The sequence below is a fragment of the Sodalis sp. dw_96 genome, from assembly GCF_018449575.1.
Classification (GTDB): Bacteria; Pseudomonadota; Gammaproteobacteria; order Enterobacterales; family Enterobacteriaceae; genus Acerihabitans.
In genome coordinates this window covers 1-102,580 of record NZ_JAAVUT010000020.1, presented here as the reverse complement: position 1 = coordinate 102,580, position 102,580 = coordinate 1, and the positions used below count along the sequence as shown (strand labels likewise).

The window sequence follows — 102,580 nt, the reverse complement described above, 5'->3', positions numbered from 1 at the left end:
GCCCGCTTCTGACTTACAATCGCGCTTAGCCATGGTAACTACCTCTGTTAGTTTCTTGTGGTGAGCGGGGTTGGGGTGTTGTCGCACCCCAGTCTCGCGTTAATAATCAGTCTGTTAGTTGATAATCTGTTGTGGAGCGGGTGTTGAGCCTGCCGGACCTGGAGACGGCGCAAGGTCAACGCGACCGGGCGCTGATGGAGCTGCTGTGGTCGACGGGGCTTAGGCGCGCTGAAGTGGCCAGGCTTGACCTCTACAGCGTGGACGAGAGCCGTAAAACGGTGACGGTACGCCAGGGCAAGGGCAAAAAAGACCGGGTTATCCCGATAGGAGAACGGGCGCTGCGTTGGGTGGAACACTACAAGCAACAGGTGCGCCCGGCGCTTGTCGTCAATCCGGCCATCACCGCGCTGTTCGTGGCGCTGGACGGCGTGGAAGGCTTAACGGTCAACGGTATCAGCTATGTGGTGGGCCGCTACATCAAAACGTCCGGTGTCGCCCGGTGGGGCAGTTGCCACCTGTTCCGCCACGCGATGTCCACGCAAATGCTGGAAAACGGCGCGGACCTACGCTGGATACAGGCGATGCTGGGCCACGCCAGCCTGGAGAGTACTCAAATCTACACGCAGGTGAGCATCAAGGCGCTGTCGGCGGTGCATGCGTCGACGCATCCGGCAGAGCAGACGCAGAGCGAAGGGCCGGACGGTGACGACGATGAAGACACCGGACTGCTGGCCGACTTGATGGCAGAAGATGAAACCCCCATGAAGGGGGTTGACGCTAAACAAAACACCAAAGATACTAACAGATAGTAATAGATAATATCTTGAGTCTGGAGACAATCATGACAACCAGTATCGCGCTGAGTCCTCACTTCGAAGAGTTTATCCGCGCACAAATCGACAGTGGCCGTTATAACAATGTCAGCGAAGTCATCCGCGCCGGCTTGCGTTCGCTGGAAGAACATGAACAACAACATAAACTCGACGCGTTACGTGCAGCGGTAGAGCTGGGCGCGAACAGCGGTGAGGGCAAAACGGTAGAAGAGGTGTTCGGCCCCTTGCTGCAAAAATATCGGCGCATGATGGAAGATAATAAAGCGCAATGAGACTAAGAATATCACCGTTGGCGGGGCAAGATATCGCCGCGATAGGCGATTACATCGCGCAGGATAACCCAACACGGGCGTTCAGCTTTACCCATGAGCTGCTCGAGCAATGTAAGCTGATAGGTGAAAATCCCTGGATCTACCGCGAACGCCCAGAGTTAGGAAAAAGCCGGAGAAGCTGCACTTACGGACGCTATGTCCTGATATACGACACACGAAATGATGAGGTGCTTATCGAGCGCGTCCTGCAAGGCTCTCGTGATATCGACGGTCTGGGCTCATGGTCATCGGACGATCTTAAAAGTTAGCTCGCTCCCTAGCAGTCCGCCGGGATAGGAAAATCGCTTAACTCTAATGTCAGGCTGAATGCGGGGGTGGCCTATTTTAGCAGCCGGATAACCGGTGAAGACTCAAAAAGGACAGCAACGACTAGAATGCCAAACAGCAGAACATCAGCGTCGGCGACAGCTTCACCTTCACCTTCACCTTCACCTTTGGCTCCTTGACCGGCTCGCCGAGCATCAATATGAGCCGGAACACAATAACCTACAGCGTGGTGCAGGGTAAGAGAGTGGTGATCTCGCGTAGCTTAAATAAAATAGCCGCATATTGGCCGGGCAGCGGTTAATCAGGGCGCTGTCCGGCAACGTTGTTGCTCGATATTGATGCGGCAACACTTTTAGCATTCCGGCAAAATAGGTTTGACAACGTAGGGAACCGTTAAGGAACCATTTAGACCACCCATGCCACTATACAATCTCACTCTTATTGCTTTGCTGTGAGCCTGGGGGCAGAGAGTGAACCACGAAGTGCCGGTCGGACTTTCGGGTCCGACCACCCATGAGGGGGATGGTTATCAGCTAAAGCTATTTTCGACGTAGGGCAACAGTTCGCTTATCCGGCTGTTGAGCCAGGAAGGCAACCTCGTCAGCACATCGCTTAGCCAGATAGAGGGATCATGGCCGTTCAGTTTGGCGGTTTTCAATAGGCTAAGGATAGCCGCCATTCGTTATTCCTCGCGTAGTGACCCGGCAAACCGCCCGTTTTTTATTCCCACCATCACCATCACCATCACCATCACCATCATTGGCTTTATGTAACGTCAAGCAGAGGCGAATTCACCTTGCCGTTCGGGTTGGGCCTGGCATTACTTTTGTCCTTTTCAGCAAAAAGCTTTGACAACATAAAGAACCGTTAAGGAACTATTTAGACCGGCCATGCCACTATACAACCTCATTCACATTCCTTTGCTGTGAGCTTTGTAAGGTGGATGAACACGCGTTACCGGTCGGACTTCCGGGTCCGACCACCTCTAATCCACAGATTCCGTTTGTGGAGTCATCTTAATAAGCGATTGTTTAGCGGCAGCAACATTTTGACCTTAGTCAGGGCTGTTTCGGCATCAGCGTCTTTGCCTATATCAATAAATTAGCCATTCCCAGGGCCCTCTCAGGCCTATCTAGGCGGCTAATTGACGCTTTGAACCTCGTTGACGTGTGGGTATTTGACCATGTCATCATTGCTGATAATAAAACTGTATTGATGGCCTAGCGTGTTAGGTAATTCAGTCCAGGCCTGATAACCTGGTGGGATGACTGAACGCAAGCCATACATCGGCGGATGTATCGGACGAAAAGTGAAGCTTTGCAGCTCTTTACCTGACGTTGATGAATGAAAACTCGCCGCAGCGTTGATACGAGTTGCCCGAGATGTTCAATTGTTGGACGGCTCGCGCTTTGTGCCATGAAAGGTAAAAAATCCGGAACGAATGCACGGGGATCGCTCTAACGCATGGACCGACTTTCGCCAGAAGCGGCGACTATGAAGTCATAGACGTATAATTAGGATAGGTATCATTAGAAAAACGCATATGAACATTCCTTTATCAGGCGGGTGCGCATGCGGGTCGATCCGCTATACAGTTGTGCGGGAGCCGATAGCCATGATCAACTGCCATTGCAGAGACTGTCAGCTCTCAAGTGGGGCTCCCTTTGCGTCAGGCATCATCGTCAAGACTGCCGACCTTGAGATCATGGGTAGACCGAAAACATATGCAGTTCGTGCAAGCAGCGGTGGCTTAACAACTCGCAGTTTTTGCCCTAATTGTGGTACTCCTTTGTTCACGCAAAGCGAAGCTTTTGCACAAGTCACTTCTATCAGATTTCCCTCGCTTGACGATATATCGGACTTCAAGCCAATGCTCGACATATATACCGCTAGTGGACAAAAGTGGGTTTGCCTTGATCAGACAATCCCTCACTTTCCTCAGTCGCCCCGGCAGCAAAATGAGCTTGATGCCTAAGTGGGGTTGCACCGAACGGCCTTAGGCCTTTTTCCGATAGTGATTCTCAACGCTAGCGGTAGGCATTTGGAGTGTTGCCCACAACGCTTCGATGCAGGGCCTGTCATACGAAGGTTTCTGACTTATGCTTCGCATCGGCCTAATTGAACGTACTCGAGTGACGGTCTCATGGACTGGCCTTTGAATGGGCCTCATCGTGAGGACAGGAAATGTCCACGGTTTCGGTGACAGACCACGTTTGACCTTGGCCTGGCAACGCGTTCAACCCTGCCAGCAAACGGCTTTGACAACATTAAGAACCGTTAAGGAACCATTTAGACCGGCCATGCCACTATACAACCTCACTCTTATTCCTTTGCTGTGAGCTTAGAGTGGTGAGTGAAATAAGTAGCATCGGTCGGACCTTCGGGTCCGACCACCTCTAAACCCCTGTATCCCTGTTATATTCAACCGAGTTTAAACCGGTAACCTCCTGCCTTTGGCCATTGTGGCCAGCCTTTTCTCCATACATCATATCATCAGCATAAACTGCGGCTATTGCGATTCCTGACCGGATAGAGGGAGATCCCCTTTATGGAAAAAACGCTGACGGTGTGTATGCATCTACCTATATCAACTCATCCTGCTGGCAGATAACGCGCAGGGAAAAAGTCATTAGGATCAAGTCATACCATCATGAGGGGAGACTCTATGCGCTCCACACATTTTCGTGGGGATCTGGCATGACGTCCAGGCAACAGGTCACGCACTGACAGCAAATTGATTTGACAACATTAGGAACCGTTAAGGAGCCGTTAAATTGAACCATGTCACTATATAACCTCATTCACATTCCTTTGCTGTGAACTTAGAACGGTGAATGAGCAGCAGTACCGGTCGGACTTTCGGGTCCGACCCCCTCCAAACATACGGGATCCGATTGCGGTGTCATGTTCTAAACACGGTTGAAAGTATTGGCTCATCAACCTCAGAATACGCTACTGACACGGTAACCAAAATATCGAAGGGAATGAATGAAACATCCAATTATATTTTTTATCTACCTTTCTTTTATCTGTTTCATAGTCTGCATGACGGGATTGATTTTTATTAAATATATCATTTTAGGTTATGCCATAACACTCAACATGATTACAGTTTCTGCTGCTGAGGGTTTCATTCCAGGCCTTATAATGGGTGGCGGACTTTGGATGATATATAGGTTTCATTTATTTCGTTGAACAGCCCTCCGGCAACGGCCGGAGAACCTCATTCAGGCATGAACCGGCCCCAATCGAGAATAAAAAACCTCGCCTTTTTCACGATCGCTGTCACTGCCGGCATCGGCAAACATGGTTATTACCCGTTCGTCCGGCCCTAAGGATCGTGCCAACTGATAAGCGCTTTTCCAGTTCGCTGCCGATGAACCCCCTATGCGGATGCCGGTGAGTTGATAAAATTCATACATCGCGCTCAGCGCCTCTTCCAAACCGACATGGCAAAACGGTACTTCTTCCCGGGTCATCCGGGTAATAAACGGTTGGCGAAACCCAAAACCCATCCCGCCGGCGCCGGCGTATTTTCCCCTGCCATCAGGGGGAGAAAAGGTGGCAAACGGCATCTCTTTTGGTGTTGTACCCTGTACCTTCAAGGACGGATTTTCGGATACCAGCGCCGCATATACGCCGGATAAAGTGCCGCCGGTCCCCACCGACGCCACCCAGCCGCCGGCCTTGGCGCCTGCCAATTGACGAAGTATCTCTTGACCGGTTTGGTGCTGATGAACCGCCACATTGGCCAGATTCAGATGTTGAGCCAGAAGCATCCAGCTGGGATCCTGCCGCTTGATTTCCTGGGCGCGGGCAATCATGCCCAGCAAAAAATGCTGCTTATCCACCAGAGTGAGTTCGGCATTGGCCTCACGCAGGGTATTCACCAGCGTATCAGGCGAAGAATCCGGGATAACCAGATGCACGGGGATATCACAAAGATTGCCCAGCATCGCCAGCGCCCGGCCCATGTTGCCGCCGGAGGCATCGAGGAGCTTCAGCGGCCCCTGATTAAAATCGTGGCGGTTGACGGCGTCGCAAAACATGCCGAAAGCCGTACGATCCTTGACGGAACCGAAAGGGTTGGTGGATTCCATTTTTGCCAGGATCCTGGCGCCGCCCGCGGGGCCAGGCACCTCTTTTAGCGGCGTGTTCCCAAGAGCATGATAAAATGATACTAATTGAGGAAACATCTCCAGCGCTTTGGATGGGTCCGGCGCGCCCTGTTGAGGATTGAATATTTCAAAATTCATGGTAGTTCCTTAGTTAATTATTCGATACGGTGCATATCCTTTGATATTTCCTTAACTGATTGTCAGGCAGATTGATAGCTTATTTATAATAACGACAAGTTACTTTACCGGTGATAATATAATATATTCGTACTTGATGGTCTGATAGTAATAAAAGGTCATTGACCTCAACATAATCTGATTATGGATATTGAAGTTAATGGCTAGATATTATTAACATCGTAATCAGCATTAAGTCAATTATGATTAAATCAATGTATTATTGAATTAACAACATGGCGGTTTTAATTGTTTAAATCTATATTAAATAAATTTATGTCTGGGGTGTCGATACTGCCCGTTTCTCACGATGATGGTGGCAATGCATTACGTATAAAGCCGGCAGCATGGGCGGCTGCCGGATATGTAATATGAATCTTCGGATCGGAAGCTGGCGGTTATTCCGACAGAGTACAATTCTTGCCCGTCGATGCCTCTTTTGGCGAAAGCAGGACCAGCACCGCGCCCGCGGCCACCAGAGTCACGACAGCCAGTACATACAGCAGCATGGAAAATGCGGAATCATAAGCACCTGTGAGCACTGGGCGCCCCATGGGAGCAAGCATGCTGGTTGCCTTGTCAAGGTTGCCCGCTGCAAGCTGGCGGGCCGCTTCTCCTACATTCCGCGAGACTCCTTCTTGGCCGACATTTTGCCGGACGGCGAAGAGGGTCAAAGACGCAAGCAGCGCGTTCACCATGGCAAGGGTTATGCCCTCGCTGGCCACTTTGGTGGTATTAAAGATGCCGCTGGCCATGCCGGACTTGTCGCGGGGCACAACGGTGATGGAAAGTCCGTCCATCAGTCCCCAGGGAAAACCGGCACCGGTACCGATAAGCAAGAGCGGTCCGATCAATCCCGACATCGGCCCGCCGGATCCGATCCGGCTGAGCCAAAACAGGCCTGCGGCGGCGATGATAAGGCCTCCGCTCGCCAGTCGGCCCGCCGGGATGGTCCTTGCCAGGATGGCCGCGACGGCTGGCACCGCCAGCATCGGAGCGGAAAGGGCGAGCATCAGCAGGCCGGCGTCCATTTCACTGTAGCCTTCTACCCCGACGAAACGCAACGGCAGCAGGATCAGCAGCACGACATAGGCGTAGCAGGTTGAAATGGGCAAAATTTGCACGCCGACAAACCTTCCATACCGGAACAGGGAGAGTTCGAGCAGCGGATGGTTGATATGGGTCTCGATAAAGGCAAAGACCGCCAGCGCGCCTGCGCTAACGGCGAATGCTCCGAGCACGGCGGGATCGGCCCAGCCGCGAACCGGCGCTTCGTTCAGGCCAACGGTCAGGAAACCGAGCGCGGCGATAAAGGCCAACGCGCCGGGCCAGTCAAAGCGCGTGCTGTTCGGATTGCGGGTTTCCTTCATGACGGCGAGTGCGATTGTCAATGCAATGACGTCAAGTATAGTCCCCGTCAGGAAGATGGAACGCCAGCCGAAGTGCTCAATGAGGTTGCCGGACAGGAGCGGTCCCAGGGCAAGCCCGATGCCGAATGTGGTGCCGATCATGCTGAACGCGCGGGTTTGCGCGTGTCCGGTGAATTCCTGGGCAAGCGTCGCCGATCCGCCGGCCAGCGCGGCCGCCGCGCCTGCGCCTTGTAGTGCGCGCAGAACATTTAGCATGATAATGCCGGGGGCAAAGTTGAGTGCCAGGGACGCAATGGCGAACAGGATGACGCCGGCGAGAAAGACGCGCTTTCTGCCGTATACGTCCGCCAATGCCCCAGAGGGCAACAGGAAGCTGCCGAAGGTGAGCATAAAACCGTTGGTGATCCAGTTGAGTTGGGCGGCGCTTGCCGAAAATTCGACGCCAATGCTGTGTGCGGCAAGCGCCCCGCCGGTAAAGCTTATGGGTAGCGCCAGCGCCGCCAGACAGACGGCAAAAAGCACCGCAGGACCGTTTTGGCGCCTTGAAGACGCGAAGCTCGATGACATGATATAGACCTCAATGTTCGGCGGATGACAGGCTGTTCCAGCGTGGGCGCCGGCTCTTTCTGTCTCTTGGTCGGTCGGGACCGCCGTGATAAAACCGCGGCCCGTAAACCTGGTTAGACTCTTTGCTCAGCAATCAGGGCGCGGTGGGCGGTGACGACTTCCGCTTCGTCCCGCAGCGCCTTCATTACGGAAGGATGAGCATCCATTCGCGCCTTCCAGGCCGTCACGTTCGCCAGGTGACTGACGTCAATACCGGAACGATCGCCCCAAAATGTTGCCCAGAGATAGGCATCGGCCACCGTAAGCGTGTCGCCGGTGAGAAACCGACGTCCGTCGGAGAGACGATCGTCAAGGATGCGGTAAGCGGCGACTATCCTGTTGCTGGTCCAGGCGATACCGGCCTCCGTCATCAATTTGCGCATCAGGGGGATATGCTTTTGCGCGATCTCGGTGGCGATAAAAACCAGCAGCTGATCGTACTTGACGCGTGCCAGCGTGCCGTGCGGCGGGATCAGACCGGCCTCGGGATACTGGTCGGCCAGGTAGGAGGTGACGACAATGGTCTCCGACAGCAGCTCTTTGTGATCCTCGTTCAGAACCAGTAGTGGAACGTACTGCATTGGGTTTAACTCGGCAAAGTCGTCGCCATTGGACGTGGACTTGCCGAAAACATCAAAATGAACGAGTTCAGGTTCAATACCGAGTTCATTGGCGATGATCTGGACGGCTTCGGAGCAGGTTTTGTCAGCGATATAGAGTTTCATTTCATGGTCCTCTCGGGGAATGTTTTTGACAAAATGAAGTTTATCTGTGCTTGGATGGTGGATAAACAACGCGCTAGGCTAAGCTCTGTATCCTGCCGGGAGACAATCCGGCGAAGGCATGCCCCAGCCCTAAGCAGCGCATATTGCCAACGGATGTACAACGAGCAAAAGGCCGGTGAGAGTTGTCTCGAGAAATAACCGCGATTTAATGGCTTGATGAGTCGGAAAGAAATAATCGGCAGGGCTGATGGACAGCAGGCGGGGAGTGTCCATCGGGCCCTCCCCGATCTTATGCTAATTGCGGATGCCGCGAAATGCCTTACGGACTTCATCCGCGAAAATAGCCGGCTGTTCAAAGGCCGCGAAATGGCCGCCGCGGGAGGTCCTGTTCCAGTAAACCAGATTGGGATACGTCTGCCGTGCCCAGGACTCCGGGGGCGTCCAGATTTCTCCCGGAAAGACTGAAACGCCCACCGGGATGTGGACCGGAATGGAATAAAAATCGAGGTCCGGGTGTTCGGCGTACATGCGCGCCGAAGAGGCGCCGGTATTGGTCACCCAATACAAAGTGATATCGTCGAGGATCTTGTCATAGCCCAATACGCTAACCGGATCGCCGTTGCTGTCCGTCCAGGACTCGAACTTGTCGTAGATCCAGCTCAACAGTCCCGCAGGCGAATCGGCCAGGGCGTAACCGATGGTCTGCGGACGCGTGACCATTTCCCAATAATAGCCCGAGCCGTCCGTGCCGAACCTGGCTAGCTGATCGAATACCCGCTGTTCATCCGGAGTTGGGAGGGCGGGTTTTTCCTTCGGCGTTACCAGCGGAAGGTTGGTGTGGATGGCCTTAAGTCCAGGGAGCTGAAGGCGGGCCATTTCGATGGTGACGTGGCTGCCCCAGTCTCCGCCCTGGGCGACATACTCGTCGTAACCGAGCCGGCGCATCAGGGTGTGCCAGGCTTTCGCAATACGGTTTCGATTCCAGCCTTTCTCTTTCGGTTTGTCTGAGAAACCGTAGCCGGGAAGTGAGGGAATTACCAGGTGGAACGCGTCTTCCGCCTTGCCGCCGTGGGCGGTGGGATCCGTCAGGAAGTCAATGATATCAAGGAATTCGATAATCGAACCCGGCCAGCCATGGGTCAGAATGAGCGGCATTGCGTTCGGATGATGAGAACGGACGTGCAGGAAGTGAATGCCAAGCCCCTCAATGTCGGTTATATATTGCGGGTATTGATTCAACCGTTTCTCCACGCGACGCCAGTCGTATTTGGTTCGCCAGTATCCGATGAGTTCTTTGACCCGGGCCAGCCGTGGCCCCTGAGAGGCGTCCGGTACCGTTTCCTGTTCAGGGAAACGGGTCGCGTCCAGACGCCGTTTGAGATCCTCTAAAACGGTTTCGGGAATATTGATGGTGAAAGGTCTGAGGGACTCTGTGTGATCGAATCCGTTTTTCTTGGGATCGACGAAACCTAACATAGCAGTGCTCCATTATATAATGTCATTGGAAGGGATTATTTGTGTGTTAAGAGAAGGTAACTGTTTTCAGCCGTTGGATAAATTCGCCTGCAAGTGACGCTCTGTCTCGTTTCGGGCGACAATCCAGGTCAGGGAATACTTTGTCGTATCTGATTCCTTATACCGATCCAAACAACGGAATCAATGGAGTCAACGCAATCAACGCCTTCAGCGATAAGAGCAATGGTGTGGTCGGTTACGACCAGAATTAACGAAATATTGGAATAGGTGAAGTTGAAGTCCCGCATAATGGCAATAAAGCATGATTTGTCCAAAGCAGCCGGCAGATCATTCCGCAGTCGTCCGCAGATGTTCTCGTCCTTAGCCGAGAACAACGAGGTGGCCTCGGCGATGTTGTTTAATATCTCCGCCACGCGACCGTAAAAGGCCTCGCCCTCCACAGTAAGGATGACTTTGCGGGTGGTGCGATGCTTGCGGTATTCACTCAAGGCAGAATAAGGATAACTATAAGCGTCCGTAACGCGTGCTGGGTCGAGGTATTGCCCGCTGCCGGGGGGGCGAAATCATAACCTAAGCTCAACGGATGCGTGTATTCCGCAACACATTCAGCGGAGTGCCTGTAATCTGATAGTAATGGCCTCAGGTCCCGGCATCGGCGGGCATCGCCTACAAAACCTGCCGGCAGGGATTGCTATCATGCAGGGATTGTTAGCCGACGACCTGAGCCAGACGCCTGTAAGTCGGCTTTATACTGCATCCGGTATTCGGCCCCACTATCACCTGCCCGGGGACTATTTCTATCAGTGGCATAGTCAACGCCAGCCGGTTCAGCCTCTCCCCCAACCATACCCTGCCCAGCATGAAAAAATAATTCCCGACTCCCGGTGACATGGGGATGTGCGGGCGAACATGTTATGATGGTAATCAGTTAATTATCGCGGCGGGTGGCTGAATCGTTCACGTTGACGCCGTGCACCGTCAAATATAACAATCAGGGGTAGCCCCAGCGCTATGATCCGTGTAACGACCTTATCTAATCCCCGTCTGGCCCAGGCGTTTATCGATTATATGAAAAGCCAGGGCGTGACGATGGAAATGCAGCTGCAGGGACGCGCGGCGGAGCTGTGGCTTACCGATGAAGATGAATTGACCCGGGTCGAGGCGGCACTGGATATTTTTTTGCAGGATCCTTTGCACCCCCGTTATCAGGCTGCCAGCTGGCATTCAGGATCGGTGGGCCGGGGGCATTATCGCCCTCAGCCAACCTCATGGCTGCCGGCTTTGCGCAGTCAGGCCGGGCCGCTGACCCTCGGCCTGACGATATGTTGCGTGGTGGTATTTATCCTGATGAACGTCCTGGGGAATGATGTGGTGATGCGCTGGCTGGCATTTCCCGTTAACCCGGCTCAGCGCGCGCAGCCATGGCGCTGGGTGAGCCATATTCTGTTGCATTTCTCGCTGCTGCATCTATTGTTCAATCTGGTGTGGTGGTGGTATCTCGGCAGCGCGATGGAAAAATACCGCGGCTGGTTGCCTCTGGCGGTATTGACCTTACTGTCGGCGGCAATAAGCGGACTGGTGCAATTTCATTTCAGCGGCGCTTTGTTCGGCGGGCTCTCCGGCGTGGTTTACGCCCTGATGGGTTATGTCTGGTGGTACGGTGAGAAAAAACCCGGCGGTCCGCTGCAAATGCCGCGCGGCGTTATCGTTTTTGCGCTGTTGTGGCTTATTGCCGGTTATTTCGATATTTTAGGCATCGCGATAGCCAATGCCGCCCATGTTGCGGGATTAGTCATCGGGTTGTTAATGGCTTTCTGGGATACTCGTCGCAAAACGGGGGCAGGTCGTCCTCGGTAACAGTCGGGCAGCAGAGGAATTCACGTGAAGCAAACGCAGCGGCATGATGCCATTATTGAGTTGGTACGCCGGCAGGGCTATGTTAGTACTGAAGAATTAGTGGACCATTTTGCGGTCAGTCCGCAAACCATCCGGCGCGATTTGAACGAATTGGCCGAGATCAATAAAATTCATCGCCATCACGGCGGAGCGGCCCTGCCCTCTAGCTCCGTCAATACCGCCTATCACGATCGCAAGGCCATGTGGTCGGCGGAAAAAGCGCGCATAGCCCAGCGTGTTGCGGCCCAGATCCCGAACGGCGCGACGTTGTTTATCGATATCGGCACCACGCCCGAAGCGGTGGCGCACGCCTTGATGGGCCATAAGGATCTGCGGGTGGTGACCAATAATCTGAACGTTGCCACATTATTGACCGCAAAAGAGGATTTTCGCCTGATCCTGGCGGGCGGCGAGGTGCGCACGCGCGACGGCGGCATCATGGGGGAAGCCACGCTGGACTTCATCTCCCAGTTCCGGTTGGATTACGGCATTCTCGGTATCAGCGGCATCGATATGGACGGTTCTTTGCTGGAGTTTGATTATCACGAGGTGCGGACCAAACGGGCCATTATTGATAATTCACGCTGCGTGATGCTGGTGACCGACCATTCAAAATTCGGCCGTAACGCCATGGTTAATCTCGGTAAAATGTCACTGATCGACTATTTGTTCACCGATAAGATGCCGCCCCCCAGCGTGATGACCATCATCGAACAATCCGAGGTCAAGCTGGAGCTTTGCTAGTGTCGACCTAGTGCTGGTATAGCGCTGGAATAGTGCTGGAATAGTGCTTAGCGCTGACATAGCGCCGGCACAGCGTTGGCACAGCGCAAAAGTTGCGGCGATTCTCACCTTTTCAAGACCGTTGACTATTCTTTGATCATCACCGACAAAACTTTGTTTTTTTACGATAACTTATATACCCCATAGCGTTCAAATTGCAGCCAACACAGTTGCAACGTGAAAAATGTAGGTTATAGCACGTCGCCGCTATCTAAGCGGCGGGATGCTTATGGGGTTGTCCGTGATAATGACATGCCAGTGGGATGTCTTGCCGTACCCGGCGTTGATCAACTTATTACCAACAGGATAGAGACGCTCTTATGCCGAAAATCAAATTTGACAAAGTTGCCTTTCAATCTGCCCTGGATCGTCAGTGGCAACATTTTGGCCTGCAAAATGCCCAGGAAATGACGTCGTTTCAGTGGTGGCACGCGGTCAGCGCGGCGGTCAATGAATTGATTGCCTGGCAACCGGCCACCGGCAGGCGGGACAGAAAAAATCCCCGTCACGTGAATTATCTCTCCATGGAATTTCTGATCGGCCGCCTCACCGGCAATAATCTGATCAATTTGGGCTGGTACGACCCGGTGCACAGAATCCTCGACGGCTATGGCATCAACTTGAGCGATCTCCTGGAACAGGAGGTGGATCCGGCGCTGGGCAACGGTGGCCTGGGCCGGCTGGCGGCCTGTTATATGGACTCTATGGCGACGGTGGGACAGGATGCCATCGGCTACGGGCTGAATTATCAATATGGCCTGTTCCGCCAGCAGTTTTCCGCTGGCGAACAATTCGAAACGCCGGATGATTGGCATCGCGAGTCCTACCCCTGGTTTCGGCATAATCCGGCGTTAACCGTCAAAGTGGGGCTGGGGGGCCGGCTGGTAAAGAATAAGCAGGAGAAAGAGGTCTGGGAGCCGGCGTTTACCCTGAACGGCGAAGCCTGGGACCTGCCGGTGGTGGGTTATGAAAACGGAGTTACTCTGCCGCTGCGTTTGTGGCAGGCGACCCATCCCCATCCCTTCGATCTGTCGCTGTTTAATGACGGCAAATTTTTAAAAGCGGAGCAAGCGGGTATCGATGCCGCCAAACTGACCAAAGTGCTTTATCCTAACGATAACCATCTGGAAGGGAAGCAATTGCGTCTGATGCAGCAGTATTTCCAGTGCGCCTGTTCGGTGGCTGATATTCTGCGTCGCCATCATCTGGCCGGCCGCACAATACAAAGCCTGCCCGACTATGAAGTGATTCAGCTCAACGATACCCATCCCACCATCGCTATTCCCGAAATGTTGCGGATACTGCTGGACGAGCATCAGCTCTCCTGGCAGGACGCCTGGCATATCACTTCGCGCACCTTTGCCTATACCAATCACACCCTGATGCCGGAAGCGCTGGAGCGCTGGGATGAAAAACTGGTGCGCACCCTCCTGCCGCGCCATTTCGCCATTATCCAGCACATCGACCGGGAATTCAAAAAGCTGGTGCGGCAGCACTGGCCGGATGACGAGGAGGTCTGGGGCAAAGTGGCGGTGCGTTACGATAAGCAGATCCGCATGGCTAACCTATGCGTGGTGTGCGGTTTTGCGGTCAACGGCGTTGCCGCGTTGCATTCCGATCTGGTGAAAACCGATTTGTTCCCGGAGTATTTTGAGCTGTGGCCGCAAAAATTCCATAACGTGACCAACGGTATTACCCCTCGCCGCTGGCTTAAGCAGTGCAATCCGGCGCTGGCGAAACTCATTGACGATACTATCGGCAAAGGGTGGGTAACCCGGCTGGAAAAACTGAAAGAGCTGGAGCCTTATGCGGAACAGGCGGATTTTTGCGCACAATATCAGCATATCAAGCAAGATAATAAACAAAAACTGGCGGCGAAAATCAAGCAGCTGACTGGTATCACCGTGAATCCGGAGGCGCTTTTCGACGTGCAGATTAAACGGTTGCATGAATATAAACGCCAGCACCTGAATTTATTGCATATTTTGTCCCTGTACCGCCAGTTGCGCAACGACCCGAGCCTGGATGTCGTACCGCGTGTGGTGCTGTTTGGCGCCAAGGCGGCGCCGGGATATGCGTTGGCAAAGAATATTATTTATGCTATCAATCAGTTGGCGGAAAAGATTAATCACGATCCTAAGATAAACGACAGGCTCAAGGTGATCTTCCTGCCGGATTATCGGGTATCAGTGGCGGAATGGATGATCCCGGCCGCGGATTTATCGGAACAGATCTCCACTGCCGGTAAAGAAGCCTCCGGTACAGGCAATATGAAGCTGGCGCTGAACGGCGCGTTGACTATCGGCACGCTGGATGGCGCCAATGTGGAAATCGCCGAACAGGTGGGGGAAGATCACATCTTTATCTTCGGCAATACCGTGCCGCAGGTAAAAACTCTGCTGGCCTCCGGTTATAAGCCGGCGCAGTTGCTGAAAAAGGATAAAGAACTGAAGGCATTGCTCACTGAGTTGGGCAGCGGCAAATACAGCAATAAGCACAAACACGCTTTTGATCCTTTGCTGCAAAGCCTGCAACAGGGCGGCGATCCTTACCTGGTGTTGGCGGATTTCGCCGCTTACTGTGAAGCGCAACAGCGGGTGGATGCGTTGTACCGTCGTCCGGATGATTGGACGCGCAGCGCGGTGCTTAATACCGCGCGGGTAGGTTTTTTCAGTTCCGATCGTTCGATTCGCGATTATCAGCAACGCATTTGGCAGGCAAAACGCTAAGGAGTCGCGATGGATGCCAAGTTATTGGAGCAGGCCGCCGAACGGGCAGGGATTATTCCGGAATATATCGACGCCTGGGGACAGCGCAGGGTAATCAGTACCGAGACCAAACAGCGGTTGCTCAGCGCCATGGCGGGAGCGTCCGAAGATTTCCACCGGCCGGCGCCCCTGCCGTCGGTATGGGTGGTGCGTGAAGGAGAAAGCGCCGCTTTATCGGTGGCGTTGAGCGAGCAGGCCGATTGGGTGTTAACCGAGGAGAGCGGCCGCCAGCATGAAGGTAAAATCCAGCGGGGCCGCCTGCGGTTACCCGACGGGCTGTCGTTGGGTTATCATCGTCTCGCCCTGCGCAAGGAACTGAGCCATTGGCGCTGCCAGGTCATTGTCGCGCCGGTTCGTTGTTATGAGCCGGCGGCGTTGCTGGCCGGTCATAAGCTCTGGGGCGCCACCATTCAGCTTTACACTCTGCGTTCGCAGCGGAACTGGGGGGTAGGGGATTTCGGCGATTTGGCGCTGATGATTGAAGGTACCGCAAAAAACGGCGGCGCCTTTGTCGGCCTCAATCCCATCCATGCCCTGTATCCCGCCTTGCCGGAATGGGCCAGTCCCTACAGTCCCTCCTCCCGGCGCTGGCTGAATATCATTTATATTGATGTGGCCGCATTGGATGATTTCCAGCTTAGCGCCGCCGCGCAGCAGTGGTGGTGCCTGCCGGAAACACAGGGGATACTGTCCGCGCTGCGCGACGGTGAACTGGTGGACTATGCCGGGGTCATGGCGCTGAAACTCGCCGGGCTCACCCATGCATTTCGGCATTTTATGACCCGTGGCCCCGATGACCCGCTGCGTCGCTCTTTCGAGGCGTTTATTCGTGAGGGCGGCGAAAGTCTGCGATTCCAGTCGACGTTTGACGCGCTGCATCGCCATCTGACACTGGAGGGCCACCCAACGGAGGGCTGGCAGCAATGGCCGGAGCCCTATCGTCAGGCGGACAGTGAAGAAGTGCGGGAGTTCCGCCGGAAACATCACCAGGACATCCGTTTTTTCAGCTATCTGCAATGGCTTGCGGCGCGGCAGTTTGATGAGTGTTTCCAGCTAAGCCGCCGATTAAAGATGCCCATCGGGCTGTATCGCGATCTGGCGGTGGGTGTCAGCGCGGGGGGCATGGAAACCTGGAGCGATCGCACGCTGTATTGCCTTGCGGCATCTGTGGGCGCGCCCCCAGACCGGCTTGGACCCCAAGGGCAAAATTGGAGCTTACCGCCACAGGATCCCAATGTGCTCATCGCCCGCGCCTATGAACCGTTTATCACTATGCTGCGCGCCAATATGCGCCACTGCGGCGCATTGCGCATCGATCATGTCATGTCGCTGCTGCGATTGTGGTGGGTTCCGTTGGCGGGGGGCCCCCAGCAGGGCGCTTATGTCCGCTATCCGGTGGATGATTTGCTGGCGGTCTTGGCCTTGGAAAGCCATCGTCAGCAGTGCATGGTAATCGGTGAGGATTTAGGCACCGTTCCCCGGGAGATCACCGCCAAATTGCAGGCTGCCGGCATTTATTCATATAAAGTGCTGTTTTTCGAGCGAAAAGATGCCGTGCAATTCCGGGCTCCTGATGAGTATGTCCCTCAGGCTATGGCTACCTTGACCACCCATGATTTAGCCACCCTGCGGGGATTCTGGCAGTTGGAGGATTTGCGGCTGGGCGACAGGCTGCATTTATATGCCGCCGACGTAATCTATCAGCAGCTGTTGGAAGATCGGCAAAAAGCCCGTCAGGCATTGCTTGATGCTTTGCACGCGTGGAAATGCGTGCCGGCCAAACTAGGCAAGAACGCCGATCGGGTGGTCATGTCGCCGATTTTAAACCGGGGAGTGCATCGGTATGTGGCGCTCAGCCATTCGGCTTTGCTGGGATTGCAGCCGGAAGACTGGCTGGACATGGCGCTGCCGGTAAACGTGCCCGGCACCACCAATCAGTATCCCAACTGGCGGCGGAAACTGGTGCGCGAGGTAGCGGAAATCTTCGATGACCAGGCTATTACCCGATTATTGCGGGAAGTAGGGCGCCTGCGCAATAAAAGCGCCGACAGCGAGAACCCATTGCCCCGGCCCGAATGACGGGCCGGTATCCGTATACCCAATAGATTTCGAGGTGCTGCAAAGAGGCGGGCGCTTTACTTTAATAGTAGGAGTGCTCGCCGCGCTGGTGTTCGGTTAAATCGCGAACGCCTTTCAATTCGGGGAATTTTTCCAGCAGTTCCTTTTCAATGCCTTCCTTGAGGGTGTAATCCACCATTGAACAGCCGTTACAACCACCGCCGAACTGCAGGATGGCCAGATTATCGTCGGTAATCTCCATCAGCGTCACCTGGCCGCCATGGCCGGCCAACTGTGGGTTGATCTGCGATTGCAAGACATATTCCACCCGTTCAATTAACGGCGCGTCCTCGGAGACTTTGCGCATTTTGGCGTTGGGGGCTTTCAGCGTTAACTGCGATCCTAATTTATCGGTAACAAAATCGATTTCCGCATCCAGCAAATAGGGGGCGCTAAGTTGATCAACGTAGGCGGTGATTTTATCGAAAGGCAGCACCGTATCGGTGGCTTCCACCGCGTCGGGAGGGCAATAGGAGACGCCGCATTCCGCATTCGGGGTACCGGGATTGATAACGAATACACGAATTTGGGTGCCAGCTTCCTGATTGGCCAGTAATTTAGCAAAGTGTTCCTGGGCAGCATCGGTAATCCGGATCATAACATTCACTCAATAGTTGACTAATCTAGTCAGATATAATAACCCCATTAACCCGCTGACTACAAGGTACGGCAGATACACCACACCTGAACAGCTTTAGCCCGCCGGGACAGCAGCAGGCGGGTCAATTCCTCCACCGTACTCCCGGTGGTGACCACATCGTCCACCAATGCCACGGTTTTGCCCGCCACATCGATGCAACAGTCGAATGCGCCGCGTAAATTCCGGCGCCTGGCGCCGGCATGCAGCGTTTGCTGCGGCGGGGCGGCGCGAATTCGCACCAGGGCGTCGGCACGGTAATCGACACTTAACCAGCGGGCCAGGGTGCGAGCCAGCAGATCGGTTTGATTATAACCTCTGCGCCAATGCCGGTAAGCATGCAATGGCACATTAAGTATAAGCTCCGGCCTGGATAAGAGTTGTTCTCTGCGTGCTTCCTGCCAGCGCAGCAGCAACAGGCGGGCGAGAACCCGCGCCAGACCGATACCGCCGTGATACTTTAGCCTTTTTATCAATTGGCTGAGGGGGGGTTGATAATCGGTAACATACAATAAGGTTTCCCAGGGCGGCGCTTTCAGGAGGCAGCGCCCGCAGGGGCGGCTGGAGCTGCCGGCCGGCAGGCCGCAACAGGGACAGCACCGGTCCCGATTGTCCAGCAGCAGGACGGCGCAGCACCGGCAAATACCCTGATGGCTGAACCAAAGCGGCTGCCGGCATAGCCAACACAGGGCGCCTATGGTTAACATAAGCCTTCTCCTTAACCCATACAATCAACCAGAGAGACTCTAACCGATGACGCCACTCTATTGGCATACCACCGGCAGCGGAACGACAGAACTTGTGCTGCTCCATGGCTGGGGTTTGAATTCCCAGGTCTGGTCTTACATTGTGCCGCGGCTCACGCCGCATTTTCTGGTCCATCTGGTGGACCTGCCGGGATACGGCCGCAGCCAGGGTTTCGGGGCGATGACGCTGGAGCAGATGGCGGAAACGGTGGCGGAACGGGCGCCGGAGCACGCCTGGTGGCTGGGTTGGTCATTGGGGGGATTGGTGGCGAGCCAGGTGGCGCTAACCCTGCCGCAGCGGGTGGACGGGCTGGTTACCGTGGCCTCCTCGCCCCGTTTCAGCGCTACCGACGGCTGGCCCGGCATCAAACCGGAGGTTCTAATGGGTTTCGAACAGCAGCTAACCGAGGATTTTCATAAAACGGTGGAACGCTTTTTGGCGTTGCAAACCTTGGGTACGGAAACGGCCCGACAGGATACCCGCCGTTTGAAACAGGTAGTTCTGGCGCAGCCCCTGCCGTCGGTGGAAGTGTTGACCGGCGGGTTGGATATCTTGCGCACCGCCGATCTGCGTGTGGCCATGACCGATCTGGTTATGCCTTTTTTACGTCTGTACGGTTATCTGGATGGTCTGGTGCCGCGCAAGGTCGCGTCAATACTGGACCCGTTTTGGCCCAAAAGCAGCAGTTTTCTGTTTGAGAAAGCCGCCCACGCCCCGTTTGTTTCCCATCCCGATCTGTTCTGCCAGCAACTGATCAAATATATCAGACCCTAATGGGAGGCCCACGCCGTAGCCTCCTTGCGGTAATTTTATCGCTGTACGTCCCTGGTGGAAGGTCCCTGGCTGTAGATTCCTGGCCGTAAAGAGCGCCAGGAATCCTATCGCCCCTCGCGGCGGTAAAAGAGATCCTGTCTGATTGTTAAATGATAAATATACAATTTACCCCATAATTATTGAGTGCGGGGCGAATAGGCCAATCTTCTATTTCCCTAATTAATGACTCATTTAATTTCAGAGGCGCTCTATGAAAAATTTAACGTTATTTGCCATGACGCTTAGCGCTATCGTGACTTCCGTGAATGCGCTGGCTGCGCAAGAAATTACCGCCCAGGAAGCCGTTGATAAAGGTTATAAAAAAATAGCCACCGTCCATACCACCGCCAAAGCAACCTCGCCCATGGATGCCAAGGCCATATTGTCTCAGCGGGCGGATGAAAAAGGCGGGAATTATTACGTTATTATCGCCGGTCGTGAACACGGCAGATTCAGCGCCACCGCCGAGGTCTATGAATAAATTTTTTGCCGAGGACGGCGATGATCGACGCCTGATGGGATGAATTCCTTATCGAACATGTTCGCTGAGTTCACTGATTATCAATTCAAACTCGCTTCTTAATGTTCATCGGCTGCCATAAATTGCGGCCGACATGCTTACCATCCGGTGCGGGTCAGACGCTAGCATCGGATTTCCCTTTAAAGCAATACGCTATTTGCATTGTGCCGTGAACAAAGGCAATTAAACGACCGTCGCGGCCGCCCTTCATTACCTTAAGGCTAACGATTGGACGCCGGGGTTAATTGATGACCGCCGCTGCCGCGCCCTAAACTTCCTTATCGTTTATATCCGTCATCTTTCAAGTTGCAGCTGTGTTGGCTACAACTCGAAATCTATTGGATATACCACCGCTGTTCATAAAAAAACAGTCAATGTTCCGAGGAGCTTTATCATGCCGCTTCATCAAGCATCCGCCAAAGTCTGGGATTCGCGGCGTACGGAAAAAAAACGCCGGATTGAAAACCTTCGCGCCGTCGCCGACGGAAAGGTGCTGCCCACCGATAAAATGACCGCCATTCTCGAAGCCGTTCTGGCCCCTGGGGATCGCGTGGTTTTGGAAGGCAATAACCAGAAACAGGCTGATTTTCTTTCCCGCATGCTGGCTACGGTCAATCCGGAGAAAATCCATGATTTGCATATGATCATGCCCAGCGTCAGCCGGTCCGAACACCTTGACCTTTTTGAAAAAGGCATTGCCCGTAAATTGGATTTCGCTTTTTCCGGCCCGCAAAGCCTGCGTATTTCCCAATTGCTGGAAGACGGGTCGATGGAAATAGGCGCCATCCATACCTATATCGAGCTTTACGCACGACTGTTTGTGGATTTGGTGCCCAATATCGCCCTGATTGCCGGCTTTAAAGCCGATCGCAAGGGTAACCTTTACACCGGCCCCAGTACCGAGGATACCCCGGCGCTTGTGGAAGCGACGGCGTTTAAAGACGGTATCGTTATCGCCCAGGTCAATGAACTGGTGGATGACGAAAACGACCTGCCGCGGGTTGATATCCCCGGTTCATGGGTGGATTTTGTGGTAGTGGCGGATAAGCCCTTCTTTATCGAACCGCTGTTTACCCGTGATCCCCGATTGATTAAACCGGTGCATGTCCTGATGGCTATGATGGCTATCAAAGGTATCTACGCCAAACATCAGGTGCAGTCGCTTAATCACGGTATCGGATTCAACACCGCCGCCATTGAGCTGCTGTTGCCCACCTACGGCGAACAGCTGGGCCTGAAAGGCAAAATCTGTCGTCATTGGACCCTCAATCCCCATCCGACCTTAATTCCCGCCATTGAAAGCGGCTGGGTAGAAACCGTGCACTGCTTCGGCGGTGAACTGGGAATGGAAGAGTATATCGCCGCCCGCCCGGATGTGTTTTTTACCGGCGCCGATGGTTCGATGCGCTCCAACCGCGCCTTCTGTCAGCTGGCCGGTCAATACGCGGTGGATATGTTTATCGGTTCCACCCTGCAAATCGACGGCCTGGCCAACTCCTCCACCGTGACCCGCGGACGGCTGTCCGGTTTCGGCGGCGCGCCGAACATGGGGCACGATCCTCACGGACGCCGGCATCCCACTCCCGCCTGGCTGGACATGATTGAAGAGCCGGATCCGATGCAGCGCGGTAAAAAGCTGGTGGTTCAGATGGTGGAAACCTATCAGGCCGGGGCCAAACCGTCATTCGTGGAAAAACTGGAAGCGGTTGAAGTAGGACAGAACGCGGGTATGCCTTTGGCGCCGGTAATGATTTACGGCGATGACGTGACCCATGTGCTGACGGAAGAAGGCATCGCTTATCTTTACCGGGCGCGTTCCATGGAAGAGCGTCGGGCGATGGTGGCCGCCGTGGCGGGCATTACCGATATCGGCCTGGGAGTGGATGCCGCACGGGTGGCGGATCTGCGCCGCCGGGAACTGGTGGTCTACCCCGAAGACATGGGCATTAAGCGTTCCGATGCCAGCCGTTCCATGCTGGCCGCCGGCAGTATCGCGGATTTGGTGGAATGGTCGGGCGGGCTGTACCAGCCGCCGGCTAAATTCCGGAGCTGGTAATGAAAGCCCTTACCGCAGTGACGGCGTACGACGTCGAAGCGCAGGCCGACAGGCTCTCCGCCCTGGCGGTACGGGCGCTGATTGAAGAGGCGCGCCTGAGCCCCAAACCGGGTCTGGTGGATAGCCGTGGCGCCGGGGCGCATCGGGATCTCAGTCTGGACCTGATGGAACGCTCCGCCCGCAGTCTGCAATCAACCTTTTACCGATTGGCGTTGCACAGCTGGCTGCGTCCGGCCGATGCGGCGTTGCGCCAGGAGATCGGCCGTTTGGGCCGAGAAGGCGAACAGCAGATGATGGCGGCCACCGGCGGCGTCAATACGCATCGCGGCGCGATTTGGGCGCTGGGTTTATTGGTCAGCGCCGGCGCCATGCTGGGGGGACGGGGCACAGTGGAGTCTATTACCGCCGCCGCCGCTCAACTGGCGACGCTGCCGGATCCCTTCAGCCCGAAGAGCTTCAGCAAGGGGCAACGGGCGGTTCAGCGCTACCGGGTACCGGGGGCGCGGGATGAAGCCGTGGAGGGTTTTCCCCATGTCGTACGCCGCGCATTGCCGCAATTACACCTCAGCCGCCGGCAGGGCGCCGGCGAGTCCCAGGCCCGGCTGGACGCGTTAATGGCCATTATGTGCACGCTGACGGATACCTGCGTGCTTAACCGGGGCGGCATGGCGTCACTGACGGCCATGCACCGGGGCGCCGCGGCGGTCCTGGCTGCCGGAGGAACCGCCTGCCGGGCGGGGCAAGACGCCCTGGCCGAACTGGAGCGCCGCATGCTGCGGGACAACGCCTCGCCGGGCGGCGCGGCGGATCTGTTGGCGGCTACGTTTTTCCTCGATTGGGTTAGCGCCTGATCATTTACATCATCATGAGGATGCTATGGAAAGAATCGAATTGCATTTTCCCGCCGGTGAGGCATTGCCCGCACAGGCACTGGCCGGCGTAGTGGGTTCCGGCGATCTGGAGGTGCTTTATCAACCCTCCGCGGAAAAATCACTGCAGGTCACGGTGACCTCGTCGGTGGACGGCGGACGGCAGCGCTGGCAACACCTGTTCGAACGGGTCGGCGCCGCGCGCGCCCTGCCGGCGGGCCGGTTGGATATTAATGATTTCGGCGCCACACCCGGAGTTGCCCGTCTGCGAATCGAACAGGTTTTCGAGGAGGCCGAACATGTCTGAAAGAACGAGTTTTATTGAGCTGAGCGCCCGGCAACGGGCCCGGGCCATGCTGGACGAGGGCAGTTTTCATGAACTGCTGGGGCCGTTTGAACATATTGTTTCCCCTTGGCTTGAACCCCAGGGCATTGTCCCCCAGTCCGACGACGGCATGGTGGTGGCAAAAGGCACCTTGGACGGTAAACCCACGGTAGTCGTGGCCATAGAAGGCGCCTTCCAGGGCGGCAGCATGGGGGAAGTCTCCGGCGCCAAGATGGCGGCGGCACTGGAACTGGCGGCGGAAGATCATCGCCGGGGCATCAAGACCCAGGCGGTGCTGATGCTGGAAACCGGCGGCGTGCGCTTACAAGAGGCCAATCTCGGCCTGGCCGCCATCGCCGATATTCACGCCGCCATTGTGGATTTGCGCCGTTACACCCCGGTTATCGGGATTGTGGCGGGCACGGTGGGCTGTTTCGGCGGGATGTCCATCGCCGCGGCCCTGTGCAGTCGCCTGATTGTCACCCGCGAGGCGCGTTTGGGCCTGAACGGACCGCAGGTAATTGAACAGGAAGCGGGCCTGGAGGAATACGACTCGCGGGATCGCCCGTTTATCTGGCGGATGACCGGTGGCGAAGTGCGTTATCAGGCCGGTTTTGTCGACGCCCTGGTAAAGGACTCTCTGGCGGAGGTCAAACAGACCACGGTGGATTTCCTACGTCAAGGTATCCCGTCCCGATTGCGTACCGATGACTATCGCCGCTATTTGGGCAAACTCAATGAATTCGACACCCGCCAGCAAGTGGAAAAAGAACAGATACTGGCGCTGTTTAGCCGGGAGGATCGCTCATGAATACCACCTATCTAAGCCGGGGAGATTATTGGTTTTCCCTGCTGACCGCCGGCGCGACCTTACGCCAGGGGCAATGCGCCTCGGTGAAAGTGGCCGACGGCGAACTGAATGGCCAGCCGGCGCGTTATATCGCCGTAGTGCCCGATGCCGGTAATCACTACCCGCGCGCCGCGCTGGGGGAAGTCGGCCTGCTGGAAGGCTGGACGCTGGACGAAGCGGTCAGCGAAGTCATTAATCTGGACAAAGAAAATGCTGTCAAACGCGCCATTGTGGCAGTTGTGGATGTGCCGAGCCAAGCCTATGGCCGCCGGGAAGAAGCCTTCGGCATTCACCAGTCATTGGCGGGGGCGGCCTCGGCCTATGCCGAAGCCCGGTTGGCGGGACATCCGGTCATTGCCCTTATTGTAGGTAAAGCCATGTCCGGCGCCTTCCTGGCCCACGGTTATCAGGCCAATCAACTGATCGCCTTTAACGACCCGGCGGTCATGGTCCATGCCATGGGTAAAGAATCCGCCGCCCGCATCACCCTGCGCTCGGTCGCGGCGCTGGAAAAATTGGCGAAAACCATTCCGCCGATGGCCTACGACATCGAAAATTACGCCACTCTCGGTCTGCTGGCGCAGCTACTGGACATCGCCAACCCCGACCAGGCCGGCGATGGGGACGTGGAACGGGTGCGCACCGCACTGACGGAAGCCCTGGCCAAGGCCCGCAAGCAAGGCAGCAGTCTGGCCAATCGGTTAACCGCCGAGAACCGCCACAGCTCGCTGCTGGTGAGGGAACGCATGCGTCAGGAGTGGTAACAAAAATCCAGCCCAGGCCTTCAACACCTGCCGTCACCGGAAAACGAGTGGCTTTAGATTACTGAGAAACTGGCCCCTGGACCAATGAGGAGGGACAGGATGCTAGAAGAGTAAACCGTCCGCGCCAGGGATGGCGCGGATCGAGCCTCCATGGATGGATTCACGGCGTGTTTACGATCTAGCATCCTGTCCCGCCCAGGCGCTTTGTTTAGAAACTCGTTTTCCGGCTCACGAATAATAACAATGCCATCGCGGCCGGGCTAAAAACATTATTTTTCTTTCTTGAACGGATGGTTATATGACTTATATTATTTTGCACGCTCTGGCGCCGATATTCGTGATCATGTTGCTGGGCTATTACGCCGGCAAAGCAAAAATGGTAGTGAATTCCAATGTTTCGCTACTGAATGTCTATGTAATGGACTTTGCGTTGCCCGCCGCGCTGTTCAGCGCCACGGTGCAAACTCCCTGGAAAGGGATAATCAGCCAGTCGCCGCTGATTCTGCTGCTGGTTCTTTCCATGTGGATTGCTTACGCCGCGCTGTATTTCATCTGTACGCTGGGATTTAAAAAATCGCCCCAGGATGCGGCGGTATTAACCCTGACGGTGGCGCTGCCGAATTATGCCGCGCTGGGCTTGCCGATTCTTGGCAGCGTACTGGGGGAAAGCTCCGCTACCTCACTCTCGGTGGCGGTGTCCATTGCCTGCGGTTCGGTGTTGATGACGCCGTTCTGCCTGCTGATTCTCGAACGTGAAAAGGCCCGCGCCAGCGGGGAAAGTCATGGGTCAACCCTGATGCTGCTGCCGGTATTGATGTGGCGCTCGGTGAAAAAACCTATTGTCTGGGGCCCGTTGCTCGGGGTATTGCTGTCGGCGTTTGGATTAAAGATGCCGGAAATCGTGCTGGCTTCCATCAAGCCCCTGGGACTTTCCGCCACCGCCTCGGCGCTGTTCCTCACCGGCGTTATCCTGTCGGCCCGTAAACTGAAAATCAATGCGCCGGTGCTGCTTTCCTGCCTGACCAAAAACATCATCCAGCCCTTTATTACCATAGGCCTGTTATATGCTTTTGGTATCACCGGGCCGGTGGCGGTCACCGCGGTATTGATGATTGCCTTATCGGCGGGTTTCTTCGGTATCGTGTTCGGTAACCGTTTCGGCGTGCAATCGCCGGACGCGGAAGCCACGCTGTTGATAAGCTCCATACTCTGTATCATCACGTTGCCGTTGTTTATTACGCTCAGCGCCGGACTGTAGCCGGAGGAGTCGTTATGCGTCCGCCAGCACCGCACGATTTGTTATGGATTGATGATTGCCGCCGGCTGAATTGGCGGCAATCGCCGCCGCCCTGGGTTGCCGCCCAATGGTCGCCGTCATTGCCGCTGGTGGTGCGCCGGGACGGGCGCTTGCCGACCCCTATCCCGGTGGGGATTCGCGGAACGCTGCGTTCTCTGCGGGCCGCGGCCTGGGTTAATGCCGATGCGGTCATCCGGGTCGTCTCGCCCGAAGCGCTGGTGGGGAAAGTGGCTCAAAGCGACCTTGGGAGCAACGAGGCGTTGCCCGTGATACAGGCGTTACGCCAAATGGCGGCGTTGGAGTGGCCTTGGCCCTGGGGCGTCACCGGCAGTTGCGGTTATATGCTGGCCACCGGGCAACCAGTTTGCCGCGCCGAAAGCGACCTGGATATGCTGATCCGTTGCCCGCAGCCGCCGCAGCCAAGGGATTTCGCCCGCTTGATGGCGTTCGTACCCCAGTTGCCCTGCCGGGTGGATATCCAGTTGGAGACCCCGTTGGGAGGATGCGCGCTGACGGAATGGCTGCGAGGAGGCAAGGTCATGGTAAAGACCGCCGACGGCCCTATACGGGTAACCGACCCCTGGGTGAATGAGGAACAGGACGATTGCAGCGCCGAGGACCATTATTGATGGCGCGGTCAGTCAAACGCGAGAACAGATTTTCCACCGTTTAACCATACCGGAGGGTTCGGTGAAAATTTTACTGACATTTCCCGGCCAGGGGCCGCAGGTCCCCGGCATGCTGCATCAACTGCCCGAGGGTGAAGAAACCCGTAATCTGCTGGACCGGGCCACGGCGATTCTCGGCGAGCCGGTTCTGGGGTGGGATAGCGCCGAGGCGCTGAAATCCACCCGTGCCGTGCAGGTTTGCTTGTATATCGCCGGGGTGGTTTATGCCCGCCGGGTACGGCGGGCCGGTATTCACGCCGATTTTGTCAGCGGCCTCTCCATCGGCGCGTTTCCTGCGGCGGTGAGTGCCGGCGCGCTGGGCTTCGACGACGGCTTACGGCTGGTGGCGCTGCGGGGTGAGCTGATGGAGCGGGCTTATCCCGACGGTTACGGACTGTCGGCCATCACCGGCCTGTTGCAACGGCCGCTGGAGCAGCTTATCGCCCGGGTTCACTGGCCGGATAACCCGGTTTACCTGGCCAATCTGAATGCCGAGGATCAGTTCGTGATCGCCGGCAGCGAGCGGGCCATGGAACAGGTCTGCGCCCTGGCGCGAGAGCAGGGGGCCGGACGCACCCAGCGACTGGCGGTGGCGGTGCCGTCCCATTGTGAGCTGTTGAAGCAGCCGGCGATGGAACTGGCCGCCGCCATGGCGAAGGCCAGCCTGCGGCGTCCTGATATCGCTTACCTCAGCGGCAGCACCGGACGAGTATTGTGGCAACCGGACCGCATCGCCGACGATCTGGCGATGAACATGTCGCGGCCGGTGCATTGGCAGGACGCCATGGTGAGCGCCTATGAGCGGGACGTCCGCCTGGCGATAGAAATGCCGCCGGGTGCCGTGCTCACCGGCCTGACCAAACGCGTGATGGAACAGGGGGAGGCCATTGCACTCAGCCAGCATTCCCTTGCATTGGTTACCGCCCTGGCCGGCCGGCTGTTGCGGCAGTGAGGGAAAGGGCCGCCTGTGCTTCGGTATTACGGCGGTCGAGGGCATACATCCTTCCTTCCGCCAACAACGCCAGAATATCCGGGTCGTGCTCGCGGTTGCGGGCAAAAACCAGCGCGATGGTTTGCCGCATTTGATAAGGCGTCGCCAGCGGCAGCATACGAAAGGCGGGATCGTGGATTTTTTTCATCCTCCCCGGCAGCAGGGTACAGCCGACACCGGCTTGCACCAGGTTCACCATGGAAAAAATATCGTTGACCCGGGTGACAATCTGCGGTTCGAAGCCGGCGATATGAAAGGCTTCCTGAAAGCCGTGATAGGTGGCGAACCCCTCAGTGAGGGAGACGAACTTCTCTTCTTTGAAATCTCGCAAATCCGCCGGGCCGATAACGGTATGCACAGTGGCGGCGGGTACGGCCAAAAAGATATCATCGTTAAATAACGGCAGCGTTTCAAAACGCGACGGGTCTATTTGGGTATCGCTGACCGAAATCAGGATGGCATCCAACTGCTGATCCTCGAGGCGGATAAGCAAATCCTGGTTGGATCCCATCTGTAATTCCAGATCCAGCGCCGGCCGGCGCAGCTTTAAACCCATGATCAATCGCGGTACGGTATCGAGGGTAAGGGAATAGAGCGTGCCGAGTTTAAGCCGTCCCTGCCCGATCCCCCCGCATTTACGGGTTTCCTCGATGCCCCGTTTCATCAGATCCACCACCTCGCGGGCATATTCCGCCAGGGTTTCGGCGGCGGGAATGGGGGAGAGGTTACGGCCCTGATGAATAAAAAGCGGGCAGCGGACGCTTTCTTCCAGCGTATGCAACGCGCGGTGAACGCTCACCGTGCTCAGACCCAATACCTCGGCTGTACGGCTGATCTTGCGCTTGTCCATAAAAGCCAGGAAAATTTCCAGCTTCCGAAAGGTGATGTCATTATCAATCATAAAATCGCTATTCTTGGAGATCCGGAGTGAAGATCTGAAGCCGCAAAGTCCATTTATGGATTCGCCAGCCAGAAAAACTGATAAGGTTCCAGGCTAAACGTTTTTCCACCGATTATCTCACGACAACTTATCACATCCCGAAAATGGCCGTCAGGCAAAGTGCAATTTATGGCTTTGGCGCTCAGGTTGAACAGGCAAAGTATATCTTGGCGCGGGTGACGCCGGTGAAAAGCGAGCAGGGCATTATCCAATTCAAGGACGTCCATGGCGGCATCCGGATGAAACGCCGGCTGTTGGCGTCGGGTTTGTATGAGTCCGCTTAATTGATGGAACACCCGCGAGCGTAAAGAGGTTTCATCCTGCAGCGCCGCCTCGATGGCTTTCAGAGGATATTTTTCCCGGTTAACCGCACGGTTGTAACCGGCGGCTTTAACCCCTTCATAATCGTTGCGCGAGCCCAATATGCTTTGGATGTAAACCGCGGGCACGCCGGGGAACGCCAGCAAAATGGCATGGGCCAGCAGAAAACGGCGCAGCCGGATATCGTCGGTATCCTTGCGCCGGTTAAGGGCATCCATGAAAGTGACATTGATTTCGTAGGGGCTGGTGGTGCCATCGGTATTTTGTTTATAGGAGACCAGCGCCCCTTCCGATTCCAGGTCGCGCACAAGGTTGTTGATTTCCAGTTCCGGCAGGATGCCCCGGAGCGGGTTCATGCCGATGCCGTCGTGGGAGGCGAGGAAGTTCAAATAGGTGGTATCGGTGCGGCCGGTATCAAGGGACGCCGCCCATTGCCGCAGGGCGCGGCTGCTGCCGTTATGAATGGCATACAGCACCAGCGGCGGCAGGGGGAATTGATACACCATCTGGGCCTCGTCGCGGCCGTTGCCGAAGTAGCTGATATTGTCTTTATGGGGCACGTTGGTTTCGGTGATAATCACGGTACCCGGCGCCACTTCATCGACGATGGCGCGAAACAGTTTCACCAGCAGATGCGTCTTCGGCAAGTGTATGCAACGGGTGCCGAGCTCTTTCCACAAATATCCCACCGCATCCAGCCGGATGTATTCCGCCCCCTGCGTCAAATAGTGCAGCAGCACGCCGATGATACTGATGAGCACATGAGGATTGGCAAAATTAAGATCCACCTGATCCGCGCTGAAGGTGGTCCATAGATATTTGGTTTGCTGGTCTTTGGTAGTGAAGGGCGTCAATAACGGCGAGGTGCGGGGGCGGGTGACGGTGCTCAAATCGGTGGCGGGGGGCAGGGCAATAAAAAAATCTTCGAAATCCGTTTGCTGCTCCCGATATCCCGCCAGCCATTTGCTGTGAGATGAAATATGATTACAAACAAAATCGAACATCAGGCGCGTGTATTCATTGAGCGTGCTGATATGTTGCCAGCTACCGACGATGGGGTTCACCTGATGATAATCAATGACCGCGAAACCATCATCGGAGGAGTAGGGGTAAAAAGGTAACAGATGGACCAGGTTGAACGTCTCTTTCAGCCGCTGTTGAAAAAAGGTGGTCAGGCTCACCAGTGTGGGTTGTTCCGCCTCCATAAACTGGTCTGCGTAGGTAATCAGCACCACGTCCTTTTGGTCCCAATGAGTTTTGCGCTGCTGTTGCAGGGTCGACTTGGCAAAATTGATTTTACTTTTGATGGTATCCAGCTGTGCCTGAGTCAATGACGAGGCATAAATCTCTTCAAGTAAATGGGTAATGGCTTCCATCATTGCACCTTGTTGATGTGACGACGTCCTGAAACAGCGCGACCTTGGCAATCAAGCCATGTTGTCAATGTAGCCATTAGAAATAAAAGCGCAAACCTTCTTATTTATTCTGTAATGGCGGCGGCCGGCCCATATCATTCGCCGGCAACCATTAATAAGCTTAATTACAAGAAGTTATTAGGACAGGATTTTGTTCTGGTGCGTTAACGAGATGACTGATTTGCGGAGCAGTCCGATCCCGTGGCTTAACGTTCAGGGGTCAGCAGACGATAGGTCTCGGTGCGACATTTCCGGCTCTGCGGGCAATGTTTGCAACCTGTGCCGCCGGCAGCGGCGATACGCTCCGCCTGGCCCATGCTTACCAGCCGCTCCAGCATGGCTTGTGTCAAGGCGACGGAAAGATTCAACTGGGCGCTTAGCTGGGCGGTGTCGGCCTGTCCCCGCAGCGCCAGGGCGTCACGTAATTGCAGCAGGCTGCCCATGATTATTCGCCCTGATGGCAGCACTGGCCGGAAGCCGTATGGCGCCGGTCAGGTTCGGTACGGGCCAGTGACAGGGCAAAACGGTGGCGCAGCAGGTATAGTGCGAAGATAAACAGCGCGTTCGCTGTTAATACCAGCAGGATGGCCATCATACTCTGTGCCGGGTGGGCGGCAAAAGTCGCTCCTTGGTAAAACAGGGTCGCCAATGAATAGGCGACGTTAATGCCCCAGAACACCGACAGGCTCATCCAGCCGCGATTGCTCTCCCGCGAGATGGCGCCCATGACGGAAACGCAGGGTACATAGAGCAGGACAAAGATCAGATAGCTGTAGGCGGCCACGGCGCCGCCGAATTTTTCGCTCATGATCCCCATGGCGCCGCCGCTCATTTCCCCATCGCCTTTACTGGCTTCAATGGGGTTGGAAAGGGTGCTCAGGCTCAGGGTTTCAAGCAGTTGTTGCCGGGTCTGCGTCACCGCGCCGGTCAACAGGGCCAATAGATCGTATTCATCCGCATCGAATGACGCCTCGGCCATGTTTTCCGCGGTGTAAAGCTGATTCAAGGTGCCCACGACCACCTCCTTGGCCAACACGCCGCTCATCAATCCCACCGTGGCCTGCCAATTATCCGGCGCTACCCCCATGGGTGCCAGAATGGGAGTCATTGACTTGCCCAGCGACGCCAGCGCCGAGCTATTAATCGTATCCGCCGCCGTGCCGCGCAGGGTGAAACTGCTCAACATGCCGATAAAAATACCGGCGGCGATAATCACTTTGCCCGCCCCCAGCAGAAACATTTTCAACCGTTGCCAGGTTTGCGTTAGCAGGCTTTTGATATGAGGAACATGGTAGACCGGCAGCTCCATGATGAAGGGCGTTGCCTCGCCGCGCATAATGGTGAGTTTCAGCATCAGGCCGGTGAGGATAGCCACGGCGATACCCAGCAAATAGAGTGAAAAGACCGCCAGCGTTCCATGCTGTCCGAAAAACGCCGCGGCAAATACCGCAAAGATGGCCAGGCGGGCGCCACAGGACATGAATGGCGCCATCATGATAGTCATCAGCCGCTCGCGGTGGCCATCCAGGGTGCGGGCGGCCATGACCGCCGGCACATTACAGCCGAAACCCACGATCAGCGGCACGAAGGATTTGCCAGGCAGGCCGAGGGCCAACATCATCCGATCCATGACGAAGGCGGCGCGGGCCATATAACCGGTCTCTTCAAGAAACGACAGAAACAGATACATCATGCCGATTTGCGGGATTAACGGCAGTAGCGTATTGATGCCGCAGCCGATGCCCTGCGCCAGCAGCCGGGTAAGCCAATAGGGGAAATCCAGGGTGTGCCCCAGCCACTGCGCGCCGTCGATAAACAGCGCCGCCGAGCCCAGTTCGAAGAACGGTTTGAAGGCTCCGCCGACATTGATGGCCATGAAAAACATCAGATACATCACCAGGAAGAAAAACGGTATCCCGAGCCAGCGATTCAGCGCCAGCCCATCCAGTCGATGGCTGCCCCGGTCGGCTTCGGCCTGATGTCCGCGGCTCACCGACTGGCATATCCGGCCAATTTCGCCATAGCGGGCATCGGCGATTATCAGTGCCGGTTCATCCCCAAGCGACAGGTCGAGCTCGTCGCGAATGATTTCCAGGTGGTGACGGTTAACCCCGGCCCGGGCACAACAGTGTATATCCCCTTCAAGTATTTGCAGCGCCAGCCAATATCGCGGATCCCTGTCGGCACTGGCCGGCAAACGGGGTATTAAAAGGTCTAACGCCTCGGTAATGGCCGCCGGATAGACCACCGGAAGCGGGGGGGTGAGGTTGACCGCGCCCGTAATGGCCTTTTTCAACGCGTCAATGCCGGTGCCCCGGGTGGAGACTAACTGCACCACCGGGCACCCAAGCCGCCGCGACAACGCGTGAATATCGATATGGACCCGCTGACTGCGGGCGATATCCAGCATGTTCAGCGCCAGTATACAGGGCATCCCCGATTCGAGGATTTGCAGGGTCAGATAGAGATTGCGTTCCAGATTTGAGGCGTCCAGCACGTTAATCAACAGATCGGCTTCCCGGCCGAGAATAAAATGGCAGGCTATTTGCTCATCCAGGGAAGTTTGCGCTGACAGGGTGGTTAAAGAATAGGTGCCGGGCAGATCAATCAGCTGGACCTGTTGTCCGTCGACTATAAATTCGCCTTCCATGCGTTCCACCGTCACCCCGGCCCAATTGCCCACGCGCTGGCGGCTGCCGGTCAATTGATTGAATAACGTGGTTTTTCCGGCATTGGGGTTGCCAATCAGGCCGATGGTAAGCTTGTTCATATCCAGCGGGCTTCCGTAATAAGACTGGGCTAAGATAAAAATGCGGGGTGGAGTGATACATTTTATTCATAAAAGATTGTCTTCATAAAAAATGCCTTCATAAAGAAATATATTCATAAAACAAGGAATCAGCATTCATCATCAAATATAATCTGGGTAAAATCTTTTTTACGTAACGCTATTTGTGTGCGGCGTATTTCAATTTGAATAGGATCGCCTAACGGGGCAATGCGGATTACGCGAAAGGAGCTGCCGGGCAGCATGCCAAGGGAAAAAAGTTTTTGCCGGAAGGCCAGGCTGATGTTGCTGGTGTAGCCGGTGATGGTATAGTTTTGACGTGGGATAAGGTGCATGTAACCTTCTTTCTCATGAAAAGGATGTCCAACAGCAAGCTGTTATGAATTGGATAATATACTTAATATTAATTATGTAATTTATTTCTAAGACTATAATATCAGCCTATTCATTCATGCCATGGATTATAGAAAAGAAGGCCATAGAATGGCAGTGTTTTTAACACCAATGAGATTCATTTGCAAATAAAAAATATTCTTGAATGGATAGGATACAGGATGTTCATTTGAGGTTAATAAGTCATATATCGTGGGGATTAATTAAATAATGAAGTGGTAATTTTAGCTTTCTAATGATTGATGAACTTATTAATTATAACTACCGGCATATTTTAATTCATTCCTGTTTGGATGAGATGCGAGCCGTCTCGACAATAATGCAACCAGTGCAAAAGGGTTATGGCTGTGCCGGTATTGGTAGAGGCAGCCAAGATTCAATAAGTCATTTTTACCTGAACGATGAAGATGTGGAAAATTAAAAAAAATCGGCAAAGGTAAAACTATGCTTGGATATGATCCTTCATTGATGTTTCTAACAACGAAGAAATGATCTCTGTAAGGGGAAGCGTGACGTATAAAATTATCGGGTATAAATCTTACCAAAGGACGATAACGAAAATATCAGTTTTGTAACCTTGGGTTCAGGGGTGATTGGAGGCACGCTCATTACCGTGAGAACGTATAAGTTCGGAACAAACGATCCAACACTAACGGACATCCAGGAAATCAGCGAAGATTCCCCTTTGTGAAAGGGGGAAAGGGAATAAAAAAACCCGGCTTGGTAAGCCAGGTTATTTTATTTTGCTTCGCCGGGATTGGTGGTCACTTTGAAGCAACGCCGCATGTAACTATTAGCACTTGGAGATTTTAGCATTTCTGACGATATCGTCAACCTAATGTGACGGTCCGTTTCAGATAAGAAATTTATAATCGGCGGGCTAATAGTTATACGAATGTGGTCCTCTATGGCGTGGTTGAATTATTGTCCTGCAAGTTTACCCAATCAGAAACAGGTGGTGCTGTCTGATCTGCCTCCGCCCACAGAGTGCCGCATGTCTCTATTAGCACGGATACTCGTCGCGAGGGACACCCAAAGGCATAAGCGACGCGTGGCGCTCTGCCATAAATAGGAGCAGCCTCAGTGATTAGTCTGAATACTGTTGTGGTGACGCTGAATATTATTCACGTTATCTTGCAGATAATCGTTGCCGTCAAGCAACTGACCGGACGTCCGTAGGGATTGAAGGAACTGAATAAAGGCAGAAGGTTAACCACCCTCTGCCTTTTTTAGTTTCTGGAGATTACAATCAGCCAGTTTAAGCTCTCAAAAATAAAATCGATTTTAATTCAGTACGCCGGCCGGTGTATCCCATATTCAGGGCATGCTATTTCAGCGCTTTTTACCCAACGCGGCGGCCAACGCGTCGCCCATGGCGCTGTTGCCGGCGGCGGAGGCGCTGCCCTGGCGGTTTTTCGCCGCCGGTCGGGCCGGGGCATCGCGCCGCTTATCGCCGCTGTCGCGGCGGCTGGCTGTTTCCCCCGGCTGCTCGTCCAAACGCATGGTCAGGGCGATGCGTTTGCGCTGGAGGTCCACATCCATGACCTTGACCTTGACGATATCACCGGCTTTGACCACTTTATGGGGATCGTCGACGTAATGCGTCGCCAGTGAGGAGATATGCACCAGGCCGTCCTGATGGACGCCGATATCCACAAAAGCGCCGAAATTGGTAACATTGGTGACGGTGCCTTCAAGTATCATGCCCAGGGTTAGGTCATTCATGGTTTCCACCCCTTCGGCGAAGGTGGCGGTCTTGAATTCAGGCCGCGGGTCGCGCCCGGGTTTTTCAAGCTCCTTAAGAATATCGGTCACCGTGGGCAGCCCCACCCGTTGGTCGGTAAAACGTACCGGGTCCAGGGTGCGCAGGGCATTGCCGTTACCCATGACGTCCTTTAGGGGGAGCTGTATCGCCTGAAGAATGCGTTCCACCACCGGATAGCTTTCCGGGTGCACCGTGGAGGCATCCAGCGGATTATCGCCGTGATTGATGCGTAAAAAACCTGCGCACTGTTCGAAGGCTTTCGGCCCCAGGCGACCGATCTTCAGCAATTGATTGCGATCGCGGAACCGGCCGTTTTCATCCCGCCAGTTGACGATATTTTGCGCCATCATCCGGGTCAGCCCGGCAACCCGGGTCAGCAAAGGCACCGAGGCGGTATTCAAATCGACCCCGACGGCATTCACGCAGTCTTCCACTACCGTATCCAGTTTTTTCGCCAGCAGGCTTTGGCTGACATCATGCTGATATTGGCCCACACCGATGGATTTCGGGTCGATTTTCACCAGCTCCGCCAGGGGATCCTGCAGGCGACGGGCAATGGACACCGCGCCGCGCAGCGACACATCCAGATCCGGGAATTCCAGCGCCGCCAGTTCCGATGCGGAATAGACCGACGCTCCCGCCTCGCTGACAATGACTTTTTGCGCCGTGACGGCAGGAAACTGCTCTTTAACCTGGGCAAAGAAACGCTCGGTTTCACGGGAGGCGGTGCCGTTGCCGATGGCCACCAGCTCCACCCGGTGCTTAACGCATAGTGCCGCCACGGCGGCAGCGGCCTTCGCCGTCTGCCCGGTATGGGGATAGATGGTATCGGTGGCCACCAGCTTGCCGGTATCGTCCACCACAGCCACTTTTACTCCGGTGCGTAAGCCCGGATCCAGTCCCATGGTGGGGCGCAAACCGGCCGGCGCGGCCATCATCAGGTCGTGCATATTGCGGGCGAACACCTGGATGGCCTCTTCTTCTGCCTTCTCCCGGATAGTGCCCAGCAGTTCGGTTTCCAGGTGCAGCAGGATTTTAATGCGCCAGGTCCAGTTAACCACGCTTTTGCGCCAGGCATCTCCCGGCGCCTGATTCAGGCGCAGCTGCAAATGATCGATAATCATCTGTTCGCAATGACTTTCCCGGGGCGGCTCGTCGCTGTGGGGATCGGCATTGAGTGAAATCTGCAATATGCCTTCATTGCGACCGCGGAACATGGCCAGCGCGCGATGTGAAGGGACCTGAGACAAAGGTTCCTGATGAGAGAAATAGTCGCGGAATTTCGCCCCTTCTTCTTCCTTGCCGTCCATAACCCGCGCTTCCAGGTGGGCATTTTTCCACAGATAATGGCGGATTTTGGCCAGCAGGGCGGCATCCTCGGCAAAACGTTCCATCAGGATATACCGCGCCCCGTCCAGGGCGGCTTTGACGTCGGCCACGCCTTTTTCGGCGTTCACATAGGCCGCCGCCACGATTTCCGGCTGTTGGGTGGGATCCCGCCATAACAGTTCGGCCAAGGGTTCCAACCCCGCCTCGATGGCGATTTGCCCGCGGGTGCGCCGTTTGAGTTTGTATGGCAGGTAGAGATCTTCCAACTCGGTTTTGCTCAGCGTCGCGTTAATTGACGCCGCCAGGGGTTCGGTCAATTTACCCTGTTCGTCGATGGATTTCAGAATAGTCTGACGTCGATCCTCCAGTTCCCGCAGGTAACCGAGGCGGGTTTCCAATTGGCGTAACTGAGTATCGTCCAGGCCGCCGGTTACCTCTTTACGGTAACGGGCGATGAAAGGGACGGTATTTCCTTCATCAAGCAGGCGGATCGCGGCGTCTACTTGTTCCGGACGCGCCTTTAACTCAGCGGCGATAAGGCGATTCAGGGGTTCATTCATCATACTGTTTCGGTCGTCATCACGTTATAGGTAACTTATGCAGTGGACAGTTATACGGATTGCGTGAGCAAAATGCCAGCCGGGCGAGTATCCGGCGACGTCGGTTTGATAGTGGCGCCTCACCGAAGGCCGCGGTCTGTGATATATTTCATACCCGTCATACGTCAAGTTGCATCTAGGGTATATCGTCCGGCAATAATCCTTACGTTAAAAGGTCATGATGAAAACGAACCTTATTACCCGTCAGGGCTACCAGGAATTACAGGCGGAATTGGACCACCTGTGGAAGCGCTACCGGCCCGAAATCACCGAAAAAGTCTCCTGGGCCGCCAGCCTGGGGGATCGCAGTGAAAATGCCGATTATCATTACAATAAAAAGATTCTGCGGGAAATCGACAGGCGGGTACGTTACCTGCGTAAGGTATTGAAAGAGGCGCGAGTGGTGGATTACTCGCCGCAGCAAGAGGGCAAGGTTTTCTTCGGCGCCTGGGTGGAGGTGGAAAATGAGCAGGGGGAGCGGATCGGTTTTCGCATCGTCGGGCCTGATGAAATTTTCAAACATAAATCCTATATTTCCATCGATTCCCCCATGGCGCGGGCATTAATCAAAAAAGCGGTGGATGACGAAGCGGTGGTGCAAACCCCCAATGGGCCGAAGACCTGGTATGTGACCGCCATTTCTTATCAGCCGCGCCCGGAATGATTCAGGATTATTTAACCGGGAAACAGGTTCTTAAATTTGCGAATCGGCGCACAATAACTTTATAGCCGCAGCGGGTGTCGCCAGGTAAAGCGAATGTCGGTGAATTCGTTATTGACCGAGGTGTGAGCCTGGGTAGGGAATTGATGGATAATAGTGGATAATATTTATCATTCCGGCGTTCTATGCTGTCCCGGCCAGTTGATATCCAAAGAGAGAGAAAAATGTGGATAAGGCCCAAAGGTTTTCGGGTGATTAATGCCTGAAAGGCGTTTTTGAGGCTCAAAGTGTGGATAACTACGTATTTCCATATGCTTTGTAACAATTTTGCTTAGAATATACACCTGAAACCGCTGTCCGTGCCTTACGGGTTTCTGAACAATACGCTTACGGGCGTATCGCCTTTGGGAGAGAGACAATGCAAGAGAATTACAAAATTCTGGTCGTGGACGATGATATGCGTTTGCGGGCATTACTGGAGCGGTATTTGACCGAGCAGGGTTTTCAGGTGCGCAGCGTCGCCAATGCGGAGCAAATGGACCGTTTGCTGACCCGCGAGTCGTTTCACCTGATGGTGCTCGATCTGATGTTGCCCGGAGAAGACGGTTTATCCATTTGCCGGCGTCTGCGCAGCCAAAGCAACCCGATGCCGATCATCATGGTCACGGCAAAAGGCGAAGAAGTGGACAGAATTGTCGGTTTGGAGATCGGCGCCGACGACTATATTCCCAAGCCGTTTAATCCACGTGAATTGCTGGCCCGTATCCGCGCGGTCCTGCGGCGTCAGGCCAATGAATTACCCGGCGCGCCTTCTCAGGAAGAGGCAATTATCGCCTTCGGCAAATTCAAACTGAATCTCGGCACCCGCGAAATGTTTCGCGAGGACGAACCCATGCCGCTCACCAGCGGTGAGTTCGCGGTGCTTAAAGCATTGGTGAGTCATCCCCGCGAGCCGCTATCTCGCGATAAACTGATGAATCTGGCCCGTGGCCGCGAATACAGCGCCATGGAGCGTTCCATCGATGTACAGATTTCCCGCCTGCGCCGCATGGTTGAGGAAGATCCCGCCCACCCGCGTTATATCCAGACCGTATGGGGTTTGGGCTACGTATTTGTGCCGGACGGCAGTAAAGCATGAGGCGATGGCGCTTCTCTCCGCGCAGCTCGTTTGCCCGCAGTTTGTTGTTAATCGTTACCTTGCTGTTCGTCAGCCTGGTGACGACCTACCTTGTGGTCTTGAATTTCGCCATTCTGCCCAGTTTGCAGCAATTTAATAAGGTCCTGGCCTATGAAGTCAGGATGTTGATGACCGACCGTCTGCAACTTGAGGACGGTACGCTGCTGGAGGTCCCCCCGGCGTTTCGGCGCGAAATTTACCGTGAACTGGGTATTTCCCTTTATACCAAGGCGGCGGCGGAAGAGAGCGGACTGCGCTGGGCGCAGCATTACGAGTTCCTGAGCCAGCAGATGGCGCAGCAGCTTGGCGGGCCCACCGATGTGCGGGTGGAAGTGACGAAAAATTCGCCGGTGGTCTGGTTGAAAACCTGGCTGTCGCCGGATATTTGGGTACGCATCCCGTTAACGGAAATTCATCAGGGCGATTTTTCACCCCTGTTCCGCTACACCCTGGCTATTATGCTGTTGGCCATAGGGGGCGCCTGGCTGTTTATTCGTATGCAAAACCGGCCGCTGGTGGATTTGGAACATGCCGCGCTGCAGGTGGGAAAGGGACTTATCCCGCCGCCGCTGCGCGAATACGGCGCCTCCGAGGTGCGCTCGGTCACCCGGGCTTTTAATCAAATGACCTCCGGCGTGAAGATGCTGGCGGATGATCGAACGCTGCTGATGGCCGGCGTCAGCCATGATTTGCGGACGCCGCTGACGCGTATCCGACTGGCCACCGAAATGATGAGCGCCGAAGACGGTTATCTGGCGGAGTCCATCAATAAAGATATCGAGGAATGCAATGCCATTATCGAGCAGTTTATCGATTACCTGCGTACCGGGCAGGAGATGCAGACCGAAATGGCCGATCTCAACGCTATCCTGACGGAAGTGGTGGCCGCCGAAAGCGGTTATGAACGTATTATCGAAACCAGTCTGTTTGACGGCGAGCTGATGGTGAACGTGAATCCGTTATCCATCAAACGGGCGGCGGTGAATATGGTGGTCAACGCCGCGCGCTACGGTAACGGCTGGATCAAGGTCAACAGCGGCAAAGAGGCCCTGCGGGTCTGGTTTGAAGTGGAAGACGACGGTCCGGGCATTGAGCCTTCCCAGCTGAAATACCTGTTCCAACCCTTTGTCCGCGGCGATAGCGCCCGTAGTACCAGCGGTACCGGATTGGGCCTGGCGATAGTACAGCGCATTGTGGATGCTCACACCGGCACGCTGGAGATTGGCAGCAGCGAGCGGGGCGGATTACGGATACGCGCCTATTTGCCATTGCCGGTAAACGCCACGGATCATGCCGCGGGTACCGCCATGCTGAAGGTGAGCTGAGAGTCGCATAACCGCAGTCATGCTCAATGCTGTTATCAGCGGGATCCCATAAAAAAGCCCTTTATTATCGAGGACAGCGTCTCTGATGATAAAGGGCGGATTGCTACAGGGTATTATCTGGATGCGCCGTTAACCGGCCGGGTGGCTCTCATCCCTGAAAGCCACCGCCCTGTGCCGATATCAACTGGAATAACGACTTGCAGGCATCATTCCACGGTTACCGGCATAAGGACGTTTTAAAATGCCGGCCCGGCTTTTACCAGTGCCTCTCCTGCCGGGGTATCGGTGTATTTATCAAAGTTGGTGGTAAAGCGGCGAGCCAGATCCTCGGCTTTTCCCTGCCATTCAGCTGGATCCTCATAGGTCTTGCGAGGATCGAGGATATTGCTGTCCACTCCGGCAAGCTTCATCGGCACGGCCAGATTGAATATCGGCAATGTAATGGTTTCTTCATCGTCAATATCACCGCTTAATATGGCGTTGATAATGGCTCGGGTCGCTTTTATGGAAATACGTTTGCCGGTGCCGTTCCAGCCGGTATTCACTAAATAAGCCTTGGCACCTACGGCGCTCATGCGTTTTGCCAGGACTTCGGCATATTTTGTAGGATGCAGGGATAAGAACGCCGCGCCGAAGCAGGCTGAGAATGTCGGCGTTGGGGCAGTGATTCCCCGTTCCGTACCGGCCAATTTGGCGGTGAACCCTGACAGGAAATGGTACTGCGCCTGTTCAACGGTCAGCCGCGATACCGGGGGCAAAACCCCGAAAGCATCGGCGGTGAGGAAGATCACCTTGGACGCATGGCCGGCTTTGGAAACAGGTTTAACGATATTTTCAATATGGTAGATAGGATAGGAAACCCGGGTGTTTTCGGTTTTGCTGCCGTCATCGTAATCCACACTGCCGTCGGCACGGACCACCACGTTTTCCAACAGGGCGTCGCGGCGAATGGCCTGATAGATTTCCGGTTCGGCTTCGTCGGAAAGATGGATGGTCTTGGCATAACAACCGCCTTCAAAATTGAAGACCCCGTCGTCATCCCAGCCATGCTCATCGTCGCCGATGAGCCGCCGTTGCGGATCGGTGGAAAGGGTGGTTTTGCCGGTGCCGGACAGACCGAAGAATATCGCTACATCATCATCGGCGCCGACATTGGCGGAGCAATGCATGGAGGCGATGCCTTGCAGCGGCAGCAGGTAGTTCATGATGGAGAACATACCTTTTTTCATTTCGCCGCCGTACCAGGTGCCGCCAATCAGCTGCATCCGTTCGGTTAAATTGAACGCAACAAAGTTTTCCGAATGCATGCCCTGTTTTTGCCAATCCGGATTGGTGCATTTGGCGCCGTTCATCACGACGAAATCCGGTTTAAAATCCACCAGTTCTTCTTTTGTGGGACGGATAAACATGTTCTTAACGAAATGCGCCTGCCAGGCCACTTCGGTAATAAACCGTACCTTCAACCGGGTATTTTCATTGGCGCCGCAAAACGTGTCCACAACAAACAGACGTTTGCCGGAAAGCTGTTTAGCCACGAGCTGTTTAAGCTCGCTCCAGGTTTCCTGACGTAACGGGTGATTGTCGTTATTACCTTTACCCTGATCCGACCACCAGACCGTATCGCGGGTAACGTCATCACGTACCAAATATTTATCTTTCGGCGAACGTCCGGTAAATATGCCGGTATCCACAGCTACTGCTCCGGACTGGGTCACGGTGCCACGCTCGAACCCTTCCAGGGAAGGATCTGTCTCTTCCTGGAATAATTGCGCAAAGCCCGGGTTATAAATCAACTCACTACAGTCGGTGATGCCATATCCGACAAGGTCATGCGCACTGATACCATAACTTGCCATCTGACGACTCCTTAGCTTTCGATTAATGCCTACTGAGATTGTAAGGTTTAATTAGCCCATCACTGAGAGGTGGGTCAAGGAATAACCTAAGTCAGCAGTCTTTACACTGATTTGTGTGCTGACGCATAAATTCTGCTTCAGCTTGGGGTAATATCAGCAGGTTAATCTGTATGGATTTCTGCAGGCCAGAATTATCCCCCGTCAGTGCAATTGCACGTCAGAGCCGTCAGCGCCTTGCTTAAGTGTTTTGATATCGTCCGCGTCGAAGCGATAAAGGCTGCCGCAAAAATCGCAATGCATATCTATTTTGCCATCTTGAACCAGCATCTCTTGTAGGTCGTGTTCCGGCAGCGTCAGCAAGGCGTCAGCACATCGTTGGCGTGAGCAGGTACAGCGGAAGCTCACTTCCTGCGCCGGATAAAGCGTCACTTCGTCCTGATGATAGAGCCGAAATAATACTTCGTTCGCCGGCAAATTGAACAGTTCTTCTGCTTTTACGGTGGCGGTCAGCTGTGTCAGATGTTCAAAATCTTCCTCGCTGGCGTTTTGCGCCGGCAGCACTTGCAGCAGCATGCCGGCGGCGGCCACGTCGCCGTTATGGATGCCGGTGCGGATAAACAGCCGGGTCAACAGCTGTTCGGATTGCAAAAAGTAATTTTCCAGGCAATCGGCCAGGTGTTCCCCCTCCAGCCCCACTACGCCTTGATAACGTTCCCCTTCGTCCGGCGTCAGCGTGATGACCAGATAACCGTTGCCCACCATCTGATGCAGGGTGCTGTTATCGTCGATGGCGCCGTCGATACGCGCCACGCCGCGCATATGCTGCTCATGGTCGCCATTGATCACCGCCAGGCGCAGCGGACCGTCTCCCTGTAATTGCACGGTGATTTCTCCCTTGAACTTTAACGTTGCGGTGAGCAGGCTGGTGGCCACCAGCATTTCCCCGAGCAAATTTTTCACGCGTGGCGGGTATTCATGCTGCCCGAGGACCTGCCGGAAGGTATCATGCAATGAAACCAGTTCACCCCGGACGGCATAATTCTCAAACAAATAACGGTGTAGCTGGTCTTGAATGGCCATAATCGTCTCTTTTACCGGAGGTGGCCGGTTTATTCCCCCGGCCCACCATATTTGAATTTGATCAGGTTGCGGCGCTCTTTTTTGTCCGGGCGCCGGTCCGGATGGGTCACATTCTGTGCGTTTATCTTTCTTGCCGCGGCCAGTTTTTCCCGCTTCGCCACGCTTGCCTGCGTTTCCATATAAAGCTGCTGCGCTTCACTGGCCGAACGGCGCTGCAGCGTCAGCGTCAGCGCTACCACCGTCCGCTCATCGTCACCCTGGCGGAGCGTGATTTCCGCACCGCTTTCCATAATCTTACTGGGTTTGGTCCGCTGCCCGTTGTAATGAACCTTGCCGCCCTCCACCATCTCACGGGCTATGGCGCGGGTTTTATAAAACCGGGCCGCCCACAGCCATTTATCGAGCCGAATACTTTCATCCGGGTCCTGTTCCTGATGGTCCTTATTTTTCATCATGCCTCCGCATCACTACTCCGTCCCGGCATAAGCTTGCGCCAAGGCGGGCAATTGGGTTCGGTAGTCGTCCAGCGCGGGATGGCGCTGGAAAATTTGCGGCGCCACGCCGGAATCGGGATTGCTGACGCCGAGGCAATAACGAATGCCAAAGGTCAGCGCCGCATCAAGTATGGTCTCGCTGTCATCGATAAAAAGGGATCGCGCCGGGTCAAAACCGGTATGCCGCTGCACCTGTTGCCACAAACGCTGATCTTCCTTGGGATAACCAAATGTATGGGTAGAAAGTAATAAATCAAGGTGCCGGTCCAGTCCGGTATGGGCGACTTTCACCGCCAGCCCCTTGGGATGGGCATTGGTGAGCAAAATAGTTTTCAAACCATGGCGACGCAGCGCGGTGAGCAGGGGCAGCGTATCCTCCCGCAGACGTACCTGATGGCCCAGTTCAACGGTCATGGCGTGAATGTCCAGATCCAGACGTTGGCTCCAGTAATCGAAGCAGTACCAATTGAGGGTGTGCCGCACCGCTTGGTATTCTTGCTGAATCAGCGCCTGGGCCTGCTTTGAAGAGATGCCCCGCTGTTTGCTCAGGCATTCCGGCACCAGCCGCAGCCAGAAAAGATTGTCGAAAGCCAGGTCCAGCAAGGTGCCGTCCATATCAAGAATAACAGTATCTATCTGATGCCAATTGATAGCAGATGACATGCGTACTCCAGGGATGGTGGGTGGCGATAAGCAAAATTTGAATGCCCGCGCTAAGGCGGGCCTGTCCATTAGGGTAGCATATATTTTCAGCCCATCCTGCCGCCGCGGACTACGGCAGTGTCTTCAGCGTGACATTGGGTAAATCAGGATTAAAGCAGCTTTCATAATAACGCTGTATATCCTGGCCGCGATGGCGGCTTTTCAGCAGGCGCAGCGCCGTCAGGCAGACATTCACCAGCGCGCTGATAATGACCAGCAATAGCAATAGGGTAGTGCCCAGGTAACGCCATACGGTAATGACATCCGGTTCACTGTGCAGGGCGATGTGCCGGGTGCCGTTGACATCCACGCTGATATTGGTAATGACCCCCTGCGCGCGAAAAGGCGTATGCAGCAGCATGGACGAGAGGCGCTGCAACTCCCGCCATTGGGCCAGGCCGGTGTAATCATATAATGAATTTACCGGCAGCGGATGATCCACCAGCAGCCTGCCCTCATCGCTGCTGATTAGCACCCCTCCGGGGGGAGGGCTATTAAGGGCGTTGGTGGCCAGGCGGGTTTCGCTGGCGAAGAACGACCCGGTGGCGGCGTTCACCAGATTCTCAAGGGTTTCGGCACTCACCGGCCGCAATAATACATTGACCCCCTTTAACGTACCGCCGCGGGCGCGCCTGACCACCGACGGCCAGTCCCGGCCGTTGGCCAGATTGACCAGGGCGGTTTTGAGCCGTGCGCAGGCGGCATCGTCGCGGCAGAGATCCTGGGTCTTCAAAATGATGTCGGCGAAATCGTCCAACAGGATCATGCCGGATTTCTGGATAGCGTTCGCCAGTACGGGATTTATTTTCGGATCGGAGTTCAATTCCGGATGAAGCTGGTTGTCGACGGTATTGAGCAACGCCATAGCCTTGTCCACGGTATCCGATTCAGGGGTGGGCAAAGGTACGGCGTTATTCCAGTAAATGCTCGAACAATCAAAGGGCAGGAACGGATTTTTCGGCGCGGTGGTAAGGGAGGTATCCACAAAACACATGCCGGTCCCCTGCACCTTCAATGTATCGCCGATACGCAACGGCGCCGCTTCGAGGGTATTGGCGTCAGTGGCCTGGACATTCTGCGCCCCCTTCAGCCAGGCCATGCTCATCGTCAGCGGCAGGGAGAGCGGGACGTAGGCCAGCAGCAGGCACAGCACAAGCATGGAGCTGCAGAACAATACCAGGTTTTTTCCCCAGCGCTGAACCGGGAAATTCACCATTTCATCATGGAGTGAAAGAAACCGGCCCTGGCGTACCACCTGGCGATTGATGTAAATGTCCACGTCGGTTTTTTTACCCAAATCATGGTCGATAAAAGGCAGCCAATGAGGTGGATAAGTCAAATCGATGATGCCCAGCGAAATGGTTGCGAGGCGGTTGCGATCGGATTCGCCGAACAGTCCCCAGCGTTTCGGGGTGCCCCGCAGGCAATGGATGTCGAGTCTGGTACGCTGCGACGGCGGACGGAACAGCATCCAGACGCACCAAACAATCAACAGGCCGGCGATGGCCGCCAGCCAGGGCACGGCCATCACCGGCGCCAGCAGGCTGGTGAACAGCAGCAGCAGCGCCGCGCTGACCATGGCGGCTTCACGAATCCCCGACGGGTGGTTTATCGCCTGCTCCTGCGGCGTCTCCTTGCGGATATTCAGCAATTCGACCTGTTCGTTTTCCTGCTCGCGCATGGAGGAGTTCGGCACCATTTGCGGCGGATTCGCGGCTTGCGGCGCGTAGACATAGTCCACCAGCGAATGCCCGTTTAGGGCAATGACCAGCGGGATGCCGGCGGTTTTGATCAGCTCGACATGATTCTCTTCGGCGATATATTGTTCCCATAACGGGGGCAGGTGAATTTCCGTGCTGTCGAGATAATACCGCCAGGTATGCGGCGCGTCGGTGACCAGGCCGTAGCGGGTAATGGCATGGGTAGCCGCATAAATATTTTCACTTTGCGGTGTTAAAGCCAGGGATTCCACCGCCTGGGCCGGCGCCAGCGGGGAACTCTGCAAATGTTCATTCTGCTGAAAATAGCGTTCTATGGCCGCGCGTTCTTCCGCGGTCAGTTTACGCGGGATCGGCTGCAGGAACGGCAGACGCTTGATGGCTGCGGGGAGAAGTCGTTTGCGATAAAGCCGATAAGCAAGAACCGCGATCGCACAGGTAAACAGTACGGACAATACAAATGCTATTGTGCTCATGCCATCCCCATCGATACACGAAAAATTTACGACACATCGAGAATATGATACGTATCAAGCTGGCGCTGTTCCGGGAGCGTCCACCTTCGACAACGAAACATTCGATCCCTTGATTGATAAACCGCGCAGGAACGAAACAGGACGAGTATCAATACTTAGTACAGGTTAACAATCCATTCTCCCCTGATATATCGGTATTTTCCTATTTTAATCTCTATAATTTTTTTCGCTTGCCACCTGATAACAATGAGTTGCTGAATGTTCCGGTTAATGGCGAGAAAATGAGCGGAGTCGCTGTTGGCGGTTGCGGCGAAGGTTCTCATTAATGCACAATGCGATCAAGCCTTAAAACCTGCTAACGTTAACACCGTCAACATCCGGCGCCGGAAACAGACCATCCTCGTCTTCATCTGTTGTTTCGCCGCGCGGGCGGTTATGCTGTGCCATGCACTTCGTTGACTCCGGGATAACTATGGATAAGCATCTGCAAAAACCAAAAATACATAAAGTCGAAACTATCGCGCAGTCCCGGTTGTTTAATGTTGAATCCGTTGATCTCGAGTTCAGCAACGGGGCGCGAAGGATTTATGAAAGGATGCAGCCTTCGGATCGCGAGGCGGTGATGATTGTGCCGGTGATCGACTCACATATAGTGCTGATTCGCGAATATGCCGTGGCGATAGAAGACTATGAGCTGGGTTTTCCCAAGGGACTGATTGACCCCGGCGAAGATATCCTCACCGCGGCCAACCGGGAGTTGATGGAGGAGGTGGGTTTCGGCGCCGGCCGAATGGATATCCTGACCAAACTCACCATGGCGCCCTCCTATTTTTCCAGCCGGATGAATATCCTGGTGGCGCAGGATCTTTACCCGCAGCGGCGCCAGGGCGACGAACCCGAACCTCTGCCCCAGGTGCGCTGGCCCATCGCCACCATGATGGACCTGCTGAACGAGCCGGATTTTCGCGAAGCCCGCAACGTCAGCGCGCTGTTTCTGGCCCATGCGTGGCTTATCCAGAATCAGAAATAGAACGGCCGGCCTTCGGCGCTTTCACCCCTTGGCGGGCATTGTTGGGTCCAAAGTTTCACTGCTAACAAACGAGTCCGGAGTCAAAGAGGCGGGACAGAATGATAGAGGAGTTAACCGTCCGCGCCAGGACGGCGCGGATCGAGCCTACATGGACGTATTCACGGCGTGTTTACGATCTAGCATTCTGTCCCGACCGGGCACGGTTTAAGCTTTGGTGGTAGCGGGCATACCATGCTGTGGGGCGCTCCGGCGGGCGGAAAAACCACGCCCGCTTCGACCCCATCAGCACGGTCTCCCTTAACACGCACGCTTCCAGCCCCGCGTGCAGCGGGCCTGGCCCGCCATCAGAACAGTTCGTGGGACTCGCCGTTATCCATCAGCGTGGTGCCCACTTCATGCACCACTTTATCCTTTGGCTGCGTGCCGTCGATAAAATACTCTTCGCGGCTGTTGCCGCCCCCATCGGATAATTTACCGCTGCTCTTGTCGATGCTGACGGTGACGATGCCCTGTGGCGGCGTGATCTTCTGTTCCGGAATGCCGTCCAACGCGACTTTCATAAAATCATCCCAGGCCGGCTGGGCGCTTTGCGCCCCGCCTTCACCGCCGGATGGACTTCGGCCCAGATCGCGGCGATGATCGTCGAAACCTATCCATACCGAGGTCACCGTCTGAGGACCGTAACCGGAGAACCAAGCATCTTTCGAACTGTTGGTGGTGCCGGTTTTACCGCCGATATCATGGCGTTTCAAATCACGCCCGGCGCGCCAGCCGGTACCTTGCCAGCCCGGTTCGCCGAAGATGTTGCTGTTGAGGGCGTCATGAATCAGGAAGGCCAGCGGAGTACTGATGACGTGGGGGGCATATTGCTGCTCGCCATCCGCGGCGGCCTGGGCGGGGGAAACGTTTTCCAACTGCGGCATGGGGACGGCGGCGTTATTGCCGGGCTGGTGTGATACCGCGACATTTTCCATGTCGTCATCGGATAAAACCGCCGATCTATTGGTATCGCCGTAAATCACCGGCAAATTGCAGGTATCGCACACCGTCTTCGGTTTGGCCTCGAACAGGACCTTACCCGAATCGTCTTCGATTTTGGCGGTCAGGTAGGGGTCTACCAAATATCCGCCGTTTGCCAGCACCGCGTAGCCCCGCACCATTTGCAACGGGGTAAACGAGGCGGAACCCAATGCCAGCGATTCGGTATGCACGATGTTCTGCGGCGGGAAACCGAAGCGTTGCAGGTACTCGGCGGCATAGTCCACGCCCATGGCGCGCATGGCGCGCACCATGACGACGTTTTTAGATTGTCCCAGGCCCTGGCGCAGGCGAATCGGACCGTCATAGGTGGGGGGAGAGTTCTTCGGCCGCCAGTCGGCGCCGGCGCCGGCGTCCCAGCGGGAAATAGGCGCGTCGTTCAAGATGGTGGCCAAGGTCAGCCCCTTGTCCAGGGCGGCGGTGTACAGGAAGGGTTTGATATTGGAACCCACCTGCCGCAGCGCCTGGGTTGCCCGGTTGAATTTGCTCTGGTTGAAATCGAAACCACCCACCAGGGCCTTTACCGCGCCGCTGGAGGGATCTATCGACACCAAGGCCGAATTGACGTCCGGCAACTGCGCCAGCCACCAATCATTATTCACCTTGCGCACCCAGATCTGTTGACCGGCTTGAACCGTATCGGTGACTTTTCTCGGCACCGCGCCCTGTAGCCTGTCGGTTCTGTACGGGCGCGCCCAATGTATGCCGGCCATGGTCAACTCGACATTACTGCCGTCCGACAACATGGCGGTGGCCTGCCCGGCGTCAGCCTGGGTAACCACCGCCGGCAGCAGCGGGCCGTAGACCGGCAGCGATTTCAAACTGCCGCTAATGCGCTTTTGATCCCAGGGCGTTGCGCCGATTTTCCACAAAACATTGCTTGGGCCCCGATAGCCGTGCCGCATATCGTAATCAATGACGTTATTCCTTACCGCGTCCTGCGCCGCCAACTGAAGTTTTTTGGTGATGGTGGTGTAGACCTTGTAACCGTCGGTATAGGCATTGTCCCCATAGCGTTTCAGCATGTCCTGCCGCACCATTTCAGCGACATAAGGTGCCGAGAAGCTCATCTGAGGGGCATGATAGTTGGCTACCAGCGGCGTGTTGCGGGCCTGCTCGAACTGATCGCGGGTGATGTACTTCTCGTCCAGCATGCGGGACAAGACAAAATTGCGTCGCGCCAAGGCCCGATCGTGGGAAAACAGCGGATTGAACGTGGAGGGCGCTTTGGGCAAGCCGGCTATCACCGCCATTTCAGCCAGGCTGAGTTGACCGACATCTTTGCCGAAATAGACCTGGGCGGCCGCGCCGACGCCATAAGCGCGATAGCCGAGATAGATTTTATTCAGATACAACTCGATGATTTCGTCTTTTGTCAGCAACTGCTCGATGCGAATGGCGAGAAAGGCTTCTTTGATCTTGCGGATCAACGTCCGTTCCGGACTCAAAAAGAAGTTACGCGCCAGTTGCTGGGTGATGGTGCTGGCGCCTTGCGTGGCGTGACCGGACATCAGGGCTATGGAGGCGGCTCGCATAATGCCCACCGGATCCACACCGTGATGTTCATAAAAGCGGCTGTCCTCGGTCGCGACGAAGGCATGTACCAGATCGGGGGGGATCTGATCGAGCCGCAAGGGAATCCGGCGTTTTTCGCCGAACTGCGCCATCAATTCGCCGTCCGCGCTATAGACCTGCATCGGGGTTTGCAGTCGTACATCTTTCAGGGTCGCGACATCAGGCAACTGCGGCTCAATGTATTTGTACATGCCGAATATCGAGGCGGCTCCCAACAAGATGCAACACACTACAAAGATTAATAAATATTTTACGAACTTCACCTGAGATTTCCCATTTCATGTCGTTTGGGCAGTTTATAAACAACCGCGCGCTAGTATAAAGGTAAGCCTGCACGTTGGATACGTACTTTTCATTACGGATGATAGGGAGCGGTAAAACATGGCATTCCGCCACTGGCAGGTCGGATTGGAGATTGGAAACAGCACGGTACGGGCCCTGGCGGTACAACGTCGGCGGCGGGGTTGGCTGCTTAGACATTGGTGGCAACACACCTTGCCGGCGGCATCGTTAAATGACGTGGAGGGGTTGCCTTGTCCCGGTGTCGGCAGGCTTCTGGCCGGGTGGCGAAAACATTTGCCCGGTAGCATTTCGTTACGAGTTTGTTTGCCGGCTCACCTGTTTTCGCAACGGCGGATAAAAGCACCGGACCGGCGGCTGCGTGAACCGGAGCGGGGCCTGTATATCGCTTCCCATTCGAGACGCCATTTCCCCGAGGACAGCGGCCCGCTGCTGTTGGATTACCGGGACGATCCCTTGGTACCGCACACCCTGCTGGTGACCGCTGCCCGGCAAACCGCCATAACGCAATGGCAATCTTGCCTGTCCGCCGCCGGGCTTGACCCGCAAATCATGGATTTCATGCCGTGCGCCCTGCGTTGCATGGCCCGGCATGCCGGACTGGAGCGGGAGTTCACGCTGATTCATGGGCTCGGCAGGGACTGGTGCTGGGTTTCGCCCTTGTCCTGTCCCCTTGAGTTCGGTTTTGTCCGCCGGGAGGACACCGTTGATTTTGTCACCCTGCGACGAATGATATGCCGGCAGTATCCGGGCGAAAGGGGTGCGGTTTGCCCTGAGGCGTATTACAGCAGCAACACCGGCTCGGCCGTGCCGGAGGGCGCGCTTCCCTGGCCGCCCTTTGACACCTTCTGGCAGATATATCCCCCCGCTCCGCCCTGTCCGCAGGCTTTTCTCATCGCGGGCGGCCTGGCGCTGCGCCAGGAGGATATCTGATGTGTCAGGTTAATCTGCTGCCCTGGCGGCAGCGCCGTCGCCGTCGCCGGGCAAGGGCGGTAATTATTGTGCTGGCGGCCGAACTGCTGTTGGCCTTTTGTTCTACCGGCGGGTCGTGGCTGCGCTGGCGGGAGGAGCAGTCTTCGCTGGCGGCGCGTTTGGCGCTGTTACAGCAGCAGCAACGGCATGCCCTTCAGCAGCGGAGTGAACATCAACAGCGGGTGGCGCAGTGCGCACGGCTGCAAGACACCTTGAAACACTACCGCCGGATCAGACAGGCCAACCAGCAATATTATCGATTTTTTCAACAGCTGCCGGCGCTGTTGCCGCCGGGATTGTGGTTAACTTCGCTGCGCCTGCGGGAGGGCCGGTTGCTGGCGGGCGGCTGTAGCCGGAGCTATGCGGCCATCGTCGAGACTAACAGCCGGCTTGGCCGTCATCCCTTGCTCAAACCGGCTCATTGGCATGAAATTACCCGCCTGGAGAATGGTTTGCTGCGATTCCAACTGCAAACCCCCTGGCCCGGGAGGGCGATAAACAATGCATCCCGTTAAGCGATTGTTATGGCGCGGGATTGACCGGCCGTGGTGGGTATTGACGTCGGCGCTGATTGCCGTCGCGGCGGTTATCGCTCTCGGCGCGTCACTGCTTCTTCGTCCAGGGCAAAAAGCCCTGGATGACGTGCGCCGGGATATCCGGCACATCGAAAATGCGTTACGGCAGCATGGGCACAACATGGCCGAATGGCCGACCAAGGCTCAGTTGGAGACGCAAATTTCATCAATCCATCGCGAGTTGGCCGCCTGCGAAACAGCGCGCCGGGAACCGGCGGTATTTATCAAATCCATCGATCCCGGCCTTGGTGGGAAATTAACTTGGCGGGCCGCGCCTTCGGGCACCGATCGTCGCGCGGCTCCCCGCCGCTGGACCGTGGCGGCGAACACTGATTATCCGGGGCTTCACCGCATGTTAGGCCGTTTGGCCGGCTTATCGGGCGGCTTGTCGCTGGATTCTTTTGCGGTAGGGGTCCGCGGCGGCAGACTGGACATCGAGTTTGAACTGGCGGACCCGGCGCCGGTCCGTGATAAGGAGGCGAGCCATGTCAAATAACCGCCGGTCGGGGGCATTATTCCTTTCGTTAAGCGTTCTGTTGCTAAGCGCCGCACCGCTATCGGCGGAGCAAAAAAGCGCCGAACGCAATCCCTTTGAGCCGGAGCGCGCCAGCCGGGAAAGCCGGACCGACAGCGCGCCGGTCAAAGGGGTGGTGGGGGATGGCGAGCGCTGGCATCTCTGGACTGCCGATAAAAAAGGCCGCTGGCATAAGCGCGTTGCGTCGGCCCCCGACGCTCGCTTTTTCGGCGCTATTTCCAACAAGGATGATGTTAACAAGGATGAAACACCGTGAAAGGACGCGGATTGATAGTAGGATTGCTGATGTTACTGTTGCCCCTCGGTCCAGGGGCAAAGGAATCGTTCGCCGAGCCCTCCGCCGAAAAAAGCAAGCCGGTGACGCTGGTGTTCGACGACGCTCCCATCCAGCAGGTGTTGCGCGCCCTGGCCGAGCACCAGCGTTTGAATCTGGTGATAGCGCCCGGCATATCCGGCAATATCAGCCTTAATCTGCACGGGGTACCCTGGCAACAGGCGGTGGACCTGATCGTCGGCACGGGTCGCCTTCACCTGGAGCGTCAGGGTAATGTCATGCTGGTTTATCCCCGGGACCAGTTCGCTGACCGAAAGGAGCAACAGGCCGAGGCGCTGCGCCAGCGGGAGAGCGAACAGCCGTTAACAAACCGCCTGGTGACGCTGCAACATGCCGATGCCGCCGAGGTGGCGAAAAATATCGGTGCGTTGCGTAAAGAACTGATGTCCCCCCGCGGCACCCTGGTGCTGGATAAACGCACTAATTCATTGGTATTGCGGGATACCGAAGCGGCGCTGGCCAACTTGACCGAATGGATAAACGTCTGGGATTTGCCTCTTGAGCAGGTCATGATCACCGCTCACATCGTGACTATCAGCCGTGATAATTTGCGGGATATCGGCGTTGACTGGCAGCATTCCGCCGACACCGGGCTGCGTTCCTCGAAGATGGCGGTGAATCTTCCCTTGGGGGACCACTACGCCAGCATGGGTTTTCGCCTGGCGCGCCTGAGCGGCCGTTTACTCGAGCTGGAACTGACCGCCCTGGAGCAGGAGAACAAGGTGGATATCCTGGCCAGCCCGCGTCTTTATACCGCCCATCAACGTACCGCCAGTATCAAGCAAGGCACCGAATTGCCCTATCAGGTGGAAAAAAGCAAGAGCAAAGGCTCATCCATTCAGTTCAAGGAAGCGGTTTTAAAAATGGAAGTGACGCCGAAAATACTGCGTAACGGCAAGGTTACCCTCGATTTGCGCCTTAGTCAGAACGTACCCGGTCAGGTGATTAAGCAGGGTGGAAATGAGAGCGTTTCCATCGACATGGAGGAAATTAAAACCCAAGTGACCATTGCCGATGGGGAAACCATTGTTTTAGGTGGCATTTTCCAGCGACAAAAACACGAAAGGAAGGATAAAACCCCGCTGTTGGCGGACATTCCCTGGGTGGGACATCTGTTTAAACGCCAACATGAGCGCTATAAACAGCGGGAGTTGGTTATTTTTATAACGCCCACTCGAATATCAGGGTAAACTTGTTTATCTCAATTGGGGCAAAATCGGGGCCTTAGCAACAAATTATGCGTTTTTTTCGCGATCAATTTGACGCTGTGACAGATTTCGCTTACAAGGGTAACCCATTGAGCATCGCTGTTTTTGCGTCACCTGTAGTTTCGATAGCGATATCGGAATTCTTCCTTGCGGTGTGAGCATCGATTTAATCGGTTGCCAAACTACCCCGAGTGTTGAGATAATTTTTCGTCTGATTCTCGCACTATCGCTCATGAGGTTTCAGTTTAGGTCCCGCCGCTAATTTGATTGGCGGGGCGGGTTGTCATTAACGAATAATCTAGTAATACCGAAAAACATGGCAGAGAAACGCAATATCTTTCTGGTTGGGCCTATGGGTGCCGGCAAAAGCACTATTGGGCGTCAGTTGGCCCAACAACTTAATATGGAGTTTTTCGATTCTGATCAGGAGATTGAGCGACGCACCGGGGCTGATGTAGGCTGGGTATTCGACGTGGAAGGCGAAGATGGCTTTCGCGATCGTGAAGAAAAAGTCATTAACGAACTTACTGAAAAACAAGGGATCGTATTGGCTACAGGTGGTGGATCAGTAAAATCACGTGAGACACGTAACCGCCTTTCTGCCCGTGGTGTTGTCGTTTATCTTGAAACCACTATTGAAAAACAGCTGGCCAGAACCCAGCGCGATAAAAAACGACCCTTGCTACAGGTTGAAGCCCCGCCGCGTGAAGTACTGGAAGCGCTGGCCAGGGAACGCAATCCTTTGTATGAAGAAATTGCGGATGTCACCATTCGTACCGACGAGCAAAGTGCTAAGGTTGTTGCCAACCAAATCATCAATATGTTGGAAAGCAACTAATCTATAATCTTAATAATTCGAGTTGCAGGAAGGCGGCAACGCAGCGAATCGCCAGGAGCTTACATGAGTAAGTGACTGGGTTGAGCGAGGAAAGCCAACGCACCTGCAACTTGAAGTATGACGAGTATAGTGTGTATCGAGATGCCGAAAAGGTCTTAAGCACCCCATGGAGAGGATCACTGTAACATTAGGGGAGCGTAGCTACCCGATTACGATAGCAGCCGGGTTATTTAACGACCCGGCTTCTTTCCTACCGTTGAAAAGCGGCGCCCACGTCATGGTGGTGACCAACGAAACGTTGGCGCCGCTTTATCTGCATCCTGTTCGGGCGGTTCTCGAACACGCAGGCATCGTCGTCGATGAGACGATCTTGCCCGATGGCGAACAGTTCAAAACGTTAGCCGTCCTGGAACGGATATTTACCGCATTGCTGGAAAAACCCCATGGCCGCGATACCACGCTCATTGCTTTGGGCGGCGGCGTCATTGGCGATATGGCCGGCTTTGCCGCCGCCAGCTATCAGCGCGGCGTCCGGTTTATCCAGGTGCCCACCACGCTGCTTGCGCAGGTCGATTCGTCGGTGGGGGGAAAGACCGCGGTTAATCATCCCCTCGGCAAGAACATGATCGGCGCTTTTTATCAGCCGGCCTCGGTGGTCATCGATTTGGATTGCCTGAAGACCTTGCCGGCGCGCGAATTATCCTCCGGCCTGGCGGAAGTGATCAAATACGGCATCATCCTGGATTATGCTTTTTTTGTCTGGCTTGAAGCCCACATGAACGATTTGCTGGCCCTCGAGGTCGATGCGCTGTCTTATTGCATCCGCCGCTGTTGCGAATTGAAAGCGGAGGTGGTTGCCGCCGACGAACGTGAAACCGGTCAACGGGCTTTGCTGAATCTGGGCCATACTTATGGTCATGCCATTGAAACCCACATGGGCTACGGCAATTGGCTGCATGGCGAAGCGGTGGCGGCGGGCATGGTGATGGCTGCGCATACCGCCCGGCGGCTGGGTCAGTTCTCCGCCGACGACCTGAAGCGCGTTACCGACTTGCTGGTGCGTGCCGGTTTGCCGGTGTCCGGGCCTGAGGACATGGCGCCGGCAGATTATCTGCCGCATATGATGCGCGACAAAAAAGTTGTTTCCGGCAAACTGCGGTTGATATTGCCCCAGGGCCTTGGCAAAGCTGAAGTGCGTGCCGGCGTGCCCGACGATATCGTATTGGCGTCAATCGCCGATTGCCGCACCTGAATCAGCGCCTTCGTTCCGGCCCCTGATCGGGGCGGGAAGATTCCGCTGGTTTTATCGCTTTAACCCTCCGCGGGGCCTTGTGCCCGGTGGAATAATCTCTCAGTTGGAGAGTTGTAAATGGATGAGTTCAAGTCGGAAGACGAACTGAGACCCGATAGCAGTGATCGCCGTCCCCCACGTCAACGGAAAGGCCCCTCGGTTCCTAAAGTCGCGATGTCCAGACAGCATATGATGATTGGCATCGGTATCCTGGTATTACTGCTGGTGGTGATTGGCGTCGGTTCGGCGTTGAAATCGCCTACTCAGCCGAATGCCGGCCAGCAAAACCCGACGACCGGTGAAAAGAATATCGATTTGTCCGGTTCCCCCGCCACCTCGGGTTCCGCCGCTGCTCCGGTTAACGGAACCGTTCCGGCGGCCAATCCGGATGCCAATAGTCCCGGCAGCGCCACCGGCCCCGCTAATGGACTGTCCGCGCAATCCCAGGCCAACGGCATGAACGGTACCGCTTCACAATCTCAGGCCAACGGCGTCAACGGTACCGCTTCACAACCCCTGGCCAACGGCGTTAACAGCGCCCTGTCGCAGCCGCAAACCCTGAGCGCGCCTCCGGTCGCCTCGACACCCACCGAGGCACCTCCCATCGCTGGCGCCGTGCCGCAGCATCGCATTGATTTACCCGGCAATATGGCGGATGCGCTGTCGCAGCAAGGGAACCAGGTTAACGGCATGACCGAACAGATGAATAACGAGGGCTCCGCCTCGACCCTGCCCACCGCGCCGGCCACGGTCGCGCCGGCGGGTAAGGAACCGGCGCATCCGACGCATAAAACCGGCGCGGTCAAGACATCCGTACCGGCCCATAAGGCGGCCAGGCAGACCGCCGTTGCGCCCCGTCCCATGGTTGCCGCCAATGGACATGCCGTTGCCCCGGCCGCCATGACCGAAGCCGGTCAGCATGCTCCCGCCGCCCACAGGAATACGCCCGCCGTGGTCGCCGGCAGGAATACGCCTGCCGCCGCGCCGGTTTCCGCAAGTGCCCTGGCCCCGGCTACGCCCGCCCACGCGTCAACCGGCGCCATCCAAACCGCTCCCGCCGGTTTTTATACCTTGCAGCTCAGCAGCGCTTCGCAAGCGGCAACCCTGAACGCCTATGCCCACAAGCAGCAGTTGAGCCAATATTGGGTATATGAGACCCGTCGCGAGGGCAAACCCTGGTATGTATTGGTGAGCGGCGTTTATTCGTCCTCGTCGCAGGCCAAGAGCGCGGTAGCGCAATTGCCGGCTGGTATACAGGCTAATAAACCCTGGGCCAGGCAGATAGGCCAGGTCAAACAGGATCAGAACAAATAGTTCTTGAATTTAGCACTGATGTGCTGTCATAAACAGAGTACAATCCGCGGCTCTGAAGAGTGTATGAGTATCAATCGACGGCATGAAGAAGAACCGCGCGTTTTTGAAATGGGCTGGCGGTAAATATCCGCTAATAGAAGATATCCGCCGCCATTTACCGGCGGGCGATTGTCTTATCGAGCCTTTTGTCGGCGCAGGTTCGGTGTTTCTGAACACCGATTATGAGAAATATATTCTTGCTGATATCAATAGCGATCTCATCAACCTGTACAATATTGTGAAAGGGCGCACCGATGAATTTATCGGTGATGCTCGCAGATTATTCGATGCAGAGGCCAATACCCCGCAATTTTACTATTCGATGCGCCGCGAGTTTAACCTTTGTACTGATGCTTATCGGCGAGCTGTGCTATTTCTTTACCTTAATCGTCATTGTTACAACGGCCTGTGCCGTTATAATCTGAGCGGTGAGTTCAACGTTCCGTTCGGTCGCTACAAGAAGCCTTATTTCCCGGAAATTGAATTAAACTGGTTTGCCGAAAAGGCTCAAAATGCAATATTTGTCTGCGAGCATTATCAGAAAACGCTAATGAAAGCCGAGTGCGGCGCTGTGGTGTATTGCGATCCGCCGTACGTGCCGCTGTCGACGACGGCCAACTTTACGGCTTACCATACCAACAGTTTTAATAATATCGAGCAGCAAAACCTGGCGCGGATGGCTTACCAACTCGCCAGCGAAGTCCGGGTGCCGGTGCTGATTTCCAACCACGATACGTTGTTGACCCGTGAGTGGTACTGCGACGCGGTACTTCACGTGGTGAAAGGGCGTCGTACCATCAGCCGGAATATCCTGGGTCGCACTAAAGTGAACGAACTGCTGGCGCTGTATCACTACACGGGCAAGCAAGGGACACCTGCGTCCGACCCTAACTGATTGGAGAAGCGGATGAAAAACTTTTTAATCGCCCCATCCATCCTGTCGGCGGATTTTGCCCGCCTGGGCGAGGATACCGCCCGGGTATTGGCGGCAGGAGCCGACGTGGTGCATTTTGATGTGATGGACAATCATTATGTTCCCAATCTCACCATGGGCCCGATGGTATTAAAAGCTCTGAGGGATTTCGGCATTACCGCCCCCATTGATGTGCATCTGATGGTTAAGCCGGTGGACAGGATCATTCCGGATTTTGCCGCCGCGGGCGCCAGTTACATTACTTTCCATCCCGAAGCATCGGAGCACGTTCACCGCTCACTGCAATTAATCAAATCCCACGGCTGCAAAGCCGGCCTGGTATTCAACCCGGCGACATCTTTGAGTTATCTCGACTATGTTATGGACCAGCTTGATGTCATCTTGCTGATGTCGGTAAATCCCGGTTTCGGCGGCCAGTCTTTTATTCCCGGCACGCTGTATAAGCTGCGCCAGGTCCGCCGGCTGATTGATGACAGCGGACGGGATATACGCCTCGAGGTGGACGGCGGCGTCAAAGTGGATAATATCGGCGCCATCGCCGCGGCCGGGGCGGACATGTTTGTCGCCGGCTCGGCGATTTTCGGCCATCCGAATTATCAGGAAATCATTGAGGCCATGCGTCGTGAATTAAGCGGGATAAAACATGGTTGATTTGACACGCATACGCGCCCTGGCGTTCGATCTGGACGGTACGCTGACGGATACCGCGCCGGGATTGAGCAGCGCTCTCGATCTGGCGTTGCAGTCCCAGGGGCTGCCCATGGCGGGGCAAGCGCGCGTCTCCACCTGGATTGGCAACGGCGCCGATATCCTGGTGGAGCGGGCGCTAAGCTGGGCTGGGGCAGAACCGGAAATCGCCTTGTGCCGTAAAACACGCCTGCTGTTCGACCAGTTTTACGCCGAGACGGTGGAGCAGGGCAGCCGGTTGTTCCCACAGGTAAAAGCCACCCTGGCGCGTCTGGCGGAACGGGGATTCCCCATGGCGGTGGTGACCAATAAACCCACGCCGTTTGTCGCCCCCCTGCTGGCCTCGCTGGATATAGACCGTTATTTCTCCCTGCTCATCGGCGCTGATGACGTGGCGGCGAAAAAGCCGCATCCCGCGCCGCTCTATCTGGTGCTGGGCAAGCTGGGATTATACGTGCACGAACTGCTGTTCGTGGGGGATTCACGTAACGACATCATGGCGGCCAAAGCGGCGGGCTGTCCGTGTGCCGGCATGACCTACGGTTACAACTACGGCGAATCCATCGCTGACAGTCACCCGGACTATCTGTTGGATCATTTCGCCGATCTTTTGCCCATCCTCGGGTTGCCAACTTTAAATAATCAGGAAACGAATAATGAGTAAGCCCATAGTATTCAGCGGCGCGCAGCCGTCGGGTGAATTGACCATCGGCAACTATATGGGTGCGCTGCGTCAGTGGGTTAACCTGCAAGACGATTACGATTGCATATATTGTATTGTTGACCTTCATGCCATCACCGTACGGCAGGATCCGCAAAAACTGAAAAAGGCCACGCTGGACGTGCTGGCCCTGTATCTGGCTTGCGGCATCGATCCGGAAAAAAGCACCATCTTCGTGCAGTCCCATGTGCCGGAACATACCCAGCTGGGCTGGCTGCTGAACTGCTATACCTACTTTGGCGAGCTGAGCCGCATGACCCAGTTCAAGGACAAGTCGGCCCGTTACGCGGAAAATATCAATGCCGGCCTGTTTGCTTATCCGGTGCTGATGGCGGCGGATATTTTGCTCTACCAGACCAATCAGGTGCCGGTAGGGGAAGATCAGAAACAGCACCTTGAATTAAGCCGGGATATCGCCCAGCGGTTCAATACGATTTACGGAGATATTTTCACCGTTCCGGAACCTTTTATTCCCAAGTCCGGCGCCCGCGTCATGTCGCTGCTGGAACCGACGAAAAAGATGTCCAAATCCGACGAGAACCGCAACAACGTGATTACTCTGTTGGAAGATCCCAAATCGGTGGTGAAAAAGCTCAAACGCGCCATGACCGACTCCGACGAACCGCCGGTGGTGCGTTACGACATAACCAATAAGCCCGGCGTGTCCAATTTACTGGATATTTTGTCCGGCGTGACGGGTAAATCCATCGCCGAGCTGGAACAGGAATTCGACGGGAAAATGTACGGCCATTTGAAGGGCAGCGTGGCGGACGCCGTTTCAGGTATGCTGATTGAGCTGCAGGAACGATATCACGCGTTCCGCGCCGACGATGCGCTGCTCAACCGGATAATGCGCGACGGCGCTGACAAGGCCCGCGCCCGCGCCCGCGCTACGCTGGATAAAGTCTACGACGCCGTGGGTTTTGTGGCTCGCCCATAATCCGGTCCTGAACATCGGGCCGGTTATCACCGGCCCCTAATCCCGCTGGTTATCCACTTTTGTCCGGAAAGTTTTCCCGCAGCCATCGCCGCATTACCTTGCGGTCAGCCCCGTCTTCCACTCTTTAATCGTAATGAAGCATTGATTTGATGAGTGCGCTAAGATTGGAAATATATGATCCATTCCACTCGAGGCGCTCCGTGCAAATGCTCCCCTTGCAAAAAATCATCAATGTTCGTCTGCCGCAGCGCGAAGGCCTGTGGCAGATTGATATCGAACAAGACCGGTTTCGCCAGATAAGCGCCGGCGAAACCACCGGACAGGTCCCCGCCGGCACGTTGGATGCCATGGGCGGGCTGGCGGTGCCGCCCTTTGTCGAACCCCATATTCATCTGGATACCACCCAGACCGCGGGTTCCCCCCACTGGAATCAGTCCGGCACGCTGTTTGAAGGCATTGAACGCTGGGCCGAGCGCAAGGCGCTGCTCACCCATGACGATGTCAAAAAGCGCGCCTGGCAAACCCTGAAATGGCAAATTGCCAACGGCATTCAATATGTCCGCAGCCATGTGGATGTATCCGATCCCCATTTGACCGCGCTGAAAGCCATGCTGGAAGTGAAACGGGAAGTCGCCCCCTGGCTGGAGCTGCAACTGGTGGCTTTCCCGCAGGAGGGCATTCTCTCTTATCCACGGGGTGAGGAATTGCTGGAAGAGGCGCTGCGTTTGGGCGCCGATGCGGTAGGCGCCATCCCCCATTTCGAATTCACACGTGAGTACGGCGTGGAATCTCTGCATAAAGCCTTTGGCCTGGCGCTGCGATACGACCGGCTGGTGGATGTCCATTGCGATGAAATCGACGATGAACAGTCGCGTTTTGTGGAAACCGTGGCGGCGCTGGCCCTTCGGCATCATATGGGCGCCAGAGTGACCGCCAGTCATACCACCGCCATGCACTCCTATAACGGCGCCTATACCGCGCGGCTGTTTCGGCTGCTCAAGCTCTCCGGTATACATTTCGTGGCCAATCCGCTGGTAAATATCCATTTACAAGGTCGTTTCGACGATTATCCCAAACGACGCGGGGTCACGCGGGTGAAAGAGCTGATGGCGGCGGGCATCAATGTATGCTTCGGCCACGACGATGTGTTTGATCCCTGGTATCCCCTGGGAACCGGCAATATGCTGCAAGTCCTGCATATGGGTCTGCACATTTGTCAGCTTATGGGATATGAACAAATCAACCAGGGGTTGGAACTGATCACGGTAAATAGCGCCCGCACCATGAACCTGAGTGATTACGGCATCGCCTCCGGGCACAGCGCCAACCTGGTGATACTGCCGGCTGAAAATGGTTTTGACGCCGTGAGACGCCAGGTTGCGCCGCGTTACGTCATCCGCCGCGGGCGGGTGATTGCCCAGACCCAGCCGGCACAAGCCACACTTTTTCTCGAGGATGAACCGGAAAACGTGGATTTTACGCGTTAACCTCATCCAACTGACGTTTCACGGCGTCGCCGATGATTTTAACCGCTTGCTCGATGACGGGGGTCAGCGCAAGCGCATAGCTAAGACGCATGCAGTGACGGTACTTGCCGGAGGCGGAAAAAATCGGCCCTACCGCAATCTGCACCCCCAACTGATCCAACTGGCGGTTCAGACGCAGGGAATCAAAGCGCTCAGGCATTTCAATCCACAGCAGGAAGCTCCCCTGGGGCCGGCTCACCCGGGTGCCGGGGGGAAAATGGGTCTTGACCCAGCCGGTCATGATGTCGCAGTTATGCTGATAGTGGACGCGCATCCGGCGCAGGTGTTTTTGATATCCCCCCTGACGCACAAACTCGGCCACCGCCAGCTGCGGTTGCAGCGCGGTGGCGCCGGTGCTGATATATTTCATATGCGTCGCTTGTTCCATATACCGGCCCGGGGCAATCCAGCCGATGCGCAGGCCGGGCGCCAGGGTTTTGGAAAACGAGCTGCATAACAGTACCCGGCCATCTTCGTCCAGGGATTTAATGGTCACCGGGCGGGGATAGCGGTAGGCCAGATCGCCGTAGACATCGTCTTCGATAATCGGCGTGTCGTAGCGCTGCGCCAGCGTCAGCAGCGCCTGTTTATGGCTGTCAGGCATGATATAACCCAGGGGATTATTGCAATTGGGCGTCACCTGGATGGCTTTGATCGGCCACTGTTCGAGGGCCAGCTCCAATGCCTCCAGGCTGATGCCGGTCACCGGATCGGTGGGGATCTCCAGGGCCTTGATGCCGAAAGCTTTTAAGGTTTGGGTCACGCCATGAAAACTCGGCGAATCAACCGCCACGATATCGCCGGGCTGACAAAGGGCATGAATGGCGATGGACAGCGCTTCGTGGCAGCCGGAGGTGATCATGATATCTTCCCACGACAACAGGTTGCCGCTGTCCACCAACAGGCGGGCGATTTGTTCGCGCAGGGTGGGGGCGCCGCAGATATCGCCATAGGTCATGCCGCGCAAATCCGGCTGCAGCGCAATGCGGCTCAGGGCTTTCATCAGCGGCTTTAAGGTTGGAGCGCTGATATCCGGCATGCCGATCCCCAGATGCACCATGCCGTCCGCCGGATCCGCCCGCAGCAATTTAAGCACCAAATCCCACTGGGAGATCTCCACCGGCCGCTGCGCCGGTCTGCTCATGGCCGGCAGCGCCGCCAAATCAGGCTGCTGGCTGACAAAATAGCCCGATTTCGGCCGCGCCTCGATCAATTGCCGCTCTTCCAGCACCCGGTACGCCTGCTGAACGGTGCTGATGCTCACTTCATGTTCCTGGCTTAAGGTACGCACTGAAGGCAGCCGCTCGCCGCAGGTGTATAAGCCTTGTTCAATTCGTTCGCCGATAATGCCGGCCAATTGATCGTAGCGTGTCATGCTGGCCCCATACAGACGTGATTATAATTCTGCAAAACAATACAGATTGAGCAAAATTATACCATGACAGAATTAAAAAACCTCTGTTGTATGGTAAAAATAGTAGCTTTCTGAATCTGTACGGTCATCGGCGATCCCGTCATGATGGTTGCGTCATCCAACGAGGAGCAACCATGATGAAAACCTTGATAAAAACCTTCCCGGCCGTTCCTTTCTCATTCCCGCATCGCGCCGTTAATGTTATCGCACAGCTCAATACGGTTTTCCGCCGCGGCGTGGCTTGGAACCATCGTCGGCGCAATCGCGCCATCCTAATGCAGCTGAACGACGATCAGTTGAAGGATATCGGGCTGTCCCGCGACGATGTTCTGCATTACGGTGAAAACCCGCATTATAATGATAAATAACGCCTTGCTATGATAAAAAGAACGTGCGGCGGGGCGGGCCGGAGTCGGCCCCGGATGTTGGCCGCTACTTGGCCCCATGCCCGTACAGGCGGTGTTTGGTGACGAATCCCAATAACAGACAGAGGATGAACACCGCCAGATACAGTGAATTCGACGTCGTCAAGGCGGCTTTGGCGCCATAGGAAGCCACGATGGGGCCGGTGACCACAAACGTCAACATGGTGCCGACGGTGCCGCAGGTAAGGATAAAATTCACCAGTTTGGGGGATGTCACCCGGGTCTGTTGCGAACCCAGCGTAATGAGGGTGGTATAGATGGCGCTGGAAATGAACCCCAGTCCCCACAGGTAAAAATGCAGATGTGCCGGCTGATCGGTGGCGATAAACAAATACATAATGGCGGCGGACAGCGCGGCAAGCAAGGTGACCATCCGCTGCAAATCCGTGAAACGCAGTACCGCGCTGAATACCCACATTCCCAGCATATACGTAATCCAGAACTGGCTCACCAAACTGCCCGTTTGCTGTTGATCCATACCAAAATTCAAGGCGGCGTATTCGGGTACCCAGGCGATAAATCCCAGTTGGCCGAGGATATAGCACAATGCGGCGGCGGAAAGTAACAGCACGCCCAGGCCCCACTTCTCCTTTGACTGTCCTTGACCCCCTTGAGGGGCGGTTTGCGCCGCCGCCGGGAACTCGGACAGCAGGGTCAGAATAAATATCGCCACGTAGATCAGGCCGATGCAGGCATATACCCAATACCAGGTAATATGCCGCGCCAGCAGCAGGCCGGCCAGCATAGGGAACAATGTCCCGGCCAGGCTGAAAAAGGAATCTGAGAACAGCAGACGCGCTCCCCGTTGACGGCCTTCATAAAGGCGGGTTACCAGGTAGGTGCCTATGGACATGGTAATGCCGCTCACCACGCCCAGTATAAATATGGAAAATGAGAACAAAGCAATACTCCGGCCGCCCATCAACCCCAGCACCGCCACCGCCATCAGCACAAAACCGCCGATCAACTGTCGTTTCATGGGTATGATGGATATCAGCCAGGCATTTAAAAAAATGGATAATAGAATGCCGGAATTCAAAAAGGTGAAAGTGGAACCCATGCCGGATATCGGCAGGTTAAAATATTCGGCAATGTTGCCTAATACCACACCGGTAACAATCACGAGGGCGCCGGTTAATCCATAAGACAGAAAACTAATCCACGTTAGCCGCAAGCGATTGCTATTATTCATTATTGACTCGTCAATTAAAAATGATCGTCGGCTGATGCCGGTGGCGCTAAAGGTATCAGTTTCAACCGATAAGGCAGCATATCATACCATTTAAGAGTTTATTCTTGGTGCTAAAAGTTATGTCATCGGGGAATATCAGCGTTTTTTACAAGACCGTTATGGCCGGGTTGACGCCGGGGCGAGTCAAGAGGCTCTTTGCCCGGCATTATTTTATAGCCTGTTACGTAAAAATAGGTAAATGGGTAGCGTTAGGCTGGCACCCTCTTTAGAATCTAAGCGCTTCCAGTTGCCCATGTCTTTACAAAGGAACCTTTCATGCTGAAACAAAAACTGGCGACCGCCGCATTATTTATCTCTCTCGCCGCCTTATCCTCCTCCGCCCAGGCTGCGCAGAAAGAGACTCATGTTCTGCTTACCACTTCCGCCGGGAAGATCGAACTGGCTCTCGATAGCCAAAAAGCGCCGGTCTCGGTTAAGAATTTCATCGAATATGTGAACAGCGGGTTTTATGACAATACTATTTTCCATAGGGTCATTCCCGGCTTTATGTTACAAGGCGGCGGCTTTAATAAAGATATGACGCAAAAGCCAACCCAGGCGCCAATCAAAAACGAAGCCGACAACGGTCTGCGTAATTTACGCGGCACCGTCGCCATGGCCCGGACCTCCGATAAAGACAGCGCCACCAGCCAATTCTTTATCAATATAGCCGATAATGCTTTTCTCGATCACGGGCAACGTGATTTTGGTTACGCGGTGTTTGGCAAAGTGATTAAAGGCATGGATGTCGCCGACAAAATCGCCCAGGTACCCACTAAAAATATCGGGCCTTATCAGAACGTCCCGACTAAACCCATCGTGATTCTGTCCGCCAAGATTCTGCCTTAACAGCTGCCAGCACGGCGGCTAGTACAACCATTACCACAACGACAGTCCCGCCCAGGGGAAAGGCCGCCACGGCCTTTCTCCCGCCTTGTCTCCGGACCCCCTTCGCGGCGAATCCGCCATTGCCGGTTATACTTTAGGGTAATTAACCGGGCCGATCGTTTACAGGGCTTCCCCATGAAAAAAATGACCGACAAGCAAAAAGCACGCTTATATCAACAGCGTCGCAATGAAAATTACCAGCAAAGTCAAAGGATTCAAGGATTTCCCGCTGATGAGGTCACGTTGACCGCGGAAGAGGCATTACGGCGCATAAACGAACTCAGGAGCCATTATGAACGATAAATTCGGTGATGGCCGCGATCCCTATTTTTATCCCGGCATCAAAGTATTGCGCAATAAGCTGAATATCCATGAAGCAGCGGGGTTGCTTGAAGCTGAGCTGAACTTGACGTCCCTGAGAGCGGCCACTCTTGAGTTGGGCCCCGCCAAAATGGGGTTGCCGTGGTTATGCGCCATTCATCACGTCTTATTCCAGGACGTTTACGAGTGGGCCGGCCAGCTGCGCACGGTGGATATTTATCAGGACGATACGCGCTATTGCCACTTTGATTATCTTGAGAAGGAGGGTAACGCCGTAATGCAGCAGTTGGAGGATGAAAATTACCTCCAGGGCATGTCCAAAAAGGAAATATGTCCTCGTCTGGCGAATTATTATGCGGATATCAATATGTTGCACCCGTTTCGCGAAGGCAATGGGCGGACGCAGCGGATCTTTTTCGAGCAATTGATGGTGCATGCCGGTTACGATCCCCGCTGGCAACCCGTTGAGCGTGATGAGTGGCTTGAGGCCAATCGTGCCGGCGCGGTTGGGGATCTGGAGCCGCTCACCGCGCTGTTTATGCGGGTGGTGAACGAACCGGGAGAGACGGTTTAACCGCGCCCGGCCCGTTGCTCGGCGCTGCCCTTAGGGGGCAGGCGACACTTTTATACTGTCGACCCGGTCCGGATAAAACGCGACATAGTCTTTGATTTCGGCCACCGAGTCGTAAGGGGCTTCATAAGACCAGACCGCATTGACCGATCGCAGGCCGCCGGGGGTGATGCTGTAATAAGAGCAATCCCCTTTATAGGGACAGTAGGTATGGTGTTCGGTGCGGGTCAATAAGGACATATCGATATCTTTACGGGGAATATAATGTACCGGCGGATAGTCCGCCTCCCGCAGCGTTAACGCCTGCCGGGTATCGGCAATGGTTTTGCCGGCAACCGCCACCACGATATGGGATGGGTTGGCCTCAACGGTAATGGGATGGTCGGGGCCGGGAATTTTAACGGGTTTGGTAGTCATGGGCCATTCCTCTGCAAAAGTGCATTATATCGACCCCATGGGTCTGAAAACGAGTATGGAATCGTTATTTCAGGAAGTCAATTCGGTAATACGGCTGTACGTATTTTAAATCAACCACTCCCCCTCGAGCCTCTTCACGCTAGCTAAGGACATCGCGTCTCTCGGCCCAGGTCAGCAGCGCATCCAGCGCCGGGCGCGCTTCGGCCATTACATTACCGGCACCGAATATATTATCGACGGTGGCACCGTGCCGACGGCGTGATATTCCCCGCTTTTGTCTTATAGACACCGCCGGCGTTGAGCCGGCGGACTCTCATCATGATGATGCTGACTTATATTTGCCGCTTAAGGGATTGAAAACCCGTGCCGATAAACCTGAACAAGAGGAGTGATATCACAGGCACTTTTCAACGGGCGGAATTTTTTTTGCCGCCAGGTTTATGTCAACGTCATATTTGGGGGTATCAATGCAAGTTCCATCTTCCATGGCCGCCGCGCTGTTCAACATCGCCAATGCGGATGCGGCAAGCCAGCGGCAGGCCATGTCGTCCAACGGCGCCGGAGCATCAAATACGGCGCAGCAGGCGGATGAATCATCCACCAATGTGGTGCTGAGCGCCCAGGGGCAAAACGCCCTCGCCGCCGATGAGGCCGCCAAGGCAAGCGCCGCCAATGCGGCATCGTTCGCTAAAATTGCCGGGTACGGGATAACGGCGTCGACGACGTCTTTCGCCGATGTGTATCAGAACCAATTGCTGCAGGCGGTGGATCCCAACGGCAGCGGCACCGTGTCCGAAGGTTCTCTCGAACAGCAGGTTACGGCCGGCGGCGGCACTAAAGCTGAGGCCGATACGCTGTACAAGGCCATGGACGAGGACGGCGACGGCAAAGTCTCGGGCCAGGAGTTCAAGGACAGTATACCCAGCCCGTTCAATACGCCGGATTTCGGTAAGGAATTTATCGCGCAGCAGATGCAGGGCGGCGGTGATTCAGCCGCAACCCCAAGCCTTGATTCCAGCCTGATTCTCGCCAATCTGGCGATGCAGGAGTCAGGCAAGGCTTGAGCCGGCGGAATATCTTCCGGCGTCGGTCATTATTATTCACGAACTTCATTCGCGAAAGAAGCGAATCGAATGGCACTACCGGGACATTTGGGAATAGCCAATACTGAATCCTTCATCAATACAGCAGCGCCGGGGGCTGTTCTCACGGCGCTTAACCTCAAGGATTCAAACATGTCTAAACCACTGGAAAACAAACTTGCCCTGGTAACCGGCTCTTCCCGCGGCATCGGCGCCGCGGTAGCGGCTCGTCTGGCGGCCGACGGCGCATCGGTGATGGTAACCTATGCCTCCGGACGCGCCCTCGCCGAGGCGGTGGTGAATGAAATTCGCGCCGCCGGCGGCGAAGCCGAAGCGGTAGGTGCCGATCTCGGCAATCCTGAAGGAATTGTTAACCTCACTGCCGCCGTCGACCGGGCCTTTGGCGGTAAATTCAATGGCCGCCTCGATATCCTGGTAAACAACGCCGGCACGGTGGAATACGGACCGTTTCTCGAATCATCCGACCAAAGCTATGAAAATCATTTCAATCTCAATGTCCGTGCGCCGATCGCCCTGGCCAAGGATGCCGGCAAGCGCATGGCGAAAACCGGCTGGGGCCGTATCATTAATATCAGCTCGGCGTTTGGCGAAGCCGCGCCGTTACCCGGCGTAACGCTGTATATCGCCACCAAATTCGCCTTGTCCGGCTTCACCAAAGGACTTTCCCGCGAACTAGGTCCCCTGGGCATCACGGTTAACGGCGTCCAGCCCGGTCCCATCGACACCGAGCTTAGCCCGAATCCCGGTACACCGGAATATGACGCTATGGTCAAGCTCACCAGCGTCGGCCGTTTCGGCAAAGTGAAGGAAATTGCCGCCGCCGTCGCCTATTTGGCTCATCCTGATGCGTCTTATACCAACGGCGAAAATCTCACCGTCGACGGCGGCTGGAACGCATAAAAATGGAATTGCTCCGCGAGAAAATCCACGAACAGCCGTGCGCGGACGGGCAGTTGACGACCGAATGGATGCAATGCGTGGATAGGCGATATCAGCATGGGAAACCCTGACAGGACTTGAATCAACGTTCCGGCCGCGATGTCGTCGGCTATGGCAAACCGGGGGATCTGGATGATACCCGCACCCTCAATGGCGGCCTGGCGGAGGGTTGCACCGTCGCTGGTATCAAGAGGTCCGTCTGGAATAATCGAGCTGCCGTCGGCAAATGCATAGGGGAAGGGACGCCCCGCAATGAGAAATCGCAGGCAGTCGTGGTGTTGCAGATCGTCCACAGTGAGGGGGGTACCTCGGCGCATCAGGTATTTTGGCGAAGCGGCCAATATATGATCCGTATGTCCCAGAAAACGGGCATTCAACCCCGAATCCTGCAAAGTACCGATGCGAAGGGCCAGATCGAATCCTTCCCGAATGATATCGACGTTCCGGTCGGTAACGTCAAGATCGAATTTAAGGCGAGGATAAAGGAGAATGAATTTCGCCACCCATTGCGCCATGAGGACACGTCCGACCAAAACCGGCACACTGACTCGGATTAGCCCCTGCGGTATATCGGTGGACTGTACCCGGTTTTCAGCTTCTTCTATCGCCTGTAGCAGCGGCGCCACCCGTTCAAAATAATCTGTGCCTTCCACCGTCAGCCTGAGGGTTCGGGTCGAACGTTGTAATAGCCTCACTCCCAGGCGCTGTTCAAGGCGGGCAACGCTCTTGGAGACGGCCGACGGACTGGCCCCGATAATCCGGCTCGCGCTGGCAAAAGAGCCGTTTTGCACGGTTCGTACGAAGGCAACGAGTCCGGTGGTCTTTTCCATGATGGTGGTCATTCGGGAACTCTGCTCGCTAATAAAGTTAACTTGAAACACTATACGGCCTTCCATTCCGCTATGCTAACGCGCGAACGACCCGAATTCACAGAGATTTGCCATACGTGAGAGTTCAATCCGGCATGGCCCCGCCAGAAAATCCTGGGGGTATTGCCTCTGCCCCACGTTCGACAGCGCGATACATGGCAGGTTATACTCGATAAATACCCTGTGCCCGGTGATCGAACGCCAACCCGCTTAGTCTCACCGTCGGCCATTTTATTCCTACCCTGTACGAGGGGACCGTGCGGCCTCAATCCCCTGCTGGGCATCCTGTAAAATAGGTCATTCGTACCATGCTGCTGATCATCGATAACTATGATTCCTTTACCTATAACCTGTACCAATATTTTTGTGAACTGGGGGAGCAGGTTGAGGTAAAACGCCACGATGAGCTGCAACTGGCCGCTATTGAAGAGATGTCGCCGGACCGGCTGGTGATTTCTCCCGGTCCCGGCACGCCTGATCAGGCGGGCATCTCTTTAGCGGCCATAACGCACTTTGCCGGCAAAATACCGATTTTGGGGGTTTGCCTTGGCCATCAGGCCATTGCGCAGGTCTTCGGTGGTCGCATCATACGGGCAAAGCGAGTTATGCACGGTAAGACGTCCGCCATTGCTCATGACGGACGGGGGGTTTTCGCCGGTCTGCCCGCCGGGTTGACCATGACCCGTTACCATTCGCTGGTGGTGGAGTCCGCCGGTTTGCCGCCCTGCCTGGAGGTTTCCGCCTGGAGTCTGGGGGAGGGCGCCGAAGATGAAATCATGGGCATCCGTCATCGTACCTTGCCCCTTGAAGGTGTACAGTTTCATCCTGAGAGCATTCTCAGCGAGCAGGGTCACCGGTTGCTGGCGAATTTCCTGGCAATGTAACCCCTCGGGCCGCAGTCGGCGCCTGATTCGGCGCGACGGCGGAACAAAAAATAATTTTTTGCCGTCATACGACGATTAAAGATTGCATTGAAATGATTTTTTATTCATATTTTATGACTATTATTTCATTTATCATTTGCGGCGGATAGAGTAAAAAGCTTATGAAAACACATGATGACGCGGTAACCAGGGAAACATTTGATCAGGTCATTTTGCCGGTTTATGCACCTGCTCAATTTATTCCCGTCAGAGGCAAAGGCAGCCGGGTATGGGATCAGGAAGGCAAAGAGTACATTGATTTCTCCGGCGGTATCGCCGTGACCGCCCTGGGCCATTGCCATCCGGCGCTGGTGGCGGCGCTGAAAAATCAAGGTGAAACCTTATGGCACACCAGTAACGTCTTTACCAATGAACCGGCGCTGCGGTTGGCGCGCAAACTTATCAACGCCACCTTTGCCGACCGGGTATTCTTTGCCAATTCGGGTGGTGAGGCCAACGAAGCCGCCTTTAAACTGGCTCGTCATTATGCCATCACCCGCCACAGCCCGTACAAAACCAAAATCATCGCGTTTCATAACGCCTTTCACGGCCGCACGCTCTTTACCGTTACGGTGGGGGGCCAGCCCAAGTATTCCGATGGTTTCGGACCGAAACCCGGTGATATCGTCCATGTGCCGTTTAACGATTTGGCGGCGGTAAAAGCGGTGATGGATGATCACACCTGCGCGGTGGTGGTTGAGCCGATACAGGGGGAAGGCGGTATTACGCCGGCCACGCCGGAATTCCTGCAAGGTCTGCGGGACCTGTGCGATCAATACCAGGCCCTGCTGGTGATGGACGAGGTGCAGTGCGGCATGGGCCGCACCGGTAAGTTATTCACCTATATGCACTACGGCGTCTTGCCGGATATCCTCACCACCGCCAAAGCGTTGGGGGGCGGATTCCCCATCAGCGCCATGCTCACCACCGAGGAGATCTCATCGGTGATGGCGGTGGGAACCCACGGCACCACCTACGGCGGCAATCCCCTGGCCTGCGCGGTGGCTGAGGCGGCGCTTGACGTCATTAACCAGCCGGCGGTATTGGCCGGGATCAATGAACGGCATGACAGGTTTTTCAGCACACTGCAAAAGATCAACGACCGCTATCACGTGTTTGAAGAAATTCGGGGCATGGGCTTGTTGATCGGCGCCGCGCTGCAACCCAGTTATCACGGCCGGGCGCGGGAATTCCTGCATGCCTCCGCCGCCAACGGCCTGATGATCTTGAACGCCGGCCCGGACGTGGTGCGTTTCGCCCCTTCGCTGGTGGTGGAATTTGAGGATATCGAACAGGGCATGGCAAGATTTGAACAGGCGGTAGCCCAGGTCACCGCTGGTTGAAAAGCCGTTATCGGCGGCTATTGGGCATTTTCCCCCAATCGCCGCGCCAGCCAGCGGCCGTGCTGCGGCCGTTGACGCCACGCCACCGACGAGATGGTATGCATGACGCCCAAATGGAACAGGATGCGCCGCAGATGGCGCTCCATCGGGGTGCCCGGTTGCTCCGGCGTGTCGTCGGCGGTGGTCAATACCGGTTTATCACTGCTCGGGCCGTCATATTCCAGCCGCTGCTGGCAGGTTTGCAAGGCCACTTCGCAGGCGGTCAGGTATTTTTCCGCCAGCCTGGGTGTCAGCATATAGTGATCCCGCGCCAGTATCGTCATGGCGTTAATATGCTCGATGATAAACTGGCTATGGGTCACCCATAATCGCATATCGGTCAGGTAGCGCGAGTTAAAACCGGGCTCCTGCATGGCCTGGCTCAGCGAGGTGAACAGGGCGTTATGGGCCTGGTTGGCCCGCATTCGGGCATAAGCCAATGCCGCCGGTTCCGGATTCGCCTGTAACAGCAGCCGCAACGCGTCCTGATCCCTTTCCAGCGCCTGATGCGCGTTCTTGCGCAATAGGCCGCTTTGCCATTGCGGCCATAGCCAAAGCATACCGCCGAACGCCAGCATGCAGCCGATGAGGGTATCCACCAGCCGGGGTACCAGGAAATGGGTGCCGTTCAGGGACAAGAGTTGCAGGGTATAAACGGCGGTAACGGTAAACCCGGTCATCGCCAGTCCGTAGTTTTTCCGTAAAACCAGATAAGCCGCCAGTGTCAGCACCAGCATGCACAACAGCACCGTGCCGTCGCTAAGGTGAAGCTGCAAGGTAGCGGCGGCGATAACCAGACCGGCCAGGGTCCCCAGCGCCCGGTGCTGGATCCTTACCCGGGTGGCGTTGTAGCCGTTTTGGCTGACAAACATCACCGTCATCAAAATCCAATAGGGTTTAGGCAGGTTGAATACCAGCCCGAGACTGCTGCCGATGGCCAGCATAATGCCTAACCGCGCGGCGTTGCGCAGCGCCATGGATTTGAATGAGCAATAGCTGCGCAGCGCCTGCCAGAAAGAGAGCCGTTGTTGGTTATCCGCCATGATGTCGCGCCGGTAGAGCGGGCGTTGAGTTTTGAGCAGCCGGGCGATGCGGCTGAAATGATAGTAGCAAAATTGCCCAACCGGGTTATCGGGATTACGCTGGGCGATTTTTTCCACTGCCGAAAGGGCTTCCGCCATAGTGAAACGACCCGATTGCCGGTGATAAAGAATATCGTCCGCCACCACCCGCAGTCGGGCGGCGATTAACTGCGCATTATAGCGGATGACCGCTTCCGCATGGCTCTGTTCCACCAGCTTTTGCACCTCGTCCGGCTGATGCAAACTGACGGCGATATGCTCTTGCAAATCCAGCGCCACTTGAAACGATCGCAGCAAGCGCTTGTACTGAAGCTGATGGTTGGCCGACAGCATATGCAACTGCTGATAAATTTGCGCAATCAGATCAATCACCTGCTGTTGACGGGCAAACAGCGGCGGCAGGGCGGATTCCGGGTCGATATGCTGGGTCAGCAGGCTGTATTTCGCCTCGATATAGTCCGCCAGTTCCCGGTAAAGCAGACTGAGTGTTTCCCGCATTGGCTGCTCTTTAAGCAACCGGAACCACAGGCCGTTGAACAGCCCGTACCAGGCGGTGCCGGCGATATACAGCAACGGCGGGACCCATACCGGAACGTTACCCGCCAGACCGAGGGTAAAAATGGCGGCGATCAGGGAGGCGGGCAGCAATCGGCCGTGCAGCGGGCTGATTTCACCGGTGACACCCAGCAGCAGCGCCAGGCCGACCATGACGAAGGGCAAGGGTACATGGATGGAGAGCAGCCACTGGATCAGTACGCTGCTGACGGCGAATAGTGCGCCGCCGATGGCCAGACGTTTGAAAAATCGTTTATGCAGCGTGTCCAGGCCGGCGATGTTGCAACAGGCGGGCACCAATGAGAATAACAAACCGTTTTGCAGGCTGCCGAACAATAGACCTACCGCCACCGGCAGACAAAGCACGATGGTTTGCCGCAAGGCATAATTGACTTCCGGATGGTAGATCAGTCGACGCCACATGCTGCCAACAAAAAGCGTGGCACAGAGTACCACGCCTGTTTGATTAACGTTTAACGCGTACCGTAAACGACAATGGTTTTGCCGTGTGCGGAGATGAGATTTTGATCTTCCAGCATTTTCAAAATACGGCCGACCGTTTCACGGGAACAACCGACAATCTGCCCGATTTCCTGACGGGTAATCTTGATTTGCATACCGTCGGGGTGAGTCATGGCATCGGGTTGTTTCGCCAGGTTCAGCAAGGTTTGCGCGATGCGTCCCGTGACGTCGAGAAACGCCAGATTACCGACTTTTTCCGATGTTACCTGCAGGCGGCTGGCCATCTGGGCCGACAGACGCATCAGGATATCCGGATTAACCTGAATTAATTGTCGGAATTTTTTATATGAAATTTCAGCCACTTCACAGGCGGTTTTCGCTCGAACCCATGCGCTGCGCTCCTGGCCTTCTTCGAATAAGCCTAATTCCCCGATAAAATCCCCCTGGTTAAGGTAGGACAAAATCATCTCTTTACCTTCTTCATCTTTTATCAGCACCGCGACGGCGCCTTTAACGATGTAGTAAAGTGTTTCAGCTTTTTCGCCTTGATGTATCAGCGTACTCTTCGATGGATACTTGTGAATATGGCAATGAGACAGGAACCATTCGAGAGTCGGGTCTGTTTGCGGTTTGCCGAGAACCATTCGCTGTTATCCTCTTTTGTCATCGCTGTCCTTGAACGGGACATCGTATTCCCTATTACGGCGCTATTTAATCTATCCAACTCCGTCGAAAACGGAGCGACGTTAGGGAACTTATTAGGGTCTGGTTTTTGTGATGTTCCGATCGCCCTCTTGCCCTTTCATTATCATGAGTTCGATCCAGCCTTGTTTTTAGCATAGGTTTGAAGCAGTGTCTTCTGTTGTCTTGCATCAGCATGAAGTATGTTAGGGAACATTGCCACTTTTGCCACAAAAATGTAGTGTGCAGGAAACCTTTTTATCTGGAGTCATCACAATGCAAGCACGAGTAAAGTGGGTCGAAGGATTGTCTTTTATCGGTGAATCCGCCTCCGGCCACCAGATTTTGATGGATGGCAACGCCGGTGAGAAAGCGCCAAGCCCAATGGAGATGGTCCTAATGGCGGCGGGGGGTTGCAGCGCCATCGACGTGGTATCGATTTTACAAAAAGGGCGTCAGGATGTGCGGGATTGCGAGGTGAAGCTGACTTCCGAACGCCGCGACGAAGCGCCGAGGTTATTTACCCATATTAATTTACATTTTATCGTTTCCGGCACCGGCCTGACGGATAAAATCGTCGAGAGAGCGGTGGAATTGTCAGCGGAAAAGTATTGCTCGGTATCTTTGATGCTCGGCAAGTCGGTTAGCATCACCCATAGTGTTGAGGTGCGTTCGCCGTCCTGATTACGGACCGCAATGCGGCAGGCGCGGCGCTTCGGCCGCGCCTGGGTTATTCGATCCGTTTGCCTTCCAATAGCTGCTTTACCAGCGGCCCCATGATCAGTTCCATGGCCAGTCCCATTTTTCCCCCCGGCACCACCAGCGTATTGATATTGGAAATAAACGACCCTTGCAGCATTGCCAGCAGATAGGGAAAATCAATATGATCCAGGCCGCGAAAGTGAATGACCACAAAGCTCTCGTCCAGCGAAGGTATGGCCTTGGCGGCGAAGGGATTCGACGTGTCGACGGTGGGGACCCGCTGAAAATTGATATGGGTACGGGAGAATTGGGGCGTGATGTAATTGATATAATCTTCCATTGATCGCACCACGGAATCCATTACCGCTTCGCGGGAGTGGCCGCGTTCGCTGGTATCGCGCACCAGTTTTTGTATCCATTCCAAATTAACGATGGGCACCACCCCCACCAGCAAATCCACATGCTGCGCTACATTATGGTTGTCGGTAACCACCCCGCCGTGCAGTCCCTCGTAAAACAGCACATCCGTCGGTTCCGGCAGCGGTTGCCAGGGGGTAAAGGTGCCGGGAATTTGATTGTAGGGCACGGCTTCGTCATAAGTGTGCAGATATTTTCGCGCTTTACCGTGGCCGGTCAGCCCATACTGGAGGAAGGTATGTTCCAATAAGCCGAAATCGTTGGCATCCGGGCCGAAATAGCTGATATGACGGCCTAAATCACGGGCCTTGCGAATGGCCATGTCCATTTCAGGCCGGGTAAAATGATGGAAACTGTCCCCTTCCAGTTCGGCGGCATGAATATTCAACTGATGGAATATTTTACGGAAAGCCAGACTGGTGGTGGTGGTCCCGGCACCGCTGGAACCGGTAACGGCAATAATGGGGTGTTGTGCTGACATGGTAACCCTGCGCTTCGTTGAATGACGGCGATACCCGTCATACTTCAAGTTGCAAGTGCGTTGCCGCCTTCCTGCAACTCGAATTATTTAGGGTATAGTGTTATGCGCCCGGCATAAAAGACCTTGAATATAGTTATCATGTTTGGCGGCGCGGGGCCAATCAGCATTATTCCGGATGAAACTGGCCGCGGGGCATAATATTAATGTTCTCATGCAGTTCCGACCAGACCACCACCGCTTCGCCGCTGTTTAATTGGCGTTTGACATCGGCGACTTTGGCCTCCAGGGTCTTCTCCTGTTCGCCGTAATCGGTGCCTTCTCGCAAGACAAAGGATTCAATCAGGTTATACAGGGTGTCAGGGTCGATTTCTTCCCATGGAATAATCATCATATTATGTCCCGTTGGTTAATGATTCAACGCCTTGAGGAAATTTCACCAGCAAAGCCTTGTGCGGATACCGGCGCGCTGTTAGCTTCTTACCGTCATTCGCAGGGAGGGGAGTCCCCGAAACGTGGAACTGAGTCTTTTTCTTTCAATGCTGGGTTTTCTTTGGGTTGCGGCCATTACGCCAGGCCCCAATAATATGCTGCTTACCGCCTCAGGCGCCAACTTCGGTTTTTGGCGTTCGATACCGTTGATGCTGGGTATTATGCTCGGGATGCAGTGCATTTTGCTGTTGGTGGCTTTTGGTATCGGCGGTTTGATTACCCTCTACCCGTCATTGCATTTTATGCTAAAAGTGGCCGGTTCCCTATATTTGCTATGGTTATCCTGGAAGATAGCCACCGCCGCCTATGAAACATTGGATACCGATGCGCCGCCGCCGCGTCCCATTCCGTTTTACCAGGGCGGGCTGCTGCAATTCCTCAACCCCAAGGCCTGGCTGATGGCGCTGGGGGCGGTGGCCAGCTTTAGCCTGACCGGCAATGCGTATATTACCTCGGTGGGGGCCATCAGTATCGGTATCGTGACGGTGAATATCGTTGCCGGGGTAGTCTGGCTGGGCTTCGGTACGCTTATCGGCCGGTTGCTCGGCAGCAAACGCGCCTGGACGATATTTAATGTCGCCATGGGGTTGCTTACCGCGGCCTGCGTGTTGCTGATTTGGCGCTGAGGGCGAATCTTTGCCGAACAGGCAGCCCGTAGCCCGCTTCGACCCGGCCTCAGCAAACACGGTTTCCCTTTAACAGGCTCGATTCAAGCCAGGGTGATTGCGGGCCTACCATGCTGTGAGGCGCTCCGGCAGGCGGAAAAACCACGCCTGCTTCGACCCCATCAGCACGGTCTCCCTTTAACAGGCTCGATTCAAGCCAGGGTGATAGCGGGCCTACCCTGCTGTGGGGCGCTCCGGCGGGCGGAAAAACCACGCCCGCTTCGACCCCATCAGCACGGTCTCCCTTTAACACGTTTGGTTCAGCTTCGGTTAAAGCGGTTGGCTTGCAAGACAGCTACTCCGCCTCAAATTCCCTGGTCAGGGTTTCAAGCTGTTCCTGGGCATCCAGCCAGGCTGTTTCCGCCTGTTCCAACTGGGATTTTATCTGGGACTGCCGCTGCAAGCAGGCGGCGAGATCCCCTTTACGGGCGATATCGTACAACGCTGAATCCGCCAGTTCGGCTTCCACTTTCGCCAACTCGTTACCCAGGGTTTCCAGCGCTTTTTCGTGACGTTCGATGGATTTGCGCAGCGGCTGCGTCTGGCTGCGGAACTCCGCTTCGCGCCGCTTTTGATCCTTTCTGGCCTGGGCGTTATTGGTGGAGGCGGGGAAGTCCTCGCGGCCGTCGGCGCCTTGCGACATTTGGCGCTGCTGGTCAGCCAGCCATTGCTGATAATCTTCCAGATCTCCCTCAAAGGGTTCCACCAGGCCGTCATGCACCAGATAAAAGTCGTCGGTGGTGGAGCGCAGCAAATGCCGGTCATGGGAGACCACCACCAGCGCGCCCTCAAAATCAATCAGCGCCTCGGTGAGCGCTTGGCGCATATCCAGATCCAGATGGTTGGTGGGTTCGTCCAGCAACAGCAGGTTAGGGCGCTGCCAGACAATCAGGGCCAGCACCAGCCGGGCTTTTTCGCCGCCGGAGAACCGTTCGGTACGCTCGGTGACCTTGTCCCCCTGAAAACCAAAACCGCCGAGATAATCCCGCAGCGCCTGTTCATACTCCTGCGGCGCCAGACGGTTCATATGCTGCAACGGTGATTCGTCGGCCCGCAGGAACTCAAGCTGATGCTGGGCGAAGTAACCGAGCTTGATGCCTTTCGCCAGGGAAACCTTGCCTGAATGGGGTTCCAGGGTGCCTGCCAGTAATTTGATCAGCGTCGATTTGCCGGCGCCGTTGCGCCCGAGCAGCCCGATGCGCGATCCCGGCACCAGATTGAACTTGATGGAATTGAGCACCGTGCGATCGCCGTAGCCGGCGCTGACCTTTTCCATCGTCAACAGCGGATTGGGCAAGTTTTCCGGGTCACGGAACCGGAATTGGAACGGATTATCCACATGGGCCGGTGCAATGAGCTCCATGCGCTCCAGCATTTTAATCCGGCTCTGCGCCTGCCGGGATTTAGTGGCCTTGGCGCGAAAGCGGTCGATGTAATGCTGCAGGTGCGCCACTTTTTCCTGCTGGTGCTGATAAAGAGACTGCTGTTGCGCCAGTTTGGTCACACGTTGCAGCTCAAAAGAGGAATAATTACCGGTATATTCGTTCAATGACTGCTGTTCGATATGCAGTATCTTATTGACGACGGGATCGAGAAAGTCCCGATCATGGGAAATCAGGATCAGCGTACCGTTGTAATTCTTCAGCCACTTTTCCAACCACATGACCGCATCCAGATCCAGATGGTTGGTGGGTTCGTCCAGCAACAGTAAATCGGAACGGCAGATCAACGCCTGCGCCAGGTTAAGGCGCATCCGCCAGCCGCCGGAAAAATCGCTCACCGGTCTTTGCAGCTGTTCCTGACTGAAACCCAGGCCATGCAGCAGACTGGATGCGCGCGGACGAATGGTCCAGGCTTCGATGACATCCAGTTTGCCATGCAGCGTGGCGATGGCGTGACCGTCGTTTTTATCATTGGCCAGCTGTAATTCGGATTCCAACTGACGATATTCTCGATCGCCGTCGATAACATAGTCTAAAGCCGGTTCGTCCAATGCGGGCGTTTCCTGATTGACCCAGGCAAGGGACCAGTTGGCCGGGAAGGTGACATTGCCGGCATCGGCGCTGAGTTCATGTTTCAACAATGCCAAAAGTGTCGATTTGCCGCAGCCGTTTTTGCCCACCAGCCCGACTTTTTGCCCCGGGTTCACCGTGGCGGTCGCATTATCCAGCAGTACCCGGGTGCCGCGACGAATTTGCAGAGATGAGAAGACAATCATAAAGCGCCATAGTTTGAGAGTATGTTAAATTGACATCATTGAATGCTAGCCAGAGCAAAACGTCCTGGTTTTTGACTTCGCGGAGCATGGTAGCGGAAAACCCGCGCCCTGACGACGCTTTGGAGGGGAATTGATTACACAACCACCCAAAGTTTTGTTGCTGTATGCCCATCCCGAATCACAGGATTCGGTTGCCAACCGTATTTTGCTGCAAGCGGCATCGCCCCTTGCGCATGTCACCGTACATGATCTTTACGCGGAATATCCGGATTTTTTTATCGATATTCACCATGAACAGCAATTGTTGCGTGAGCATCAGGTGATTGTGTTTCAACATCCCCTTTATACCTATAGCTGTCCGGCGCTGTTAAAGGAGTGGCTCGACCGGGTATTGACGCGGGGTTTTGCCAGCGGCATCGGCGGCAACGCCCTGACCGGAAAGTACTGGCGCTCGGTTATTACCACCGGCGAGCCCGAAACCGCTTATCAGCATCTGGGCTATAACCGCGCCACCATGGAGGAAGTTCTGCGCCCCTTTGAACTGGCCGCGACGCTTTGTCGCATGCAGTGGGTACCGCCGCTGGTGGTTTACTGGGCCAGGCGACAAACGCCTGACGCCCTGATGCGTCATGCCGATGCTTATGCGCGCTGGCTTAATGAGCCACTGCAGGAAAGAGGGCAGCGTCTTGGATAGCAGTCCGTCATTTTTAACCGCCGTCGTCTTGTTCCTGTTTGCCGCCGTTGTGGCGGTGCCCATTGCCCAGCGCCTGGGTATCGGCGCGGTGATAGGCTACCTGGCGGCGGGTATCGCCATCGGGCCATGGGGGCTGGGTTTTATCCGCGACGTAGATGAAATCCTGCACTTTTCTGAACTGGGGGTGGTGTTCCTGATGTTTATCATCGGGCTGGAACTGAACCCCAGCAAACTATGGCAGCTGCGTCGGTCGATTTTCGGCGTCGGTACGGCGCAGCTGGTCATTACCGCATGTCTGCTGGGCGCGGTCCTGCTGCTGACCCATGCCTCATGGCAATCGGCTCTCATCGGCGGCATCGGTCTGGCCATGTCCTCCACCGCCATCGCGCTGCAGTTGATGCGCGACAAAGGCATGAACCGCAATGAAGGCGGCCAGCTGGGCTTTTCGGTGTTGCTGTTCCAGGATATGGCGGTGATACCGGCGCTGGCGGTGATTCCGTTCCTCAGCGGCGGCAGCGGCGTACCCAGCGATTGGATGAAGATCGGCATGAAGGTGGCGGCGTTTTTCATCATGCTGGTGGGGGGCCGTTATTTATTGCGGCCGCTGTTTCGTTATATCGCCGCCGCCAACGTGCGTGAAGTCTTTACCGCCGCCGCGTTGCTGCTGGTGCTGGGGGCGGCGTTATTTATGGATTTGCTCGGGGCTTCCATGGCCCTCGGCACCTTTATAGCCGGGGTGCTGTTGGCTGAGAGCGAATACCGCCACGAGCTGGAAATCGCCATTGAGCCGTTCAAGGGACTGCTGCTGGGGCTGTTTTTTATCTCGGTGGGCATGGCGCTCAATCTGGGGGTCCTGTATGTCCATTTGCTGCAGGTCTTGGCCGGCCTGGCGATATTGGTGCTGGTGAAGGGAGTGGTGCTGTATATTCTGGCGCGCATTTTCGGTTTGCGGCGCTCGGTCCGGCTCCAATTCGCCGGGGTATTAAGCCAGGGCGGCGAATTTGCCTTTGTCCTGTTCTCGGCGGCGGGGGCGCAGAAAATCCTGTCACAGGATTTATTGGCGCTGCTGTTGGTGACCGTGACGCTGTCGATGATCACCACGCCGCTTTTGATGAAGTTTATCGACGGTATTCTGACCCGCCGCTACAACGCCCAAGAAGAGCATGATGAAAAGCCGTTCGTGAACGACGACGATCCGCAGGTGATCATTGTCGGTTTCGGTCGCTTCGGCCAGGTGGTGGGACGGTTATTAATGGCGAATAAGATGCGCATCACGGTACTTGAGCGAGATATCAGTGTGGTGAGCCTAATGCGTAGCTATGGTTATAAGGTGTATTACGGCGACGCCACGGAACTTGAACTGCTGCGCGCCGCCGGCGCGGAAAAGGCGCAGGCGATAGTGGTGACCGCCAATACGCCGGAGGCGAACATGGCGGTGGTGCACCTGTGCCAGCAGCATTTTCCCCATTTGAAAATCCTGGCGCGCGCCCGCGGTCGTGTGGAAGCCCATGAATTATTGCAGGCCGGCGTAGACCATTTTTCCAGGGAGACGTTTGCCAGCGCCCTGGATTTGGGGCGCAAGGCCTTGTTGGAATTGGGTATGCACCCCCATCAGGCCCATCGCGCGCAGCAGCATTTTCGCCGACTGGATGTACGGATGTTGCGGGAACTGATGCCGCAGATACAGGGGGATTTGGCGGAAATATCCCGCGTTAAGGAGTCCCGGCGCGAGCTGGAGGATATTTTCCAGCGGGAAATGATGAAGGAACGATGGCAGTTAAACGGTTGGGAAGAGGACGATCAGCAGGGAGATAAACCTTATGACGGTTAAGCGCAAACGCTTTATTGCCGGTGCGGTATGCCCTCAATGTCAAAGCAAGGATACTCTGGCCCTGTGGCGTGATAGCGACGTAGACAGCGTGATCTGTGTGAAATGTGGTTTCACTCAGAGGCAAACCGACGGAACAAACGCGGAGAAAAGGCCGGTCCCGGAGCACATTATCGGTATTTTTGATCCGGAGTAGCCTTCCTGGCCAGGTTTTTTTAAGCTGGAGGATACATAGGTGTTTTTTTTCGATAGAATCTGCGCCAATTTAGTATCCAACGGTAGGAGATATCATGAAAGTTGCAAAAGATCTGGTGGTCAGTCTGGCCTATCAGGTACGTACAGAAGATGGCGTTTTGGTCGATGAGTCTCCGGTGAGTGCGCCGCTGGACTATCTGCATGGTTATGGTTCACTGATTTCCGGCCTGGAAAAAGCCCTGGACGGACATGACGTCGGGGACCATTTTGACGTGCATATCACCGCCAATGACGCTTACGGCCATTACGACGAAAATCTGGTTCAGCGCGTCCCTAAAGATGTTTTTATGGGCGTCGAAGAGCTTGAAGTGGGTATGCGTTTTCTGGCTGAGACCGATCAAGGTCCGGTTCCGGTGGAAATCACCGAAGTCGACGGCGATCATGTGGTGGTGGACGGCAATCATATGCTGGCCGGACAGGACCTCAATTTCAACGTGGAAGTGCTGGCCATTCGTGAAGCCACTGCCGAAGAACTTGAGCATGGGCATGTCCATGGCGAGCACGATCATGAGCATGAACATGGCGATGAGTGCTGCGGCGGGCATGGTCACGACCACGAAGGCGGCGGTAGCTGCGACGGTAACGGCGGCTGCGGCTGTCATTAAGGATTTAAGGGCCGGCTGTCGCCGGCCGGAAAAACCACGTCCGCTTTGACCCCATCAGCGCGGTTTCCCTTTAACACGTTTGGTTCCGCATTGGTGATAGCGGGCTTACTGTGCTGTGGGGCGCTCGGTCGGGCAGAAAACCCATGCCCGATTCGACCCCATCAGCGCGGTTTCCCTTTAACACGTTTGGTTCCGCATTGGTGATAGCGGGCTTACCGTGCTGTGGGGCGCTCGGTCGGGCAGAAAACCCATGCCCGATTCGACCCCATCAGCGCGGTTTCCCTTTAACACGTTTGCTTCTGCATCGGTGTCGGCGGGCCTTTTTCGAGTGAATTCCCGGTCTTCAATAGTGCGGCGGGGGCGTTTCTTCGGACGGCGAGGCGATCATTGAGGTTTGCTGCGTGCGCAGCTTTTCGGACAGTAAGCGCAATTGTTCCTGTAGCCGGCTGATATCCCGCTGGTGGGCCACCACGGTTTGGTTGAGTTCTTCTATGGTAACTTCCTGAAAGGCCAATCGGCCTTCAAGCAAATCCAAACGCTGTTCGAATTGCGATAATTCCATCGTGTTCTCCTCCCGATAGGTAAAAAAAAATTAGGGGGGCGTTCTCCCTGCAGGCGTCTTGCCACGTTGATGTGGATCTGGATCCGATGTCCATTGTAACGATAAAACGCCGCTATTACCCGTCCTAAGCCTGCCGTTTTAGCCCCTTGACAAAAGATCTGCATTGAGGCCTGCCGCGGGAGGCGATGAACCGGCGAGTCAGGTAAAGGGGGGGCTTGGCACCGGCGCGGGGAATACGAGGGGTTAGCACTAATAAAAGTAGCGCTATCGCCCTGGCTTCCCTACAATGGAAAACAGTGTCTATATTGACAGCAAGGATTTAGGAAGGCAGGTGAAAAAAGAAAACGCCAATTCAACCATTATTGATATAGCGCGGCGCGCCAATGTCACCAATATTACTGTTTCACGCGTCTTTAATCAGCCTCATTTAGTTAAATCCGAGACGCGGGAAAAAATACTTTCCATCGCCAAAGAGCTTAATTATGTACCCAATGCCTTTGCTCAAGGATTGAAAAAAAACAGCAGCCGTATTATCGGCGTGGTGACCAGCAGTACTTATAATCCCTTTTATTCGCACTTAATTCAGACCGTATCCCGCATCGCCAGGAATAAAGGCTATCAGATAATGTTATTTGATACCGATGACAGCGAAGCGGCGGAAGAGTTGGCCATTCAAACCCTGTTTAGTTACCAGGCTTGCGGAATATTGCTTTCCGCTGTGCGTGATGACAAGGCTTATTCTCCGGCCTATCTGGACCTGGCGGATGTATACCAAATTCCCCTGGTGCTTATCGACCGCGATATGTATGGTAAAAAATTGAGCGGCGTATTTCTGAATAATATCGAGATCGGCGTGCGTGCCGGCCGCTTTCTGGCGGAGCAGCCGGAGCAGCGCCTGCTGATCGTCGGTGGTCCCGAGGATTCGGAGATTACCAAAGATCGTACCGCCGGTATCATGGGTGCGTTGATCGGTAATAATAAACAGGTTGAAATCATCTATGGGGATTATAAATTTGATTCCCAGGAACAGGCCCTGAGAAATTTGCTATCGGATAAAGAACGCTGGCCGCAATATATTGTCGGCCTGAATGGAATAATTACCCTTGGCGCCATGTCGATTTGTAACCAGCTTAACATCTTTAATCAGATAAAATTCTTTTCCATAGATACCCCCCCCTATTGTGAATCCTATGGACAGCGGATTCCCGGTATATATCACGACACGGTATTACTGGGTGAAAAAGCGGCGGAGATATTATTCAGACTGATAGAAAAGCCAAAAAATATGCAGACGCCGCTACGGGAGTATGTACCCGGAGAGCTAACGGTTTAAATCAAATAAATATATATACCGAGTAATTCGAATTGCAGGCAACGGCTCCGAAGGGGCGAGGCCGAAGGAGGGGCCGAGTATTGCCAACCCACCTGCAACTTGAAGTATGACGAGTATAGTTTTTGCTTAATTCATTAATAGAACACACTCTTTTTCCCATCGGCGTGAGCACGCCGTAGCAAAGATCCTGATTGGCCGTAATCGGCATTTTCCAGCGTTTAGGCTAAAAGCGCCGCGTTAACATACCCATCCCCCCAATCGCATCTGCTGCTCAAGCCAGGTTTTGGCGTAACGCACCCGGTCGATGTCATCCGCTTTGCCCCGCGCCCACATCTCCAGCAGATAGGGGCCGCGATAGTCCAGTTCCCGGAGGGTCTCGAAGGCGTTCACAAAGTCCACACAGCCGTCGCCAAACGGCACATCGCGGAATTTTCCCGGTGAATCCGGCGTCACCGGCGAGGTATCTTTGAGATGGATAGCGGTGATTTTATGAATGCCTTTGGTCAATTCCCCCGCCACGTTATTGCCCCATGCGCTGAGATTGCCGAGATCGGGATAAACGGTAAACCAGGGGTTTTGGATAAGCGCCTCGAACTCAAGCCATTTGCTGATGCTGTTGATAAAGGTGGTGTCCATAATCTCGATGGACAGCATCACCTGTGCCTTGGCCGCCTGCTCCACCGACCAGTGTATTCCTTCGATAAAGCGCGCCCTGGTATGGCGATCGGAGGGTTCATAATAGACATCGTAGCCCGCCAGCTGAATATTACGGATGCCGAGATCCACCGCCAGCGCCAGCGCCTTTTCCATTAGCTGATAGGCCCGCTGGCGAATAATGCCGTCCCGGCTGCCGAACGGAAAACGTCGATGGGCCGACAGGCACATGCTGGGCACCGCCACGCCGCTGTCCAATTTGGCCTGGGTAAACGCCAGGCGTTCCCGCCGATCCCAATCCAGGCGCCGCTGCCGTTCCGGCTGCTCATCAATGGAGATCTCCAGGAAATCAAATCCCAGGTCGCGAGCGGTATCCAGACGCTGCGGCCAGTCCAGCTGCGGCGGCAGGGCTTTTTCATAAATACCCAGGCAAATCCTTTTATCCGTCGTTACGGTGTCATCATTGGGCATAGCTCACCTCGCTTAATGCCTTGGCGGTGTTGAGATAGCGGGCCATTTGCCGGCGCAGCTGAAGATGGGCCTCCTTTTGCGGCATATAGGTGCGGACATAGGGCTGGGTTGCGGCGATAGCCGCGGCGAAATCGGCATAATATCCCCGGCCGACGGCGGCGCATAATGCCGCGGCGCGACAGCCGCTTTGCTTGATATCAATGACATCCAGCGGCAGGTTGCCGGCATCGGCGAACATTTGCATCCATACCGGCGAATGGGTCGGTCCGCCGGTGATACGGATGCGCTTCACCTGTGGATTAAGCTGCAGGATACGGTCCTGGTGCAGCAAATGGGAAAACACAATCCCTTCGTAAAGGGCGTAAATAATATCCGCTTTCTCATGGTGCGACCGCATGCCCACCAATCCCCCCGCCAGATTGAGGCTGTAATTGGAGCCAAACAGGTAGGGCAGGAACACGATTTCCGTATCATGCCCGCTGCGCTCAGCCACCCACTGATCGAACTGCTGGTAGGGGGTGTCTTGGTCACCGCAGAAATTTCGCATAAACCAGGCCAGATTGGCCGCTGACGTCGGGCTGCCCTCATGCACGAAATATTTCCCCGGGACGCAGTAACTGCCCCAGACATAGGGATACTCCGCCGGGATAATGCTATCGGTGACACAGGTGGCGATGGACCAGGTGCCGGCCACGGCGCTCAGGATCCGGTCGTCGCATACGCCGGAACACACCGCCGATGCCACCACATCGAATAATCCGCCGTAGACCGGCGTACCGGCCGCCAGCCCGCAGGCGAGCGCCGCGGACTCGGTGACTGTGCCGGCCTGTTCCGTGGAACCCACCACCGGGGCGGTTTTATGACGCACCTCGCTGATGCCGAAAGCCTCCATCAACTGCGGGTCATAGTCCCGGGTATGCTGGTTATAGAGATTGCTGCCGGAAATATTGGTCACTTCGGCGGCGATGACGCCGGTCAGGCGGTAGCGGACGTAGTCGTGCACCATCAGCACCGCCGAAATGCGAGCGTAGTTCTCCGGTTCGTTGATTTTCAGCCAGCGCAGCAGAGTGGCCGGATGTGCGGTCCACAGCTGTTGCAGCCCGCGGGGGTAGGTGAGGCTGTCGACGCCCTGTTCCTGCCACTGCTGCACCAGCGACAGTGCCCGGGTATCGGATGAGATGATGCCGTTGCGCACCGGGCTGCCCTCATGGTCGATGGCGTAAAGTCCTTTACCGTGGGAGGAGAAGCTGACGCCGAGAATATCGGTGGGATTTACCCGGCTGTCATATACCACCTCGCGGATGACGTCGCACACCGTCTGCCAGAGTTCCTCCATATCCCGCTCGGTAAAACCCGGTTGCGGCGATAATACCTCGGCATAGCGTTCGGCCACGCTCACCTCATGCCCATCGGCGCTATATAAACCGGCTTTGGTGACCGTACCGCCGATATCAATGCCTAGAAAACAGGCCATATGGCCTCCTTGATAAAAGAATCATTTACGTTTCTCGGCGCTGATATAAATCGCCGCCAGAATGATGCCGCCCTTGATGACGTTTTGCACATAAGGGGAAACACCCATCAAATTCAGTCCGTTGTTGAGGATGCCCAGCATCATGGCTCCCACCAGCGTACCTATGATGGCCCCTTTGCCGCCGGTAATGGCCGTGCCCCCCAGCACCACCGCCGCGATGGCGTCCAGTTCAAACCCCTCCCCGGCGTTGGGTTGTCCGCTCATCAGCCGCGAGGTCAAAACCAGGCCCGCCAGGGCGGCGGTCAGGCCGCTGATGACATACACCAGCAGTTTGTAGCGTGAGATGCGGATACCGCTGAGGCGGGCCGCCTCTTCGTTACCGCCGATGGCGTAGACATACCGTCCGAACGACATATGATTGAGCATGGCGTAGGCAATAATGTAGATGCCGGCCATAATCAGAATCGGTACCTGGATACCCATCACCTCGCCACGGCCGAAAAAGGCGAAGGGGTCCGGCAAGCCGGAAACCGGATAACCACCGGTGTAAATCAAGGCAAGCCCCCGGGCAACGCTCATGGAGGCCAGGGTAACGATAATCGGCGGCATCCGGGCGTAAGCCACGCAGGCGCCGTTGATGGCGCCGAAAAGCGCGCCAATCAATAATCCGGCCAACAGCGCCAGGGGCATCGGTATGCCGGTTATCATCAGGCCGGCCGCCACCGTGCCCGACAGCGCCATGACCGACCCTACCGATAAATCAATCCCGCCGGTGAGAATGGCGCAGGTCATGCCCACGGCGATGATGGCGTTGATGGACACCTGTCGCGCCACGTTGGTAAGGTTATTGAAGGTTAGAAAACTGCCGCTCAGAAAAACCATCAGGACAAACAGCACGATAAATCCCAGTAACGGGAAAACCGCCGGATGGCGCATGCATTTGTCCCAATAGACGCGGCGTGATGATGGGGTCATCACATCGCGGGAAGAAGCGTTGCCGATACTGCTCATAATGAGCTCCCCGTTGCATGTAACATGATAGTGTTTGACTCGATCTGTCCGCCCGTCAGTTCCGCCACGATATGTCCGCCGCGAAAGACCAATACCCGGTCGCAAATGCCGATGATTTCAGGAAGTTCGGACGAGACCATGATGATCGAGATGCCTTTTTCAGTCAGCTGCTGCATCAGAAGATAGATTTCCGCTTTCGCCCCCACGTCGATTCCTCTGGTCGGCTCGTCAAAAATCAAGATATTGCAATCGTTGTTCAGCCAACGGGCTATCACTACCTTTTGCTGATTACCGCCGCTGAGGGTATTGACTTGGGTATCCCCGCTCGGGGTTTTCACCCCCACGGCTTTGATCAATCGCTGGACAATGCCGCGCTCTTTACGGGCATTGATAAAAATGCGGACCGCTTTTTCATGGCGGTTTAGGGTGATGTTTTGCGACACGGTAAAGGGCAGCACCAGCCCTTCGCTTTTGCGGCTTTCCGGCAGCAGCCCGATGCCGTGCTCCAGCGCCTGGGCCGGGGAGCGGAGCACCGTCGGTTCCCCCCGCAGCTTGATGTTTTTGCGATAGCAGGGCCGCGCGCCGATCATCGCGGACACCAGCTCTGTCCGCCCCGAGCCCACCAGGCCGGCAAAACCGAGGATCTCTCCTTGCAGCAGATGGAATTCATCGGTGACGCCGTTTTTTTTATGCTGGATAGCGGCCTCCAGCAAACGGGTGTGGGGGTCGATAAGATGGTTTTTAACCGGAAAGGCGTTTTCCACCTTGCGGCCCACCATCATGTTCACCAGTTGTTCAATGTCGGTGGAGCAGGTGGGGACGGTACTGATGTACTCACCGTCCCGTAGGACCGTTATCTGATCGCAAATCTGGAAAATTTCCTCCAGATGATGGGAAATAAACACCATGCCGACCCCGAGCAGTTTAAGGTCGCGCATCACGCTGAACAGATGTTCCGCCTCGTCTGGCGTGAGCGTCGCCGTGGGTTCATCCAATACCAGGATTTTCGCATCCAGGGATAATGCCTTGGCGATCTCGACAAATTGCTGCTGCGCCACGCTCAGCTGCTCCACCGGTCGTTCCAAATCCAGTTTCACCTCCAGGCGCTTGAAAATCTGGTTTACCTTGCGACGCATGGCCTTTCTGTCTAAAAATCCGCAGCAATTGTGTATTTCCCGATTGAGAAAAATATTTTCAACCGCATCCAGATAAGGAATTAACGAAAATTCCTGAAAAATAATACCGACACCGGCGTTAATGGCTTCCCGATAATTCCCGAATTTCCTGGATTTACCCTCAATAATAATGTCTCCCTCATCGGGATGATAAATACCACACAATACTTTTACCAAGGTGGATTTGCCTGCCCCGTTTTCACCGAGCAATGCATGAATTTCCCCATGCTCAACGGTCAAGTCAATACCGTTTAACGCGTTAACACCGGGGAATGACTTTTTTATCTGCTTGAGCTGCAATAAGGATGTCATAATAAATTCCTCGCCGGGCAAATGCGGCCGCTGTGGGTTGAGGGCGGCCGGAAATATATATACCCTTTATCTTTCAAGCCGCAGCTGTGTTAGCTGCAACTGAAATGTTTTGGGTATAGCCGTCGGTTACCAGCTAAAACCCTGAGCGTTGGATTTATCAATCAACTTGACATCAACGGGTATGGTCTTGGGCACGTTGGCGCCCCAATATTTTGCCAGCGCGATGCCAAGGCCGATCCTGACCTGGTCGCGGGGAAACTGCGCGGAGGTAGCAATAAAGGGGGAGTTGGGTTTCATGATTTCTTTGATCGCTTCCGGGTGACCGTCCACGCTCACCAGCTTGACTTTCGACCCGCTGGCTTGAATGGCGGCCAGGGCACCCAGCGCGCCCACATCGTTCACGCTGAATATTCCCGCCAGGTCCGGATTGGCTTGCAGCATATTTTCGGTTACCGTAAGGGCGGTATCCCGTTCCTGTTTACCATTCTGTTTGGTGACGATTTTAATATCGGGGAAGGCTTTCATCGCGGCTTCAAAACCCCGCACCCGTTCCAGAATAGGTACCACCGGAATACCGTCCAGAATGGCGACTTTCCCTTTACCGTTCAGGTTTTTGCCCAGATACTGCCCCGCAAGGAAGCCGGCATCATAGTTTTTGGAGCCGACAAAAGAGTCTATCGGGCCTTCCGCCTGAGCGTCAATGGCAACCACCACCGCCCCGGCATTATGCGCGGAAAGCACCGCCGACTGGACGCCCACCGAATCCGCCGGGTTAATCAGCAGGATATCGATTTTCTTTTGCAGCATATCTTCCACGTCGTTTATTTGTTTAGAAACATCATGACGGGCATCGGCAACATACACGGTGGCGCCAATATCTTTACCGGCTTGGTCTAATGCGGCTTTCATGGTGACAAAATAAGGATTATTCATTTCCTGAAAAGACATGCCGATGGTTATAGGCTTCGCCATCAGGTTCTGGCTAATAAACGGAGTGATTGCAATACAGCATACCGCAAATGTTCTTTTAATCGTAGACAACATATTATCTCTCCTGTAGGGTGTCGAGTTTTTTATTATCAATATTTGTTGGTCGATATTATTATTGCGTAGATGTATACGGGCCTGACATTGCTGGCAGACAAATCTTTGTTCACATTGATAGTAATAACGTTATCAATTGGTATTGATATGACAACGTGAACATAATGCTAACCAATATTGCCACAATGCATTGTGATTCAGTGCAAACATTTGAAGATGTCAACTATTTAACAGCGTTAAATAATGGTATTCTCAAATGAACATGCAGTCGCCCCCGGCTTAATTCGGGGAATCGGATATATACAATTCATTGGCCAATATTCTTAATTGATACATATTTTCTTTCACGTTGAGATAAACCTCCTGATACTGTTTAAACAGACGATTGTAATGAGCGTGGCGTAACGCATTGGGCTGCGTCCGTTCTTCTAGTGTGTTCCAGCTTTTGATAACATTGGCATTGTGAATCAACCCAACCCCCAATGCCGCCAACAACGCATCCCCCAGCGGCGCTTCCACCTCCTCTTTAAGGGTGAATACCGGATAGCCGGTCACATCGGCGATGATTTGCATCCACAGATCGGAACGTGCCGCGCCGCCCACCACAATTAGGCGAGGCTCCAAGCGTACGGCGCCTTTCTGTCCGCACTCCATATTATCCCGCAGGGCAAAAGCGATCCCCTCCAGCACGGCGCGATAGAGGTGTCCTTTGGTGTGTACCAGCGACATGCCCAAAAAGGTGCCCGAGGCGTAAGGATCCCACAACGGGCTGCGCTCCCCCATCAAATAAGGCAGGAATAAAACCCCTTCGCTGCCGGCTTTAACGTCCAGCGCCTGGCGCTCCAATAGCTGATGCGCGTCCACGCCGAGGGATAACGCCGCTGCCTGAACTTCGGACTGGCAGAACGTATCGCGAAACCAGCTGACCGCGGCACCGGCGGTACTGGCGCCGCCAAAGATATAGTTATCGCGCTGACTGTTAATGACATAAGGCATGGAGATTAAACGATTGGCGGCATCCACTTCGGGATTGATATAGCCCCAGCACATGCTGGTGCCCATCATGGCCACATGATCTCCCGGCGCCACCACCCCCGCCGCCAGCGTCGCCACGGCGGCGTCGACTCCGCCGGCCATTACCGGCGTTTCCGGCAGCAGGCCCAGTTCGGTCGCCAGCGACGGCAGCAGTCCGCCCACCATCGCGCTGCTGTCCACCAGCCGATCCGGCATGAAGCTACGGGGTATGCCCAGCATATCCAGCGCGGCATCGGACCAACAGCGGGCATTAATGTCATACACTCCGCCGATATTCCCTGCTGAACTGTGGTCCACAGCCACCTGGCCGGTCAGTAGATAATTGACGTAGCTATTGGGGGGTAAAAATTGATGAATCTCCCGCCATACGCTGGGGCAGTGCTGTTTGATCCAGAGCATTTTTGTATAACCGTAATAGCTGTCCAGGCTATTGCCGGTGAGACGAAATAATGTTTCGGTATCGACATTTTCATTCACCCAGGCCACTGCATCGGATGCCCGACGATCCATCCAGATTAAACAGGGATAGAGCGGACGCATCTCTTTATTCACCGGAACGCCGGAGCCGCCATACAGGCTGCTGACGCAAATTCCGCGGATATCCTCCGGCGCCGCGCCGGACTCCTGGACACTGGCGGCAATGGTTTGGCAAACGGCCTTGAACCACACATCCGGCCATTGCTCCGCCCACATGGGCTGCGGCGTTTCCACCTGATAACCGGCGGATGCATGGCCCACTATCTCGCCGTCAAGACGCAATACTATGGCTTTGGTGCTTTGCGTCCCGATATCGACCCCAATGACATAATCCATCACCGCCTCCCGCCATGCTAAGGGTTAATGACCACTTTGATCGAGTCGGCTGAATCCGCCAGCGCAAAAGCGGCATCGCACTCTTCAATGGGGTAGCTGTGGGTCACGATGCCTTCAGCGGTCACCAGGCCGCGTTCAAACAGGTCGATGGCGATTTCGTAACTGTAAGGGCCGAGATGAGCGCCGCGAATATCCAATTCCTTACGATCGCCGATCACCGACCAATCCACTGTGGTCTCTTTGCCGAACACGCTGAACTCCACGAAACGGCCTAATTTACGGATCATTTGCAATCCCTGGGTCACCCCGATGGGCGCGCCCGTGGCTTCGATATACACATCACAGCCATAGCCGTCAGTCATGCCTTTGACTATCGCGTCCACGTCCTGTGTTTTGGGATTGAGCACCACGTCGGCGCCCAAAGACCTGGCCAGTTCCAGCCGTTCATCTATGGCGTCGATTACCACCAACTTTTTCGGTGTTTTCAGCCGTGCCACCTGCACCATACACAGGCCCAGCGGACCGGCGCCGGCCAATACCACCACATCGTCCAGCTGAATATCGGCCCGTTCCACGGTATGGATGGCGCAGGCCATGGGCTCGATTAACGCGGCGTCTTTATGAGAGAGGCTTTCAGGGATTTTATGGATGATGGCGCGTTCGGAGAATCGCATGTATTCCGCCATGCCGCCCTCCGCCACCGTTTTCTGGAAACCGTAGATATCATGTTTCTCACACATCCAATACTTACCGGATTTGCAATAGCGGCATTCCCAGCATGGAACGATTTGCTCAGCAAGTATCCGGTCACCTGGTTTGATATGAAATTTTTCAGCGGCGCCGATGCCTAATTCCACCACACGGCCATAAAATTCATGACCCGGCACCACTGGCGTTTTTACCCAGGGATTGTCGCCCCAAAACATTTGCGCACCGCTTTTTGCCTTGCAATCCCCCGCGCAAATACCGCAGCCATCCACTTTTATCACCACCTCTTTGGGACCGGGTTTCGGGGTGGGAATATGTTCAAATCGGTAATCGTGTGGACCGTGGCATACAACTGCCTTCATAGATTCCGGTAATTGGCTCATTTTCATCTCCATGTTAGCTATTTTTGAAGAATATTATAAAATGTTGACGTTATCATTTTTAAACAAAAACCATCTTAAAAAATTGAATGCGGCATCTGTTGGTAAATAAAACGGCGAATACGGTAGTGTTCTGCTGGTGTGTTTTCGTTAATGACAACGTTAACATTTCGTGATGATAATAGTTTGAAATGAGAATAAAGTGAGTCATCTCACAAAATGTTAATGTTTAATATCAGTTTGATTTTTTTGTTATGGTTTTGTGATTGCGCGATGAAGTTTCAGTAAGGGAAAACGAAACTTCTGCAGGCAAAAAAAGTCTGAGAAAGACTCAATTAGTCGGGATAGAGATTGTGTTGTGTTTATGCTCACGGCTATAGTATCGGCTTAACTTGGTCATAAAACTTGGGAAGAGATAGCCCAGGCTATGGAGAAATGGATGAAATCACTGTTTAAAGTCACGCTGCTGGCCACCACAATGGCGTTTACCCTCAATACCGCTCAAGTGATGGCCGCGGATGCCGCCGCCACCTCTGCGCCCGCCGCCAACACTGATGCCGCCGCGACCTCCGCGCCCGCCGCCGCAGGCTCCGCGGCTCCGGCAACCGCTCCGGCTAATGCCGTTTCGGACAAATTCAAAAGCAGCGAAGAACAGGCAGCTTATGCACTGGGGGCGTCTTTAGGGCGTTACATGGATAACTCCCTCAAGGAGCAGGAAAAACTGGGCATCAAGCTGGATAAGGATCAATTGATCGCCGGGGTCCAGGATGCCTTCGCCAATAAGAGCAAGCTGACCGATGAAGAGATTGAAGCCACTCTCCAGGGATTTGAAGCCCGCGTAAAAGAAGCCGCACAGGCTAAAATGGAGCAGGAAGCAAAAGATAACGCTGAAAAGGGCGATAAATACCGCGCCGACTTCGCCAAACAAAAAGGCGTTAAGAAAACCCCGGGCGGAGTCCTGTATAAAGTCGAAAAAATCGGTACCGGTAAAGCCCCCACCAACACCGATACCGTGGTGGTGAACTATAAGGGCACGCTGGTTGACGGGACGGAATTCGATAATTCCTACAAACGCGGCGAACCGCTGTCGTTCCGTCTGGACGGTGTGATACCCGGCTGGACCGAAGGTCTGAAAGAAGTGCGCAAGGGCGGCAAGATTGAACTGGTGATTCCGCCGGAACAGGCATACGGAAAAACCGGCGTACCGGGTATCCCCGCTAATTCGACCTTAATCTTCGAAGTTGAATTGCTGGATATAAAACCGGCGGCCAAAACACCTGACGAGGGCAAACCGGCGGCGGATCAGCCGGCGGCAGGGGCTGAAACGGGTAAATAATCCTCCCGCTTCAGGCTGCTGACAAATGTACTCGGAGTGTTTGAGCCTGCCCCGAGCTACAGTTTGTCAACACGCTAAGGCGGCGTCCCTTATAAAAGTGACGCCGTTTTTTTGCATTATTCCAAGGGGATACGCAAGGCTGGTAAACAGGCAACTCGTTAGACGAAGTGAACCGCACACGTTTCCACCTGCTGAAAATGACGATAAAATCCTAAAAAAGGTATTGCCGGTCATGAAGTTGCAAAAAATCTGTCCAAACACAAGGACAGTGTTTTACGGTATTTGATAGACTAGCGGCCAGCAAATTTTTTATACAGCCGAGTCTGCCCCCGGATTGCGCGACAGGCTCTCTATAACGGGTGGTGTCTGCACATGTCTACTTCTCTTCCGATCCCAGATTTTACCGAGCTGGATGTTTTGGACGAACGGCCATTCAGTCAGGTAGATCACGAAATTCTCGCCTCCTACGAAGCCATAGTCGATGGGCTGGCCATGTTAATCGGCGAACATTGCGAAATTGTCCTGCATTCGCTGGAAGACCTCAAAAGTTCCGCCATACGTATTGCCAACGGCGAACATACCGGCCGCAAAATTGGTTCCCCCATCTCCGATTTAGCGCTGCGCATGCTCCACGATATGGCCGGCGAGGACAGCAGTGTGTCCAAAGCCTACTTTACCCGGGCCAAAAGCGGTGTCCTGATGAAATCGGTCACCATTGCCATTCGTAACCACGAACAGCGGGTTATTGGTTTGCTGTGCATCAATATGAATCTCGACGTGCCGTTTTCACAAGTCATGCAAACCTTCATCCCGCCGGAAACGCAGGAGAACGCCACTGCCGTTAATTTCGCCTCGTCGGTGGACGATTTGGTGGCGCAGGCGCTGGAATTTACCATTGAAGAGGTGAACGCCGACCGCGGCGTGTCTAACAACGCCAAGAATCGCCAGATTGTATTGAATCTTTATGAAAAGGGCATTTTCGATATTAAAGACGCCATCAATCAGGTCGCCGATCGGCTGAATATTTCCAAACATACGGTTTATCTTTATATCCGACAGTTTAAGAGCGGCGACTTCCTGGGCCTGGACCGGTGAGCCTGCGTTATTGCCTGATGGTGTCCGGTCCGGCATACGGCACCCAGCAAGCCGGCAGCGCGCTCCAGTTTGCCCGGGCGCTGCTGGCGGCGGGTCATCGGATTATCACGGTCTTTTTTTATCAGGAGGGCGTACACAATGCCAACGGCTATACGTCCCCCGCCGGTGATGAAGTGGATATGGTTCGCGCATGGCAGCGGTTCGGACAGCAACACGACGTGGCCCTGGAAGTGTGTGTCGCCGCCGCTCTGCGGCGCGGCATCGCCGATGAACGGGAAGCCGGCCAATTGGGCCTGTCCGGATACAATCTGCAGGCGGGATTTATCCTGAGCGGCCTGGGGTCGTTGGCACAGGCGGTTGCCCAATGCGATCGCTTTATTCAGTTTTAGGGCGCACCGATGAAACGCATCGCTTTTGTTTTCACCCACGGCCCCCATGGATGCGCCTCGGGGCGTGAAGGGCTTGATGCATTGCTGGCCGCCTCCGCCGTCTCCGATGGGATCGGCGTGTTTTTTATTGCCGACGGCGTGTTGCTGTTATTGCCGGGGCAATGTCCGGCGGACATCCTGGCCCGTGATTTTATCGCCACCTTCGGTGTGCTGCCGATTTATGATGTGGACCGTTTTTATCTCTGCGCCGAGTCGTTGGCCGAACGCGGACTGAACGCCCCCCAGCAGTGGGTGCTTGAAACCGAAATCCTGCCGGCTGCGGACTGGCGACAGCGTTTGTCCGAATTTGATATCGTGCTGACCTTTTAAGCCTCCGGGGCCCATTATGCTCTATACCCTAAGCCGCTCCCCCTACGCCTGCGATCTGGCCTCGCTGTTGCTCACTGCCCGGTCCGGGGACGATTTGCTATTGATGCAGGACGGGGTCATTGCCGGGTTGACGGGAACTTCGGTACTGAAAAAACTCATCGCCGCGCCGTTGGGACTCTATGCGCTGGATGTGGATGTGGCCGCCCGCGGATTGATTGCTCATTTTTCAGACAAAATTGCCGTTATCGGTTATAATGAATTTGTCGCGCTCACTGTAAAACAACCGCAACAAATGGCGTGGTAAGCAGGGTTTATACCCTATATATTTTGAGTTGCAGGAAGCTTAGACGACACATCTGCCCCTCGAAAGATAACGGGCAATACCCTAAAGATTTCGGGTTGCAGGAAGGCGGCAACTGAGTGAATCCCCGGGAGCTTACATCAGTAAGTGACGGGGTGAGCGATGGCGGCCAACGCACCTGCGGGTCGAAAGATAACGGGTATTTTGTATATTTCTTGACACCTTTACCCGTGAGCCATAAAATTCTGCGTCCTCGTACTCTGCCCTCCGGCAAAACGAGGTGATTTATTACGTGTTTACGAAGCAAAAACCAGGAGCTTTATTGAATGGCAACAATTAACCAGCTGGTACGCAAACCCCGCACCATGAAGGTTGCTAAAAGCAACGTTCCGGCGCTGGAAGCCTGCCCGCAGAAACGTGGCGTATGTACCCGCGTATATACCACCACCCCGAAAAAACCGAACTCCGCGCTGCGTAAAGTATGCCGTGTTCGTCTGACCAACGGTTTTGAAGTCACCTCCTATATCGGCGGTGAAGGTCATAACCTTCAGGAACACTCCGTGATCCTTATCCGTGGCGGCCGTGTTAAAGACCTCCCCGGTGTGCGTTACCACACCGTTCGCGGTGCGCTCGACTGCTCCGGTGTTAAAGACCGTAAGCAAGGCCGCTCCAAGTACGGCGTGAAGAAGCCAAAGGCTTAATGGTTCTCCGTTAAGTAAGGCCAAACATTTTATTTTAATGTCAAAGAACTCATTGAGTTTTGGACAATCCTGAATTAACAACGGAGTTATCTCATGCCACGTCGTCGCGTCATTGGTCAACGTAAAATCCTGCCGGATCCTAAGTTCGGATCCGAGCTGTTGGCAAAATTTGTCAATATCCTGATGGTAGACGGTAAAAAATCTACCGCTGAAGCAATTGTCTATACCGCGCTGGAGACCCTGGCTCAGCGTTCCGGTAAAGGCCATCTGGAAGCTTTCGAAGTAGCTCTGGACAACGTGCGTCCGACTGTCGAAGTCAAATCGCGCCGCGTCGGTGGTTCTACTTATCAGGTGCCAGTTGAAGTGCGTCCGGTCCGTCGTAATGCCCTGGCAATGCGTTGGATTGTAGAAGCTGCTCGTAAACGCGGTGATAAATCTATGGCTCTGCGCCTGGCGAACGAACTTTCCGATGCGGCAGAAAATAAAGGTACTGCCGTTAAGAAACGGGAAGACGTTCACCGTATGGCAGATGCCAATAAGGCGTTCGCCCACTACCGCTGGTAACCGCCTCGCAGTAGTTATGCTAACCAAGCGGGCGAGATAAAAAGTTCGCCCGCTTGGGCTAGCCCGAATGAACGCCCCAGTAATCGAGGATAGAAATGGCTCGTATAACACCTATTGCACACTACCGTAATATCGGTATCAGTGCACACATCGACGCCGGTAAAACCACCACCACGGAACGCATTCTGTTCTATACCGGTGTAAACCATAAAATCGGTGAAGTCCATGACGGCGCCGCCACTATGGACTGGATGGAACAGGAGCAAGAGCGCGGGATCACCATTACTTCCGCTGCGACCACCTGTTTCTGGTCCGGTATGGCCAAGCAGTTTGATGCCCACCGCATCAACATCATCGACACCCCGGGGCACGTTGACTTCACTATCGAAGTTGAACGTTCCATGCGTGTTCTTGATGGCGCGGTGATGGTCTACTGTGCGGTAGGCGGTGTGCAACCCCAGTCTGAAACCGTATGGCGCCAGGCGAACAAATATAAAGTTCCGCGCATTGCGTTCGTTAATAAAATGGACCGTATGGGCGCGAACTATCTGCGTGTCGTTGAACAGTTGAAAACCCGTCTGGCCGCCAATCCGGTGCCGATTCAACTGGCCATCGGCGCGGAAGAAAAATTCACCGGCGTTGTCGACCTGGTGAAAATGAAAGCCATCAACTGGAGCGAAGCCGACCAGGGCATCACCTTCAATTATGAAGAAATCCCGGCTGATATGGTTGACCTGGCCCATACCTGGCACCAGCACCTGGTTGAATCCGCGGCGGAAGCCAACGACGAGCTGATGGACAAATACCTGGGCGGCGATGAGCTGACTGAAGAAGAAATCAAGCTCGGCCTGCGCCAGCGTGTGCTGAACAACGAAATCATCCTAGTGACCTGCGGTTCTGCATTCAAGAACAAAGGCGTACAGGCGATGCTGGATGCGGTTATTGAATATCTGCCCGCGCCTACCGATGTTCAGGCCATCAATGGCGTGCTGGAAGACGGCGAGACTCATGCGGAACGCCATTCCAGCGATTCAGAGCCGTTCTCGGCGCTGGCGTTTAAAATCGCCACCGACCCGTTTGTGGGTAACCTGACTTTCTTCCGCGTTTATTCCGGGGTGGTTAATTCCGGCGATACCGTGCTGAACTCCGTTAAAGACAAACGCGAGCGTTTCGGCCGTATCGTGCAGATGCACGCCAACAAACGTGAAGAAATCAAAGAAGTTCGCGCGGGCGATATCGCCGCGGCAATCGGTTTGAAAGACGTCACCACCGGCGATACACTGTGCGATCAAAGCGCACCGATTATCCTGGAGCGTATGGAGTTTCCGGAACCGGTTATCTCCGTTGCCGTTGAACCGAAAACCAAAGCCGACCAGGAAAAAATGGGTCTGGCATTGGGGCGTCTGGCGCAGGAAGACCCGTCTTTCCGTGTCTGGACCGATGAAGAATCCGGTCAGACCATCATCGCCGGGATGGGCGAGTTGCATCTTGAAATCCTTGTTGACCGTATGCGTCGGGAATTCAATGTTGAAGCTAACGTCGGCAAACCGCAGGTGGCTTATCGTGAAACGATCCGCAATACTGTAGAACAAGAAGGCAAGTTTGTTCGTCAGTCCGGCGGTCGCGGCCAGTTCGGTCATATCTGGCTGCGTATCGAACCGATGGAGCCCGGTGGTAAAGGCTACGAATTCCTTAATGAAATCGTTGGCGGCGTTGTTCCAAAAGAATACGTCCCCGCGGTGGATAAAGGCGTGCAGGAGCAGCTGAAGAACGGCGTTTTGGCCGGTTATCCGATTGTGGATGTCCGTGTCGCGGCTTTCGATGGTTCTTACCACGAAGTCGACTCCTCGGAAATGGCGTTTAAGATTGCCGGCTCCATGGCGTTTAAAGAAGGCTTCATGAAAGCCAAACCGGTTCTGCTGGAACCTATCATGAAAGTCGAAGTTGAAACGCCTGAAGACTATATGGGTGACGTGATCGGTGACCTGAACCGTCGTCGCGGTATGATCGACGGCATGGAAGATACTGCGACCGGCAAAACGGTTCGTGCGCAGGTCCCCTTGTCTGAAATGTTTGGTTATGCTACAGATCTGCGTTCACAGACTCAGGGCCGTGCTTCTTACTCCATGGAGTTCCTGAAGTACAATGAGGCACCGAACAACGTTGCTCAGGCCATTATCGAAGCCCGTAAAGCTAAATAAGTTTTAGGGTTTAAAATTATTATCCCGTGCTCTCGCCTCGGGTGAGAGCATAAGAGTAAGGAATATAGCCGTGTCTAAAGAAAAGTTTCAACGTACAAAACCGCACGTTAACGTCGGCACCATCGGTCACGTC

General features: G+C 55.0%; 93 protein-coding genes and 2 pseudogenes. 58 read left to right on the top strand and 37 right to left on the bottom strand.

The features are described from left to right. Nucleotides 1–131 precede the first annotated feature (131 nt). The 3 genes and pseudogenes from HB631_RS21985 to HB631_RS21975 form a co-directional block, all read left to right on the top strand. Nucleotides 132–809, top strand: a pseudogene (locus HB631_RS21985) (tyrosine-type recombinase/integrase); the annotation flags it as partial. Nucleotides 810–841: 32 nt separating this feature from the next. Further along, nucleotides 842–1,105 carry a type II toxin-antitoxin system ParD family antitoxin gene (locus HB631_RS21980; RefSeq protein WP_213993306.1) on the top strand — a complete coding sequence of 88 codons (264 nt, stop codon included), beginning with the start codon at nucleotides 842–844 and terminating at the stop codon, nucleotides 1,103–1,105. Further along, a complete protein-coding gene (locus HB631_RS21975; protein ID WP_213993305.1) occupies nucleotides 1,102–1,413 on the top strand; it encodes a type II toxin-antitoxin system RelE/ParE family toxin in 312 nt (103 codons plus the stop codon). The genes HB631_RS21980 and HB631_RS21975 overlap by 4 nt, the downstream gene beginning before the upstream one ends. A gap of 548 nt (nucleotides 1,414–1,961) precedes the next feature. Here the strand turns inward: HB631_RS21975 and HB631_RS21970 are convergent. The 6 genes and pseudogenes from HB631_RS21970 to HB631_RS21940 all read right to left on the bottom strand — a co-directional run. After that, nucleotides 1,962–2,141 (bottom strand): annotated as a pseudogene (locus HB631_RS21970) (transposase domain-containing protein); the annotation flags it as partial. A 2,518-nt stretch (nucleotides 2,142–4,659) separates the two neighbouring features. Next, complete coding sequence (locus HB631_RS21960; RefSeq protein ID WP_213993302.1) at nucleotides 4,660–5,688, bottom strand: pyridoxal-phosphate dependent enzyme; 1,029 nt, start codon at nucleotides 5,686–5,688, stop codon at nucleotides 4,660–4,662. Nucleotides 5,689–6,125: 437 nt separating this feature from the next. Continuing rightward, nucleotides 6,126–7,664 carry an MFS transporter gene (locus HB631_RS21955; RefSeq protein ID WP_213993301.1) on the bottom strand — a complete coding sequence of 513 codons (1,539 nt, stop codon included), beginning with the start codon at nucleotides 7,662–7,664 and terminating at the stop codon, nucleotides 6,126–6,128. 113 nt (nucleotides 7,665–7,777) lie between these two features. Further along, the gene (locus HB631_RS21950; protein WP_213993300.1) at nucleotides 7,778–8,428 is read right to left on the bottom strand and encodes a glutathione S-transferase C-terminal domain-containing protein; all 651 of its coding nucleotides are present in this window, start codon (nucleotides 8,426–8,428) and stop codon (nucleotides 7,778–7,780) included. Between the two features lie 294 nt (nucleotides 8,429–8,722). Continuing rightward, entirely contained in the window at nucleotides 8,723–9,904 is a 1,182-nt protein-coding gene (locus HB631_RS21945) for an epoxide hydrolase family protein (RefSeq protein ID WP_213993299.1), read from the bottom strand. 128 nt (nucleotides 9,905–10,032) lie between these two features. Continuing rightward, entirely contained in the window at nucleotides 10,033–10,392 is a 360-nt protein-coding gene (locus tag HB631_RS21940; protein ID WP_213993298.1) for a hypothetical protein, read from the bottom strand. Nucleotides 10,393–10,915: 523 nt separating this feature from the next. Between HB631_RS21940 and glpG the strand changes: the two genes are divergently transcribed. The 4 genes from glpG (at nucleotide 10,916) to malQ (ending at nucleotide 17,430) form a co-directional block, all read left to right on the top strand. Further along, nucleotides 10,916–11,761 carry a rhomboid family intramembrane serine protease GlpG gene (gene glpG / locus HB631_RS21935; RefSeq protein WP_213993297.1) on the top strand — a complete coding sequence of 282 codons (846 nt, stop codon included), beginning with the start codon at nucleotides 10,916–10,918 and terminating at the stop codon, nucleotides 11,759–11,761. A 24-nt stretch (nucleotides 11,762–11,785) separates the two neighbouring features. Beyond that, complete coding sequence (locus tag HB631_RS21930; protein ID WP_213993296.1) at nucleotides 11,786–12,544, top strand: DeoR/GlpR family transcriptional regulator; 759 nt, start codon at nucleotides 11,786–11,788, stop codon at nucleotides 12,542–12,544. 359 nt (nucleotides 12,545–12,903) lie between these two features. Next, nucleotides 12,904–15,312, top strand: a complete 2,409-nt coding sequence (gene malP, locus HB631_RS21925; protein ID WP_213993295.1) for a maltodextrin phosphorylase — start codon at nucleotides 12,904–12,906, stop codon at nucleotides 15,310–15,312. Between the two features lie 9 nt (nucleotides 15,313–15,321). Continuing rightward, nucleotides 15,322–17,430: a 4-alpha-glucanotransferase gene (gene malQ, locus HB631_RS21920; protein WP_213993294.1), complete on the top strand. Its 2,109-nt coding sequence runs from the start codon at nucleotides 15,322–15,324 to the stop codon at nucleotides 17,428–17,430. A 61-nt stretch (nucleotides 17,431–17,491) separates the two neighbouring features. Here malQ and nfuA read toward each other — a convergent pair whose 3' ends face one another. Then, complete coding sequence (gene nfuA, locus HB631_RS21915) at nucleotides 17,492–18,067, bottom strand: Fe-S biogenesis protein NfuA (protein WP_213993293.1); 576 nt, start codon at nucleotides 18,065–18,067, stop codon at nucleotides 17,492–17,494. Nucleotides 18,068–18,126: 59 nt separating this feature from the next. Then, the gene (gene gntX / locus HB631_RS21910; RefSeq protein ID WP_213993292.1) at nucleotides 18,127–18,813 is read right to left on the bottom strand and encodes a DNA utilization protein GntX; all 687 of its coding nucleotides are present in this window, start codon (nucleotides 18,811–18,813) and stop codon (nucleotides 18,127–18,129) included. A 46-nt stretch (nucleotides 18,814–18,859) separates the two neighbouring features. Here gntX and bioH point away from each other — a divergent pair, with 46 nt between their 5' ends. From bioH to mdcH, 10 genes are all read left to right on the top strand, one after another. Further along, nucleotides 18,860–19,627, top strand: a complete 768-nt coding sequence (bioH, locus tag HB631_RS21905) for a pimeloyl-ACP methyl ester esterase BioH (protein WP_213993291.1) — start codon at nucleotides 18,860–18,862, stop codon at nucleotides 19,625–19,627. Between the two features lie 250 nt (nucleotides 19,628–19,877). Next, entirely contained in the window at nucleotides 19,878–20,147 is a 270-nt protein-coding gene (locus tag HB631_RS21900; RefSeq protein WP_213993290.1) for a YdgH/BhsA/McbA-like domain containing protein, read from the top strand. A gap of 433 nt (nucleotides 20,148–20,580) precedes the next feature. Then, nucleotides 20,581–22,242, top strand: coding sequence for a malonate decarboxylase subunit alpha (gene mdcA / locus HB631_RS21895; RefSeq protein ID WP_213993289.1), 1,662 nt, complete (start codon nucleotides 20,581–20,583; stop codon nucleotides 22,240–22,242). Then, nucleotides 22,242–23,093 (top strand): triphosphoribosyl-dephospho-CoA synthase, encoded by an 852-nt coding sequence (locus HB631_RS21890; protein ID WP_213993288.1) that lies wholly within the window; start codon nucleotides 22,242–22,244, stop codon nucleotides 23,091–23,093. The genes mdcA and HB631_RS21890 overlap by 1 nt, the downstream gene beginning before the upstream one ends. Before the next feature lie 25 nt (nucleotides 23,094–23,118). Beyond that, nucleotides 23,119–23,418, top strand: a complete 300-nt coding sequence (locus tag HB631_RS21885) for a malonate decarboxylase subunit delta (protein WP_213993287.1) — start codon at nucleotides 23,119–23,121, stop codon at nucleotides 23,416–23,418. Beyond that, a complete protein-coding gene (locus HB631_RS21880; protein ID WP_213993286.1) occupies nucleotides 23,411–24,247 on the top strand; it encodes a biotin-independent malonate decarboxylase subunit beta in 837 nt (278 codons plus the stop codon). Before HB631_RS21885 ends, HB631_RS21880 begins: the two co-directional genes overlap by 8 nt. After that, complete coding sequence (gene mdcE / locus HB631_RS21875) at nucleotides 24,244–25,050, top strand: biotin-independent malonate decarboxylase subunit gamma (RefSeq protein WP_213993285.1); 807 nt, start codon at nucleotides 24,244–24,246, stop codon at nucleotides 25,048–25,050. The genes HB631_RS21880 and mdcE overlap by 4 nt, the downstream gene beginning before the upstream one ends. A 298-nt stretch (nucleotides 25,051–25,348) precedes the next feature. Then, entirely contained in the window at nucleotides 25,349–26,308 is a 960-nt protein-coding gene (locus HB631_RS21870; protein WP_213993284.1) for an AEC family transporter, read from the top strand. Nucleotides 26,309–26,322: 14 nt separating this feature from the next. Further along, entirely contained in the window at nucleotides 26,323–26,976 is a 654-nt protein-coding gene (locus HB631_RS21865; protein ID WP_213993283.1) for a malonate decarboxylase holo-ACP synthase, read from the top strand. Between the two features lie 61 nt (nucleotides 26,977–27,037). After that, nucleotides 27,038–27,967 carry a malonate decarboxylase subunit epsilon gene (gene mdcH / locus HB631_RS21860; protein ID WP_213993282.1) on the top strand — a complete coding sequence of 310 codons (930 nt, stop codon included), beginning with the start codon at nucleotides 27,038–27,040 and terminating at the stop codon, nucleotides 27,965–27,967. On the opposite strand, the gene HB631_RS21855 is transcribed toward mdcH, so the two are convergent. The 6 genes from HB631_RS21855 to HB631_RS21830 form a co-directional block, all read right to left on the bottom strand. Beyond that, nucleotides 27,933–28,907 (bottom strand): LysR family transcriptional regulator, encoded by a 975-nt coding sequence (locus HB631_RS21855; RefSeq protein ID WP_213993281.1) that lies wholly within the window; start codon nucleotides 28,905–28,907, stop codon nucleotides 27,933–27,935. The genes mdcH and HB631_RS21855 overlap by 35 nt on opposite strands. Before the next feature lie 53 nt (nucleotides 28,908–28,960). Beyond that, nucleotides 28,961–30,643: an alpha-amylase family glycosyl hydrolase gene (locus tag HB631_RS21850; RefSeq protein ID WP_275955697.1), complete on the bottom strand. Its 1,683-nt coding sequence runs from the start codon at nucleotides 30,641–30,643 to the stop codon at nucleotides 28,961–28,963. 245 nt (nucleotides 30,644–30,888) lie between these two features. Further along, complete coding sequence (locus tag HB631_RS21845) at nucleotides 30,889–31,125, bottom strand: FeoC-like transcriptional regulator (protein ID WP_213993279.1); 237 nt, start codon at nucleotides 31,123–31,125, stop codon at nucleotides 30,889–30,891. 2 nt (nucleotides 31,126–31,127) lie between these two features. After that, nucleotides 31,128–33,452, bottom strand: coding sequence for a Fe(2+) transporter permease subunit FeoB (gene feoB, locus HB631_RS21840; protein ID WP_213993278.1), 2,325 nt, complete (start codon nucleotides 33,450–33,452; stop codon nucleotides 31,128–31,130). 128 nt (nucleotides 33,453–33,580) lie between these two features. After that, nucleotides 33,581–33,805: a ferrous iron transporter A gene (feoA, locus tag HB631_RS21835; RefSeq protein ID WP_213993277.1), complete on the bottom strand. Its 225-nt coding sequence runs from the start codon at nucleotides 33,803–33,805 to the stop codon at nucleotides 33,581–33,583. A gap of 1,390 nt (nucleotides 33,806–35,195) precedes the next feature. Continuing rightward, entirely contained in the window at nucleotides 35,196–37,517 is a 2,322-nt protein-coding gene (locus HB631_RS21830) for a Tex family protein (protein WP_213993316.1), read from the bottom strand. Between the two features lie 220 nt (nucleotides 37,518–37,737). Here HB631_RS21830 and greB point away from each other — a divergent pair, with 220 nt between their 5' ends. The 3 genes from greB (at nucleotide 37,738) to envZ (ending at nucleotide 40,719) form a co-directional block, all read left to right on the top strand. Next, complete coding sequence (gene greB, locus HB631_RS21825; protein WP_213993315.1) at nucleotides 37,738–38,220, top strand: transcription elongation factor GreB; 483 nt, start codon at nucleotides 37,738–37,740, stop codon at nucleotides 38,218–38,220. A gap of 415 nt (nucleotides 38,221–38,635) precedes the next feature. Then, nucleotides 38,636–39,355: a two-component system response regulator OmpR gene (gene ompR, locus HB631_RS21820; protein ID WP_003853014.1), complete on the top strand. Its 720-nt coding sequence runs from the start codon at nucleotides 38,636–38,638 to the stop codon at nucleotides 39,353–39,355. Then, nucleotides 39,352–40,719 (top strand): two-component system sensor histidine kinase EnvZ, encoded by a 1,368-nt coding sequence (gene envZ / locus HB631_RS21815; protein ID WP_213993276.1) that lies wholly within the window; start codon nucleotides 39,352–39,354, stop codon nucleotides 40,717–40,719. Before ompR ends, envZ begins: the two co-directional genes overlap by 4 nt. A 236-nt stretch (nucleotides 40,720–40,955) precedes the next feature. Here envZ and pckA read toward each other — a convergent pair whose 3' ends face one another. From pckA to HB631_RS21790, 5 genes are all read right to left on the bottom strand, one after another. Next, complete coding sequence (gene pckA, locus HB631_RS21810) at nucleotides 40,956–42,575, bottom strand: phosphoenolpyruvate carboxykinase (ATP) (protein WP_213993275.1); 1,620 nt, start codon at nucleotides 42,573–42,575, stop codon at nucleotides 40,956–40,958. Between the two features lie 201 nt (nucleotides 42,576–42,776). Further along, nucleotides 42,777–43,655 carry an Hsp33 family molecular chaperone HslO gene (gene hslO / locus HB631_RS21805; protein ID WP_213993274.1) on the bottom strand — a complete coding sequence of 293 codons (879 nt, stop codon included), beginning with the start codon at nucleotides 43,653–43,655 and terminating at the stop codon, nucleotides 42,777–42,779. Between the two features lie 29 nt (nucleotides 43,656–43,684). Continuing rightward, the gene (hslR, locus tag HB631_RS21800) at nucleotides 43,685–44,107 is read right to left on the bottom strand and encodes a ribosome-associated heat shock protein Hsp15 (RefSeq protein WP_213993314.1); all 423 of its coding nucleotides are present in this window, start codon (nucleotides 44,105–44,107) and stop codon (nucleotides 43,685–43,687) included. A 15-nt stretch (nucleotides 44,108–44,122) separates the two neighbouring features. Then, entirely contained in the window at nucleotides 44,123–44,812 is a 690-nt protein-coding gene (gene yrfG / locus HB631_RS21795; RefSeq protein ID WP_213993273.1) for a GMP/IMP nucleotidase, read from the bottom strand. 109 nt (nucleotides 44,813–44,921) lie between these two features. After that, on the bottom strand, nucleotides 44,922–47,045 hold the full coding sequence (locus HB631_RS21790; RefSeq protein WP_213993272.1) for an IgaA/UmoB family intracellular growth attenuator: 2,124 nt from the start codon (nucleotides 47,043–47,045) through the stop codon (nucleotides 44,922–44,924). 472 nt (nucleotides 47,046–47,517) lie between these two features. Here HB631_RS21790 and nudE point away from each other — a divergent pair, with 472 nt between their 5' ends. Further along, nucleotides 47,518–48,075: an ADP compounds hydrolase NudE gene (nudE, locus tag HB631_RS21785; protein ID WP_213993271.1), complete on the top strand. Its 558-nt coding sequence runs from the start codon at nucleotides 47,518–47,520 to the stop codon at nucleotides 48,073–48,075. 344 nt (nucleotides 48,076–48,419) lie between these two features. Here the strand turns inward: nudE and mrcA are convergent, their stop codons facing one another. Beyond that, nucleotides 48,420–50,951, bottom strand: a complete 2,532-nt coding sequence (gene mrcA / locus HB631_RS21780; protein WP_213993270.1) for a peptidoglycan glycosyltransferase/peptidoglycan DD-transpeptidase MrcA — start codon at nucleotides 50,949–50,951, stop codon at nucleotides 48,420–48,422. Between the two features lie 118 nt (nucleotides 50,952–51,069). On the opposite strand from mrcA, the gene HB631_RS21775 reads away from it, so the two are divergent. From HB631_RS21775 to HB631_RS21715, 13 genes are all read left to right on the top strand, one after another. Beyond that, nucleotides 51,070–51,921, top strand: a complete 852-nt coding sequence (locus tag HB631_RS21775) for a pilus assembly protein HofM (RefSeq protein ID WP_213993269.1) — start codon at nucleotides 51,070–51,072, stop codon at nucleotides 51,919–51,921. Then, the gene (locus tag HB631_RS21770; protein ID WP_213993268.1) at nucleotides 51,921–52,475 is read left to right on the top strand and encodes a PilN domain-containing protein; all 555 of its coding nucleotides are present in this window, start codon (nucleotides 51,921–51,923) and stop codon (nucleotides 52,473–52,475) included. Before HB631_RS21775 ends, HB631_RS21770 begins: the two co-directional genes overlap by 1 nt. Beyond that, nucleotides 52,462–53,031: a hypothetical protein gene (locus tag HB631_RS21765; protein WP_213993267.1), complete on the top strand. Its 570-nt coding sequence runs from the start codon at nucleotides 52,462–52,464 to the stop codon at nucleotides 53,029–53,031. Before HB631_RS21770 ends, HB631_RS21765 begins: the two co-directional genes overlap by 14 nt. Further along, the gene (locus HB631_RS21760) at nucleotides 53,021–53,326 is read left to right on the top strand and encodes a hypothetical protein (RefSeq protein ID WP_213993266.1); all 306 of its coding nucleotides are present in this window, start codon (nucleotides 53,021–53,023) and stop codon (nucleotides 53,324–53,326) included. The genes HB631_RS21765 and HB631_RS21760 overlap by 11 nt, the downstream gene beginning before the upstream one ends. Next, the gene (hofQ, locus tag HB631_RS21755) at nucleotides 53,323–54,594 is read left to right on the top strand and encodes a DNA uptake porin HofQ (RefSeq protein WP_345945730.1); all 1,272 of its coding nucleotides are present in this window, start codon (nucleotides 53,323–53,325) and stop codon (nucleotides 54,592–54,594) included. Before HB631_RS21760 ends, hofQ begins: the two co-directional genes overlap by 4 nt. Before the next feature lie 334 nt (nucleotides 54,595–54,928). Beyond that, on the top strand, nucleotides 54,929–55,450 hold the full coding sequence (aroK, locus tag HB631_RS21750; protein ID WP_131866394.1) for a shikimate kinase AroK: 522 nt from the start codon (nucleotides 54,929–54,931) through the stop codon (nucleotides 55,448–55,450). Between the two features lie 166 nt (nucleotides 55,451–55,616). Further along, nucleotides 55,617–56,702, top strand: a complete 1,086-nt coding sequence (gene aroB / locus HB631_RS21745; RefSeq protein ID WP_213993265.1) for a 3-dehydroquinate synthase — start codon at nucleotides 55,617–55,619, stop codon at nucleotides 56,700–56,702. Nucleotides 56,703–56,819: 117 nt separating this feature from the next. After that, nucleotides 56,820–58,055 carry an SPOR domain-containing protein gene (locus HB631_RS21740; RefSeq protein ID WP_213993264.1) on the top strand — a complete coding sequence of 412 codons (1,236 nt, stop codon included), beginning with the start codon at nucleotides 56,820–56,822 and terminating at the stop codon, nucleotides 58,053–58,055. 82 nt (nucleotides 58,056–58,137) lie between these two features. Next, entirely contained in the window at nucleotides 58,138–58,989 is an 852-nt protein-coding gene (gene dam / locus HB631_RS21735) for an adenine-specific DNA-methyltransferase (RefSeq protein ID WP_213993263.1), read from the top strand. A 12-nt stretch (nucleotides 58,990–59,001) separates the two neighbouring features. Continuing rightward, nucleotides 59,002–59,679, top strand: coding sequence for a ribulose-phosphate 3-epimerase (gene rpe / locus HB631_RS21730; protein WP_213993262.1), 678 nt, complete (start codon nucleotides 59,002–59,004; stop codon nucleotides 59,677–59,679). Then, nucleotides 59,672–60,379, top strand: coding sequence for a phosphoglycolate phosphatase (locus HB631_RS21725; protein WP_213993261.1), 708 nt, complete (start codon nucleotides 59,672–59,674; stop codon nucleotides 60,377–60,379). Before rpe ends, HB631_RS21725 begins: the two co-directional genes overlap by 8 nt. Next, nucleotides 60,372–61,376 (top strand): tryptophan--tRNA ligase, encoded by a 1,005-nt coding sequence (gene trpS, locus HB631_RS21720; RefSeq protein WP_213993260.1) that lies wholly within the window; start codon nucleotides 60,372–60,374, stop codon nucleotides 61,374–61,376. The genes HB631_RS21725 and trpS overlap by 8 nt, the downstream gene beginning before the upstream one ends. Nucleotides 61,377–61,582: 206 nt before the next feature. Beyond that, complete coding sequence (locus tag HB631_RS21715) at nucleotides 61,583–62,863, top strand: cytosine deaminase (protein WP_213993312.1); 1,281 nt, start codon at nucleotides 61,583–61,585, stop codon at nucleotides 62,861–62,863. Here the strand turns inward: HB631_RS21715 and HB631_RS21710 are convergent. Next, nucleotides 62,853–64,277 (bottom strand): PLP-dependent aminotransferase family protein, encoded by a 1,425-nt coding sequence (locus HB631_RS21710; protein ID WP_213993259.1) that lies wholly within the window; start codon nucleotides 64,275–64,277, stop codon nucleotides 62,853–62,855. The genes HB631_RS21715 and HB631_RS21710 overlap by 11 nt on opposite strands. Nucleotides 64,278–64,450: 173 nt before the next feature. Here HB631_RS21710 and HB631_RS21705 point away from each other — a divergent pair, with 173 nt between their 5' ends. Then, a complete protein-coding gene (locus HB631_RS21705) occupies nucleotides 64,451–64,684 on the top strand; it encodes a DUF1127 domain-containing protein (RefSeq protein ID WP_255557194.1) in 234 nt (77 codons plus the stop codon). A gap of 64 nt (nucleotides 64,685–64,748) precedes the next feature. On the opposite strand, the gene tsgA is transcribed toward HB631_RS21705, so the two are convergent. Continuing rightward, nucleotides 64,749–65,933, bottom strand: coding sequence for an MFS transporter TsgA (gene tsgA, locus HB631_RS21700; RefSeq protein ID WP_213993258.1), 1,185 nt, complete (start codon nucleotides 65,931–65,933; stop codon nucleotides 64,749–64,751). Nucleotides 65,934–66,248: 315 nt separating this feature from the next. Between tsgA and ppiA the strand changes: the two genes are divergently transcribed. From ppiA to HB631_RS21685, 3 genes are all read left to right on the top strand, one after another. After that, on the top strand, nucleotides 66,249–66,821 hold the full coding sequence (gene ppiA, locus HB631_RS21695; RefSeq protein WP_213993257.1) for a peptidylprolyl isomerase A: 573 nt from the start codon (nucleotides 66,249–66,251) through the stop codon (nucleotides 66,819–66,821). A gap of 174 nt (nucleotides 66,822–66,995) precedes the next feature. Next, nucleotides 66,996–67,163, top strand: coding sequence for a YhfG family protein (locus HB631_RS21690; RefSeq protein ID WP_213993256.1), 168 nt, complete (start codon nucleotides 66,996–66,998; stop codon nucleotides 67,161–67,163). Further along, complete coding sequence (locus tag HB631_RS21685) at nucleotides 67,153–67,755, top strand: putative adenosine monophosphate-protein transferase Fic (protein ID WP_213993255.1); 603 nt, start codon at nucleotides 67,153–67,155, stop codon at nucleotides 67,753–67,755. Before HB631_RS21690 ends, HB631_RS21685 begins: the two co-directional genes overlap by 11 nt. Nucleotides 67,756–67,785: 30 nt before the next feature. Here the strand turns inward: HB631_RS21685 and HB631_RS21680 are convergent, their stop codons facing one another. Further along, a complete protein-coding gene (locus HB631_RS21680) occupies nucleotides 67,786–68,169 on the bottom strand; it encodes a DUF427 domain-containing protein (protein WP_213993254.1) in 384 nt (127 codons plus the stop codon). 467 nt (nucleotides 68,170–68,636) lie between these two features. Between HB631_RS21680 and HB631_RS21675 the strand changes: the two genes are divergently transcribed. Next, on the top strand, nucleotides 68,637–69,233 hold the full coding sequence (locus HB631_RS21675) for an EF-hand domain-containing protein (protein ID WP_213993253.1): 597 nt from the start codon (nucleotides 68,637–68,639) through the stop codon (nucleotides 69,231–69,233). 171 nt (nucleotides 69,234–69,404) lie between these two features. Then, nucleotides 69,405–70,172, top strand: a complete 768-nt coding sequence (locus HB631_RS21670; protein WP_213993252.1) for an SDR family oxidoreductase — start codon at nucleotides 69,405–69,407, stop codon at nucleotides 70,170–70,172. On the opposite strand, the gene HB631_RS21665 is transcribed toward HB631_RS21670, so the two are convergent. Continuing rightward, nucleotides 70,124–71,053, bottom strand: a complete 930-nt coding sequence (locus HB631_RS21665; protein ID WP_213993251.1) for a LysR family transcriptional regulator — start codon at nucleotides 71,051–71,053, stop codon at nucleotides 70,124–70,126. The two genes, HB631_RS21670 and HB631_RS21665, sit on opposite strands and share 49 nt — an antisense overlap. Nucleotides 71,054–71,388: 335 nt before the next feature. Between HB631_RS21665 and HB631_RS21660 the strand changes: the two genes are divergently transcribed. Together HB631_RS21660 and HB631_RS21655 are read left to right on the top strand one after the other, a co-directional pair. Beyond that, complete coding sequence (locus tag HB631_RS21660; protein ID WP_213993250.1) at nucleotides 71,389–71,964, top strand: aminodeoxychorismate/anthranilate synthase component II; 576 nt, start codon at nucleotides 71,389–71,391, stop codon at nucleotides 71,962–71,964. A 161-nt stretch (nucleotides 71,965–72,125) separates the two neighbouring features. After that, on the top strand, nucleotides 72,126–73,346 hold the full coding sequence (locus HB631_RS21655) for an aspartate aminotransferase family protein (protein WP_213993249.1): 1,221 nt from the start codon (nucleotides 72,126–72,128) through the stop codon (nucleotides 73,344–73,346). A gap of 17 nt (nucleotides 73,347–73,363) precedes the next feature. Here HB631_RS21655 and HB631_RS21650 read toward each other — a convergent pair whose 3' ends face one another. Together HB631_RS21650 and crp are read right to left on the bottom strand one after the other, a co-directional pair. Continuing rightward, nucleotides 73,364–75,445 carry a YccS/YhfK family putative transporter gene (locus HB631_RS21650; protein WP_213993248.1) on the bottom strand — a complete coding sequence of 694 codons (2,082 nt, stop codon included), beginning with the start codon at nucleotides 75,443–75,445 and terminating at the stop codon, nucleotides 73,364–73,366. 50 nt (nucleotides 75,446–75,495) lie between these two features. Next, nucleotides 75,496–76,128, bottom strand: coding sequence for a cAMP-activated global transcriptional regulator CRP (gene crp, locus HB631_RS21645; RefSeq protein ID WP_034895576.1), 633 nt, complete (start codon nucleotides 76,126–76,128; stop codon nucleotides 75,496–75,498). A 313-nt stretch (nucleotides 76,129–76,441) separates the two neighbouring features. On the opposite strand from crp, the gene HB631_RS21640 reads away from it, so the two are divergent. After that, nucleotides 76,442–76,849 (top strand): OsmC family protein, encoded by a 408-nt coding sequence (locus tag HB631_RS21640; RefSeq protein ID WP_213993247.1) that lies wholly within the window; start codon nucleotides 76,442–76,444, stop codon nucleotides 76,847–76,849. A gap of 46 nt (nucleotides 76,850–76,895) precedes the next feature. On the opposite strand, the gene HB631_RS21635 is transcribed toward HB631_RS21640, so the two are convergent. Both HB631_RS21635 and HB631_RS21630 read right to left on the bottom strand, forming a co-directional pair. Continuing rightward, entirely contained in the window at nucleotides 76,896–77,765 is an 870-nt protein-coding gene (locus HB631_RS21635) for a phosphoribulokinase (protein WP_213993246.1), read from the bottom strand. Between the two features lie 166 nt (nucleotides 77,766–77,931). Continuing rightward, nucleotides 77,932–78,153 carry a YheU family protein gene (locus tag HB631_RS21630; RefSeq protein WP_213993310.1) on the bottom strand — a complete coding sequence of 74 codons (222 nt, stop codon included), beginning with the start codon at nucleotides 78,151–78,153 and terminating at the stop codon, nucleotides 77,932–77,934. A gap of 124 nt (nucleotides 78,154–78,277) precedes the next feature. Here HB631_RS21630 and HB631_RS21625 point away from each other — a divergent pair, with 124 nt between their 5' ends. Then, nucleotides 78,278–78,880 (top strand): LysE family transporter, encoded by a 603-nt coding sequence (locus tag HB631_RS21625; RefSeq protein WP_213993245.1) that lies wholly within the window; start codon nucleotides 78,278–78,280, stop codon nucleotides 78,878–78,880. A 334-nt stretch (nucleotides 78,881–79,214) separates the two neighbouring features. Here HB631_RS21625 and HB631_RS21620 read toward each other — a convergent pair whose 3' ends face one another. Further along, nucleotides 79,215–81,137: an ABC transporter ATP-binding protein gene (locus HB631_RS21620; RefSeq protein ID WP_213993244.1), complete on the bottom strand. Its 1,923-nt coding sequence runs from the start codon at nucleotides 81,135–81,137 to the stop codon at nucleotides 79,215–79,217. A gap of 133 nt (nucleotides 81,138–81,270) precedes the next feature. On the opposite strand from HB631_RS21620, the gene kefG reads away from it, so the two are divergent. From kefG to slyD, 4 genes are all read left to right on the top strand, one after another. Beyond that, entirely contained in the window at nucleotides 81,271–81,831 is a 561-nt protein-coding gene (gene kefG, locus HB631_RS21615; protein ID WP_213993309.1) for a glutathione-regulated potassium-efflux system ancillary protein KefG, read from the top strand. Next, nucleotides 81,794–83,662: a glutathione-regulated potassium-efflux system protein KefB gene (gene kefB / locus HB631_RS21610; protein WP_213993243.1), complete on the top strand. Its 1,869-nt coding sequence runs from the start codon at nucleotides 81,794–81,796 to the stop codon at nucleotides 83,660–83,662. Before kefG ends, kefB begins: the two co-directional genes overlap by 38 nt. Continuing rightward, a complete protein-coding gene (locus HB631_RS21605) occupies nucleotides 83,652–83,855 on the top strand; it encodes a YheV family putative zinc ribbon protein (RefSeq protein ID WP_213993242.1) in 204 nt (67 codons plus the stop codon). Before kefB ends, HB631_RS21605 begins: the two co-directional genes overlap by 11 nt. Before the next feature lie 94 nt (nucleotides 83,856–83,949). Continuing rightward, nucleotides 83,950–84,519 (top strand): peptidylprolyl isomerase, encoded by a 570-nt coding sequence (gene slyD, locus HB631_RS21600; protein WP_213993241.1) that lies wholly within the window; start codon nucleotides 83,950–83,952, stop codon nucleotides 84,517–84,519. Nucleotides 84,520–84,862: 343 nt separating this feature from the next. Here the strand turns inward: slyD and HB631_RS21595 are convergent, their stop codons facing one another. Next, nucleotides 84,863–85,081 carry a protein SlyX gene (locus HB631_RS21595; protein WP_213993240.1) on the bottom strand — a complete coding sequence of 73 codons (219 nt, stop codon included), beginning with the start codon at nucleotides 85,079–85,081 and terminating at the stop codon, nucleotides 84,863–84,865. Nucleotides 85,082–85,412: 331 nt separating this feature from the next. On the opposite strand from HB631_RS21595, the gene HB631_RS21590 reads away from it, so the two are divergent. Next, nucleotides 85,413–86,414 (top strand): LacI family DNA-binding transcriptional regulator, encoded by a 1,002-nt coding sequence (locus HB631_RS21590; RefSeq protein WP_213993239.1) that lies wholly within the window; start codon nucleotides 85,413–85,415, stop codon nucleotides 86,412–86,414. A 237-nt stretch (nucleotides 86,415–86,651) separates the two neighbouring features. On the opposite strand, the gene HB631_RS21585 is transcribed toward HB631_RS21590, so the two are convergent. The 7 genes from HB631_RS21585 to HB631_RS21555 all read right to left on the bottom strand — a co-directional run bounded on the left by HB631_RS21585 (nucleotide 86,652) and on the right by HB631_RS21555 (nucleotide 95,494). Next, a complete protein-coding gene (locus tag HB631_RS21585) occupies nucleotides 86,652–87,539 on the bottom strand; it encodes an L-ribulose-5-phosphate 3-epimerase (protein WP_213993238.1) in 888 nt (295 codons plus the stop codon). Then, nucleotides 87,529–89,013: an FGGY-family carbohydrate kinase gene (locus HB631_RS21580; RefSeq protein WP_213993237.1), complete on the bottom strand. Its 1,485-nt coding sequence runs from the start codon at nucleotides 89,011–89,013 to the stop codon at nucleotides 87,529–87,531. Before HB631_RS21580 ends, HB631_RS21585 begins: the two co-directional genes overlap by 11 nt. A 21-nt stretch (nucleotides 89,014–89,034) precedes the next feature. Beyond that, complete coding sequence (locus HB631_RS21575; RefSeq protein ID WP_213993308.1) at nucleotides 89,035–90,027, bottom strand: ABC transporter permease; 993 nt, start codon at nucleotides 90,025–90,027, stop codon at nucleotides 89,035–89,037. Continuing rightward, on the bottom strand, nucleotides 90,021–91,511 hold the full coding sequence (locus tag HB631_RS21570; protein ID WP_213993236.1) for a sugar ABC transporter ATP-binding protein: 1,491 nt from the start codon (nucleotides 91,509–91,511) through the stop codon (nucleotides 90,021–90,023). Before HB631_RS21570 ends, HB631_RS21575 begins: the two co-directional genes overlap by 7 nt. Before the next feature lie 126 nt (nucleotides 91,512–91,637). Then, nucleotides 91,638–92,555: an ABC transporter substrate-binding protein gene (locus tag HB631_RS21565; protein WP_213993235.1), complete on the bottom strand. Its 918-nt coding sequence runs from the start codon at nucleotides 92,553–92,555 to the stop codon at nucleotides 91,638–91,640. Between the two features lie 279 nt (nucleotides 92,556–92,834). After that, nucleotides 92,835–94,403 (bottom strand): FGGY-family carbohydrate kinase, encoded by a 1,569-nt coding sequence (locus HB631_RS21560; RefSeq protein WP_213993234.1) that lies wholly within the window; start codon nucleotides 94,401–94,403, stop codon nucleotides 92,835–92,837. Between the two features lie 17 nt (nucleotides 94,404–94,420). Beyond that, nucleotides 94,421–95,494, bottom strand: coding sequence for an alcohol dehydrogenase catalytic domain-containing protein (locus HB631_RS21555; RefSeq protein ID WP_213993233.1), 1,074 nt, complete (start codon nucleotides 95,492–95,494; stop codon nucleotides 94,421–94,423). A 436-nt stretch (nucleotides 95,495–95,930) separates the two neighbouring features. Between HB631_RS21555 and fkpA the strand changes: the two genes are divergently transcribed. The 9 genes from fkpA to HB631_RS27320 form a co-directional block, all read left to right on the top strand. Beyond that, nucleotides 95,931–96,827 carry an FKBP-type peptidyl-prolyl cis-trans isomerase gene (fkpA, locus tag HB631_RS21550; RefSeq protein WP_213993232.1) on the top strand — a complete coding sequence of 299 codons (897 nt, stop codon included), beginning with the start codon at nucleotides 95,931–95,933 and terminating at the stop codon, nucleotides 96,825–96,827. Nucleotides 96,828–97,199: 372 nt separating this feature from the next. Further along, on the top strand, nucleotides 97,200–97,922 hold the full coding sequence (locus HB631_RS21545) for a transcriptional regulator (protein ID WP_213993231.1): 723 nt from the start codon (nucleotides 97,200–97,202) through the stop codon (nucleotides 97,920–97,922). Nucleotides 97,923–97,924: 2 nt separating this feature from the next. Next, nucleotides 97,925–98,311 (top strand): sulfurtransferase complex subunit TusD, encoded by a 387-nt coding sequence (gene tusD, locus HB631_RS21540; protein WP_255557197.1) that lies wholly within the window; start codon nucleotides 97,925–97,927, stop codon nucleotides 98,309–98,311. A gap of 9 nt (nucleotides 98,312–98,320) precedes the next feature. Further along, nucleotides 98,321–98,680, top strand: coding sequence for a sulfurtransferase complex subunit TusC (gene tusC / locus HB631_RS21535; protein ID WP_213993230.1), 360 nt, complete (start codon nucleotides 98,321–98,323; stop codon nucleotides 98,678–98,680). A gap of 16 nt (nucleotides 98,681–98,696) precedes the next feature. After that, nucleotides 98,697–98,984: a sulfurtransferase complex subunit TusB gene (gene tusB, locus HB631_RS21530; RefSeq protein WP_213993229.1), complete on the top strand. Its 288-nt coding sequence runs from the start codon at nucleotides 98,697–98,699 to the stop codon at nucleotides 98,982–98,984. A 323-nt stretch (nucleotides 98,985–99,307) separates the two neighbouring features. Beyond that, nucleotides 99,308–99,682, top strand: coding sequence for a 30S ribosomal protein S12 (rpsL, locus tag HB631_RS21525; protein ID WP_132923669.1), 375 nt, complete (start codon nucleotides 99,308–99,310; stop codon nucleotides 99,680–99,682). A gap of 93 nt (nucleotides 99,683–99,775) precedes the next feature. Then, on the top strand, nucleotides 99,776–100,246 hold the full coding sequence (rpsG, locus tag HB631_RS21520) for a 30S ribosomal protein S7 (protein WP_011412093.1): 471 nt from the start codon (nucleotides 99,776–99,778) through the stop codon (nucleotides 100,244–100,246). 95 nt (nucleotides 100,247–100,341) lie between these two features. Continuing rightward, the gene (gene fusA, locus HB631_RS21515) at nucleotides 100,342–102,447 is read left to right on the top strand and encodes an elongation factor G (protein ID WP_213993228.1); all 2,106 of its coding nucleotides are present in this window, start codon (nucleotides 100,342–100,344) and stop codon (nucleotides 102,445–102,447) included. A gap of 70 nt (nucleotides 102,448–102,517) precedes the next feature. Then, a partial coding sequence (locus HB631_RS27320) for a hypothetical protein (RefSeq protein WP_255557335.1) occupies nucleotides 102,518–102,580 on the top strand: 63 nt, incomplete at its 3' end.

Coding starts and splice junctions, on each gene's coding strand:
- HB631_RS21640 (WP_213993247.1), top strand. CDS start 76,442: ATGCAAGCACGAGTAAAGTGGGTCGAAGGATTGTCTTTTATCGGTGAA.
- gntX (WP_213993292.1), bottom strand. CDS start 18,813: ATGTTAACCATAGGCGCCCTGTGTTGGCTATGCCGGCAGCCGCTTTGG.
- HB631_RS21660 (WP_213993250.1), top strand. CDS start 71,389: ATGCTGCTGATCATCGATAACTATGATTCCTTTACCTATAACCTGTAC.
- HB631_RS21955 (WP_213993301.1), bottom strand. CDS start 7,664: ATGTCATCGAGCTTCGCGTCTTCAAGGCGCCAAAACGGTCCTGCGGTG.
- slyD (WP_213993241.1), top strand. CDS start 83,950: ATGAAAGTTGCAAAAGATCTGGTGGTCAGTCTGGCCTATCAGGTACGT.
- fkpA (WP_213993232.1), top strand. CDS start 95,931: ATGAAATCACTGTTTAAAGTCACGCTGCTGGCCACCACAATGGCGTTT.
- HB631_RS21980 (WP_213993306.1), top strand. CDS start 842: ATGACAACCAGTATCGCGCTGAGTCCTCACTTCGAAGAGTTTATCCGC.
- HB631_RS21760 (WP_213993266.1), top strand. CDS start 53,021: ATGTCAAATAACCGCCGGTCGGGGGCATTATTCCTTTCGTTAAGCGTT.
- kefB (WP_213993243.1), top strand. CDS start 81,794: ATGAGCCACTGCAGGAAAGAGGGCAGCGTCTTGGATAGCAGTCCGTCA.
- rpsL (WP_132923669.1), top strand. CDS start 99,308: ATGGCAACAATTAACCAGCTGGTACGCAAACCCCGCACCATGAAGGTT.
- aroB (WP_213993265.1), top strand. CDS start 55,617: ATGGAGAGGATCACTGTAACATTAGGGGAGCGTAGCTACCCGATTACG.
- HB631_RS21580 (WP_213993237.1), bottom strand. CDS start 89,013: ATGGCCTGTTTTCTAGGCATTGATATCGGCGGTACGGTCACCAAAGCC.
- HB631_RS21685 (WP_213993255.1), top strand. CDS start 67,153: ATGAACGATAAATTCGGTGATGGCCGCGATCCCTATTTTTATCCCGGC.
- HB631_RS21790 (WP_213993272.1), bottom strand. CDS start 47,045: ATGAGCACAATAGCATTTGTATTGTCCGTACTGTTTACCTGTGCGATC.
- HB631_RS21545 (WP_213993231.1), top strand. CDS start 97,200: ATGTCTACTTCTCTTCCGATCCCAGATTTTACCGAGCTGGATGTTTTG.
- envZ (WP_213993276.1), top strand. CDS start 39,352: ATGAGGCGATGGCGCTTCTCTCCGCGCAGCTCGTTTGCCCGCAGTTTG.
- mdcA (WP_213993289.1), top strand. CDS start 20,581: ATGCCGCTTCATCAAGCATCCGCCAAAGTCTGGGATTCGCGGCGTACG.
- HB631_RS21710 (WP_213993259.1), bottom strand. CDS start 64,277: ATGACACGCTACGATCAATTGGCCGGCATTATCGGCGAACGAATTGAA.
- HB631_RS21655 (WP_213993249.1), top strand. CDS start 72,126: ATGAAAACACATGATGACGCGGTAACCAGGGAAACATTTGATCAGGTC.
- tusC (WP_213993230.1), top strand. CDS start 98,321: ATGAAACGCATCGCTTTTGTTTTCACCCACGGCCCCCATGGATGCGCC.
- greB (WP_213993315.1), top strand. CDS start 37,738: ATGAAAACGAACCTTATTACCCGTCAGGGCTACCAGGAATTACAGGCG.
- HB631_RS21605 (WP_213993242.1), top strand. CDS start 83,652: ATGACGGTTAAGCGCAAACGCTTTATTGCCGGTGCGGTATGCCCTCAA.
- HB631_RS21560 (WP_213993234.1), bottom strand. CDS start 94,403: ATGGATTATGTCATTGGGGTCGATATCGGGACGCAAAGCACCAAAGCC.
- HB631_RS21680 (WP_213993254.1), bottom strand. CDS start 68,169: ATGACTACCAAACCCGTTAAAATTCCCGGCCCCGACCATCCCATTACC.
- HB631_RS21565 (WP_213993235.1), bottom strand. CDS start 92,555: ATGTTGTCTACGATTAAAAGAACATTTGCGGTATGCTGTATTGCAATC.
- feoA (WP_213993277.1), bottom strand. CDS start 33,805: ATGCACCTTATCCCACGTCAAAACTATACCATCACCGGCTACACCAGC.
- glpG (WP_213993297.1), top strand. CDS start 10,916: ATGATCCGTGTAACGACCTTATCTAATCCCCGTCTGGCCCAGGCGTTT.
- HB631_RS21725 (WP_213993261.1), top strand. CDS start 59,672: ATGGTTGATTTGACACGCATACGCGCCCTGGCGTTCGATCTGGACGGT.
- dam (WP_213993263.1), top strand. CDS start 58,138: ATGAAGAAGAACCGCGCGTTTTTGAAATGGGCTGGCGGTAAATATCCG.
- feoB (WP_213993278.1), bottom strand. CDS start 33,452: ATGAACAAGCTTACCATCGGCCTGATTGGCAACCCCAATGCCGGAAAA.
- HB631_RS21830 (WP_213993316.1), bottom strand. CDS start 37,517: ATGAATGAACCCCTGAATCGCCTTATCGCCGCTGAGTTAAAGGCGCGT.
- tsgA (WP_213993258.1), bottom strand. CDS start 65,933: ATGAATAATAGCAATCGCTTGCGGCTAACGTGGATTAGTTTTCTGTCT.
- malP (WP_213993295.1), top strand. CDS start 12,904: ATGCCGAAAATCAAATTTGACAAAGTTGCCTTTCAATCTGCCCTGGAT.
- HB631_RS21630 (WP_213993310.1), bottom strand. CDS start 78,153: ATGATTATTCCATGGGAAGAAATCGACCCTGACACCCTGTATAACCTG.
- HB631_RS21635 (WP_213993246.1), bottom strand. CDS start 77,765: ATGTCAGCACAACACCCCATTATTGCCGTTACCGGTTCCAGCGGTGCC.
- HB631_RS21765 (WP_213993267.1), top strand. CDS start 52,462: ATGCATCCCGTTAAGCGATTGTTATGGCGCGGGATTGACCGGCCGTGG.
- HB631_RS21850 (WP_275955697.1), bottom strand. CDS start 30,643: ATGGAAGCCATTACCCATTTACTTGAAGAGATTTATGCCTCGTCATTG.
- HB631_RS21620 (WP_213993244.1), bottom strand. CDS start 81,137: ATGATTGTCTTCTCATCTCTGCAAATTCGTCGCGGCACCCGGGTACTG.
- tusB (WP_213993229.1), top strand. CDS start 98,697: ATGCTCTATACCCTAAGCCGCTCCCCCTACGCCTGCGATCTGGCCTCG.
- HB631_RS21740 (WP_213993264.1), top strand. CDS start 56,820: ATGGATGAGTTCAAGTCGGAAGACGAACTGAGACCCGATAGCAGTGAT.
- HB631_RS21555 (WP_213993233.1), bottom strand. CDS start 95,494: ATGAGCCAATTACCGGAATCTATGAAGGCAGTTGTATGCCACGGTCCA.
- ompR (WP_003853014.1), top strand. CDS start 38,636: ATGCAAGAGAATTACAAAATTCTGGTCGTGGACGATGATATGCGTTTG.
- HB631_RS21950 (WP_213993300.1), bottom strand. CDS start 8,428: ATGAAACTCTATATCGCTGACAAAACCTGCTCCGAAGCCGTCCAGATC.
- HB631_RS21650 (WP_213993248.1), bottom strand. CDS start 75,445: ATGTGGCGTCGACTGATCTACCATCCGGAAGTCAATTATGCCTTGCGG.
- HB631_RS21570 (WP_213993236.1), bottom strand. CDS start 91,511: ATGACATCCTTATTGCAGCTCAAGCAGATAAAAAAGTCATTCCCCGGT.
- HB631_RS21705 (WP_255557194.1), top strand. CDS start 64,451: ATGATGAAAACCTTGATAAAAACCTTCCCGGCCGTTCCTTTCTCATTC.
- HB631_RS21670 (WP_213993252.1), top strand. CDS start 69,405: ATGTCTAAACCACTGGAAAACAAACTTGCCCTGGTAACCGGCTCTTCC.
- fusA (WP_213993228.1), top strand. CDS start 100,342: ATGGCTCGTATAACACCTATTGCACACTACCGTAATATCGGTATCAGT.
- aroK (WP_131866394.1), top strand. CDS start 54,929: ATGGCAGAGAAACGCAATATCTTTCTGGTTGGGCCTATGGGTGCCGGC.
- hslR (WP_213993314.1), bottom strand. CDS start 44,107: ATGAAAAATAAGGACCATCAGGAACAGGACCCGGATGAAAGTATTCGG.
- HB631_RS21855 (WP_213993281.1), bottom strand. CDS start 28,907: ATGATTGATAATGACATCACCTTTCGGAAGCTGGAAATTTTCCTGGCT.
- HB631_RS21885 (WP_213993287.1), top strand. CDS start 23,119: ATGGAAAGAATCGAATTGCATTTTCCCGCCGGTGAGGCATTGCCCGCA.
- HB631_RS21715 (WP_213993312.1), top strand. CDS start 61,583: ATGCTCCCCTTGCAAAAAATCATCAATGTTCGTCTGCCGCAGCGCGAA.
- HB631_RS21675 (WP_213993253.1), top strand. CDS start 68,637: ATGCAAGTTCCATCTTCCATGGCCGCCGCGCTGTTCAACATCGCCAAT.
- nfuA (WP_213993293.1), bottom strand. CDS start 18,067: ATGATCCGGATTACCGATGCTGCCCAGGAACACTTTGCTAAATTACTG.
- bioH (WP_213993291.1), top strand. CDS start 18,860: ATGACGCCACTCTATTGGCATACCACCGGCAGCGGAACGACAGAACTT.
- hslO (WP_213993274.1), bottom strand. CDS start 43,655: ATGGCCATTCAAGACCAGCTACACCGTTATTTGTTTGAGAATTATGCC.
- HB631_RS21880 (WP_213993286.1), top strand. CDS start 23,411: ATGTCTGAAAGAACGAGTTTTATTGAGCTGAGCGCCCGGCAACGGGCC.
- yrfG (WP_213993273.1), bottom strand. CDS start 44,812: ATGTCATCTGCTATCAATTGGCATCAGATAGATACTGTTATTCTTGAT.
- HB631_RS21595 (WP_213993240.1), bottom strand. CDS start 85,081: ATGGAATTATCGCAATTCGAACAGCGTTTGGATTTGCTTGAAGGCCGA.
- malQ (WP_213993294.1), top strand. CDS start 15,322: ATGGATGCCAAGTTATTGGAGCAGGCCGCCGAACGGGCAGGGATTATT.
- HB631_RS21975 (WP_213993305.1), top strand. CDS start 1,102: ATGAGACTAAGAATATCACCGTTGGCGGGGCAAGATATCGCCGCGATA.
- HB631_RS21770 (WP_213993268.1), top strand. CDS start 51,921: ATGTGTCAGGTTAATCTGCTGCCCTGGCGGCAGCGCCGTCGCCGTCGC.
- ppiA (WP_213993257.1), top strand. CDS start 66,249: ATGCTGAAACAAAAACTGGCGACCGCCGCATTATTTATCTCTCTCGCC.
- mdcE (WP_213993285.1), top strand. CDS start 24,244: ATGAATACCACCTATCTAAGCCGGGGAGATTATTGGTTTTCCCTGCTG.
- HB631_RS21585 (WP_213993238.1), bottom strand. CDS start 87,539: ATGCCCAATGATGACACCGTAACGACGGATAAAAGGATTTGCCTGGGT.
- HB631_RS21870 (WP_213993284.1), top strand. CDS start 25,349: ATGACTTATATTATTTTGCACGCTCTGGCGCCGATATTCGTGATCATG.
- HB631_RS21945 (WP_213993299.1), bottom strand. CDS start 9,904: ATGTTAGGTTTCGTCGATCCCAAGAAAAACGGATTCGATCACACAGAG.
- HB631_RS21960 (WP_213993302.1), bottom strand. CDS start 5,688: ATGAATTTTGAAATATTCAATCCTCAACAGGGCGCGCCGGACCCATCC.
- HB631_RS21690 (WP_213993256.1), top strand. CDS start 66,996: ATGAAAAAAATGACCGACAAGCAAAAAGCACGCTTATATCAACAGCGT.
- pckA (WP_213993275.1), bottom strand. CDS start 42,575: ATGGCAAGTTATGGTATCAGTGCGCATGACCTTGTCGGATATGGCATC.
- rpe (WP_213993262.1), top strand. CDS start 59,002: ATGAAAAACTTTTTAATCGCCCCATCCATCCTGTCGGCGGATTTTGCC.
- rpsG (WP_011412093.1), top strand. CDS start 99,776: ATGCCACGTCGTCGCGTCATTGGTCAACGTAAAATCCTGCCGGATCCT.
- HB631_RS21890 (WP_213993288.1), top strand. CDS start 22,242: ATGAAAGCCCTTACCGCAGTGACGGCGTACGACGTCGAAGCGCAGGCC.
- trpS (WP_213993260.1), top strand. CDS start 60,372: ATGAGTAAGCCCATAGTATTCAGCGGCGCGCAGCCGTCGGGTGAATTG.
- HB631_RS21900 (WP_213993290.1), top strand. CDS start 19,878: ATGAAAAATTTAACGTTATTTGCCATGACGCTTAGCGCTATCGTGACT.
- HB631_RS21775 (WP_213993269.1), top strand. CDS start 51,070: ATGGCATTCCGCCACTGGCAGGTCGGATTGGAGATTGGAAACAGCACG.
- crp (WP_034895576.1), bottom strand. CDS start 76,128: ATGGTTCTCGGCAAACCGCAAACAGACCCGACTCTCGAATGGTTCCTG.
- HB631_RS21665 (WP_213993251.1), bottom strand. CDS start 71,053: ATGACCACCATCATGGAAAAGACCACCGGACTCGTTGCCTTCGTACGA.
- HB631_RS21845 (WP_213993279.1), bottom strand. CDS start 31,125: ATGGGCAGCCTGCTGCAATTACGTGACGCCCTGGCGCTGCGGGGACAG.
- HB631_RS21865 (WP_213993283.1), top strand. CDS start 26,323: ATGCGTCCGCCAGCACCGCACGATTTGTTATGGATTGATGATTGCCGC.
- nudE (WP_213993271.1), top strand. CDS start 47,518: ATGGATAAGCATCTGCAAAAACCAAAAATACATAAAGTCGAAACTATC.